This is a genomic window from Sphingobacterium sp. UBA3549, from assembly GCF_002376635.1.
Taxonomy (GTDB): Bacteria; Bacteroidota; Bacteroidia; order Sphingobacteriales; family Sphingobacteriaceae; genus Sphingobacterium.
This window is the reverse complement of the sequence record NZ_DFOE01000038.1, coordinates 1-115,343: the sequence shown is the minus strand read 5'-3', so window position 1 is coordinate 115,343 and position 115,343 is coordinate 1. Positions and strand designations below refer to the sequence as shown.

The window sequence follows — 115,343 nt, the reverse complement described above, 5'->3', positions numbered from 1 at the left end:
TTCAATATCTGCCGGATTTAAACGACTCAATATGGAATTGTTGGCAAATTGCGTGGTATTTTTTACCAAGTCCTGATCGATTGCGGGAAAGCCATCTATGACAATAAGTGGACGCTTAGAATCGCCATCTGTATTGAAGGTGTTTACTCCTCTGACGGTGATTGAATTCTTCACCGGGTCAACCTGTACGCCAGGAATCATGCCTGCAATGCGATCCAAAAGATTAATGGAAGGCACTTCCTTCAACTGTTTAGCGGTAATTTGGCCAAAAGCCCCAGTTGCACGTTCTTTTGCAATTTTTTGGTATCCTGTCGACACAACTTCAACCTCATCCAGTTGATTGTTAACCGAGCCCAGGGTGACATTGATCTGTGTATCGCTGCCGATGACCTTTCGGGTAGGCTCCATACCAACATAAGAAAAAATGATTGCTTCTGCTGGATCCTTTAGGCGCAGGGTATAGCTTCCGTCGCTACTGGTGGTTACACCCGACCGTACGGCGTAGCCATCCGGTATCACAGTAACACCAGCAAGTGCTGTCCCGTTGTTGTCTTTAACCTTACCCGTAATGACTTTCCAGAAGCGGTCGTCTCCATCATTGTCTCGTTTGCCCCGCGAATCTTTTATAATTGTGAAGTAATTGTTCTGTACATAAAGAAACAAGAAGTTATTTGGATAAAGAAGTTCTTTTAACACGGTCTCCACAGGAAGCCTTTTGTTTTTCGGAATATGCTCACTGTTGACAAAGGCATCCCGGATCAAGCCCTCTTCATAGGAAAATTTAGTTCCATAGATTCGGGTAACTTCGCTAAGAGCCTGACTGAGACTAGCTCTTTTTTGCGCAAAACTACCCGTGGTACTCAACAGGCAGACTATAGGCACAAGTAATTTAGTTTTCATAAATTTCGATTGATTAATTTTCGTTTTTTAATTAGGTTTTATTATTATTTGTTTGTTTTTCATTTCGATGTTTACATTCATAGTATGTTTGATAACAAAGAGGATGTCATCTATTTTTTTGACTGGTATAACACCTGTAAATCGCTTATTGAGCAATGTTGGATCTTCTACTACAACTTGATAGCCATAGTTATCTTCCAATACATCTACAATATTTGCTAAGCTGTTATGTTCAATACTGAGTTCACCGCGCGTCCAGGATAGCACCCTATTCGCATCGTTAGTAACAACCTGATTTGCTTTTGCCGATGTATCATAGACGAAAGTCTCCCCTGGTTTTAGTATACGATCTTCACCGTTTTGTCCCTGAATACGGACGCTTCCCTCAAATAGAGCCACTTCGATACGTCCACGACGGTCTTTCACATTAAACTTTGTCCCCAACACAGTCAATGAAAGATCCCCCACGTGCACAACAAAGAAGTCGCTTTCGCGCAGACGGTTTTTAATGGCAGTATGTTTTACCTCAAACATGCCTTCTCCTTCAAGCCAAACTTCGCGCGGTTTATCCGTTTTCCAACTGCGGACGTATGAAATGTGAGAGTTACTATTTAGTCTGATGATAGAAGAATCCGGAAGGGAAAGTCGACGTTGTTCACCGAAGGCCGTATTGGTCTCTTTAGTCCCAAATTGGCTAACATCATATGCCACCACAATAAATAACAAGATGGCTGCTGCAGATGCTGTCCACCGGAATAAAGTGCGTACAATCCGACTACGTTGTTTTTTGCTTTCGTAGATTGGAATTTGTGCTTGAATCCTCGCCCAGCGCTCGTCACTACTTAAGGTACTTTGTGCAGTGGTCTGATTCTGGATCAATAAGGCCCATGTTTTGGCGAGAGCCATTTCGTCTGAAAGATGTGGATAATGAAGACTAAGTTCAGACCAAAAATCGGTTAAGGTAGCTTCCGGCATTAGCACTGCCAGCACAAAATCCTCATCCGCAAAAAAATCTGTTGCCTTATAATCTTTATATTTTGATAATCGAGAGTTCATACTGTTTTATATAGGTTACACCACTCGACAGAATTTTACCCCAATAAATTATATTTTTTTTAAAAAAAACAGACTTACCCAGTCAAATCATCATTAAACAGCGCTAATGCTGACTATGATTGTAAATAATGTCTATTATTTATTTCGGAAAAACTTGCAGATAGGTGAAAGATTTAGTGATAACGCAGCTCGTTAAGTATATGGAGTAGTACCAATAAACCAAAAGTGCCAAAATGTTTCCTCAAACTTTCCAATGCCCTGTAGTACAATTTATAAGTATCTTTGGTCGAAAGACCCATAATTTCGGCAATTTCGTCATACGGCAACTCTTCAAAAAAGCGCAGGTGGATAACTTCTCGTTGACGTGTGGTCATCTGCTGCAGCGCTTGATCCAGCTTATCTCTTACCTCTTGGGCACGTTCCTGACGGATCATACTGAGATCATGAGGTAGTTCGATGGTAAAGGGCAAATAATCAAGGGATGAGTGAGCAATATCCGCCCTTCGCATGGATTGTTCTATTTTCTTGATCAGTGTGCGCCGGAATGCCTTAAACAGATAATTTTTCACCGCGACATCTACACTTAAAGTTTCCCTATTGCACCATAGTTTAACAAATAGCTCTTGAATGCTATCTTCGATGATTTCTTCGTCTTGCGTAAATTTAAATCCATAATTGAACAACAGGTGGTTGTAGCGTTCAAAAAGTATTTTGAACGAAGGTTCATGTCCAACTTGAAACATTTGCCAAATCTGTTGATCAGAGTTCATTTATAAATTTGAGCCGTTTTTGCTTTTCAGTTTAAGTAGATAAAATTTAATTCAAATCTAGCAATTTTTTTCGATCAATCTAATCATTGATTAGATATGCATAGGCAATACTAGGTATACAAAAATAAGAAATACATATTACATCAGTACGCAATCAGGTAAACATGCCCCTATTTATCGATTTGCAATTGGTCGGGAACTGCCTATGCTATCGCATGATCCTAGCTATACATATTTCTGTCGCTCATTAGCGTCATTTCGTCTCATATCGCTAAAGGAACTTTTTTAGACCGATAAATTTGAACCGTAATCAGATTTAAGAATGAATAGAAAAGAAACAATAGAACAGATCTCAAAACTATCCCAAGTATCAGCCCCCGAATGCGAAAGAGTCCTGGATGCACTCGAAATCGTACTCAGCCAAAAATTAGCGCGAAAAAAGGGGCTTCGACATAGCTTCGATTTACTCTATAAAATTATGGAAAAATTAAAGGATAAAATCGTCATTATATTCTTGTTCACCTTAATTTCTACGGCTGTTCATGCTCAGATTCCCCCAACACAAAAAATAGGCGGGGTCGTCACAGATCGATTATCCGGCCAACAGCTCGCTGCCGTATCTATCCGAGTGTTGGAAAAACCAGGTTTGGTTGCAGTAACCTCCGATAAGGGTGAATTCGTTTTGCCCAATCTTCCAGTCGGACGATATACCGTACAGGCTTATTGCTTAGGCTACGAGCTTACAGTGATTAAAGAGATTATGTTAACTTCTAAAAAAGAGATCGCATTAGAAATTGCGATGGATCCGACGCATTACGTATTGAAAGACGTAGTAGTGGCAGCCAATAAGGAAAGAGCTTCAAATAAAATGGCGCTGACTGGAGGACGTTTACTTCGGATTGAAGAAATTAATCGCTATGCCGGCGGAATGGATGATCCCGCCCGTCTGGTTAGTTCTTTTGCCGGGATATCTTCAAGTCTTGGAAATAATGGCATCTCAGTACATGGAAATGCACCAAGTATGCTTCAGTGGAAACTTGAGGGGATAGAAATACCGAATCCAAATCACTTTGCAGATATAGCGACTTTGGGCGGCGGCATACTGACTTCATTGAGCACAAATGTTTTAGCCAACTCGGATTTCTATAATAGCGCCTTTCCTGCAGAATATAACAATGCCGTATCAGGGGTATTTGACCTAAAATTGCGGACAGGAAATAATCGGAAACATGAACATACCTTCCAAGCAGGGTTATTGGGCTTGGATTTCGCTTCGGAGGGACCTTTTAGTACAAATAATGATGCTTCTTATTTGATTAATTACCGCTATTCTACAACAGGCTTAATGAGCAAACTTAACGCAGGAGAAACTAATGGGCAGTTATTGGACTATCAGGATCTAAATTTTAAATTAAACTTTCCGAGTAAGCATAAAGGAACATTTTCAATTTGGGGAAACGCATTAGCCGATAGGTTCCGTACAAAAAAAGAATCAGAATCAAGCTGGAAGTATATGGATGATCGTAAATCCTCAAAAACAGACCAGATGTCTGCAGCAGCCGGCATTACCCATCGCTATTTTTTTGAGAATGGAGGAGTTCTTCGTACCACTTTGGCCACTACCCATTCAACTAATAAGGCAACCGAAGATATCTTCAACGATAGTACCGAAATGCCCTATTTAAATTTAAGAAACCGCTATACCAATGTGATTTTAACATCTTCCTTTGATAAAAAATATGCGGAGAAGTATAGCAATAAAACCGGCTTTACGGTAACAAACATGTATTACAACACCCAGCTGGATCGTTCACCTTTTGTAGGAAAACCATTGCAGGCAATTTCCGAAGGAAAAGGGACTACCACATTGCTTTCAGCTTACAGCAGTTCATTAATTGAATTAAACAAAAAAATCTATGTAACATTAGGGCTCAATGCACAGTTATTAACCCTGAATAACCATTGGACGGTTGAACCACGAGCTGCTATAAAGTGGTCTTCAGGACCTAAAAGCTCGATTGCCATGGCTTATGGCCTACATAGCCGTATGGAGAAGATGGACGTATTCCTTGTAAAAGATAGAGGAAATGGCCAACCACTAAATAAGGATGTTGATTTCACCAAAGCGCACCATATGTCTTTATCCTATCAATATAAACTGTCGGATAACATGCGTATCAAACTAGAACCGTTTTATCAATATCTCTTCCATGTGCCAGTTATTGCGGATAGCTCATATTCCATCCTTAACCGCAACCTATTCTACGTGGAAGATGCGCTGGTGAACCGGGGCAAAGGACAGCATGTCGGATTGGATATTACAATCGAGCGCTACTTACAAAAAGGTGTTTATTATATGTTGACCGCCACTCTATTTGATGCCAAATTTGCGGGTGGAGACGCCATTTGGCATAACGGCAAATTTAACAGGCGTTTTATTATTAATGGATTGACAGGCAAAGAATGGTTTATGGACAAACAGCAACGGGATCTACTAAGCGTTAACCTGAAATTGACCTTGCAAGGAGGAGAACGATATGCTCCGGTATTGGAAAAGTCTTCCCTTAACCATCCTGATAAAGAAATCCAATACGAGGAAAAAAATGCATTTGCTAAACAATTCTCCCCCATTTTTATCGCTAATTATTCGATAAGTTATAGACTTAACAGGTTGAAACGATCGCACGAGATTGCAATCAAATGGCTGAATGTTACAGGCGCAAAAGAGTATTATGGACATCAATATAATCTAAAGACAGGGGCCATAGTACCCAAAAAACAAGCAACATCACTTTTTAATATACTGTATAGAATGGATTTTTAATGTAATTTTAGTACCTATATGAGCCAAAGCAAACCGTATCATTTTTTATTTGCCTCCAATTATAGACCATGGAGGCATCTAACCTTTATTGTAACCTTAGTTATTATTACTTTTAATCAAACATTTATAGTGTATCAAGACATTATGTCTTCTTTGGGAAACACTATCTTTTTAATTTGTTTTCTCTCATTTGTCACTTACCTACTAACAACATATCTGAATTATTTTTACCTCATACCAAAGTTCTTGTTAAAGGAAAACTATACCATTTATATCCTTTTGTTAGTATCTTTTGTGGTAGCGCTTATGGGCTGCACGCTTGTTTTGGAATATTCCATACGCGCAATTTTGAGTCTACCGCATCGCATAACATCCTATAGCAATCCAATTATCCTAATAGACAGTCTATCTTCCTCAGCAATGACTATAATCTGTCTATGGAGCATGTCAGTTATAAAACTCTTTCGAAAATGGAATAAAAAGAACGAAGATGTGATGATGCTGGAGCAGAACTTCCTTGAAACAGAAGTAAACAAACTGAAAGGACAAGTTTCGCCAATCTTTATGTCGAGAGCCTTACGTAAAGCGGCCTTAATAACCGCATCAGATCCACAAAAAGCCTCACAAATATTGATGTTACTCGGTCATTTACTGCGCTACCAACTCTATGACTGCGATAGAAATAAAGTTTTCCTTAATTCCGAAATAATCTTCCTAAAAAACTTACTACAATTAAAAAAATTTATTGAAGATAGCCGTTTTGAATATGTTCTGGAGGTAAAGGGAAAAACCAACAATTTGCTGATTTCTCCTCTTTTATTCATCGTATTGATACAGTCCATACTGATAGCAAATGAAATTAAAAGCTTAAGTATTAACGTTGAAATTTCAGAAAAAAAAATACGCTTTATCGTAAACTATGAGAACACTTATCTATTACCCCCGGAATACAAAATGGAAATAACCGACAAATTAAATATGCTCTATCCTGATTTATATATATTTACTATGGAATCCGGAAATATAAGTCTTCAACTAGATCTTAAGGAATGGAAATAGCCGTAGAAAATAAAGAAATTGCTTTCTTAATTGCGGATCGCTACAGCATACAAAGGCATCTTTGTATGCAACTATTTATGCTGTTAATTTCAATTGGGATATTCTTCGATGCGCCTGATAAACTAAACTTATCTTTCGACAGAACTTGCGGTTGGGTAGCCTACTATGTGTTTATGAATATGCTGGTTTATGTAAACGTTTACCTGCTATTCCCCTTCTTTTTGGCCAAAGATAAGCTGATACATTATTTAATTGCTGCCGTGTTATTTTCCGTACTTGCGCTATTGATAGTGATAATCCTACAACATATGTTTTACGATATCGCAGTCAGCCGAAACGACCCCAGCCCTACAGCTATATTTCTGAGTTTAGCATCTAGCCTATTGGCAATCATCCTATTTATTGTCGGCACTTCATCCCTTTTACTCTTTAAGCCTTTAATAAAAAGCAAAATAAAGCAGCAGGAGTTACAAAAAGCAACTACTGAATCGGAACTCAAATTTTTAAAGAGTCAAATCAATCCTCATTTTTTATTCAATACGATTAATAATGCCAATATACTGGTGGATGAAGATCCTAACATGGCAGCCCACATTTTAACCAAACTGGATGACTTACTGCAATACCAGTTCACTAACAACAGCAGGGATAAAGTTTCATTGTCTGACGATGTATGTCTATTGACAGACTATCTGGAATTGGAGAAAGTCAGAAGGGACCAATTTGAGTTCGATATAAAAATTTGGGAAGACAGCAATAAAGTAATTGTTGCTCCTTTGTTATTCATTCCTTTTGTAGAAAATGCTGTTAAACACAACCTGAACAGTAATGGCATATCTTATGTTAATATATCCTTTCAATTAGAAAAAGAATCCCTTATTTTTATATGCAAAAATTCAAAATCTATAAACCAAAGGCAAAAAGAAAGGGGGGGTATCGGATTGAGCAATATCGTTCGTAGATTACAGTTGCTTTACGAAAATCGGCACGATTTAGAAATAGAAGAAACAGAACAAAATTATATCGTAAAATTAACGCTACTATTATGAGATGTATCATTGTAGATGACGAGCCTATAGCGCGTAAAGGAATAAGGAAACTAGTCGATCAGATTGCATCTCTTGAACTTCTTGAAAGTTTCAACAATGCTGTTTCTGCGGGTATATTTATACAACAAAACGCTGTTGATTTAATCTTTCTGGATATCAATATGCCGGAAATTAACGGAATTGAGTTTGCACAAAATATTCCCAAAAATACGCTTGTGATTTTTACCACCGCTTATTCCGAATATGCCGTAGACAGCTATGAGGTCGACGCAATTGATTATCTTGTTAAACCTATTGATACCGTTCGTTTTCGTAAAGCTGTAGACAAGGCGATTGTTTATCATGGACTTCTTTTAGATGAAGAGAATAAAAATTTAGAGCAAATCACGGATGATTATATTTTTGTAAAATCTGACCGTAGATTTTTTAAGATCAATCTCAACGAAATTCTTTTTATTGAATCTCTTAAAGATTATGTCATTTTCCAAATGGAAGATCAACGCGTGATTACACGTATGACCATAAAGAATATACATGACTGGCTTCCAAAATCTATTTTCTTGCGGATAAATCGCTCCTATATCATTAATAAACATAAAATCGACTCATTTGACCATAATGACGTGTTTATCGACAAATATGAAATCGCGATTGGCAAAACCTATCATGATACCTTTTTTCAAGAGATTCTCCCTTAATACTTTTTAATTTAAACTGGTTAGCCTATTTTGAAAGTCAATTATTTCCCATACAGTTATGAAAAAAATATTTACTCTTCTCTTTATTATCCATCTTACTGCGCAGGCTTACGCACAACGTAAGCAATATGAAACAGCCGATATCAACTCCTGGTTTGAAGAGCTCAAAACTGCCTCAGATCAGAGTTTCAAGTTATGGAATAAAAGTATATACGGACCAATTCTTCTTATTGATCCCGCCACACGCACGATCTATGCCAACGAATTGGATGGAAAAAAAACTTTAAAACCATCAGCTAACTTATATACTGGAATTCTACCTCAGGAGGTCAATTTTTCCAACACGGCACTGGATTGGAATGACAAGAGGTGGGCAATGATTATGTTGCCACTTCCAGAAAACAGGGATGATCGTATAAATCTGCTTGCACATGAGTCATTTCATCGTATACAACCTGATTTGGGTTTCTCACTAAATAATGCGAACAATAATCACCTCGACGAAAAAGATGGCCGGATTAGCTTACGTCTTGAATTTGAAGCTTTAAAACAAGCTTTAATGTCCACACATAAAAATGACATGAAACGTCATCTCACCAATGCCCTATTTTTTAGAAAATATAGATACGTGTTATTCGATGAAGCTGCTAAAAATGAGAATTTATTGGAAATTAACGAAGGAATTGCCGAATTTACAGGAATAATAGTCAGTGCCCGCAGCGATGAATCGACAAAACAATATCTTATAAATGGTATTAATCGATCTCAAAACAATCGCACCTTTGTAAGATCATTTGCCTACCAAACGACGCCAACTTATGGTTATCTGCTGTATAAAACGGATAACGATTGGAATAAAAAAATAGATAAAGAAACTGACCTAACAGCATTATTTATCCGCAAGTTTGCTATTTCTCTCCTTCCGCCAACTGAACAAAATTTTAAAAATCTTTCCAAAGCATATAATGCAGCTGTAATTTTTGAAGAAGAAAATAAAAGGGATGCTGAAAATAAACGCTTAGTCAAAACTTACAAAAACAAGTTTGTCGAATCTTCTCATTTTGAAATTCGTTTCGAAAAAATGAACTATTCTTTCGACCCTAGAACCATCATTCCAATCGAAAACTTGGGCACATACTATCCCACCACCCGAATTACAGATGTTTGGGGGATTTTAGATGTCACAAATGGGGCTTTAATTAGTCCTGATTGGAAAAAGGTATCCATCACTAAACCTATATCCATTGAAAAAAATCTCATTAAGGGGGATGGATGGACACTAGAGCTCAATAGTAATTACACGATAGAAATTGATCAACAAAACAATTTTTACTTAAAGCATGTAAAAATAAAATAACAAAATGAAGTCGGAATCAGCTCCTCTACGGACATATGCAGCATACGTATCCCTAATCCAATTGCTCCAATGCATCTCACTTCGCTATTGGAGCAAAACCTTTATTTTGAAATTTCTTGAAAAAATAGAGAACCAATAAAAACTGTGTATAGCCATATACCGCATCTTCTACAGGAATCGTCAGTATCCTGATGCCCATAAATTCCATTGGGTTGTAATTCACTATTGGCGATTCCAATCCAGTTCCCGTGAGTATACCATTCACAGGTAAAAAGCCCAACATGAGCAGGGTAAAAACCAAAGAGGCTTGCGTAATCCATTGCACGCGTAAAACAAAATGGAAAATCAACAGTGTTAAAATAGTGACTACAGCGGTTACCAGGGTATAAATTCGATCGGTATAACGGAGAGCAACCACGGCGCATATAATGATGCTTACAAAAACGACGATGTTGTTAAAGGCGGAAAGGGATTGCAGTTTAAAAAATTTGTCAATGCAAAAATAAGTAAAAATACAAGAAAAAGGAATGAAGATAAAGAACAGCCACTCTTCTATCGGCAGTCCTGCTATCACCAGTCCTAAAGTATATCTTGTGTCAAACCACCAAACTCCCTCACTTGTAAACCACACATCCCAAGCGATAAAAAATATAGCAACAAGCACAGCTGCTTTTAAGAATGGAAAAAATTCACGGTCGAATCGAAGCCGCTTGTCGAAGGATGCGACAAAACAGATTACTACCGTAAAAAATAAGATAAGCGAATAAGTATATTGCATCATATTTTTTCATTGTTAGAATACATTTTAAAGTATTTCATTGGCACATACAAAAAACCGAAACATTCCCCTTCTTCCTTGCCCAAATGTTTGTGATGCTGCTTGTGAGCACGCCGAAGAGCCAAAAAATAACGATTATTTGTTTTACTCATCCATTTGAAACGCTGATGTATAAAGATATCGTGAACGAAGAAATAAGCCAGGCCATACAGCATAATCCCAATGCCGATATAAAAAAGATAATTGTAATCTCTTAAAGAACCAAAATACATTAGCGCGATGGTCGGAACAGCAAAAATAATGAAGAAGTAATCATTTTTCTCCAAAAATCCCTCGTTACTATGATCATGGTGATCCCTATGGAGCATCCATAAGAAGCCATGCATAATATATTTATGAATTAACCAGGTAGCGCCTTCCATGGCGATAAAAGTGAGCAGTATAATAATCAAGTTCATATTGCGATAAGCTGATGGATTTATAAATAAGCCGCCTTATAGCGCACGTAACTTTTAACTGCGACATAAGCTTTTTGAATATTAGGTATTCTAATCCTATTTTCCAAAATTTCTTCAGAAGATTTCTTTCGGATCTGTGAAAAGAGAGAGAGATAATATTTATAAGCTAAATAAACTCCAAACTTAGACGACGCAGGTAACTTCTTGATTCCCAAAAGTGCTTCTTTAAATTCGGTATGAATTTCCTCTTCGATACGACGTTTCATGATATTATCGAATTGGCTCATATCCAAATTTGGAAAATAGGTGCGCCCAAGCACCTGATAATCTTCTTTTAGATCGCGTAAAAAATTGATTTTTTGAAATGCAGAACCGAGCTTCATGGCATAAGGCTTTAGCTCTTCATAGCGCTGACGGTCGCCTTCACAAAAAACCTGTAGACACATCAGTCCCACGACTTCTGCAGAACCATAAATATATTCCTTGTAGCGTTCTGAATTGTACTCAACTTTGTTGAGATCCATCTCCATACTATGAAGAAATTGATTGATAAGGGACATATCAATATTATATTTGCGTACGGTTTCCTGAAAAGATTGCAGGATAGGGTTTAACGAAATGCCTTCATCTAAAGCGTTGGTGGTTTCCAAATAAAGTCGCCCCAATAACCGTTGCTTGTCATAACCATGAAAACTATCGACAATTTCATCAGCCAATCGTACATAACCATATATCGCATAAATACTTGCACGAATGCTCGGTTTTAGAGCCAAAATACCGAGCGAAAAACTTGTACTATACTTTTCAGTTGTTTTTTTGCTCACTTCATAAGCGAGTTCATCAAATAGTTTTTTCATGATCTTATAATTTACGCAATAATTCAATGGCTTCTTTGGCAACTATCTTACCCGATATAATGGATGGAGGTACCCCGGGGCCGGGCACCGTCAGCTGCCCTGTATAAAAAAGATTCTTAACTTTCTTATTCCTGATTTTCGGTTTCAATACCGCTGTTTGTGTCAATGTATTTGCTAATCCATAAGCATTTCCGCCATAAGCATTATAATCGCTTACAAAGTCGCTCACACAGTAACTTCTTTTATATACGATCTGTTCATATAACATATTTGAACCAGTATGCTTTTCTAGACGCTTTAACATATGAATAAGATATTTTTCACGCGTTTCTTCATCGTCCGAAATAGCTGTAGCCAATGGCATTAATAAGAAAAGATTCTCCGTATTTGCAGGCGCCACATTGGGATCCGTTTTGGATGGACAACAAGCATAAAACAAAGGATTCTGAGGCCACTTCTTTTCGCCATAGATACATTCAATATGATCATCCAATGGATGCTCAAAAAACAAGGTGTGGTGCGTTAAATTAGGAATAGGAGACTTCATACCTAAGTAATATATCAAACTGGATGGTGCAAACGTCCTGGTTTTCCAATAATCCTCATCGTAGTTTCTGAACTCTTTATCTAATAATGTTTCAATATGATGATAATCTGCCGAGGCAACCACAACATCATAATCATGATACACTCCGTTAATCTCCAGCGAACTGATCGTATTATTTTTAACCTTCATTCCATCGACATTATGATCAAAATGAAAAGTTACGCCTTGCTTCTCAGCCACCTGTTGCATCGCTAGCACCAATTGAAAAAAACCTCCTTTTGGATAATGAGTACCTAATGCATAACCGCCATAATTCATTAGGCTGTATAAGGCCGGAATATCTTTGGGTGAAGCACCCAAAAATATAACAGGAAATTCCATTAATGTGCGTAGCCTCTGGTCCTTAAAATATTTAGCAACATAGGATCTAAAATTAGAAAGCAGATCGAGCTTAAAAGCACTAAGAGCAATCTTAGGGGACAGAAATTCACTCCAATTGTGACAGGGTTTATTGACAAAGTCGCGCATGCCTACCTCATACTTAAATTTGGCAGCCTCCATAAATTTATCCAGCTGCTCACCCGCTCCAGGTTCGATCTGCTCAAACAACTGCTTTAATTCCGGATAAGATTCGGGTACGCTAATCTGCCCTGAACTAAATATCATTTCAAATTGCGGATTGAGCGAAACGAGCTCAAAAAAATCCGCTGTACTGCAATCAAAATCTAAAAAAAATGACTCAATGATATCAGGCATCCAGTACCAGCTTGGTCCCATATCAAATTTAAATCCTTCAACTGTGTCAAACTGTCTCGCCCTCCCACCGGGCACCGTATGCTTTTCATAAACATGTACATCGCATCCAGCCTGAGCGAGATAAGCCGCAGCTGAAAGACCTGAAAAACCCGCACCTATAACTGCTACCTTCTTCTTCATTTATGTTAATTTGATTCCTTCTTCTTCACTGATGTTAATTAAACTAAGGATGTTATTTCGCTATATTGATCTGCTCCAACAGTTTATCTGGTGAAATATTCTTATCATAAATCACCTGATGAAATTTGCTCAGCTTATCCAATAAACTTATTAATGTTATTTTTTCACTGTATGTCAAATTACCTGAAACAATTTGTGTTGCATGCCGTATTTTTTCCATTTGTTGATCTAAAGCTAATCGACCATTCTCCGTAATATAAATCACTTTACTTCGACGATCCGATTCTGAATTTTGCTGGCTAATCCATCCTTGTTTGATTAAACGGTTAATAATGGCCATACCCGCAGGTTTTTCATGAATATTCCTTCTGATTAGCTCCATTTTTGTCATCTCGCCAAACGACCTAAGGGTAATAAGATATATATATTCCTCCTGGGTTGAAAAATCAGATTCCCATATAGCCGCTTTGGAATAGCTTTTTGCAAACCTATTCATATGCACAAGTAAGGTGCTGATTACACTCTCTGGCGTGCGCCCATTCTCTTTTCCTTCCCAATAGGGCTCAACAGAAATTCCTGTTTCCTTTGCCGTTACCCAACGCTTAAATCCATCGGAGTCATCGCTAAAGCTATCAGTAACTTCTGTTTCCGCGTCAAATTCCTCGACTAATCCAATGATTTCTTTTAAAAGCTTATACTTCATACGCACAAATTAGAACACTAATATACTACTATAGTTTTATGTATAAAAAAAAAGGGTTGTTTTTAGGATAAAAATAAACTAATCAAAATAATATAGAGCTTAATTCTGAGTTACTATTAGTTTGTAATATACTAAAAAACAGCAATAATACCTGAATTTGAGATCAAATAGACCGCATATGTATTAAATTTTGTTACGGATGATACGATCAAGCTCACTTCGACTATACGGAACAAAAGAATGTAAGGGTTTTATTGTCACCAATTGACGAATGCCAGTGACAATAAAGAAATGAAAATGAGATTTTAAAAACGATCTTATTTTGACAGATGTCCATCTCTAAAAAAGAATTATGGCAAAATCGAATCAAAATCAACAAAAAATGCCAAATGAGCATTTACATGAGTTATTTGTAGACGAATTAAAAGATATTTTGGGTGCTGAAAAACAACTTTTAAAAGGGTTAAAGAAAATGAGCAAAGCAGCCGAAGATGAACAACTGAAACAGGCATTTGAAAAACATCATGGCCAGACCGAACAGCAGATTGAGCGGCTTAAGGAAGTGTTTTCCGTATTGGGAATCGCTGCTCGAGGTAAGAAATGCAAAGCCATGGAGGGGCTCCTAGAGGAAGCTGACGAGATTATCGAAAATTTTGAAGGAGACCCAGCATTGGATGCAGCGCTTATTTCTGCAGCGCAAAAAGTTGAACATTATGAGATAGCAAGTTATGGTTGTCTGGTTACATTTGCAAAGCTGATGAAACATTCAGAAGCAGAGCAATTGCTACAACAAACACTTGATGAAGAAAAAGAAACAGATACGTTACTTACAGAAATTGCTGTTTCCGGTGTAAATGAATCTGCTTAAGCATTAATAACCAAAAATGAAATGCCCGAAAAATCGGGCATTTCATTTTTGGTTTCAAATCCTGTTCCTGCAATATAAATTCCATCTTATATGTTTGGAAACCTAAGGGAATGACGCTTTTAAACTTCTATATTCCGAGGATACCGAGTATACATTGATTAATTTTAATCTTACAAGAAGTATATCTCTGCTTCCAATATCGAAATTGAGAGTGATCTTTTCCTATCAAATTTTAAACGATTTCATCGGCATATTGTTCTTCAATCAAGAAATATCATATGGAAGATCTATTATATTCGATAGCCGTCAGCATAGTCATTATTTGGGCGGTAACTTTTCTTGGCGGGTTTGTAACAGAAGATATTGTTCACGTCTTATTAATTTTGGCTACTGTAACATTCATATTTCGTGCAATAACAATTAATGGGAGCCGCGAAGCTCGCAGATCCGAGGAATAAGATATTGCCGACACGACTAAAGCTTAATCATTTTCGTTTAAATTTACTTTTCGCCTACTCAGATTATTTTTTTGGAATAAAAATCCATTTTAAATTTACTTCGTGATACATCGTGTGATGGATAAAATGTATTTATTCTATTTATAAAAACGCTAACTGTCTAAAAGGAGAGGCAGATTGCTACAATGCTCGGGAAAGAATACCTAGCCAAACCGCTAACTAAAATTAAAAATTTATTTATATTTTAGGGTATTTACACAGGAAATAACACAAATAAAAGATGTAATGGCTTATGAAGATTCTCTTGACAGGTGTGACGGGTTATATTGCCAAACGCCTATTACCCGTATTATTGGAGCAAGGACATGAGCTTATCTGCTGTGTTAGGGATAGAGATCGTCTCAATATTCCAACTGAACAGCATAATATAGATGTTATCGAAGTAGATTTTCTAGATAAAGAAACACTCAAAAACGTGCCGACTGATTTTGATGTAGCTTATTATCTTATACATTCGATGGCTACCCAAACTGGCGACTTTCAACGCATGGAAATTGAATGCGCTACCAATTTCAAAAATTTCATTGAGTCGACCAAAGCACGGCAGATTATCTATTTGAGTGGAATAAGTAATTCCAATCAGCTTTCCAAACATCTGGATTCAAGGAGAAATGTAGAAAAAGTATTAGCAAGTGGTTCAATTCCCATTACAACATTAAGGGCTGGTATAATTGTCGGGTCAGGTAGTGCTTCTTTCGAAATCATACGCGATTTAGTGGAAAAACTCCCCATTATGGTGACACCAAAATGGCTTAAAACTAAATGCCAGCCAATAGCAATCCGGAATGTCATTGAATTTATGGTCGGTGTTATGCTGAACGCTGAAACATACCACAAAAGTTATGATATTGGTGGTCCGGATGTTCTTACTTACAAAGAAATGCTTTTGCAGTATGCCACTGAAAGAAAGCTTAAGAGACATATTTACATCGTTCCCGTGATGACACCCAGACTATCTTCCTATTGGCTCTATTTTGTTACTTCGACTTCATACAATTTGGCAAAAAACTTAGTTGACAGTATGAAAGTAGAAGTGATTTGTAAACCAAATCGTCTAGCCGAGCAACTTGGCATAACACTGATCAACTACCGTACCGCTATCCAATTGGCTTTCCAAAAAATTGAAAGTGACCATGTGATTTCGAGCTGGAAAGATGCGCAGACCAGTAACATTTTATCTGGAGGATTGAGTAGACTGCTGGAAGTACCCGCTTATGGCTGCTTTAAAGATGTACGTAGTGTTACACTGGGCAACAGTGACGCTTCATTAAATAAGATCTGGTCTATAGGAGGACAATCGGGTTGGTACTATGGCAATTGGCTTTGGAAAATCCGGGGCTTTATGGATCAATTGGTTGGTGGGGTCGGGATGCGACGAGGGCGGAAAAGCAAAACTGATCTTTCCGCAGGTGACACCCTTGATTTTTGGCGTGTATTAATTGCAGATAAAAAACAGAAAAGACTACTTCTCTATGCAGAGATGAAATTACCGGGTGAAGCGTGGCTCGAATTTAAAATCGAGGGACAAACGTTGATACAAACTGCGACTTTTAGGCCATTGGGAATTTCAGGTAGGCTATATTGGTATGCCGTGCTACCATTTCACGCCTTTATATTTAAAGGACTAATCGAGCAAATAGCAAAATTGGAAAAATAATGTGTTGATTACTGTTATTTTGACGCCACTTTTACGATTATATCAATTTTTTAGGAAACTATGTTGTATTTTCACTGAGAGATGAACACCCATCGGTGGATTCACATCGCTAACAATGCAAAAAAAATGACCATCCCAAATCAAATACATAAACCATACGACACATCCGATAAAAGCGACTTCAATACCTGTCAACGAATTTTGGAGGAACTTTGTAGCCAGACCAAAATGAGATATGGTTTGATACGTAAGAAAGATGGACTAAAATGGGGAAATTGGTGCGTTTATGACTATCAGTCTCAGCAAATAGTCAATAAAAACAGCGACACCTACGTTAAAATATATCAAGAAATTAGAACAGGTTTTTCGCCTATTTACATTAATGATAGTACACAATGTACTGTTGATCAATGGACTGACGTTCTTCAGGAATTCGGCTTAAAAAGTTATATCTCTTACCCAATAGTTAACAAGAAGGATGCTATTGTAGGGCACATGAGTTTTATGAATGCGGAGCCTGTACATTTTGACCGAACCAAGTTGGAAACGCTGCTCCCCGTTTGTAGTGATTTAATTGCAATAGATTTTAAAACAATATTCGGCCTTAACAAGGCGAGAAGAGAATTAAAACAGGAGCTCAGTTACACTAAAAACAGAGAGCTCATTTTAACCTCCCTAGCCCATGATCTGAATAACCCTGTGAGTATCGTAAAGGTGATATCACAATATCTGATGGGGACTGTAAAAGATGATAACCAAAAACGCTTAATAAAGAAAATAGAAGAAGCGTCTCTTCGGATGAAAGGAATGATCGATGATATATTGGATTTCAGCAGTATACGTCTTGAAAATAAACCCACAATAATTAATGAATGTTTCCGGATCGATACTTTAATTAGACAAATCCTATCCGAATATGAATTTTTACATAATAAAACATTAATGGCCAACATCGATCTTCCAACTGAAATACGTTGTGATCAACATAAAATGGGAAGGGCCTTTGCAAATTTAATTGGAAATGCAATAAAGCATGGGAACCCGGATAAAAATATAGAAATCAATGCATTCATTGAAGAAGGGCAATTTATTTTTAGCGTTACAAATGACCTTATATTCCCTCAACAAGTGTCGGATTTATCAAACTTATTCGAACCGTTTATGCGAGGAGACAATAGCAAAGGTTTAGGATTAGGACTATTTATTGCAAGTGAAATAGCAAAACTTCACAAAGGGACAATAATCGTTCACTCAGACAACACTAAGATTACCTTTAAGCTGGTTATCCCTACAGATTTCATGAGATCTATTCAATTGAGATCTATTCAATAACATATATTAAAGTTGGTCTAACATATAACGTACAATTGACATCACTTCAAAGAGGGTGTGCCAATCACACCCTAAATCTCGTCAAGTACTTCACATCTTTGGTACTGGACAGTTTTGTTCAATAAGTTTCTCATGTTTTAGCTCGATCCAGAAGTCATTGGGGATCTTAACGTTGAACGAATTTGCATTTTCTACCGCCTGTTCAGCCGTATGTGCACCCGGTATCACTCCAGATACTTCTTCGGGAGCTGCCGAAAATTGTAATGTTGCTGTGCGAAGATCAACATTATGATTTTTTGCGACCTGATACAAAGCATTTAGTTTTTCCTTGACACCAGCAGGGAAAGTTCCATCGTAGAGATAACGGTTTTTTCCAGCTAAAAATCCAGCACATAATGGCGCTCCCACAATGATTGAAATACCTCGTTCAGCTACTTTAGGAAAAACTTGATTCAGCCCTTCCTCGTGTTTTATCAATGAATACTGACAGGCTGAAAGAAAAACATCTGGATCTGCAACTTCCAATGTCTGTAATATCGGTGCAACGGTATTAACTCCTAGCCCCCAGCCTTTAATAATCCCTTCTTCTCTCATCCTAGTCAATTCAGGCATCGCCCCGTGTGCAGCTTGCTCAAAATAATAAGAATAGCTGTCTTTCATATCTCCATTGTCTGGTGACAGGTCATGAATAAATACCATATCTATCGAAGATAGTCCTAAGCGTTGCAAACTATCTTCTAAGCTCCTTCTTACACCTGAAGCAGTATAATCATAGCGGTAGCCAAAATTTAATTTCCCTTTCCACAGCGGCTGGTCCATTTTAAAATCCTCTTGAGGCAACATGAGTCTGCCCACTTTTGTTGACAAGGTAAAACTTTCCCTAGGCTGATCTTTTAAAAATAAGCCCATTCGGCGTTCGCTTATGCCTAAACCGTACCATGGGGATGTATCAAACAATCGTATTCCCGCCTTCCACGCCGCTTCTACCGCCTCCAAACATGCGTAATCAGTATGGTGCTGAAATCCATTCCCTAAGGCTACGCCTCCAAATCCTGCCTTATCAACTGGACGAAATCTTTCCTTTTGCATTAAATTTTCTGTTGCATTCATATCTTTTCCATTAATGTTTAATTTACCCATTCACTTAGCTCCACCAAATCAACTTTGCTCCCGTTTCACTCTTTCCGCAAGTTCATCATGCGCAGTAAGATCAAGACGTAACGGTGTAATGGATACTAAATTATGCTCTACTGCCCAACGATCTGTGCCTTTATCAGCAGGTTCTAAAGGTACGACAGTGATCCAATAGTTTTCCCTTCCCATAGGATCTTCTCCCGATACAACCCTGCCGTCATACAACCTTACTGATTGTCTTGTCCATGCTATGCCCTGCGGTTGGGCTGGGAAATTCACATTGTAAAGCGCGGGTTCTTTATTTTCCATTAATATTTTTAGCACATCCCTTGTCCATGTAGATAAGCCTTCAAAATCCGGTTCAGTCTTTCCGACAGGGGTGCTCAAAGCAATACCCGTAACACCAAGAAGGGTGGCCTGCTTAGCAGCAGCTAGTGTCCCCGAATGCCACATAGAATTACCAAGATTCGGCCCCATATTGATACCGGAAAGTACAACCTGCGTATCAGGAAACATATGTAAACCCAATGCTACGCAGTCTGCCGGAGTTCCATTGACCCTAAAAGCTTCAATATCTTCAAAAGTAATAGGTGCCCGCCGATAACTTAGCGGCCGGGAATGCGTAATCGCATGTCCCATTGAAGACTGTTCCACATCGGGTGCCACAATTTTTACCGTACCAAACTGTTTCGCTATTCTTGCCAGTGCTGCGATACCAGGCGAATAAATGCCATCGTCGTTAGTAATAAGTATATTCATAGTTGTTCATTTGTTTAAAAACCAATCTCAGCCATGCTTTGTTCAATTGTTATGAAAGAACATGGCAAAAACATAAGATTAGTACATAACCCTACCGCTGGGGATGATACGAATGGGGACAAAGATGAACTATGTCAATTGATTGAAAATCTTGGACACAATTGTACAGTAGTGGCAAAACAGCATGCTGTCAAGAAGATCGATCCGCAGACTGATATTATTGCCTTGGCTGGCGGTGATGGCACGATCAGAACTGCAGTTTTAGCGCTATTGGAAAAAAAACTAAAATTTAAAAGACCAATCGCCATACTGCCACAAGGAACTGCAAACAATATTGCTATCTCTCTTGGCATTCCTCTTGACTGTGAAAAAGCCATTGGTCTTTGGAACGACTGTAAACTTAAAAAATTCGATGTAGGAATGATTTTGGGATTAGCAGACAAGCCACTCCATTTTATAGAATCTATCGGTTTCGGCGTATTCCCTTTATTGATGGAAAAAATGGACAAAAAGAGTTTAGATGAAGATCTTAGTGCAGAAGAAGAAATAAAAATTGCACTCCAGCAATTACGCGAACTGGTCCAAACGTTTCCGGCCAAAACACTGAAAATGAAGGTAGGAGAAAGTCACTTTGAAACAGCATGTATTCTCGCCGAAGTTATGAATATTCCAAGCATGGGGCCTCGACTAATCTTATCTTCCAATGCTGATCCGGGCGACGGACAATTCGACATCATCATTGTAACTGAAAAGCAACGGCAGGAACTCATAGACCATATTGACGGGCTATTGAATGGATCCAATGTAGCATTGAAAATAAAACCCATCCGAGCTAGTCAGTTGACCATGGAATGGGAAGGCAAAAAAATACACATCGATGATGAATGCAGGAGTTACAGCGGCCAGCAAATAAAAATTTCCTTGCTTGAAAACCTTATTGAAATTGTTGCTGGCGAAAGTAAGCTATAGTTTGCGCCAACGATAACGCTACGAACGCTGTTCCCTACTAAAAAACAACATGTCAAATGCATAGATTGAAAAATAAATCTCGTACGGCAAGCATAGTTATTTTTATGATGATAACGTCCTCTGAGGAAGATTCAAAGAAGTCAAACAATGCATTGTCCGAAAGTCATAAAGATGACACTTCCAAACGTAAAAAGCGTCCTAATACCGATTTATCAGGTATTAAAGACGATCGTACCCATAATAAGGGCGCAGAACAGGCCGCGCAGAGAAAAAAAGACGACGAAGACACACCCGATCTTTCCGGTGACATCAATGTTTAGAAGGAAATCAGCCTGTTATCCTTGCATTGGCAGGGATTGATTAAGGGTTGCTGGCCTTCATTAGAATTTAACTTTTTAGAACTTAACTTTTTCGAGGTGGGAAGAAGAACAGCTTTGGATTTATCTTAAAATAGATCCAAACGGCTTTACCCATTTTAATCAATTCTTTCGAGGATAAGTTACGTGAACGGAAAGCTAAAATCAACGATAAAGAGAAACTGACCATAAAATTGAAAAACCCGATCATTCCAACCCCCAAAATACCCCAAAACCAGATCTCAGCAGGCAACTCCATACCATGCCCAAATAAACCCAATGCCAAATTCCCACTCGCAAATGTAATATGCCTAATATCCAAATTTAAACCTAAAAAAAGTCCGACCGGAGCTGTAGTTCCCATAAAAATTCCAAACCAAACGTTCGATACAATACCTGCCCATTTTTTCTCATAAAACAAAGCTATTTTATTTGTCTGCCGCTGTCCGAATATCTTTTTCAACATAGGATGCTCCTGAATGCGATAATAAACTGAATTGTGCTTGTCTCTATTTGATATACTTCCAGCAATAATTCCCGAAAGAAATAAAAAAACTCCCGCGATTGATGCATGAAAAACTAAAGGTGTTTTTACAGGGTTAAGGTCGTTAACAAGATGTAACCACTGTGCACTCGCAATATTAACATGAGACAGCTGTTGAATCAACCAGACAAAAAAAAGACTCATCGGAAAAGCCATCACAACATTACCAACAAAAGCAATGAACTGAGACCGAAATAACCTTCCAAATAATTCAGCAAACATCCAATAACGATGTCTGTTATTTCCAGCTCCGGAAGCTCCCTGCTCAATTGCATTGACCAAAGCAGAAGCCGTCATTGCGGGTTGTTTGGTTGCTAAAGTTGCACCAAAAAGATAAATTAACGTGAAACCTATCGCATAATTCAGGCTATATAAAAATGCATGACCAAATTCACTGGTATGTACCTTTCCCAACAATAACTTTAAGATACACATCACACCTACAATGAGGCCACCACCACAGGCGGATCGGAACATTTTCCAATATTCTTTTTCACTTGAGGTGATATAGTGTTCACCGGTCTGCGCGGTATGATGCGTAATCTCGTAGGCCAAAAGTTGTGTACTCTGTCCAACTAATTTGCGAATATTGCTTTTCCCGGAATTGTATCCAAGGAGAGTGATTGCCAGTTTGATTGTCTTTTGCTTCTTTTCATCCGGATGATCAATCACCAAAAAATATAAAATTTCTCGGATCCTTTCTAATTGTTGCCGCATGCGCAAAAGGGATTGATTCACTTTAATTGAAATGCCAAAACGATGTGAATTGTCGAATGCTGTTTCGATATACGCTTCGCATTGTCTATGTAGCACCAAAATCTGCTTATAAGATAGATCGTTGGATGGAATAAACTTTATATTGGATTGCAAAAGACGATCATTCAATTCGGTAAATTCCCGCATAATTGCAATAAATGGACTATCAAAATTTTGAAACTCCGGCACCATCTTGTTTACATCTGTTTCCATAGCACGCCCTGTAATACGTTGGACCAACACTTCCAGTCCATACAATATTTCAATCATCCCAAAGCCAGTTTCATCGTCATAAATCGTTTGCAATCCACATAAACAAAACAGTTCATCAACCTGATCCTGAGGGATCGTTGCTATCCACTCAGCATCGCGAGATTTATAAAAAACTTGATTTAAAAGATATTGTAAAGTAGACTTCGGCGGCTGAAAAGGTAGATACCGTTCTGTAATTCTTTTTTTTAGTTCGTAAAAAAAATCTGCATAACTTATGATGCCCGTATCAGAAATCAGCTGATCAAAATCCTTGGCAACCAGGATTCTTTTAAGATAAAGCTGAAAACATTGAAGTTCTTCAGGTGATGCATCAAAATAGTCTAATAAAAATTGAATGTCAGTCCGATAATGTAAATTGACATGCTTTGGACGAACGACGTCTACCAGTGAAACCAAAAAATCAACATTTATATAAGCTGGGTCTGCTATTTGAGTTTTAAAATGTTCAAATAAACTCTTTACCTGCGACTCGCTATCCTGTTCCTGTTCCATATATAATAAAATTCCTCTCTAGATACCAAGTTTGGGCACGTTTTGTTTTTAAAATCTAAAAGAGATATGCTTTACATCGTGTCAAAGAGCTACTAGAATGAATGATATCTATCATTTTTCAATCCATAGCATTTTCATAATTTTATAGCTAAGAAATTATAAATCAAAAGTGAACGATAAAGAAAAGACAAAAATGAAAAAAAACGACAAATTGAAGCCCGCAAAAATATGTTATGAACATATCGGCGGTAAACTCGGTCAGCTCTTACTCGAAAATTTGATAACAAAAGGCTGGTTGGCAAAAAAAGATCCCGCAGATAAAAACTTCTATATCACTGAACTTGGAGAGTCGCAATTGATAGCATTTGGAATAGACTTATCACAAATTAAACCCTAATTACCATGAACTTATTATTGGATTACGACAATTTCTTTTTACCGGTCGATGACCTCGATATAGCAAAGAAATTTTATCGAGACCAACTTGGGCTCGAAACTAAGTTTGACTTTCCAGCAAAAGGGATGACTGCGTTCAAAATAGGCGACAATGAACCAGCTATCATACTGAGTTCTGCCCAACAGGCAAAACCATGTATCTGGTTTACCGTTGCAGATGTTAAGGCAACCTATGCATATTTAAAGGAAAAGGGGATCGTATTTTTAAGCGAGCCGTTTGAGATTATGACAGGTCTAGCAGTCGAATTTAATGATCCTTTCGGAAATAAGCTTGGAATAACCGATTATTCCAAATCAAATAAAATTTGATTTTAATACCAACTGGGCTTTTAAGACGCTAGTAAATAATTGCAAACTGATTGATACAAACACGAGTCGACTTTTTATTTTATCGAGGCAAAAGGCTGGGTCATTTATTGTAAAAATACAATAATTTCTGCGCTCTAAAGACCGTCGATAAGATACCAACTCAGAATAAGACCAATGACAAAAATTAATACAGCAACAATGGTGATACTATTCGAAGTTTGAACGAAGTTCTCTTCCTCAATTTGCTTATTTGTCTTTCGGTATTTAAAGAAAGCAACAATAACAGTCAATGCACCAATAACCACAATGGAAACGCCAACAACGCCAGAATATTCATGTTGGGAGCCAACAACGACATCTTTCTTTAAAATGAGCTCTATCTGACGAATAAATAATGAAAATTTAACGACTACGAATCCAAAGCCCATAATCCCTAAGCTGGTTCGTATCCAAGCGAGAAAAGTCCGTTCATTAGCAAGATGGTCATTTACCTTCTGTGGTACACTGTTATTTGACATTTAAATAAATTTTGTGGTTTTCCCCTATATAAACGCTGCAGAACTTTAAAAAGTTTGCATCATATTTTAATGTTTCTATCGTTAAAATTTCTTTCCAAAGTCTTTTCTACATACCGTAAGCGATTTGCGAATAGCAAACGACGATTTTGCCGACAGGTTAAACAAACACTTGCAAAATTACCACATTGGAACATCTGTTTATATTCCAGACGTTGACGTTTCAATTTATCAGATCTTTAATCAAAAATACCGATGCAACTATAGTGAACTACGCCATGATACATCTTAAGGATATGTTAAACTTTTAAGATTAACACTTTTTAACCATGTAATATGGTAACTTTAACAAAAATTAGAATTTACATCAACCACAAATGCCCTTTTTAGACCATGTTCTGCAAGTTCCTACCTACGGATGGAAAGACGCCGATGGAAACCTCGTTAAGCCAACCAAGAAAGAAATTTTCAAAGAATTCTTCAAACGCCTCAATATTTTTAAGGATAAACGAAATTGGCTACCCTTTTTTAGCTGGTTCAAAGTAGCCTGCCTAATTCCGTTTTTTATACTCTTTTTGATATACCACTTCAGTTGGTGGACAGTATTGGCAGCCTTCCTCTATAGTATGATTGTTATGGGAACCCATGGCACGATATGGCATCATCGATTTGCCACACATGGTGCATTTAAATTCCGTAACGGTTTCTGGCGCTTTGTCACACAGAATCTGACTATCAATGTAATTCCCGAAGAAATATATGTGATTTCGCATCATGTGCATCATGCCAAATCGGATAAACCCGGCGATCCATACAATGCACAGGCTGGCTTTCTATACTGTTTCTTAGCCGATGTAAATCATCAGCCTATTGCTAAGGACCTGACGGAAAATTCATATAACCGGGTGAAATTACTTATGCGACACACAGGTGTTACAGCCAATAGCTATGCACAATATAAAAAATGGGGATCATATGTCAATCCATCTCACGCCGTGTGGTCATGGATACTTAATTGGGCCTTTTGGTATGCCATGTTCTATCTGATTGGTGGTCATGCCCTTGCTTGCACACTCTTTGGCGCGGCTGGCTTCTGGGCTGTCGGCGTCCGAACCTTCAACTATGAAGGCCATGCAAAAGGCGAAGACAAACAACGGGAAGGCATCGATTTCAATGAGAAGGACAAATCCATAAATCAATTATGGCCAGGCATTGTAGCAGGTGAATGGCACAATAACCATCATCTATACCCCAAGAGTGCACGTAGTGGTTTCAAACCATACCAAATTGATCTTGCGTGGTGTTATATTAAAATAATGCATAAACTAGGAGCAGTTAGCAGCTATAGGGATGACAAAAAAAGATTTGATGAACACTATCGCCTCCCCTACCTACAATCAAAAGAATAATAGTCAAATTTGGTGTTAAACGCATTCACAGCGATTATTTTGCCTAAGAGATTGTGCCGATTGTAGCCTGATACTCGCTGTGAATAGCTTATTTTTTGACCCCTGCCACCTATTCGATACTATACAGAAGCGTACAAGCGCCGAACGGTTTATACACAATTATTTTTCCATGTAATAAAGATCCGAAAATATTTTTGACAGTTTCTCAGGATCTTCTCTCCATGCGGCATACATACCTTGCCCCATATCATCCGGAACGATGTCCAATTTTCCAGCGGATACATATTCCAATATTTTCACCGCTGTAGTATCTGGATCTGGCATCTCCCAATCGCTTCCTTTGTTCATATCAGTATCTATAGCTCCAGGGTTCACCGCATACACGGCTACACCATCTTTAGCCAATTCGATGCGAACGGATAGTGTAGCCGAATAGAGGGCTGCTTTTGACGCCGCATAACCAGCAATTGAGGGTAACGGAGAATATGCCGCAATGGAAACGATATTAATCATAATAGACGCTCCATTCGTTATGAGAATTGGAGCAAATGCACGCATCATTTTTATTGTCCCAAAATAATTCACCTCTAGATCATTTTCCATGCCCAAAAGTTCTCCATGTAGCATGTTTCCTGGATTTAAGGTCCCGGCGTTATTGATCAGAATTTCTGTATCGAGAGCTGCATTTGCAATCTCCGCTATTTGTTCATCGTCCGTAATGTCCAGTTGTAAAGGCACTATTCGATCATCATCGAATAACGGCATCGATTTCAAATTTCTGCAGGTGGCATATATCTTTCCTGCTCCATGATTAAGCAGTGCACTCACCAGTGATTTACCTATTCCTCTATTGGCTCCTGTAACCAAGATGATTTTATCTTTAAAAACTTGCATCGTGTAATATTTATTAGTTTACACAAAACTATATCAAAAGATAACCCTAAAAAATCCGAAACTTGCGATAATTGCAGTACTCTTGATTCATGGAAGATAACAAATCGCATTTTTGAATATCAATAGCTATTATTGATATTTTATCCTGGTTAAAGACTATTTTAAATACAAAAGCATATGTAGGACACTAGGCCACTAAAAAATATGAAATACTGATAATCAAAAAGTTAATCAACTCTAGGAAATATACTTTTTACTAAGGCCGCATAAAGGGCTTCCTGCGTCACAGGTTTCACTAACCAACACGTTATGTCAAGAGGCTGACAAAGCTGCGCTATATTGTGTTCGTAAGCACTAAAAACAGGAATAATATGCTGCTCAAAATTGTTATTGTATTTTTTTTCGAGAATATGCTGTATGGTTTCAATACCACTCATAATGGGCAATTGATTATCAATCAAAATAGCATCAAAACGGCGCCCCCCCTTCAACATTTGTACTACTTCAAATCCTGTTTTTGCTTGCGTTGTATTAATCTTTTTCAAAGACAGCATCCGGGCCAAATCATTTCGTTCATACGCTTCCTCAGCAACAATAAGCACATCCTTTATTTCTCCCAGTCCTGCCAATTCTTCCGTTTCCCAAATAGCAGGTACTTCGATATTGAAAAAGAATCGGCTTCCTGCATCGAAAATGCTTTCCACTTTCAATTCACTGTCCATCATATGAAGCAATTTATTCGATATGGTCAGTCCCAAACCAGTCCCGCCATAGCGTTTAGTCATCGAGTTATCTTCTTGCGAAAAAGCTTCAAATATCTTTTCCAATTTCTCTTGTTTGATACCTATACCTGTATCTTTTACGCTGAAACACAACACAGCTTGGTCAGGACCTTCTGATACGACTGAAATACTGAGTTCAATGGTGCCCTTCTCCGTAAATTTAGTCGCATTACTCAGTAAATTCATTAATACTTGCTTGATACGCAGCGCATCAACCCAGATGTATTTGGGTACATTGGGAGCGATATTCAAATAAAACTCTAGTCTTTTGGCTTTGAGCTGTATGTTAAGAAAGTTTGTCAATTGAATAACTAATTCGTAAAGATCAGTCTGTTCGACATCCAGTTCCAATTTGCCTGCTTCAATTTTGGAAAAGTCTAGGATATCTGTGACAATTCCAAGCAATAAATTAGCAGATTGATCCACGATCGTGAGGTACTCCCTTTGCGTCTCCTCAAGTGCTGTTCCGAGCAGTAAATCGGTAAAGCCAACAATTCCGTTTAGAGGCGTGCGAAGTTCATGGCTCATGTTCGTCAAAAATTGAGTTTTTGCTACATTAGCTTGCTCTGCAACTATTTTAGCCTTTTCAAGCTCCTCACGTTGATAAATGATTCTACTTATATCTGTGGCGATGGCAAGGTAACCAATGACATCTTCGTTTATATCCCTTATGTAAGTAACAGCGAGCGAAACATGTAACCTACTTCCATCTTTTCTACAATAGGTCCACTCTCGTTGTTCAGCGCCATGTAATTCAGCCGTATCTGCAAAAAGACGAAATTCATCTACTGCGTGCCCCAATTCAACCTCCATTTCTTTAGCCCGCAAAACGAGTTCCTCTTTTAAATGAAAATGTGCAAGACCTAATCTACCAATGACTTCTTCACTGCTGTATCCCAAAAGGTTTTCGGCACCTGTGTTAAACAATGTAATTAAGCCAGTTTTATCCGTTGCTATAATAGCGACCGCGGAGGTAGCATCTAACACTTCTGTCAGCATTTTTTTGGAATGCGAAGATTCTGCTTCTATGCGTTTACGTTTGTCAATATCCTGAAAAGTACCAAATAAACGAACACAATGCCCATTTTCAAAATCAGCATTTCCCAACGCACGTATCCAAAGGTCATGCCCCGTGAATGTGACAATTTCGAGTTCCAAATCCCAAGGCTCTCCTGTCGTGAGTGTATGTTCAATTGCAAGTCGTATTTTATTCCTAGATTCCCCTTCTTTATAGAAGTTCAGTGCCGTTGTTAAGTTTGGTTCATATGCGTCAGGTACTTCATGAATCTCTCTGGTAATTTCCGACCATACAATCTTTCCATCAGTAGGTGTATACTCCCAACCACCAATCCTGGCCACCCTTCCAGTCCGCATCAAAGTTGCCTGTGCATGTTTAAGTTTCTTTTCCAGAAAATGCTGCTCAGTAATATCCACTGCATTTCCAATCACGTAGGGGACTTTGTTCGTATTGTTTTGTAGAATATTATTGAACATCCAAATACGCATCTCGCCCGAACGTGTAACGGTACGCATTTCCCCTTTAATAATTCCTTGTTGAACAATTACGGATAGGTAATCTTGTAAATTTTGATGTCCCTCCTGGGGAACAATATCAAAAAGCGATCTTGACTGAATCTCATCTTTTGTATAGCCCAGGATTCTGGCACCCGCATCATTCACGGTTATGAAATTACCATTCAGATCGTGTGTACACATCAGTCCTTGAGAGTTTTCGAAAAATGCTTTCAGCTTCTGTTCACTTTCCTTATACTTTTCTTTTTCTTTTCTATTGACGATCAGTGTGACGACTTCATCTCGCAGAAGTCTTAAGATTTCCTTTTGATATTGATCGAGATGCCTAGGAACACGATCGATAACACACAGCGCACCTAATGCATAACCATTGGGATCAATTAGTGGTAAGCCTGCGTAAAAACGGATATTTGGTTCTAAAGTGACCAATTCATTGGATTTGAAACGCTCGTCTTTTTCGGCATCTTCCACTTCCATTAATTGATCTTCGTGCAGTGTGTACTGGCAAAACGAAACCTCTCTTTTTGTTTCTTCGGTATCCAGGCCTACGCGCGATTTAAACCATTGCTTATCTTTATCAACCAATGAAATCAGTGAAATAGGCGTACCACATACAAGCGATGCAATTTTAGTTATACGGTCGAATTCTTCCTCTGGTGCTGTATTTAGAATTTCGTATTCGTGCAAAACACGTATTCGATCTGATTCGTTTGCGGGAGATAATTTAGCATTCATTCAAAAGCCCGTATTTGTTATCAATTATTTCTTCTACGCATTTATAGGTCCTCAGGTATAGCTTGGTTCAATCATCCTTTTCCGCCCACATAGATTTTAATTTAGCTTACTATGCTCTATACAAACAGGCAGACCAACAGAATAGCATTGTAAATATAGACATGAACATCGCTACTTTAAAAAAGTTTTTATTAAAGATAAACTAAAACTAACTCATGCAATGAATTTATTGTAATTTATCAGCTGAAATCTACTAATACTGTGCGCACGGAACCGCGCATTCAATCAAAAAAGCTTAGATTTTTATCAGCAATAATAGTGGTGTGGTCAATAAGTTATTGCCCAGGATTATTTCTTATATAGTACCCATCACACATAATGCACTGAGTGTAGGCACGTCTTTTCCACCTTCATCCTCCAGTGTAATAGCAAAAGCCTGGGCATTTGGAATGTCCAGCATCTTACTTGCGATATCTGCCTTTACGTCGAGTGGGAAAACTCCTGCACTAATGGGCTTACCATCAACCATTGCCCACAACTGATATTGCTTTCCTTTGGGTGCCGGAGGGAGATGATCAATGCTCAGATAGACCGTCTTTGATGACTGATCCCAAAATACCAAGGCCCGATAATCCACTTTATTCTCTACTCCCTTAAGAGGGATTGTCTTAATCGTAGGATTTTCAACAAGTGCCCATTTATCTTGCAATATCGCAAGCTGGTCTTGTTGGGCATCAAATAAGATCGCTGTCTGATTCAATTTATTGACTGACTCTTGTTTAAGTTGATATAAGAATATATTTGTACCAATACTAGCAGCGAGCAATACGCTTGCTGCAATGGCCCACGTGTAAGATCGTTTGACAAATACTTTACTATCGGCATTCATAACAACCACTTCATGAGGGACGGCCGAAGAATCCGATTGTGTTTCGGTCACTTCCTCACCTTCGCTTGGTACTAGATTTTCAGTAACGAGCCTATTCCAAATATTTTGTTTCAACTGCATAGGCATTTCAATCGCTTGGTTATCGGCCAGCGCTTCGAGTGCTACCTCTGCGTCTGCAATGGCCTGCTCCACTTCGATATTATTTTTTCGAATACAGTTTAAGATACTGACTTCCTCTTCGGATGCGAGCCCCAAAACGTACGATTCAATAATCCCCGATGATATGTATGCTTTAATGTCCAAAATTAACGGTACTCTTTTAGTAGTTGTTGTAACTGTATAAATGCTGCTCTGGTACGGGTTTTTACCGTACCAAGCGGAACATCAAGTTGTTCAGCAATCTCTTGTTGTGTATAACCTTCATAGTAAGCCATTTCAATCAAGATACGCCATTCAGGCTTTAATTTATCTAAAATAGTACTAAAACCAATAAAATCTGATTTTATATGTAGCCCACCCTGACTTTGATCCTGTTCTTCTTCCCTATTTACGATATTTGAAAGTGGTTGGTTTTTCTGCTCGTTAATAATCGCTTTTGATTTTCGATGATCGAGTGCGGTATTACGAGCGATGTTAATCATCCAGGTATAAAGACGGCCTTTCGACTCATCAAAGACATCGATATACCGCCAAATTTTGACGAAGACGTCTTGTATTACTTCTTCTGCATGCTCAGTTGATATAACGATACGACAAACCACCCCATAGAGTGCATCGGCATAGTGATCATAAAGATAACTAAAAGCCTGTTGATTCTTCTTTTTTAATAAAAGAATTAATGTCTCTTCAGAAAGATTGTGTAATGGACTCAAATTTTATGCTTATAATAGACTAAAGATGAACATTAAAAATTGAAAAAAAAAAGAGCTAAAATAAAATAAGTTAAAGTCCCTGTTAAACAAGTATAAATACGTATCATGCTGCTTCGGAGAACAAATGCTTGCGCAAAGGACTTTATGATAACTATAATTTTTTAAACATTGCTTATCCAATAAGATTTTCATCAATCAGTACGTATTTTAATGGAGAAATGGCCTGAAAAGGTTACTTAAAAACTCGATGATAAAAAAAATAAGCATTATGGTGAAAAATATTCTGTTCATAAACAGGATGATCCGTATTTAAAGCACAGAATATATCTTCCATACTTGCAATATCATACTTTCGTTTCTATATTTGTCCCATAAGAAATCCTAATGCGGAAGTGGCGTAATTGGTAGCCGCACCAGACTTAGGATCTGGCGCCGCGAGGCGTGGGGGTTCGAGTCCCTTCTTCCGCACAAAAAAAATCCCGAACGTAACGCTCGGGATTTTTTTTTAGAATGCCCTCTTCGCTCCATCAATTAGGCAGACCATTCGAATGGTTTGGTACAAGGATCGCATTCAAATTTTAAGACCTTCCCTAAACTTTTGGCTTTTTTACCTTTTTTTACAAATACATAGGCCAAATCCACATATTCTTCTACTTCCATCCCACTTTCATCTCGGCCTTTCACGATAACAGAATAATATTTTCCGTCCGAATATTTCTTATAAAAAACTTCATTTACCGAAATCTTTTTGGGAATTTGATTGTCGCAGCAGCTGCACCACAAAATAATAACAGGCTCTTTCTTTAGGTAAACAACAGCGGCTTCAGCCTGCTTCTGTGTTAAGGCCTGCAATTGGTCTGCTTTCGAAAATAAAGCTGCGCATAGCAACAGGGAAAGAAATACGATCTTTTTCATATAATTTGTGAGTTTAAAACAATCCATCCGCAAAGACTATGCCTTTAGCCAGTAAAAAGATAATTATAGTCTATGGCGCAAGTGAAAGGAATGCTTATTTTTCCCAAACCAATGCACTGGCCCCTAGAATTGCTGCATCGGCTTCTTCCAATTCACTAAAGACAAGTTTCACTTTATTCCTAAACAAAGGAAAAAGATTTCTTTCCATATGCAATTTAGCGGGCTTCAATATAAAATCTCCGGCTTTAATGACACCGCCAAATAAAAGAATTGCTTCAGGAGATGAAAACATCACGAAATTAGCCAACGCCTCACCAAGCTTCTGCCCTGTATATCGGAATACTTCGATGGCAATTGCGTCACCCTTCAACGCGCATTCATGGACGGTTTTGGAATTTATAGCATCTTCAGGATATTGATTTAACATCGATTCGGGAAACTCAGCCCGCATTTTCTTTGCCGTAATGGTTATTCCCGTAGCGGAAGCATAAGCTTCTAAACTCCCCTCAGAACCTGTGCTCCAATGTTTTCTCCCCCCGGGTTTCACGATCGTGTGACCTAACTCCCCCGCAAATCCGTCATGCCCATAAATAAGCTTTCCTCCAGCCACAATACCGCTTCCGACACCCGTCCCCAAGGTGATCATAATAAAATCTTTCATTCCTCGAGCTGCACCAAAAAGCATCTCACCATAAGCCGCCGCATTGGCATCGTTAGTGATGGTACAAGGAATACTAAATTTGGTAGTCATTAAATCGCTGAAATGAATGACGCCTTTCCACGGAAGATTGGGCGCATGATCTATTGTTCCAGTATAATAATTTGCATCTGGGGCGCCAACTCCAATTCCATCGAAACTGTCTTTGCCACCGAAATTTTCAATTAAAGGAAGTGCTTTTTCATACAGCGCATCAATAAACTCTTCTACTGTCTCATAATCATCTGTTTTTATGCTTCCCTTTTCAAGCACCTCACCGCGATGATTGACCACGCCAAACTTCGTATTGGTCCCCCCAATATCTATTCCCAACGCCACGCGTCTTGATAAATTTATTAACGACATTTCTATTTATGTTTCTTAATTTTAAAATTACTAAAATATAATATTTTATGAGCAGTCGACAAAATCTTCTTGCCAACTAATTTTAATCTGCCATCCTTTTGTTGTGAGACAAATCCGTTCAGCGGTGAATGTGCCAAACATCGCTTCGCTATCGTTTGGCATTAAAAAAAACTGCTTTTCGTTGCCTTATGTTTTGTAAAATTAGCGATAATGATCAAATTTACTTGCTGCTGAATTAGAATTTACCGTCATTTGTGTCGTCGATTTTTTAGCTTAAAAAATCGCAGCTCATTATTAATGATAGGATTGATACAACTTGCATTATTCGAAGCAAATAATATACCCTATTTTATTCGTATTTTGTGCGTATCTCCAGATTGAATTATTGAAATCATACAACGTTAAAAAACAATGAAAAAACTAACATTTGCCCTAATTTTCTTGGCTGGAATCTACACTCAGCATGCGGAAGCGCAAACAGGAGATACAAATTCCGACAAAGGTCTTGATTTGAGCTTAATGGACAAATCCGTACGTCCACAAGATGACTTTTACAATTATGTGAGCGGGACCTGGATGAAAACCGCTAAAATCCCTTCCGACAAACCCACTTGGGGAAGCTTCAATAAATTGGCAGAAGATACGGATAACAATTCAATGAAAATTCTCAACTCTTTATTAAAAGATAAATTTCCGGAAGGCAGTGAGGGCCAAAAAATACAAGATTTGTATGCTTCCTATATGAACTTGCAGAAAAGAAATGCCGAAGGTATTAAGCCTATTCAGGCGAATTTAAGCAAAATCGACGCCATCAAAAACGTAAAAGATCTTCAGAATTATTTAATATCGGTAACAAAAGAAGGTGAAAATAACTTTTATGGTTGGGGCGTGTACGCTGACTTGAAAGATTCTAAAATGAATGCGGTCTATTTAGGCGATGCGACTTTAGGATTAGGAAGAGATTATTATCAAAAAGAGAATGAAAAAAATACAGAAGCTATTGCAGAATACCAAAAATATGTAGCTTCAATGTTAAAAGAATTGGGCTATAAAAATAGTGATGCTGCCGCAAAAGGCATCGTTGACTACGAAAAAAGTATTGCAAAAACCTACTTGACCAATGAACAGAGCCGAGATAATACGCTGCAGTACAACCCGCAGACTATGGATGAACTAACAGCATTGGTTAAAAATGTCAATCTACCTGAGTACCTTAAAAAAGTAGGTGTCAACACCGAAAAAGTAATTATTGGAGAGTTAGGTTATTACAAAAACTTCGACAAGTTGGTCAATGCTCAAAACCTTCCTATCATCAAGGATTACTTAAAATTCCATATGATCAATGGCAGTGCTTCTTATTTAAGTGAAAAATTAGGCGATATGCGCTTTGCTTTTTATGGCAAATATTTAAGAGGTCAACAAGAACAACGCGCATTAAATAAAAGAGGATTTGAACTGATCAATTCTACATTGGGCGAGGCTTTTGGAAAACTTTATGTGGATAAATATTTTCCAGCAGAAGCTAAAGCGCAAATGGTCGAATTAATCGACTACCTAAAGAAAAGCTTTGCTGTCCATATCAACGATTTGACTTGGATGTCTTCCGTCACAAAAGGCAAAGCGCTTGACAAACTCAACAAATTTACCGTAAAAGTCGCCTATCCGGACAAGTGGAAAGATTATTCTAAATTAAATATTCTATCCGAAAACAAAGGTGGTAATCTGTATACTAACCTTCAACATATTACCACTTGGCGATATGAAAAGGATCTGGCTAAAATTGGAAAAGCGGTTGATAAATCAGAATGGGGCATGACTCCGCAAACAGTAAACGCCTACTACAATCCGGTGAACAATGAGATTGTGTTTCCAGCTGCTATTCTGCAACCCCCATTTTTCAACGCACAAGCTGATGCAGCGGTCAATTTCGGTGGTATAGGAGCTGTGATTGGCCATGAAATGAGCCATGGATTTGACGATTCGGGAGCGCAATTTGATGCGGACGGAAACTTGGTAGACTGGTGGACACCTGAAGATAAAGCAAATTTCGAAAAAGCAACAAAAACACTGGCTGCCCAATACGATAAATATGAACCTGTAAAAGGTACGTTCGTTAACGGAACCTTTACAAACGGCGAAAATATTGCAGATTTAGGCGGGGTCAACATCGCCTATGATGCCCTTCAAATGTATTTAAAAGATAAGGGAAATCCAGGTGAAATAAGTGGATATACGCAAGATCAGCGATTTTTCCTCAGTTGGGCAACTGTATGGAGAACTCTATCCAGTGAAAAATATATGATCAACCAAGTTAAGACTGATCCACACTCCCCTGGATATTTCAGAAGTTTTGCTCCACTGATCAATGTGGATGCTTTTTACAAAGCATTTGACATTAAACAGGGCGACAAACTCTACAAGTCTCCAGAAGAACGTATCAAAATCTGGTAATAAGCAGTATACAGGAGCTGCCCAAAAAGGCAGCTCCTATCGTTTTGTCTAATCCAACAGCTATTTCTTTTTTGAACCAACCTACCCCTATATCGAAAGCCCCACTAGTAACATTTCTTTGATAATGTACTAAATCATTTTAGTATACTTATATTCACTATAGAATTACCAATTAAGTATACCATGATAAAAACCCAAACCTCAATTTTTGCGCTAGTACTATCGTTTTTCAATTGGATGAATGCTTTGGCACAATATCCCCAGCTTTCTACCCCATGGACCGAAACAGCCCAGAAAACACAGATTCCACTTTCCGAATATCCCCGTCCTCAAATGGAAAGGAACGACTGGCTATGTCTAAATGGTAAATGGGATTATATCGGAGGTAAGGATGCTCCAAATGCGCTGAACCCTGTGATGCCGATTTCTTTTGATAAGAGTCAGGAAAGTATTCTTGTCCCCTATTGCCCAGAATCCTATTTATCGGGAATACAGCGCAAGCAAGAAATCAACCTTTGGTACCACAGGAATTTCGAACTACCTAAACATTGGAAAGAGAAAGATATTATCCTTCACTTTGGTGCAGTGGATCACGATGCGACCGTATTTGTAAATGGAAAAAAGGCAGGTAATCATTCAGGTGGTTACGATTCCTTTTGGATCAATATCACTGAGTTTCTAAAGCCTGGCACCAATAATATTGTCGTAGCTGCCCACGATAAGAATGACGGTAAATACCCTTCGGGCAAAAATGGACCTCGCGGTGACTATACTTTTTCCTCTGGAATATGGCAAACGGTATGGATTGAACCAGTAAATAAATGCCATATACAGGGGATCAAATTGTTGCCTAAAGTAGCCGAAAGTCAGCTAAAACTACAGGTCAATACTTCCCAAAAGTCAAAAGTTACAGCCATCGTTTCGGTAGGCGGGAAAGAAATCTCAAAAACGGTACTACAAGCCGGTATTCCGTCTAGTATTCCGATAGATAATCCTCAACTTTGGTCTCCTGACTCGCCCTTTTTATATGATTTAAAATTAAGTATCCACGGCAAGAATGGAGAAATTGTCGATGAAGTTAAGAGCTATTTTGGCATGCGTGATATTAAACTTGGTCAGGTAAACGGAATTGTAAGGCCTTTATTGAATAACAAATTTGTTATGCAGCTTGGTTTGCTAGATCAAGGATACTGGCCTGACGGAATTTTAACAGCTCCTACCGAAGAGGCCCTCAAATATGATATCGAATTCACAAAAAAAGCTGGGTATAATCTCATACGTAAGCATATGAAAACTGAGCCTCAGCGGTTCTATTACTGGGCAGATAAAATGGGGCTGCTCGTGTGGCAGGATATGCCCTGCCTCTGGTATCCGGAAGAAGATACAACGATTTATCGAAAAGCTTTCCGTGATGAATACAAAGCCATCATTGACGACCACTACAATTCGCCATCCATCATCGCCTGGGTTCCGTTTAACGAGAATTGGGGTGCCTTCGATGTACGCAATATTACAGCGTGGACCAAACAATACGACCCTTCTCGATTAGTAAACGGGAACTCGGGATTTAATAACAATCCGTCCTATCAAAAAGCCTATGGCGACCCTGGAAATGGTGATTTTGTTGATACGCATATATACGTTGGTCCTCAAGGTGCTTCCCAACCCGACGAGAAAAGAGCAGCCTCGCTTGGTGAATTTGGCGGTGTAGGTCTATTTGTCCGTGGTCATATGTGGCCTGTCGAAAATAATGCCTATGCCTACGAGCCCACGATAGGTGCCCTTACAGACCGCTATATATTCCTCATGGATAATATCGAGCAATTGCTCCGATACAAAGGTCTTAGCGTCGCAATTTATACGCAAACGACCGATGTCGAACACGAAGTCAATGGACTATTGACTTACGACCGTAAAATACAAAAAATGGATCTTGAGAAAATTAAAGCGGCAAACAAAGCCGTGATTAAAGCGGGAAATGAATTGAATGAGTAGGATTAAAAATATCCAAACGATTCGACTTAAACTGCTGTTCTTTTTGCAATAAGTGTTAAATGACTATTAAATAAAACACTCTTATGGCAAAATATTCAGAAAAAGCATCCGAAAAAGTTGAAAAGACGATGCATGAAATGAAGGAAGGAAAATTGAAATCCGGCAGTGGAAAAAAAGTGACCTCCAAAAAACAGGCTGTTGCTATTGGCTTATCCGAAGCCCGGAAGGAAGGCGCCAAAGTCCCTAAAAAGAAATCCTAGCATGTATACTAGGATTTCTTTTTAATCAAATTAAGCTGTTTACATAAAAAGCTATAGTAGCGATTTTTTCTCTTCTTTATCATCATAAGGATCTGACAGAACATTTTGACTATCCTCCGCATGTATAAAATTTTGATTGACATCGACCGGCGTATAAATATGGACACTGTTTCCATTTCTCTTTTTGAGATAGTATTGAATCTTTGTTGTGTCTATATTAGTTACATCGGAAGCTGTCCAGATCATTTTACGACCTGTACCATCAATTGTGATTACGGTGTCGTTACCACGTGCAATAATGCGCTCTAGTCCTAATTCACTTTTTCGATCACCTTCCCTTGTCAATAAATGCGTATTTCCATCTTTATCAATCATTCTGATCGGTTGGTTATTGTTGCATCCAACCAAAAAGAGGAAACTAAATAGTAAAAATGGAAGGGTCGTTAGTGTTATTTTCATATCGTTCACAGTAAAACTCAATATCGTTTAACGACGAGACACAAAGATACTGCCAAAACACCAATGGCTCAAAAGATAATGACCGGATTGCAGCAAACTTCGATTAATCGAAGCTATTCATCGTGCCTTAGACTTCGTTTGAGATGATAAAACTGAAGCAGTATATGATCGTACCACAAAGCAAACAAAAGCATTACTGCTGGTAGTAATAATGTTTGCAGTTTAAAAAATTGAAACATAAAACCTCCGACTATCCCTCCAATAAAAAAACCTGAAATAATCATTAGTTTAAGAAAAATACTTCTGTGTAGTTTCACTCGTTCACCAGCTTCTTTATAAAAAAACAGCTGTGAAATTTCGATGCCCAAATCAGTAAACAATCCGGTCAAATGTGTCGTTCTGACAACGGACTTGGAGACTTTCGTTACCAAGGCATTTTGAAGTCCCATCGCAAAAAGCAGGGCGAATGAAATGACCGTTATAAACGATGGTTCTATTTGGATGAAAACTGGGAGAAGTCCTGCAGAAATCAAAATAATGGATTCTATACAAATTGGGATGATATAGGCATTATGGGATTTCTTTTTTGCGGCCAATTCAACAATAAAACCTGAAACGGAAGCCCCTAATAAGAAGAAGCCGATATACCATAGATAAATCAAGGCCATTTTATAATTCGTCAAAATCAATTGCTCAGAAAAAAAAGCAAAGTGCCCTGTGACATTTGTGGTCAACGTGTTAAGTGAAAGAACTCCTGTAATATTAACCAACCCTGCAACACAGGATAAAATAGAGGCTAACTTCAAATTGTGGATGTAATTCCTTCCTCTTCCTTGGTGTCTAAACATTTGAATTAAACTTTATGTCCTACATTATCCTTCATTTTACCCACATGCCTCTGAATGGGATTTACAAAACGTTGTCCGTCATCAGCATTAGCCAAAGGCGCACCATGTTGTTATCTTAGCCAACAGGTGATAAAAACTAGTCAAAAATACGAATACAATAATTCAAATCGAAAGGATTAAGATCATATAAAAGGACATCAGATTTTTAATAAATCATCAAATGAGCTGTTTCGAAAATAAGCCGTTTTAAACCAGTTAGCATACGATTTAAACACTTTGTAACAATTCGCTTAAACTTTAAAATTTGCATACCAAAATCACTTGTATCATTTTTAAAGTTTAATTACATTTGCTTCCAGCGATGCAAGGAAAATTCCATCAATATGTGTTCAGCGTATTTTACGCAATACTTATCAGTTTTGGCTGGTATGCTATTTCCACACCAAAATATTCACCTGCCTTCCATCTGCATGCTGCCAATCACCACAGTTATCAGGTAGAAAGCGGAGGTTTTGGAACCAAAGTCATTCGCAAAACTAAACGTCATCGGCACGAAAAATTAAGAGCTTACTTTTCAGAAAATGAAAATGAAAACGACGACACAGGAAACGATTCCAATAGCCCAAATTTATTCGCACTCACAGGAGACAGTTTTGGCAATATATTAAACGATTTCCTCCCTCAATTTCACAATACGCTCACCGCGGTTTCGCTTGCAAATACAACACCTTTTACTCTCCGCAAAAACGCACTATATATCCATTACAGTGTATTCAGGCTGTGATTTTTTAATACTTTCTTAAAAAACATAAAAATAGCTTTCAAAATCACCTGAAAGCATGTCACACTATTGTTCAATTTTTCGAAAATAATTAAAAACTATCATCATGTTCATGAGAACCTTCATGTATACAAGCCTGTGCCTTATTATTCTATCGACAAGCTGCCAGTCAGAAAAAAAAGAGAAAAAAGAAGCTGCAGTTTTCAACGTTACCACCCCTTTAGTCAAAGACACCATCGTTCATAAAGAATATGTGGCTCAAATCCGTTCCATTAACCATATTGAACTCCGCGCGCAGGAGAAAGGTTACATTCAATCGATATTTGTCGACGAGGGTCAATTTGTACAAAAGGGACAACCCCTCTTTAAAATCATGCCCAACCTTTATGAGTCCGATGTCAATCGCGCCAAAGCCGAGGTAAAATATGCTGAAATCGAATATCAGAATACCAAAAATCTATCTGAAAAAGATATTGTAGCGCCGCAAGAAACTGAAATGGCAAAAGCAAAATATGAAAAAGCCAAAGCTGAGTTAGCCGCTATGAATACGCATCTCAAATTTACGGACATCGTAGCGCCATTCTCAGGAATCGTGGGTAAGCTTCATGTCCGTAAAGGAAGTCTTGTCGATGAGGGCGAGTTGATCACAGAATTGTCCGACAATAGTAAGATGTGGGTTTATTTTAATGTCCCCGAAGTGGAATACCTCAATCAAATGGACGAAAAAAAAGACAATAGCCCGCTGCATGTACGATTAAACATGGCCAATGGAAAAGAATTCGGTCATGAGGGGATTGTCGAGACCATCGAATCAGACTTCAATAATGAAACCGGAAATATTGCCTACCGAGCGACTTTTCCTAATCCAAAGGGCTTATTACGTTATGGCGAGACGGGGAATATTGTCATTACATCGCCCTATAACAATGCGCTTATGATCCCCCAAAAAGCGACATTCGAGGAGCTTGAAAAAAAATATGTATATGTTATTACAAAAGATAATAAAGTAAAAGCTAGAGAAATAAAAGTTGCTGCCGAACTACCGCATATCTATGTTGTCTCTTCCGGATTGGGCAAGGACGAAAAGATTCTGCTGAATGGACTTCGAATGGTACAAGAAAACCAGACTATTGAATCCAAATATCAGACTCCGGAGAAAGTCATGTCAAACTTAGATTTATATGCAGAGTAATTAAAAAAGCAGCATCATGTTTAAAAAAGTAATACATCGACCGGTATTTGCTATTGTCATATCGGTTGTCATCCTATTTATTGGAGGTCTGGCTATCAAGCAACTTCCTACCGAACAATTTCCGAAAATCGCACCGACCACTGTTGCGGTATCCATAGCCTACCCCGGAGCAAGCGCGGATGTACTTGTAAAATCCTCACTGATTACTCTTGAGAATGCCATCAACGGGGTGCAAGGAATGCGCTATATCGCCACCGATGCAACCAGTGCGGGTGAAGCGACCGTAAACGTCGTATTTGACCCCGGCACAGACCCCAACGATGCCGTCGTATTGGTAAAAACGCGGGTGGATCAGGTAATGCCACTTTTGCCCGAACTTGTCCAAAAGGAAGGGGTCGTCGTTAATCCAATTCAGCCCAGTATGCTGATGTACGTGAATCTTTACAGTACCAATAAAAGTATGGACGAAAAGTTCCTATACAATTATGCAACGGTAAATATTATTCCGGAAATCAATCGCATCCACGGCATCGCCAAATCGCAAATTCTCGGTAGCCGAAGATATGCTATGCGCGTCTGGTTAAATCCTGATCGCATGCGCGCCTATAGCTTGTCGGTTGATGAAGTGATGAAAGCAATAGGAGAACAAAGCATCATCGGCCGCCCCGGCCGACTGGGACAAAGTTCAGGGATCGCCGCGCAATCACTCGAATATGTGCTGACTTACAAAGGGCAATACAATACACCTGAAGAATACGAAAATATTATTGTTCGTGCGAATGGCGACGGAGAAAACATCAAGTTAAAAGACGTGGCTAAAGTCGAACTGGGAAGTGAATTTTTTGATATCTATTCCAATTTGGACGGGCATCCGTCGGCATCGATTGTATTGAAACAAAATTATGGCAGCAATGCCAATGACGTAATCAAAGATGTAAAAGCCAAACTTGCTGAAATGAAAGGAAACTTTCCGCCGGGTATAGACTATAAAATCAGCTATGACGTATCCCAATTCTTGGATGCTTCTATCGAACAGGTGATGCATACACTGCGGGATGCTTTTATTTTAGTTGCCATCGTGGTTTTTATTTTCCTTGGCGACTGGCGTTCGACTTTAATTCCGATCATCGCTGTACCCATTTCACTCATAGGTACATTCTTCGTCATTCAATGGTTCGGTATGTCGATCAACTTGGTCACCCTATTTGCTTTAGTCCTCGCCATCGGGATTGTCGTAGACAATGCCATTGTAGTCATCGAAGCAGTACATGCCAAAATGGAAGAAAGTTCGATCTCCCCATATAAGGCCGTAAAAGAGGTTATGGCTGAAATCGCGGGTGCTATTATCGCCATTACAGCTGTTATGGTAGCGGTTTTTATTCCTATTTCGTTTATGACAGGTCCTGTCGGAACATTTTATCGGCAGTTTTCAATTACTATGGCAAGTTCCATCGTAATATCGGCAGTTGTAGCGTTAACACTCACTCCTGTGCTTGCTGCGATGTTATTAAAAAACAACCATGGTAAACCCAAAAAATCGAATATATTCACCAAATCTCTTGACGTTTTTAACCGTACCTTCGATAAAATAACCGGCAAATATGCCACGTTACTGCGCAAAATTGCCAGCCGAAGAGTCGTGACGTGGGGGATCTTAATCGCTTTCTGTGTCGGTATTTTCGTCATTAACAAAACGCTTCCGGGAGGTTTCATACCAAGTGAAGATCAAGGTACGATTTACGCCATTATCCAAACGCCTCCAGGATCAACACTGGAACAGACCAACAAGCTTTCCAGAGAACTCCAAAAGATCTGTCAAGGCGTAGATGGTGTAGAATCCGTTTCATCACTAGCAGGATATGAGATCATGACGGAAGGACGTGGATCGAATGCCGGAACCTGTCTTATCAACCTCAAAACCTGGGGTGAACGTGAACACTCTGTCAAGGAGATCATGGAAGAACTGGAAGAAAAATCTAAAAATTTAGGCGCCACAGTAGAGTTCTTCGAACCTCCGGCAGTTCCGGGTTTCGGTTCTTCAGGAGGTTTCTCCATGCGCCTGCTCGACCTCAATCGGACTACGGATTACCAAGATTTCGATAAAGTGAATAAAGCATTTATCGCTAATCTCAAGAAACGTAAGGAACTTACTGGAGTCTTTACCTTTTTCGCTGCCAACTACCCACAATACGAATTGGTTTTTGACAATAATGCGGCTATGCAGAAGGGCGTCTCTATAGGTAAAGCCATGGATAACCTCAATATCCTTATCGGTAGTACATATGAACAGGGGTTTATCCGTTTTGGTCAATTTTTCAAGGTATATGTACAATCTTCGCCAGAATTCAGAAGATTACCTTCTGATATCATGAACCTTTACGTCAAAAACGATCATGATCAGATGGTTCCCTATTCGGCCTTTATGACCTTAAAAAAAACACAGGGGCCAAATGAGATCACACGTTACAATATGTACAATTCGGCCGCCATCCGTGGACTTCCGGCCAATGGATATACAACGGCCGATGCTATTCAGGCAATCAACGAAACCGCAGTTCAGACATTACCGCACGGCTACAAAGTGGCTTGGGAAGGTCTCTCCTACGATGAGGCGCAACGTGGAAACGAAGCTATTTATGTCTTTCTAGTCGTCTTAGTTTTCGTTTATCTTGTACTTGCCGCGCAGTATGAAAGCTTCATCATTCCATTTGCGGTTCTCTTGTCACTACCTGTCGGTGTATTTGGTTCCTTCTTCCTCTTAAAAGCTATGGGACTTGAAAATGACATCTATGCACAGGTCGGGCTGATCATGATTATTGGTTTGTTGGGTAAAAATGCGGTGCTTATCGTAGAATTTGCCGTGAAAAGGCGACAAGCCGGCGACAGTATATTAGAGGCAGCAATTGAGGGATCACGAGCACGTTTTAGACCTATTCTCATGACCTCGTTTGCCTTTATCGCTGGACTTGTTCCACTAGTCTTTGCCAGCGGTGCCGGTGCCATAGGTAACCATACCATAGGTGCATCCGCACTTGGGGGTATGCTCGTCGGAACAATCTTTGGCGTTATCGTTATCCCTGGTCTCTACTATATTTTTGCAAAATTGGCTGACGGAAGAAAAATGATTCAAGCCGAAGACGATTCACCATTAAGCGAAGACATGATACATTATGAATAAGAATAAATTATATCACTATACAGGTTTCGCGCTTTTCTTGCTTAGTCTTGGGGCATGCAAACCACTCGAAATCAAACAACGTACCGAAAATAAAAACGTCCCTGAAACATATGGGAATGCTGACAGCGACACCTTGAATATTGGAAAAATTAAATGGAAAAACTATTTTAAGGACCCCAATCTACAAGGACTTATCAGCCAGGCATTGGCAAACAACCAAGAGCTACATATTATACTTCAGGAAATTCAAATTGCCCAAAACGAAGTAAGTGCCAAAAAAGGTGAATATCTGCCTTCTGTTGGTGTAAAAGTTGGTGCAGGCGTCGACAAAGTAAGTCGGTATACGAATATTGGAGCGATGGAAAAGAATACAGAAATCGAACCCGGCCGCGAAATGCCTGAACCACTATTTGATTTTGGAGTTGGTGTACAGGCACAATGGGAAACAGATATCTGGGGTAAACTCCATAATGCAACGAAAGCTCAGTTACAGCGGTATTTTGCGAGTGTGGAAGGCAAAAATTTTATGGTCACTCATCTGATCGCTGAAATTGCAGATTCCTACTATGAACTTCTTGCACTGGACAATGAACTCCTAGTTATTAATGAGAATGTTAAGATTCAAAACGATGCCCTGGCTGTCGTCAATGACTTGAAGAAAAATGCACGATCCAATAAGCTTGCTGTCAAAAGATTTGAAGCACAGATCTTGAAGACACAAGGTATGCAGTATGACATCAAACAGAAGATCACCGAGACCGAGAATAGAATAAATTATCTCGTCGGAAGGTTTCCTCAGCCAGTTCAAAGAGATCAAGGCGCATTCGACCAACTCGTTCCGCAAACTGTTTATGCAGGTGTTCCCGCTGACCTATTGGAGAACAGGCCAGATATCAAGCAGGCGGAGTTTGAACTTGCTGCATCCAAACTGGATATTAAATCGGCCAAAGCGCGGTTCTATCCTTCTTTGGACATCGCTGCTGGAGTTGGATTTCAAGCCTTTGATCCGACTTATCTCATTAAACCAGAATCTTTTCTTTCTTCCCTCGTTGGTGAACTCACGGCCCCTTTAATCAACAAAAGGGCAATTAAAGCCGCTTATTACAGCGCAAATGCGCGGCAGGTTCAGGCTGTTTACCATTATGAACAGACGATTCTGGCTGCCTACATCGAAGTTGCTAATCAGCTCTCCAAAATTAAAAATCTGGAGAGTGGCCTACAGATCAAGACCAAGGAGGTCAACGCATTAAATGAGTCTATTGGTATCTCCAACGACCTCTTTAAATATGCGCGCGCAGACTATATGGAGGTTCTACTAACCCAACGTGATGCGCTGGAATCTAAATTCGAGCTCGTGGAAAAAAAGGTCAACCAACTCAAAGCAAGCGTAGCGATATACAGATCCCTAGGTGGCGGATGGGACTATCGATAGTACACTTTTTAATTTTTGTTTTTATATGTTGGGGACTTACCGTGTGGTAGGTCCCCTTTTTTCTAAGTCATATCTTTATTCCACTACCACTTCTTTCATTTTCTCGTTCCCATAGTACATCGGGAAATACATCAATTCAGCCTTCGCGGGGTTAACTGTATAAGTTCCGCTATACCGAGGTAAAAGCTCGATCTCAAAGGTATGCGTACCTTTACCTAATTTATTGCAGAAAATAACAACACGATCCTTGAAATGCTCTCTATGCGTCTCGGTTCGATAGTATCCATTGGTTTTGGTTTCATAAGAACATCCCGCCGGTATCGGAACTTCAATCTGCACATACTCCGCTTCACCAGTTAATGTTACGCTTGCTTCAAGTTTTACAGGCTTCCCTTCCTTGAGCGCCGCTACCGTAGCACCATTATCCTTAAATCGCGTTGCCACAGCGAGGCCCTTTTCCTTTTCTACGGCAGGATCTGGATTCCAGAAATTTTGGTAGGCTGTTACAAAAGCCGGCCCAGTCCCTTCTTTCCTGACTTTAATCTGTTCATCCGACTTAAAGCTTTGCGTATACGGAAATGTCGTGATACGTTTGCCATTGACAATCATTACTGGTGGTTGAAAAGTTTCTCCCGCCTTTAGCAAATCAGGGAGAATGCTTCGTATGATACGGGAAGATTCGTAGATATTATACCATTGATTTTGCTGCCGCTGCGCGAAAAAGTAATTACGGATATTTTCTAAATCCGAATCATGACCACCAATTGATTTTAAGACACCATAAGCCAACAGTGTATTATCGGTATTGGTTTCCGTAGGTCGCATAAAAAATCCCCCTTTCTGATTCGTTGTAGCTCCAGAAGTCCAATAAATTCCCCCTAAGATAGCCTTTGAGGAATATTTAAGCACAGTATCTGCCGCATGTAAATCCTTAAGCCCCAGTTTTGAGATCAATAGATATTTCAACAGTTTATCCTTAATGGTTTTACTTTTCAGTTTAGTATCAATTTCGAAGAAATAGCTTTTGTAATCTGTTTTAGGATCCAACCGGAGCAGATATATCAAGGAGCTAAACAAATTCTCTTTGGCCCCGTGAAGCTTATTTTTATCCACTAGAAGATCCAGCGAAGCCAAGCTGCTTTTCAATAGGGTCTTTTCACGTTCTGCATAGATCTCCGTATCAATTTCAACCTGGTATCCTGCTTCGCGGGCATCCAACAGTACCCCGACCACATAGTTGCTGATCCAAGTTACAGTTTCACTCTTGTTCCACCAGCCCCAGCCCTGATTGGAATTTTTGTTTTTCTGTAGCTCCTTCAGGAGCTCCTTTATTTTCTTATCCTCAGTAAAAGGTTTACGGATTAATTTAGCTAGCTCCTTTTTCGAAAGTAATGCACTTAATTTGGAAGCCATCTGCTCATTGCATAGAAATTTGTAACGATCAATGAATTCGATTTCCCGTTGTAAAAATTCCAGTGAATTTGCTTCAGCATGGAAGGTTACTTCACCAAGCGACGGTGAAGTTTTCAGCACATACTCTGCCGTACCATTGAGCACTTTAAAATCTCCTTCATGTTGTTCAAGCCCCTTTTCAAAAATCGGAATGCTACGCTTTTCACCATCAAAATATCCGTTGGACAATCCGATCGAATAAGCAAGTTGGACGCTGTCCCCCTTATCGGCAATAACCGGTATAGGATCCCGATAGGACTTCGCAATTTTCAACCTTGCCTCCTGTGTTTTTAGCCCATTATTGATGGTACGCAAGAGCTGTAGGCTGTCGCTAAGATAATTAACAACCCGCCCCATGGCTGTAAACTGATCACCTCTGATGGCAAATCGCGGAGTCGCCAAATGTGCTGAAACAGCCTTAAACGATTTTATACTTAATTCTTTGCTGTCTGCAAAATTTTTCGCTCCCTTCGCTATAAAGAATGTCCGCCAATTGGTGATATCATCCGGATAGGTCGCTTCAAAATTGGCTTTTCCCTGGACATCGGTAGTGAGCTTTGGTTGCCAGAATGCATCATCACTAAAGTTCACACGCATCGTATTTCCAGATTCCAAATAGGGCATATCCGCCACGCCCTTCGATAATGCGGCAGTTCCAGCTTTCAGCTGAACCATCACCACACCATTGGCAGCACGAGCACCATACAAGGCAAGCATGGATTGGTCTTTAATCACATTAAATGAAGCGATGCTAGCAGGATCAATGCTGGAAATATCACCCTCAAAAGGAACCCCATCTACCAAAATTAACGGCTTATCGCTAGGGGAAGGGCTCGTAGCTCCACGAATTCGAATTCCCGCTACCGCGCCCTGTAACATAGCTGTAGTCACGCCGTCCATCCGGACATCAATCGATTTCGCTGCCGCACGCAACGATTGCCTTTTTTGAACGCCATATCCCATAACGACCACTTCATCCAATTGATTTTCGCTTGGCTTTAACTCCACGAAATAATCTTTGCCACTGGAGACTTTAATCGTAGATGTAGTGTATCCTAAAGCAACAATCTCAAGTACAGTATTTTTGTCATCGGAGAGCTCAAGTTCCAAACTACCGTCAAAACTGGTAAAGTATTGCTTTTTCGTATCCCGATCACTCACTTTAGCCCCAATTAATGGCGTATCACCATCATAAACTAAGATCCTGGCGACCTTATTATTCTTTCTTTTCGCGCTAAAACCTTCCCGGTCGATTTTTAAGCCCTGCAGATCGTTTTCTTGTCCAGTCTGGATAGCATCCCGCAATGGATTCTCCACGGTACGTACAATAATTTCATCGCGTACAAGTTTGTAAGCTAACCGAGCTGCTTGGGATGTCTTAGTCCATTGGATAGCGTCTAGTTTCAAATAATTCATTCCCTGGGCTTTGAGCTCGACTGGCAAACTAAAGGAAGTTGAATCATCCTTTACAATATGCAAAGTAACCTCGCCGACCGGAAGATCTTCAAACGTTCGATGTCCACCGTAAAAGAGCCTAAAGTACATCCGCTCTTCGACATTCGTCGGCTCGATAAAGATCAATGTAGGTCGAATGCTTTTTTGTGAAGCATCATTGCCCAACATTAAATTAAGTTTAAAACCAGCATCTTCACGTTCTCTTTTCACCGTAGCAAACTGTGCAAGTCCAGTACTGTTTTGCATCGTCTCCCTAAAACGCTGCTCGACATTTGCCTTGATATCCTCCACCGACCATACTTTCTCCCGAAAATCTAAACTTGGTTTATAATCATACAGATCCAGCCGGATAAGATTACCATCCCAGCTTTTTTGCTTTTGATAGTTTTTATAGATGCTATATTGATAGCCGCCCTCGATTTCAAACCGGCCAATTTTCGATGTATCCACCATAAGCGTACCTATTTTAGACACACCATTGTACATTTCTGTTCTTGGAAATGGCCCTGCCATCAGCGGAACGGGGACCTGTGTCCGCAACCGATTATTGTAAACGGTTCGCTGTACCGGATTGAGGTAATAGAGATCTCCAGCTGTTTGGATATATGCTGGTCGCTCGATCAGCACATTACTATTGGGTAATTGCCAGGCTCCAAAATTGTTGGTCACGGTGATCAACTGTCGCTTCAATTCGGCCACTTCTTTATCGAAAAGCTTACTCTGTTGCTCTTTTGGCAATCGAAGAACCGAAATATGGCCTTTTCTCCATGTTTTGTCGGGGTAATCAAAACCAATCGTATCTCGTGAAGCATTAAAGGACACAATCACCTTTTTCCCCTTTTCCACGTAATACCCCTCTACCCGAATGTCACGATCCTTGGTTCTAAACCTAAAATCATGCTGCCCTGGAGTAACCTCAAAAATAGTAGGATTATTTTGCTGATCTTGCTTCGCATAGTGCAGTACACCGTCTATCCAAACCAGATGAATCCCTTGTACAGCACCGTTTACCACGATGTAAGGGGATACCTGACTCTTAACAACATCGAGTGGACGAGACTCCTGAAAATAGACCTCTGGATATAAGAATTGATAAAAGGGAATTGTATCCAACTGCATTACTTTAGACCATTTCACCCAATCTTGCAGCGCTCCCTGATAAACTTTTTCATCATCATCCAAACTAACATGAAGATTTTGCTTGATCTCCGCCCTGCGCATCAGACCACCGACAGTAATCGTTGGCGCAGCGGCTGACTTAAACTTTGAGGTAAAACCATAGGCTGTAATATCGACATCTTTCAAGGGTTTACCCTCCTTATCCGTAACAGAAAGTTCGAACATAGCCTTCTGTCCTGGATATACTGTGGTAGCCGTGTTAACTTCCAAATTCAAATTTTTCTCCACATAGGGCAATTCCTCGCGAATAACTTTAGATCTTCCTCCAAAAAGGTAAGTGATCTCCAGGCTATACCCCTCTTTTCCACCGGCTAAAAATGCACGATTCAATTCGGTTTCATAGCCCGCAGCAATCATACGACCACCACGATAAACTTGATACCAAAATGGAATCCTAGCCGGGTTATCGACATGCAATAGCACCGAATCCGCAGTGCGGTAAAATTTGTAATTCAGTTGTACCTGCTGCTGGTCCTCCAGATCAACACTTTTACTAAAACCATTCGACTTAACAACAATTTCTTTGGCCTGCCAAGGTATTGAAACCAGATTAGGTAAACTTACATTTTCAGCCTTCAGCACTTCATCATGTTCTCCTAATATCTTGAGCTCAGCAGACGCTTGCTGCTCAACGCCCTTTTCAAAGTAGCTCAGCGCTGCATGTCCATCTTTGACAATAATACGGATTTCCTTTTCGCGGTTGAGTCTATTGAGATCAAGGCTTCGCTCTATTCTTTCATTATCCGAACTTAGATAAGTACCAATAACGCGAAAGGAAATACCAATGTCAGGCGGAAAAATTGAATCCGGTAATACAATCTCCTTTTCTGCCACATCTGCAAGCGAAACACTTGTTTGCCATAAGGTATCTGGAATAAAATTGACCTTATTGGCTTTTAAATCATGCATCAAAACCGGACTAGCCACCACCTGTAAATCGACTTTCCCATCGTATATGGGCATTTCATTTTCATTTAATGCTTTTAGTTTCAGCCGCACGCTGTCTCCTTTGGCATAATCTGTCTTTATAGACGTCATCGTAAAACTTAGGCTTTTTAGTTCATAGTCTTCGTATCGGAAATGCTGTCGATGCAAGACTAGTTTGCTTTTTGGAGATTCCAAAGAAATCCAATAATTTCTATCCAGAATAAGGCCTAGTCCCTTCAAATCAAATGCAAAGTTATACATGCCCGGACGATAAGGCGCTAGGCGCGCCAAAACGGTATCCTTCGCATAACCATATCCTCCCGATAGACGTACGACAATAGAATCGCGATTAGGTTTCCATTTTGTTTTCTCCAGATACGCTTTAAATTTAATTTGCTCATTTGGTTTATACATCGGTTTATTAAAAACCATAAAACTTTCTGTACCACCAGTTTCTTTTTTATGAAAAATCCGCTGAATTTTAAACCGAGTTCTGAGCCAGCTGTTGCTGATTTTTTTCCATAATGACACCTTATCTTTATGGGGCCAGCCCCGTTCTACAGTCAGATAATGATAAACACCCTTATGTTCAATAGTGACGATATCGTCACTATTTGCGTTGGCAACTTTATAATAATGGAACTTCTTATCGAGTGACATGCGACGTCCGTTCACTTTTACCTGCGCGTCTTCTATAATCGTTCCCAAAGAATCGTATAGACAAATCGCAAAAGCTTTCGCAGGAATAATTTTGACATACAGGTTATCGCTGATCAACTCCCGATACATGAGATCTGCTCCATTAGCGCGGACCTGCACATAGTTACCAGGTGGTAACACCGGATTTGGGTCTCCAACCTTATATTTTACAACAAAATTGCTGAGCATAGTTTCATCGAATTTTATTCCATCCAAATGAATCTTTTTTAAAATCTCAGGGCTTAGCTTATAAATATAGTAGTCAGAAGAACCGCGTGGACTATCGAATAAGCTCGATTGTCCAAAAAGTACAGAAGCATACAACACAGCTAAAAAGCATACTACAATTGATTTCCATTTCATGTATAAATACAGGCTAAATTCTTTTAAAAATAAATAAAATTACCTAAAGCCAAGCACTAGATTCTTTCATTCAGTACTTCAACTTTTGTGCAGGGATGCGGAGAATATCATTATTCCATAAATGAAGAAAAAATACAACATCAACCGCTCTTTAATCGAAGCTGCAACTTTAGTGTCTGAAGAAAAATCAACAGCGCCCGAACGGGGGCAGCGATTATGCTGACACACTCTTGTCACTCGTTGGAGTTATCTTTGTTCATAACCCAGTGGGAAGTAGGATCAAATTTAAAATCATAATAAAAAAAAATGGATACGTTTCAACAATTAAAAGCAGAGCTAGCGAATGAGTATCAAATTACAAGAAACTTTATCGCACTTTTTCCGGTTGGAAAGAATGAGTATGCACCACATCAGAAAAGTATGAAAATGATGCGTCTGGCAACGCACATAGTCGAGGTTTTTGAATGGCCTAGTACAGTTTTAAAAACCTCAGAACTTGATTTTGCCAAAGTTCCTTACGCCCCTACAAGCCTATCGACATCGGAAGATCTTTTAAAAAAATTGGACGAAGCATATGAAGCTGGGATAAATGCCTTAGAAAAAGCGCAAGAGGAAGATTTGAGTGAAAGCTGGGCAATTAAAAATGACGGCCATGTATTGGCAAGTTGGAGCAAATATGAGGCGATTCGTCACGCATTAAATCAGATTACACATCACAGGGCACAATTAGGCGTGTATTATAGGCTCAACGATATTCCTTTACCAGCGAGTTATGGACCCTCTGCGGATTCGCAGAATCTATAGGCCAAAAGTGCGTTGACCCAACCTACACTTTTGAAGGAAAGTGTAGGTTTTCTTCAAAAATTCCAGTCTTCAAGCGGATCATTACACCCCAACTAAAACCATCCTATCTTATCCCTTATTTTCTTCCAGCACAAGCATAAAATCTAACAAGCACTTTTTCTTCGCAAAATGATTATCTTCCAACAAATTCTTGTACATGGAAATGGCATTCAACAGGATTTTTAAATTCTCCTCATTATAGCGATCTACATAAAAATATAACTGTTCACTGTTTGTATAGCTAACTAAGGAATCGAACAAACCCTGTTCTAAGTTGTTTTTGCTATCAGGAAGTTCGAGTAATACCGCAAGATGCTTCTTAAATTTCTCTTCACTTCTTTTAAGATCGCTTATTTTAGATTCAATATCGGAAAAAGGAAGCGTCTGATATAAAAAGGCAGTGTTCTTTACCATCTCATTATATTGGATTTCTCCAGCTTCGTAATCGCTATTAAACGCAACAAAGTCCTCATATTTTTCATCAAATTCTGAGCGTTTTCCCTGAACATCCGCGAGCTGTTGAAAGTAATAGAGAATCTCCTGATGATAATCTGCAATTTTCTGTTCCATACTACTGATGTCAGCCGTAATATTTTGGAGTAATACGATTGCATCTGAGACTTTATATTTTTTACCATCATAATCGAACGTTTTTACCTTTATTTCACCCTTACTAATTGCTTCAACTACATATTGATCATTTTTCAGACTATTGAGTTCATAAAGCGCTTCAACTCTATTTTCGGCAAATAGTTCTTTAAACGATGGTTGGATCTGCTTTTGGGATAGCGGGGACGCACCACTTCGTACGGGATGAGTATAGTCGTAAAAGTCATTGAATTTCTGATCAAACGCGTACCGATCTATCCGCTTCTCAAAATCCTCCGTAAATTCGGTTAAGGCTAAAGGTGATGGTATCTGCTCATACTGGATCGCCGAGAATAATTTATCAGAGATTTGATTAGCCACTGCAGCATCATTAGAAAGCAACGCAATAGCTGGCTCATTGTTGGTCTCCTGTTTTACAATATTGAGTGTCTGTAATGCTTTTACCCGATCTTCATCCGAAGGATGGGATGACCATTGGTTTTCAAGATTTAATTTTGATTTATCATACTTTTTTAATGTTGCCATTTCAATCTGTGGCAGACCGTTCCGCATCTGATACCTATTCCTTTCCGCAAACATCTGCATGACACAGCTGTGCTCGGGATAAATGTTATTGCTCTTTATATTTTCAGAAAATTTGATATCATAAAAGTTGAGCACAACTGTCAGTGCATGATTGGCAAAACTCAATCTCAATAGGGAATCGGCCAATGCCTGAGACCCTGCCACATGTGCAGCTATTTCATCTGCATGGAATTCCATCTCTCTAGATAATGCCAAATAATTGATATTGACATATTCATAAAGATGCTTCAAGATGTTCTGAATCTGTCGAATGATAAAAACAGATATGCCAATAAAAATACCCGAGTATCCACTGATATTCCCCCATTTTTCAAACATACTATTAAGCGATTCATTCTTATAAAGCATATTGTAAATGATTTGATTGACATGATAGACATAACTTCCAACTTTCATGCTTCTCTGTGAAAAGTGGCCAAATTCATGGGCAAGAATAGCCTTCAATTCCTGTTGCGTAACGGCATTGACCAATCCTACGCCAATCTGCAGGTTTTTGCGAATAGGCAAAAACATACTCCAGAAACTAGAGTCATAAAAAACAGAAGCATTCACATCATGCGCCAAAAACACCTTCTTCGGAAAGCTGGTGTGAACCTCTTTTACCACCGTATGAATGAGTGCAAATAATTGTGGTTCGTCGTGTTCAGCTATCTGCGTGAGATGCCCCGTATCCACTTTTGTCGACGCAAAAATAAATTTTAGTAAAAAGTAGAGTATAGTCAAACCTGAAGCGAATAGTCCCAAACATAATACTGCAGTTAAAAATATAGGTTTGGCAATAAAAATCAATCCCCCCAATAAGGTAAAACCAACCGTTATACCTATTGACAATAGCAAAAGGGCAATATAGCAGACGGCAAAAACGACAATAGATAAGATTGTTTTGCGCGCATGTTTTCTAAAGTTTGTAGATACTTGTACGTTCATAAATTGTTAATAGTGCAAGGTTAATTAACTATATAAATATAAAAAATAAAATCCATTTGCCTATTAAATCATCAGAAATCAGATCGCCCATGTATTCCACCAAATCTCGACCAAGCTTGCTATCGCAGAACTTGCTTAAAGCTCAAATTTCTAATAACCTTTTTCCAAAGAAACTTCATTGAGCAAAGGTCGCCCATCAGCCATTCTGCAATAATTATCCACCACCTGTAAGACTGACGAGCCTATATTTGTTCTACTCGCAACATGTGGGGTTATAATAATAGCGGGGCAGTCCCAAAACGGATGATCTTGCGGCAATGGCTCTTGATGAAATACATCAAGATAAGCTTCAGCAATGTTTTTCTCGGCAATTGCATGCAACAAGTCATTCTCCACGAGATGGTCACCTCGGCCAACATTTACAAGGACAGTTCCTTTGGCGCACAAATTAAAAAGATTACGATCCAAAATACCGTGAGTAGCATCGGTTAATGGTAAAATATTGACGATAAAATCCGCATTTTCTACCGCCAAACCCAGTCCTGCCGCTCCTGTAAGCGACGTTACTCCGGGAAAATCCTTTGTAGAGTTTGACCACCCTTTCACCTGGAAACCCAACCGCAACAACTGCTCAGCCACATACCCCCCAATCTCACCTAATCCTAATACCGTTATAGTAGTTTCTCCAATTGATTTATACAACAAGGGACGCCAATGTTTATTTTCTTTTTCATCTATATATGTCGAAAAGTTCTTCATCGAATGCATTACACAGGTCAAAACATGCTCAAACATATCGCTTTTCAACATGGGATCAATAATCCGACAAATATGGAGATGAGATGGAATATTTTGGGGGAATAGGTGATCTATTCCGGCACCCCCAGACTGTATAACTTTTAGATTGGGAAAATAAGTATAATAATCCGCCTCAGGCTTCCAGCAAAGAGCAAATTCAACCTCGCTATAATTTTCAATATCAGGGAAGATCTCCACTTTCACTTCCGGCAAATACGTATTGATTTCGACCTTCCATTCCTCAGCCCTGCTTCGATTGAGGATTAACGCTATACTCATATCTTTTTTGTTTATACGAAAATAGCATTAATCCTAAAAAAAGCAATGGGCTGATTCTCTAATCAGCCCATTGCCTGCAAATAGGGGCTTTCACCCCCCACAATAAACGTTTAATCCGCAAAAAAATACTATTTATAACCTATATTTTGTTTCAGGTTGTCACCGTCTTTATTGTTCAGCTGAATTTCACTTAAGGGAATAGGTAACAAAGCGTTATAATCTTGAAAACCAGTTGTTATCTTATTTGCAGGTCCTGCATCCCCATTGCGTAAAATCCGCTCTTTCAATTTATTGGTTCGAACTAAAGTCATCCGACGGTTCTCTTCTGAAATCAGTTCTCTGGCGCGTTCATCTAAGATAAAATCTACCGTTAGATCACTTGAGGCCACTTTGCCTAACTGATTATTACCAGACTCCGCACGTGCTGCTTTAAATGAGCGATCACGCAGCTTATTGATATCCTCTGCGGCACCGGCTGCATTTCCCTGCCGCAACCGAGCTTCTGCACGCAGCAAATAGGTTTCCCCAAATCTCATGACTGGCCAATCTTTCACCAGCGCATAGCCAAAATCATCGAGTGGATCATAACCACCCCATTTGGTTGGAAATGGATACCAGACTTCCAAACTATCGGTACGGAAAGGAACGACCTTATCTCCGGTTTTGATGACGATGTTTTTAGTTCCTGCACCTTTTGCAACCCGATAACCATCCGCATCAACACCAATTTCTGCAGTAAAATTTGGACGATTATAATTGGTTGTCCTCCGTATATTAAAATTGCTATTGCGGATATCGCCTTTCAGCCCTTTCCATACCGTATATTTCATAAAATTACTCAATCGTAAACGGCCATTTCCTCTACCACCCAGCGAATCAGCATTGACCATACCATCCCATTTATGGTAAGCCGGCTGCCATACCCTGCGTTGTTGTGGACTATCGGTCGTGCCGCCATTAACTTCACGATTATACTCCAACTCAAAAGTCCAGATGGCCTCGGTGTTTCCCTGCCTGCGTCGCATATTTCCCTGACGAAACATATCCCTAAAGTAATCACCACCTTCGGCCAGGTATTTTCCATAACGTGCCTCAATCAACTTATAGTTACCACCATTGATAATAGCGGTTGCCATCGTTTCAGCTTGTGCGAAATAGCTTGCGTCACGCATACCAATACGTAAAAAAGCTTCTGCAGCGAGCTGTCTCGCCATATCCTTATTAATTCGGCTAGCTGTACTCGCTGTAGCAAGATCAGGAAGTTCTTTAACCGCATAATTCAAATCATCGGCGATAACCTTGTCAATTTCAGCAACAGCGGTTCGTGTATAATTAAATGAAGGCACTTTAATGGAGCTGGTCAACAGAGGTACATCTCCCCACAATGTAACCAGCATATTATAGGCGTATGCGCGAAAAAATCGTGCTTCAGCGGCGGCCTTCGGATTGCTATCGCCTACTCCGTCAATGATGAGGTTGGCATTATTAATAAATGCATAGCATTTTTCCCACAAGAAACTTACGCCTCCATTTTCTGAATTGAGATCGGCATATTGATAAAAAGGATTCTCAACGCCCTCTGTCGATCCAGCACTCGTAATATCTGTCCCGATCTGCCAACAGGAAAGAAATCCTTGCCTGCCACTGTAGCCCCAAAGCTGGGCAAAGTTATAATGTAAACCCAGCAACCTGTTCTCCACTGTCGTCGGATCAACATTCGTTGCATCGAAATTAGAATATGGTTTCTCGTCCAAATAGCCTTTACCACAAGAGCTGGCTCCTACGGATAACAAAGCCAATATGGAAAATAAGGTGGTATAATTGTTAATCGTCTTTTTCATGTGTATGTAATTGATTTTTGAAAAATAAATGTCTAAGCATTAAAAATTAAGGTTAATGCCTAAAACATACGTCCTCACCATTGGATAGTTGATATTGTCATCTGTAGAACCTCGTCCGATATCCCGAGCCTCCGGATCCCAGCCCAGCCAATTGGTCCAGGTATACAGATTTCGACCGCTCGCATATACTGTCAGCCCCTGAACACCAATTTTTTCCACAAGTGGTTGTGGCATTGTATAACTTAAGGTTACATCTTTCAAACGGGTGAAACTTGCGTTAGAAGGGAAGCCATATCCATGAACATTGGAATGATTCCCCAGCGAACGCCATTCATTACTTTTGTTTTCCGGCGTCCAATATCCGAGGGCCGCAGGTGTGCTTCGACGTCCCATCTCGTCCGAGGCGGCGCCTATTTGTGGATTATTACGCAATGCACCTTGGACAGTATTGATAAAAACATTTAAGGTGAATGCTTTATAAGTGAACGTATTGGTTAAACCCGCAGTCCATTTCGGTGCTGTCTGCCCAAGAACAGACCGGTCACCGTCATCAATCTTTCCATCGGCATTTAGATCGGCCAATTTAAGGTCGCCCGCTTGCGCAGCATCATCCCACCCCTTGTTCACTCCAGATGCAATCTCATCCGCCTGCCAGATACCCACTTTCGTATAATCATAGATGACTCCTATGGGCTGTCCAATAAACCACCTATTGCCCAAATCCTCTTTCCCGTTGCCATATACTTCCGTGATCTTATTTTTATTACGGGAAAAAACCAGTGTACTCGACCAGTTAAATTGATCCTTTACAATATTTTTGGTATTTAAAGTCAGATCAACACCTGTGTTCTGCATCTTGCCCATATTGGAAAATACATCCGCAAATCCAGTTAACTTTGGTAAAAGCTGTTTTAATAGCATATCGTAAGTATTGGATTTGTATACGTCAATACTACCTGAGACCCGATTATTGAATAATCCAAAGTCAACCCCTGTATTGAAGCCCTTTGTTTTTTCCCATTGCAGATTATCATTACCCATCAAGGTTCGGATCGTTAAGGCCGTATTTGACAAGCCATTCATCGCTATAGGATACGAATTCATTAAAAACTGAGTCTGATAAATATCGATTGCCTCATTACCCGAGAGACCATAAGAAATACGCCATTTTAAATTATTGACAATCTGTTTGGCATTTTGCATAAAGGATTCGTTATGCAAATTCCACGCTGCTGCTGCGGATGGAAAAGTACCATACTTGTTGTTTCTGCCAAAAACGGATGCACCATCCCGTCGAACGGTCAAGGTCAGCATATAACGACTATCATACGCATAATTTAAACGGCCCATTTGTGATATTGAACGATATAAATCTGCCTTCGAAGAAACCTTTTGTGTTGACGCCGCACCCAGATTTCCCCAACCAAGTGCATCATTGGGAAATATCTCGCCCGTTGCAATTGCCTGTTGCCAATATTTGCTTTTTGCCGCATATAGTCCAGTGAAGTCAATATGGTGCTTACCAAAGTTCTTGGTGTAGGTCAATATATTTTCTAAGGTATAAGTCTGTGTTTCATTATTGGTTATGCGTCCAAGACCAGCAAAATTATATACCGACTCACCTTCGTATTCATTGTTTCTAACCGGCACAAAGGAATAACCTGCATTCAACTTATATTTCAACCCTGCTAATGGCTTGTACAATTCACCAAAATTCAAATCGGCATAGCCGTTCAGGCTAATGTTAAATTGCCGGCGCTGTGGATCTAAAGTTGTTGGCAACAAAGGATTGGACCACAGTTGCTCAGAATACATCGGGTATTGTGTTAAAGAGCCATCCTCATTATACATTCTCGCGTAGGGACTCATTGCCGCAGCTTGCAACAAATTAGCCCGGCCGCCATCTCTATTGTGTGCAACGATAAAGGAGGACGTACCCACCGAAAGGTATTTGGTGGCCTTAAAATCGGTATTTGTTCGGAACGAGTAACGCTTGTAATTGTAACCCAACAAAACTCCTTTTTCATTTAAATAATCGCCCGACACAAAATATTTGGCATTTTCACTACCGCCCGATAAACTGACGTTGTGGTTTTGTATGACGCCAGTCTGCATCACCGCATCCAGCCAATCCGTCGTTACGCCATTTTTATAATTTTCATACTCGTATTGATTGCGCACCGGACCGCCATTGTACAAACTCGTGTTGGTGATACGGGCATATTCCGCATAACGCTTTAACAGTTCCTCGCCAGAAACAGGTTCGAGGATGTGCGCTATATTTTCTACCCCGCCATAGCCACTGTACCGAATGGACGGTTTACCGGTTGTTCCTCTCTTTGTAGTAATCAATATCACACCGTTCGAACCATTTACACCATAAATAGCCACAGCGGAAGGATCTTTCAGGATTTCGACAGATTCAATATCATTGGGATTGATGTCATTAATAGAGCCATCCGTACGAGACAATGGTATTCCATCTACCACAATGTAAGGTTGGGAATTTGCATTAATTGAGTTTCTTCCTCTTACCTGCACCGAAGGCGCATCACCAGGAATTGATGATACCTGGGATACCGTCACGTTAGACACCGCACCCTGAATGGCCTGCATGACGTTGTTCACAGGGATCTTTGATAGACGGTCTTTAGGAACTGAAGCGACCGAACCGGTTATATCCGATCGTTTCTGACTACCATAGCCCACCACCACAAGCTCTTCCAGAACATTTTCTGCAGGTACAAGTGCAACGTCCAGATTGGCCTGCTGCCCTATGGTGATTTGCTTCTCCTTAAAACCAACGGAGGTGATGATCAAGGTGCTACCTGGGGATGCCTGAATTGAAAAATTCCCCTGTCCATTAGTTTGCACAGTTTCCGCACCGCCTTTTACGCGAATCGTAACACCTGCAATTCCCTTGCCCGAGGTATCTTTAACAACCCCTTTCACATTTGCACTTTGCCCGTAACTGGACAGGGCTATCAGAAAAAGGCTGTTCAATAAAATGCCCTTTTTTGAATATCGGTTATAATAATGTTTTAACATAATTTATTAATAAATGATTTGGTTAGTTTTTCATATTCTACGTGCTTCTGGAATCAACCCAGCAATGCCAGAATGTCCAATGGATACTCTTCTCAAGTTGAATTCATAGCCTGTCGTTTACAATTGGTGTCCTTGTTTCCTGCGAAAAATAGTGCGCTAACTTTTGAAAGAAACAAGTGAATAATTCGTCCAACATTGTTTTGGACCCAAGACAAAAGTAGCTCTGAAGCGAGATTTTGGTGTTTGATTTTAGTTCAATTGAGTTGAAATTCGCTTCAAAATGCTGAAAAATCGACATTCAACAACGATAAACCAATTCAATTACGATGCGATAGCCTAATCAGCCAGGCTTAAAAAGCCACGGCAATCGGAAACACAGGCGATAAGAGTGGCCTTATTAGACCATAAAAAAAGGTTGCCATTTTTTTGGCAACCCTTTTACACTTTATAACTACTGTTTGTTAAATGCGCGTAGGAAAGATGTAGTTCTCTCCGTTACGCCAGCGAATCTCCACTTTCTTATCCGTTGCTTTCACTTGCGGAAAAAGCTCTTCATTTGTCCATTTTTCTCCCGATTTCTTCCACAGCTGCAAGGTGACATACCATTGTCCTAGCGGCTTTTTTCCACCTACAAAACAATTCAATACAGCACTCTCTTGCGCTACAGGATGAAGTCCTCGGCAACTTAAGCTTTCCATTCCCTCCCAACCCATGAGCCTTACCATAGCCAATTGGTATTGCCCATTATCTAAAATCATCGCCTCATTACCGTTATACTCCATTTTTTCTGAATGGATAGGATGATCCTTCCATTTTGGGAGGGCATAATGCCCCAGCCGCAAGGCCAAAGGCTTTTCGGAAAGTAATTGATCACATCTCAAAATTCCATTTGCTATTGTCCGTTCTGCCAAGAATAGATGTATACTCGTGTCCGAAGCCAAGGTCGCCGTACGGCGATAAACTCCCTCCTCGTACCCGATAAATTGATACATCCGAAGTGATTCCCACTTGGCAGGTTGGGTCTGAAAAGTATAATTCATTGAAATTTCCCCGTTCTTCCCATCGGCCTGCCAAGGAAAAGCACTATTATAGGAAAGCTTATTGTAATTTTCCGTCCCTTGATAGTAGCCGATGTCCCTACTGGTATTCCAAGATCGGATTTCGGAGGCACCGATGCTATTATAATCAGTGATCAACATTTGTGCCCCCTCTATATAGGTATTCAGCACCTTCGCATTTGGAATCTGACGATTCCAGGCACCCTGATTTTCTGAAGCAGTCCAAAAACTGCTATTTTCCGGAACCAATAGACCTAAAAAGAATTTCCCCAGCCAATATGCACTTCCCCGGCAACTATACTCCTGTACCGCAGGATCAAAAGCGCCATAAAAGCCTAGGTTGGGAATACCATCCGAAAGAAAATCGGGATGCTCTAAAAATTGCAACAAAGTACCCGAAGCAATTCTCCGCATCCAACCGTAATTGATGGAAGGATCATCCAATAACCCCAATAATGGAAAGGGTACTGCGGCCCCCATACGATACGAAATACTACGGCCCCACATAATCATTTCACCATTACGGCTAAATAAATAGGGATAACTTTTCACCACATCATGCAAATTCGATTTGAATTTTGCAGCAAGTTCAGGGTACATCGTCGCACCATAATTAGCGGCCCAAAGCGATCCATACAGCTGAAAAGCCCACATACTGTAGTAATCGTAGTAAGGACTGTCATTATACCAGCCGTCGCTCCTATAATCTTGAAGACATTTGTCCAATAAATCCTTCAGGTAATCCTCCCGAACGGGGTAACCTCTACTTTTAAAAAAGCTTAAAATCATAATATTGAAAAATCGCCAATTCATCTGTATCGTTGGTCCATTACCATAACTCAGCATGGTTTGTGCGAGTTCATTTTTAGTATGTTGTGGCAACGGATCCCAAAGCACTTCAGGCGCTGCCATTAGCGCCACAGCCAAACCTCCAAATTCGACCAGCTTTTGACTCGGCCCGCCTTTTTCTGGAAGTGGGGCAATATAGCTTTCGGAGCCCTTATGTAATAGCAGTTCCAGTTGATGCCTATAATAATCTGCTACGCGAATACCTCGGATCTCGTAGTCGGCATTTTTCTTTAAAAGCGGCACAGCGATGAAAAGCGTACGGCAAAGCCCCTCTAATCGTTCTGTTTCATTGTGCACGCCATCTCTAGGGTAGCTACGTCCAGGCTGCTTGGGAAATAACATCGGGCTATTTAAGTCGCTAACGACAGAAAATGCCCCTTCCAACAGATAGGATGCAGCATCCATCCAATGTTGGCGTGTTAGTCCAGTGTAAGGACTTTTTTTAAAATCTGGATTTTTCAGTTCGAAAACTGAACTATTCTGGCTCAGAGCAGTTGCTGCGAATCCAAGAAAAACGCAGCTAAACACCAGCAGTCTAAGTAGGCCCTGTTTTATTTTCATGTTGCTTAATGTTATCATTTTCTTCTCCCTTTGTCGCGCCATTCCAGCACTTTTACTGCTGTCGGATCCGTTTCTGCTAACCCCTCCCCATCTTTTTGTACCGTAGCCTGTACGAATAGCGCAATTTTCCGTTTCTTTCGCCACAACTCAGTATCGTAAGTTGGTTCCCACGCTCCTACAGATTCTTGACAAAGATCAGTAATCCTCGGCGATTCTTGCTGCATACCCTGTAACGTCAAAATCGAAGGCCGGCTGCCCCTTTCCTGATCACGAAAGATCAATGTTAATGCAATCTTCTTATCCTTACCCCGAACCAATAGCTGTGGTCTTGCAATAGGAATCTCCTTTGTACCACCACCACTTAAGCTAAATGGGGTTTCTCTAAAATCAAAAGATCGAACCTTCCATTGACCATCCTGTAAATAAATAACTTTATATTGCGGAATGTCCGATGCTGGAGCACGCCAGTAAGTAGCAATGAAAGGATTCCCACTATCGTCAGCAGCGATTGATGTTTGATTGATTAGTTCGTGCCGTTCCGGAATCCGGGCAGCATACTCTGCCGTAGATGCTTTCATGGGCAGGTCATATCTTATTCCGTCGCTTCGCTGCCATGTTAATCCGCCATCCTTTGAACAAGCATAAGCCATATCATGATTGCTCGCTACATTTGGACTTTCACGCCAAACCCAAGAGAGGTGTATCGTTCCGTGGTTATCGACATAACTTTGCCAATAAGCATTTCTCTTTCCCTCCCCATCAATCAAATTGCTATGGATACGTTTCCATTGCTGCTGTTTACTATCGTACGTATTCACCACAAGGTTGCCATTCCCGGATCCACCATCCCGATATAGAAATAACAGCTCACCATTGGGCAGTTTTAAGAATTCAGGATAAGTCACCCGGCTTTCATTGTGACCGACCATAATCTGCTCTTCACCGAGTACAAGACTATTCGGATGGATAGATCGCGCATAGCGCAATCGACTATTATGCTGATCCCAGCACACATGCAGATATCCTTCCTGATCCACCATGATGCTGATCACGTTATGCGCATCTTTGGCATTGCCGGTATAACCTGAGCGACGGAGCTGCCAAAGCTTACCGGATAGTAGGCGTCGCCCTAATACAACATATCCCTGTCCATCGTAATAGGCTATATATTGATATTTGCCGTTGCTGGTTAGGGAATTTTTCCGAAATACAGCGGTGTTGACCGTATTCTTAGCCCATCCGTTTCCGGCTATTGTTTCCTTAATTTCTTGTCCTTGCACTGCACAAAGAATCAAGAGGAATGAAGCGCACAGCATTCCTATTCTACATATTTGAATCCGATATCTTTTCATTCACAGCCACTATCTTAGTGAATAGCTTTACTATAGTCCTTACTCCAATCCTGTCCCGACCAAATTCGCTTGGCACTCCAGTCCTCAACTTCACTTGTCCAGAAAGGATCCTCATCAGACAAGCCTAAAGGCAAGAAAATAACCGAACAGAGATAAGGGCTACCCTGATTATTATACGAATCTGCCAAGCCAGGCTGGCTACCATACAGGCCCAATGTCAACCAGCCATTTTGGTAGGTACCTGGATTTTCTGTTGTCTTTTTCAACACAGCAGACAGCGCACCCCGAACCTGCCCATTGGTCAGTTCTTGAGGAAGTCGTTTCTTGAACGCCATGTCCGCTAAGTGATGAAAGGCTGCAGCACGATAAATTACGGATCTTCCTGTTGGTGGAAAACTACCATCTGCATTGATTAAGCGCTCTTGGATGATGGCATATCGCTCATTACGAAGGCTGATTTTAGCAAACATGCTATCGTAATGTTTGGTCTTCAATTGAATAATGTCCATGATGCCTGCCAAAAAAGGATGAATGACATAACTATTGTAGTAATCAAAAGCATAATGCGGACCATCCATATACATACCATCTCCGACATACCATTGCTCTAACTGCTGCAGGGCATAGTCCACACGCATTACATCCCAATCGGTAGAATATTGAGCTAAAAAAGCTTCGTTCATCGCCGAAAATAGCAGCCAATTCGAATAGGCAGGCCGAAATTGACGCGTTATCTTGATCGATGCAATCAAATTTTTTCTAGTTTGCTCATCAATGTGATCCCACAGCCATGGACTCCGGATAAAACCTAAAGCAATGAAAGATGCATCTACAAGCTGTTGTCCGCCCAGATCAAAACGCATAAAATCTCGCGCATTACTATCTAACGCATTTTTTAGTCCCTGAACAGTCCATGCTCTGTATTGATCGCGGAGCTTTCTTTCTGCTTTGGACCCTCCATCCAATGAAAGCCACGGACCAATACCGGACAATACCCTTCCCAAAACCTCAACGTACTGCACTTTAATCCGATGCGCTCTGTTATCCACCTGCGTGGATGTCATCTGAGGCATATTTAATCGAAGACTGTCATGTGCTAAACTCCTTAATACGGGCCGCAGCATGCGATCCATTTCTTGGAGCCAGAACGTTCTACTTGCCTCATCAGGCACAGTAGACGTTTTTTTTACAGTTTGCCCCTGAACAGATTGACCTGCCCACAGCAAAAGGAAGAAAAATACAACTTGATTTATCATCTTCATACATCACTTATTTTTTATTCAGATAACGGTACATCTCTGTTCCGGCCAATAAGAATGCACCGACACCAAATGGAGCAGTAGAATTCGCATCCACAACCTGTCCGGGAATAGCTTTCTCACCGATAGGCTGTACATATCCAATTCTTCCGTCAGCTTGGAGTGAAATTTCACTGAGGTAGTTCCATCCCTTAAGCGCCGCTTTAGAAAACTTCGGATCAATAAGTATTCCCTGGTTGAGCCCCCAAAGTAAACCATAGGTAAAAAAAGCTGTACCGCTTGTCTCCCGCCCAGGAGCATGTTCAGGATCTAGCATACTTCGCGTCCAAAACCCTTCCTCTTGCTGGCAGCTCACGATTGCATGTGCCATTTTTTTGAACCTTTCATGGTAATAATGGTAATGCTTATCCGCTTTGGGTAAATCTTGCAGAACCTTTGCCAAGGCTGCAAACACCCAACCATCACCCCGCGCCCAAAAATCCTTCTTGCCGTGGAGACTCTGGTGTTTGGGATAGACATATTTGGCATCGCGATAATATAAATGCTCATCCTGATCGAACATAATACTATCTGCGTAGCGCAAATAGGTATACATTTTATCAAGATAGCGTGGATCTTGCGTCAATTTATACATCTTGGTCATCACCGGCATGACCATATACAAACCATCAGCCCACCACCAATAATCTGTATTGGGTGTATGAATCTGATAGTCCATAACTTCTTTAGCACGCGCTATCTTTTCGGGACTTGGTGAAAAATTATAAAGATCAATATAGGTCTGGAAACAAATCTGCCAATCTCCAAAAAGAACATAATCATCCGTTTCACCATAACTATATTTCCACTCTTGTTTGTTGGTTGATTTCGCACCTTTCCAATCATTGAATTTGGCCCAGTCCTCAGAATATTTCAGATCACTTTTTGAATTGGAAATCTTATAGAATTCCATATTTCCAGTATGGTAAGCTGCCTGATCCCAAAATGCCCAAACTTGTGGCTTGTGATGAGATTGCCAATAATCGTTTGCACTTTTGAGTTGAGAAAGGACAACTTCTTTTTTTAGTTTCTGTCCAAAAGAAAAATGCCCTATAAGTAATAGGCATAAAATAAAGTTGATACGCATGTCTTGAGATTTATAAATTTGATCCCCAACCGGGATAAACAAAGCTACCACAAATCGATTTTGTAGATGTTTGAATAAAGACTAATCATGACCGAAAATGGGATCATTTTGTGTCTAGAAGGTCTAAAAATCGTGTAGAGTAACTTCAGATTCAATAAACGTACAATATACACTTATTTAAAAAACATTTGTATCTTTAATCCATATAAACCTAAAAATTTTCAGTTGGATTCCCGCTATTCGCCCAGTGACACAGCTATCTAGGAGTGAAAGGACATACTGCCAGCCGCTTCGGTCAATGAAGCACAGCAGCTATTGATGGATAAGAATGCTAACTAAACTGGATGTTGAAAGAGGTGGATTAAAAGATTATCAAGATGAGCGCACGTATTCGGCAGATTATTGCATTTTTGCATCTATATCTATCCTTGACTACTGTTGTTTATAGCCAACAGATGGGGCTTGATCCCGTAACAAAAAATTATGAGCTTCCCTCCCTCACGATCAATCAGACGATACAGGATCGGGAGGGATACATCTGGTATGCCTCCACACAGGGTTTAAGTCGTTATGATGCTTATAATATCCTCAATTTTAAATTGAAGGATGCCGCCGGAAAAGCCACCAGTCAACAAGCGATCCGTACGCTTATAGAATTCGAAAATAAACTAATTTTAGGGGGAGAAAAAGGTGTTTATGTTTTAGATAAGCGAAATTATAAGGTTGTCCCACTGAATGATCCACGGGTAGCCAACATTCGCGTCAATACCCTGTTGGTTGACGGTTCAAAACGGCTTTGGATTGGAACAGATGATGGTATTTATATCTATGATAGCACATTGAAGCCTTTGACAAACGCCCAAAGTGCTTCTATTCTAAATAATAGCATGCGAGGCAAAACCGTTAATACGATCTTTCAGGATAGCCAGGCTCGGATTTGGCTGGGTGTCTGGGGAGACGGCTTATTTATGTTAAGTCAGGGTAACAACAAATTAAAGTCTTATCCTAGACTAGGCCAACGCAACAATCCGTTCAAACTCATGGAAGACGACCATGGACAACTATGGATATGCACCTGGGGAGATGGAATTTATTTATTCGACCCGCTGCAGGCGACTAATCCCTACAGAGAAATTGAAATAAAAAATAAGCGCCGACATGGCGGTAAAGAGGATCTTTTCTACAACATTCTTCAGGATCGAAGCCGCCATTATATTTGGGTGTTGTCTTTCTCGGGCATATCGACACTTCAATATCGAAATGGTCAATTACAAGAAATTGATCTTTCGAGCCACTTCAACAACACGACAAATATTTTTAATGATATCTACCAAGATAAACACGGCACATTATGGCTCGCTGTAGGTGGTAAAGGGGTGTTCATGTTTAGCTTTGACAAACCAATCGTTAAAAACTATAGTTTCAAACAGATTAAGGCATTATATAGTATTTCCCCAAATCTAAATATGCTCTATCGCGATCAAACCGGAATCTTTTGGTTCAATCTGGAACGTTTTGGATTTGGTAGCCTATCTCCTAAAACAAATCAGCTCAATACATACAGCAATTCCAATTTCAGGGATCTAATTTCGATCCGTGCTGTTACCTGTGCCACAGATTTTGGACAGGAACTGTGGGTCGGCTCTGCCTATGAAGCTTCGATCAATGTTTTTCAGAAGAAAAACAATACGATCAAATTCTTACGGAAGATCGATTTAGTTCAACAGATCAGACATCAAGGTAAACCTTCATTTTTCTTTACGGATTCGCAAAAACGACTCTGGATTGCAACGACGCAGGGCCTCCTCCTAAAAAAGTCGGAATCGGAACCTATCACGATGATTGCTAAGATAAAGGATCAGCCCGTAGCGATTGCCCAAGGGAAGGGAAACCTTATCTGGATCGCAACCAAAGAAAACGGAATCTATTGTATCGATAACCGCAATTTACAGTCCATAATCAGACACATTGGAAAGGAGACGCCAGGATTACGAACGGATCAGATTGAAACGATGGATGCTGATCGGGCCGGTAATCTGTGGATTGGCACCAAAGATAATAGGTTACTGAATTATCAACTCGCAGGCCAAAAAGTATCAGAAATCGCCAACAGTACATTATTTGAGAAAAACCAACTGCTCGATGTTGTCTGTCTCGATCGCTACACCTGGCTGTCTACGACACGGAATTTATACAAGATCAACCAGGCGAACAAGCATATAAGTGAGTTTTCTACAGCTGACAGCCTCCAAGTCAACATGTTCTCAAAACGGGCTTTTGCTGTAGACAGGAGCTCCAATACCATTTACTTTGGCGGGTACAATGGAATTGTTCAACTGGATGATCACAGCATCTTACCGGATTTTAACGAAAAAGTCCTTATTTCAGATATAAAAATAAACAATAGATCCATTGTTTTGGAATCAGAAAAGGAGCTATTTAGCGATGATATTGCTAGTTTAACACTGAATCCCCAAGACCAAAATATCGAAATATCGTTTTCAGCCCTACCTTTTAGCCAGAAAGGAAAAATACGTTATGCTTATAAATTAGAAGGGGTAGATAAAGAATGGATCTACGCTCCGCGAGATCGTATTTTTGCGACATACAACAATTTAAGTAAAGGAAAGTACAGGTTTTTAGTCAAGTCAACCGATTTGTACAATCAGTGGAATACAGCTTCTACTCAAATTGAAATCATAAAAAAGCCTGCCTTCTATGAGAGCAATTTAGCGTATTTTCTATACGCCTGTGCGTTTACCGGCATTGCTTTCTTTTTTATTAGCTATTCTGTCAAACGTCTTAAATTGAGCGGTGATTTAAAGATAGCGCAGATCGAAAAGGAGAAGACGAAAGAACTTGCGCAGTCCAAGCTCAGTTATTTTACCAATATTTCACACGACCTGCTGACGCCTCTTACAATTATCTCTTGTTTAGTTGACGATGTGCAGATGACTACAAAGAATAATTTGGAACAATTCGATAAAATGCGTCTTAACCTCAGTCGTCTAAAACGGCTGCTCCAACAAATCCTAGACTTCCGAAGAATGGAAAATAACAGCATGAAACTGCAAATCAGCGCGTCTAATTTCCCTTCTTTTGTTACCCAATTGGGTGACATGCATTTTGGCCCCATTGCCAAAAAGAAAAAAATCGACTTTGAAATTCAGCATGGAGACTGTCCTGAAATCCTTTTCTATGACGTTGACAAAATTGACAAAATTTTGTTCAATCTCTTATCCAATGCATTTAAATATACGGAGCAAGGTGGAAAGATTACACTCTCCTATCATGTAGAGGAAAGCATGGGCTGCAACAGACTATTCATCTATGTTCGCGATACTGGTATAGGAATTTATCCTGAAGACATGGAGAAAATTTTCACAGCTTTCTACACCAATACGTCCACAAAACATCTTGAAAGTAATGGTATAGGACTATCCGTGACCAAACAGCTGATAGAGGCGCATCATGGCAAAATTCATGTAGAAAGCCAACGCCATATCGGAAGTAACTTCCAAATCACGGTTCCGGTAGATAAATTGTATTACCATAACCAAGGGATCGCTGTCATGGAACAACCCTTTGTTGAAGAAATTAAGGCTACCATTATGGAATCGAATACCGTTGATGATAGCACACCCAAAAATGCAACACAATCCAAGCTCAACCTCCTGTTGGTGGAAGACAATGAAGAACTTCGTTCGACTATGGCGCGAATTTTAGCTCAAAATTATCAGGTACATATTGCGCACAATGGACTAAAAGGTCTGGAAGTGCTCGAACATACTGAAATAGATATCATTGTGAGCGATATTATGATGCCTGAACTCGATGGACTCCAGTTATGCAAGACGATCAAATCCAATGCAGAGTTCAATCATATCCCTATTTTGCTACTGACTGCCAAAAATAGTATTGAAGATCGTATAGAATGCTATCAAGCTGGCGCAGACGGTTACATTAGTAAGCCTTTTGAGATTAAGGTTCTGGAAGCCAAAATCCAAAGTTTTATTATTAATAAACGTTGTCGTCAACTCGTTTTTCAGCATAACACGCAAATTAATATTTCGACACTCGATCATACACCTTTAGATGAAAAATTTGTTCAGAAGATGATTCAAGTTGTCGAAGAACATCTTGCCGACGATCAATTTGACGTGATCAAGCTGGGAGATATATTGGGCCTATCCAAATCAACGCTATATCGAAAGACCAAAGTCCTGCTGAATGTATCTCCCAGTGAATTTATTAAAAATATACGGCTAAAACATGCGTGTCAGATCATGGAAAAAGACCGATCCATTGCTGTTAGTGAAGTCGCCTTTGAAACAGGCTTCTCAGATCCCCGCTATTTTGCCACCTGCTTTAAAGCAGCATTTGGGCTAACTCCAAGTGAATTTCAAAAAAATGCAGCAGCAAAATGGGCAACCTTAGAATCGCTTTAAGTTACAAATTATGCTAAAATACGCATTTCTACTTATTCGAATCGGTATTTTACCCTATGCTTTCCCTAACGCTTTTTATTTAATTTAGCACCACTTTTTTAAGCGATACCATGGGAAGCAAAACTATACTGATGTTGGACGATGATAAGCATGTCCTTGAAATATGTACAATAATTCTTGAAACAAATGGTTATAATATAGCCGTTTCACAAACCTCTCATGACATCATTGAAAAAGTGGAGGAAGTACGTCCAGATTTAATTCTGATGGACAATTGGATTCCAAAAATAGGCGGTGTTGAAGCCACCAGGCTACTCAAAAATCATCCTTTATATCGAGATATCCCGGTGATTTATCTATCTGCAAATACCGATATTGAAACGCTTGCACAGCGGGCTGGAGCCGATAGCTACCTTGCCAAGCCTTTCGATCTAGAAGACCTAGAAAATCGCATAGCTGAACTGCTTGAAAACCCTTCCCCGCTTAGAACATGCCTGTAGACTTTAGTATGCGCTTATCCGGCAGCAGTTTTCTTTAAAAAAGCACATTTCTATCGCGGTTTTGATTTCAAGCACTAAATTTCAGACACAACATCCTCCTGTTTTGTGTGCAGCTTGCTGCGGTAGGTAATCCCCCATTTGGCAATTTCGTCGATGATGGGTCCCAAAGTTTTACCACATTCAGTCAATTCGTATTCAACAGTCAAAGGCTTTGTGTTGAGCACCGTTCTTCTGATCAATTGATTCATTTCCAGATCCTGAAGTTCCTTAGATAACATTTTGGCTCCAATCCCATCTACTTCGCGCAATAGTTCCATAAAACGTAATTTCTCCACTAACAATAATGTACCGATGATATGGAATTTCCATTTTCCTGCCAAAATTTCCATGCTATCATTGATGGCTAACATGCGCGTTTTACATACACCCGACGACGTTAAAGTTGCTTCCTTTTTCATTTCACTATTTTTTATTCTTCTATTGCCGGCCGCCAGTGGTATTTTTAATTCCATAGACGATCATTCTTAGATCAGTTGACTAGAGCGTCTCCGTTTCGTTGACCTAAATTTCCAACAAAAATACAGATTTATAAAGTGATAAGGCACTATCTTTTTGGAAAGTAGTTTCCTTAAGGAAACTAATACCAAAAATAAACTATCTATATTCTACCTTTGTACCAGCAGCATCAAAAGCTCAGATTGGCAGCGTTGATGCTGTCAAAGTTTAAATCGTATATAACATATAACAATAAAACGATAAAAAAATGAAAAAGCAATTAATTTCGGGTTTAGCCCTTATCCTCTTGTTGGCTTCTTGTCAAAACACAAATGGTGATAAAGCAACAACAACAACTGCACAGGAAGTAACTGAACAAAAAGGACAAACTTACACTGTTGAAGCAGATAAAAGTTCGTTGAAATGGACTGGATACCACAAAGGTGGTTTAAATCCAAGATATGGTGTTCTGAAAAGCGAGGGTACGCTATCCGTCGAAAATAATGCTGTCACCGGTGGTACTTTCACCATCGATGTGAATTCTATTCTTACCGATTCTGCTTCGGTGGATCCTACAACTTCAGGTGGTAAAAAATCATCAGATTTGGATGCGCATTTAAAAAGTGCTGATTTCTTTGACGTAGCCAAATATCCAACTGCGAAATTTGAAATCACCAAAGTCGGTCCATTCGATGCGGCACAAGGAAAAAGTGTTGTTGCTGACGCAACAAATACAGTTAGTGGTAATTTGACGATCAAAGATAAAACGGTGAATGTAACGTTCCCTGCAAAAATTACCTTCAATGGTGACGAGGTAACATTCTACTCTAAATTTACGATCCAAAGACAAGATTGGGGACTTACTTACGGTACAGAAGGTAACCCACAAGATTGGATGATTGCACAAAACGTTGACATCGAGCTTAATGTTACCGCAAAAAATGCTAAATAATTTTTTATAGCAATAAGTCATTCATGGCATCAAATAGATTAATCTAGTATAACTTACCTGATTAATCTATTTGTTTTATATACCCTTCAAATACGAGATCCTCCTGATTCGAGACATGGATCAAATGGGAGTCCTTTAGGAGATATAAGCGATCGCTTACATCCATTACTTGCCTAAAATAGTGGTCAGCTATCAATATTCCTTTGCGATGCCTGACACGTTCAATGTGCGCGCTAATCACCTCAATAAAAATAGGACTAAGTCCGACAAAGGGTTCATCAAGTAAAACAAAAGAATGTTTGGTATGCAATAGTATTAAAGTTTCAATAAAGCGGATCATTCCTAACGAGAGGTTACCCAGATGCCTATTTAAATTTTCATGAATAAATGAAAGTTCCAGTAAATGAGAATCATCTATTTCAAAAAAACGAATTGCTTCAGAAAGCCGCAATTCTCGAGGTAAGAAGCCTTCTTGGGGCAGATATACAATCTCCTTCGTTCGGTATCCCTTTTCAAATTTTACACCTTGGCAACGCATAAATGCAAAATCAGGTTTGGTCTCTCCAAATATGATTTTCATTAGCGTAGACTTTCCGCTTCCATTTTTTCCCAATATTCCAATCACCTCGTTTGGTCCAAAAGTCAAAAAAAGATTTGAAATGATCTTTCTTCCACCGCGGCTAAACGATAGACTATCTAGGTATAAATTGCGATCATAAAGCATTTCAATATCAGACATAGTATTATAAATAACAACAAATCTATTCCAGTAAGCCTTATTAGCATCCGACTCGGCGAAAGGTGGAGGTTTTTAAGAAATATTTTCTTTTTAGAAAGGTGAAAGAGATATTCGACGGCAACAGATAGAATAGTACCGAAAACCTTCAACCAGAATATGAACATGAAGAACGACGCTGTATCAATGGATCTCAACATAAAACGTTGCGACTGCCAAAGAATACAGACCGTCACCAATAGATTAAAAAGAATTATGAATCTAAAAAATTTTAAACTCAATCGTACCATTTGCTTATGACTCAATAAGGATTGGAAAAGAGATTTAAATTGGCGCTATCGTTAAATTGGCGCTATCATTATCGATAACATGTAAACGCTGTTATGAATATAGCCAAATAAAAAGATTGTATATCAGTTTTAACATTCCTTAACTCCAGTACTTATTGTACAAAGTACTTAGGCGAAAACCTAATCTGTTGAGATTTATGGGATGCCGTAAAGATACTGCTGAGTTAGCTCAACGCGCTAAAAATGCGCTCCATAGTCGATTACCTCGGTTTTTAAAAGCATCTTTTTCGCGCTATGATTACTCAACGTCGCTGTTGCTATTTTAGTCTTTGTATCAACACTGATCGCCAGTTCGGCGCTATCCCCCCTTTTATCACTGAAAAATGAAGCAAAGTTTTTAAAAGTTTCATCTTCATCAAAAATAAACCGGGCGGCGCAGCGGTTATTATGCTGATCATACCATTTGATGTAAATATCTTTCGGAAGGCCTCGAGCCTCCATTTCCATATACCGGCCGCTCTCATCAAAGACAAAACGCTCTGCATTAAAAAACTCAAAATCTGCATCGAAAGTTTTAATGTCGGAAGAAAAAATAAATTTTGGCTGCAACTGATAACGCATACGTAATTTATCCCAATAACCATACGGAATAGATTTATTTGCAATTGCTTGCTGAATCTCCGAAGGAATAATTGAAGTGTCGGACAATACCGTTTCTCGCCATTCCTTATTAAAGATATTTCCATACGCCCCATTTCCTTTGTATTGATCCGTAGCTTTGATCACTACTTTCTTAGCTTGGTATCGGCCGATTTCAATTTGACGACGTCCTGTGCCCGTGACCCATATCACCAGTACGCCCCCCGGAGCAAAACCCAAAATAATCTTATTATAATGTTCGTCGACAGTTTTGTTCGCTCCTTTTTCTTGAAATGACGTGCTGAAAAGTGTCCGTAATTTATTGTAATCAATCGCACCCTCCATCCGATAAAAAGCATCTTCAACGAATGAATACCAAGTCACATCCAATGCTTTAGGTAATGACATCATTTGTTCATACGAACCGCCTCCTGCTTGTCCCCACACGCCATGATAGTTCACAATATTGCCCTCACTAAACGTAAATTCGTAATCCTCATCTTTTGGAAAGATAAAACGTCCATTATATAACTGAACCGGATAAGCTGTTGGGTTACTCATCGAGCAGGACCATGTATAGCGTCCGTTCTTAACATTATCTTCCTGCGTGAGACGTTCCTCCCGTAGTTCATTAAATGTGCTTATAGTCGTTGATAATGCAAATATAACCGGGAGTGAAACCAGAAGTCCGAATAGCGTGAACAGCACATATTTCCAGGATGTTAATGCCCAGATTATCATCACGCCGCTCGATAAGGAGAGGAATGCACTGATTGTTAACATCCAAGGCAGCATTTCCTTAATTACCCCAACTAAATCCGCATAATAACGATGTTCGTACGCATTATCTAACGTAAATAAATAAAGTAATACTGGAAGCAAGAAAGAAAAAAAGCAATAAAATAGAAATCCGTAACCAAATTCAAAAGCGATTTTTTGCTTCACTACCCTACTAAATTTCTTCCTAAAAACATCGAAATGAAAATAAACCAACGCGAGAATAATAAAATACGGCGAACAGCAGAAAGCCGCATAAATCATATTTAAATCTGCTTCATGTACAAGTAGGGTCGCGATGAGACTAAAAATAGCAACCAAAAAAGCAGAAACTGTAACTCTTACAATCATTATATTTTGTTTTAATCCAAAAAGCTGTCATCCTCTATTAAGATACAACAACACGTTTTAAAAATAGTAAGAAATATTTTAGGAATATAAGCAGATCGATATTCAACTGTCCTGATCAAATATTCGACCCAAAGCAGGGAAATCAAATCGTCTAAGTAAAGTCGATCAAGTTTACTAACTTCGTTTTTATTGTTACCATCATGGATACCCACTATAAAATTAGAAAAGCCACAGCAAGCGATTCGCACCGTGTTCCTGAAATTATGCTTCAGGCAATGGAAGAGATGATATTCCGCTTGATCCGACAGGAAGATCAACATGCAGCCGTACATTTTTTAACGCAGCTTTTCCAACAAAAAGGAAATCTCTACAGCTATGAAAACACTTTTGTGGTCGTTGACGTCGATGACCGGATTATAGGTTCATTGACAGGTTACGATGGTGACCGGTTTATTGAATTAAGACAGCCTATCCTGGATCTTATAACGGAGCACTACGCAAATAATTTGATTCCAGAAACTGAAACGGCCGGTGGCGAATTTTATATCGATTCCATCGCTGTTGCCCCCACTGCAAGAGGTAAAGGTATCGGAACCAAACTTTTACACCATGCCATTACACATGCTAAAGAAAATCACTTTAATCAGGTTGGCTTACTTGTTGACCTCGCGAATCCAAATGCGCGAAAGCTCTATGAAAGGATTGGTTTTCACATTGGGAAGAAAACGTACGTTGCAGGTAGCGCATATTATCATATGTATATGCAGCTTACTTAAATAGAGCTCTTGTTAAACGTATAACCTATTGGTACCCACATTCCGCCAACTGCTTCAAAAAAAGCAGGTGGACAGCTTTGGGGGACAAGTAGCGTATACCGACAAATAGCGTATACCTGCAAAGCTTCGTTAATCGCTATTGTATGGTATAAAATCTTCAAAAATCGAGATAGAATGCACAAAATTTGAACGCTAGTTCTATCTATATTTGCACATAAAATGAAACAGCATCTTCAAAGAAAATTAAGGATATACCGATACGTGGTCTATAGGGAGACATTAGTCGATCCTTGGGAACATTTTTGGTCCTTCATTGGTGCCTTTGTCGGGATATTCATTATCGCTTATATCCAATCACTTCACTTACCCTCAATAGAAAATGTCTTTTTGATAGGCTCTTTTGGAGCTTCTTCAGTTTTGGTTTATGGAGCCATACAAAGCCCACTAGCACAGCCTCGCAACCTAATCGGTGGGCATGTTGTCTCTGCCATCGCTGGCGTCACAGTGGCACAGCTCCTTCCTGATATTATTTGGCTTACAGCCCCTTCTGCTGTTGCCTTGTCAATTGTGTGTATGCAGTATACCCGTACCTTGCATCCTCCGGGTGGAGCAACAGCGCTGATTGCAGTCAGCAGCGGAACGAAAATTGCATCACTGGGATACTGGTATGTATTAAGCCCGGTACTATCAGGCTGCACCATTCTATTGCTAGTCGCCTTAATTTTTAACAATATTACCAAGAACAGACATTACCCTGTAAAAAAATCACGCCTGCGCCGTTCAAGGAGGCAGCATTTAAAAAACCGCTTTGCTAAAGCCTCCAACCCATCGCGCATATAATGTCTTAAAAACCTTCAGCTAATGTCTTGAAAAACCTTCATCGCCGTCAAAACACGTATAGCAAGTTAAAATCTAGTATATTCTTGAATGTAAACGCGGTTTTGCAGCGACGTGTTAATTGTCAGTGCTCAAGTCTGTTTTGTCAAATACGGTAGTCATCGCTCGATAGATTCCATAAATTAAGAATAGTAGACTTGTCATTTTAAGTCCTAGATACTCTACCATCCAAGCGATAAGAATAGCTACCAAATGAATTTTGCCATTGTCGGGTTTAAATGCTGCTCCCGAATAAATATAGTAAGCGATTGAACCAAATAAAACAATCCATAATACCGCATATACATAATGAAGCGGATTTTTGCTGAGTCTCCTATTTTTAAACATCTGTCAATTTTTATGATTTAGTAACCATTTCTGTATTAAAACTACAAAGGGATATGTAGACAAAAATAAGTGTACTCCAGCTTTTGACAACCGCTAGTTATTATTCGCATCGCATCGTTTAATATTCGCGCGATCGGCCATTCAAATCGACTATATTGAGACTAAGCATGCTGATTTAAAACAATCATAATAAAGGAAAAGGGGCTATCCACAGCGGCCTCTTAAAACAGAACCCCGACATTAGGAAAATGACGGGGTCTTTCTAATTTTGTGTTCAATCATTTTGTTGAACATGTTGCGCTAGTATATATTGTGATACAGTATATGGTATAATATGCTATTTAGAACCTATACATGCACTACATTCCTTAACGATAGACAGTATACGTTCTATTTGGCAAGCTGATTGAGTTCGGCCTGCGAGAATGCATGGTCACCTTTAAGATAACTATTGGCTTCTTTTAAATATTTGTAGATCACCTCCCTGCCTTTTGGGTTGGGCAATTTATGCAAATTTTTTACCAAATATTCCTTGTCTCGCAATCGATCTTTACCATAGCTTAAAAAAGACGGTGCATGCGTCTGTACACTCCATCGAATAAACCGTAAATCGATATTGTCCGGATATTTCATGATCATTTCTTCTAAAAGCTTCTTTCCTTTTTTGAATTGACCCAATTTCGAAAAAGGGTTGCCCATATGTTTGGCCCATAAAATTTCATAAGCAGCGAGGTAACCCTTCTCCGTTGCGGAATTGGCGGATTTTTCCAATAGTTTCAGATTCGTTTCGCAGAGCTTCTTATTTTGAACGGCGGTAGCGTACTCGGCCCTCATTTTATCAACATCAACTTGACCAAAACAACATATCGTACATAATACCAAAGAGACACAGACAAAAAATCGTATAACCATTTTCAATTCAATTAAAGTATAAAATAGAAACTGTTCTGTCATATAACAATATCGAACAGCTTTGAGTTTTCTTATTTTTCAATACGTTGAGTACGCTATTTATTTTGCCATTTTCCCAATCCAATCAATAACATGGCGATGAGGACGAACACCAGAGTCATTCCCAAACTGTTCAAAATAACTCTTCCTATGCCCAACTCAGAAACATTCATAAAAGGATAAGGATAAAATCCGGAAACCCACCCATGCCACAAGGTATACAATAAATAGCCTAATGGGAAAATCAACCAATAGAAAATCTGGCGCCAACGGAGCACTTTTTTGTTACAAAATAGCCACCAGAATAGGAAAAAACTCAAAGGCGTTACAACATGCAGTAACTCGTCTACCAAACTCAGCATCCCTTTTGTGTTTAACAAAAAACGAAGTAAGCTATTATAGATAAGCGCGACAATAAGTATGTAAAGTGTGACGGCAGTAATTGTTTGGGCGTTAGTGAAGAATATGCCCAATCGGCTTTTTGCCAAGAAAACAGTAAAAAAACAACATAACAGCACCAAGACATTACTTAAAATCGTAAAATAACTAAAAAACTGTATTACATAATCGGTTGTGCCGAGCTTCGAGACAAGAGCACTTAATGTAAATTGCCCAATAAGGGCTAATAGGGTGACTAAACCAATGCTTCCAGCAAAAACCGATTTTAATGACTTTCGAATCTCCATATCCCAATTAGCCTTAGCCCTACTAAATATAAAGATTTTAAACACTATTTGAAATTAAATGATAAATTCAATCTATCGAAAAAACGGCGAGCAATTCTTTGATTGCCCGCCGTCTTATTCACAACATAAACTAAATACTTCGTTAGAAGTTTGCTTATTGCTCTTATTTATTGTTGTTTCATCTTATCCGCTAAAAGTTTCATATAAAAACCTCCAACGACACTACGCGCCTTAAAATTTTCACGAATTCCAGTATTGGAATCATAAAAATCATTCAAAGGGACGCGGGATTCCGTTTGAATTGCATGGTTATACACTGGTTTTACCAAAGCTTCAAACGCTTCCCTTGATGGAGCAAATGATGCTGTCCAAAGAATCCAGTCGTTTTTGGTGTAGGCTTTGCGGCTGTCCAATGGTATGCCGAATCTATTTTGCTTGGTTAGGTAATATTTAATTTCCGTATCATAGACCTTTTGAGGAAATAGATTTAATCCCAATACTTTGTCCCAGATCAAATTATATTTCTGACTCCAAGTATTTTTATCATCAAATGTCAGCGCATAATGGTCGCCAGCATCTGCCATTTCCATCCATCTTGGAACCATTTCCTCCGCAATTGCACGGTATTTTTTTGCAATGGCTGTTTCACCAATTGCTTCAGCCAGCTGCGCATAACAAGCGATACCAACAATTGCTTTGACAGATAAGTTCGTATTTCGAGCAAGGTGACCGGCAAAATCGTCTGTACAAAGCTGTGTCTTAGGATCAAAACCGTCTTTAACAAGATAATCTACCCAAGTAGTAAGGGTTTTCCAATGCTTCTTGGCATAGTCAGCATTTCCTTGCACTTTCGCGATTGCCGCAGTTAAAATAATCATATTGCCCGATTCCTCCACAGGCATAGGTTCACCATAGGTTTGACCATTGGCCAATGGATACGTACCCAAATCGTGCGCGGCCCAAGGATAGGGATATTTACCGCTCTCACTGAAATAAAATATTCCACTTAACATCCCTTTCAACAACTCCGGATTATAGATCAGATACAAGGGCGCTGAAGGATAAGTGACATCCACCGTATTGATAAAACCACCACTATTATTTTCTTTCGACAACCATAATAGTTCATTTTTCGGACTTTTTACCAAGGTATGTGCTGCTATGCTTTGGCGATAAGCTAGAATACTAAGATGTGCGTACTCTTTTCCACCCGATTTGAGCGCATCCGCATAAACCGCCTTGTCGAATGCCACGCACTTATCGAGCACATTACGATACTCATCTGCAGCCAAAGACAACTGATTTTCCATCGTTTCTTTGCCAGAATTGTTCCACCATGGTCTCAGGTTATTGTTGAAATACTGAATCGCATAAATCTCATCGTAGCCAACCTCAACAAAACGCTCCTCCGCTTTCGCCCCCACAGTTCCAAATGGAATGACAGTGTTCAGCGCAAGTGATGTACCCTTAACGGTTTTTGCAGCGGTCGTCGTTCCCTTTCTAAAGGCATCTACAGCTCCGGCCCTCGGACTAATAAACTGTTGCGTTTTATCCCGCTTCGGCGAAGCAACGTAAAAATACCCCCAGTCTATCCGCATATCATCGGCCCCTTTCTGCAAAATGGGTTGTTCGACCGTTCCCGTTTTTAGGACAGACAATTTTTCTGTCTCATATTTTTCGGCGGTTACTTCCTGTGAAGGTTTATACACCGCAATATTTGAGGATGCACTTAGAAAAACTTTCACCGCATGCTGCTTGCCATCATTTGCTTTTACGTTGTATGTGATATAGCTTACGGGGCGAGCCAATACATTCAGATCATCCATCAGCAAAGGCGACGTAAAGGTTAATTTTAGATCCACCTTACCGGCCTGAAAATTATAGACCGTACGCGTCGCTGTTATTTCCACATCTTTTTGCACCGCTTCCTGAATCCGTGGCCCACGCTCTTTAAGCCTGTCAACCAATCCAAAATCGAGGTAACGACCGCCAGCACTATTCTTCAAATGGATGGCAATATGATTTTGCCCGGCCTTTAAATTAGCCTTGTCAATCGGCAAATATTGAAAGCTGTTGGTCCAACCTACCTTTTCGTAAACCTTCTTCCCATTCAAAAATACTTCGATATTATCATCATGATTGAGTTTTAGAAACAGCTCATTGATACCCTTCAGATCCGCAACGGAAAACTCACGTCTCACCCAGATATCGTCTGATTTCCAAAGTGTCTTTACCTGCTGCGCATCATCACCGATGGGTGCAAGTCCCGATTTCCACGTATTCGTATTATAAGCGGAAGACTCCCAGCCGCCTTGAGGCTTTGATTCAGTATACTGTACCGTATAAGATTTATCTTCCGAAGTCGGTAGAATGACCGCATAACTAGGCTCTTCTTTGCCAAGAAAACGATAAGTATTGCCATCAACATCAATTAAACCCAACAGTGAATGATCAGCATCTGTCCAGTGTTTCGTTGTCGACGCATGAAGCTGGTCCGTCATGGACCATATACTGAAATTGGGGTTGTGTGTAATCAATGGATAAGCTGGAGCTTTGCGTTCTTGGGCTTGTCCATCTAAAACAGCGGAAACACAGGCCACAACAATACAGAGACCCATCTTCCCAAGTTTGTTCATTGCATAAATAGATTTTTGAAAAGGTTTAATCATATTTTTTGGATAAAATTAGCTATACAGTTTTCCCTATTGAGCATTTGCCCAATCCTTTTAACAAAGAAAGTTGGAATAATTGGAATTCAGCTGTCGCATCGTATCATTTTACCTTCAATTTATATCATATTTGACATGCTGCCATCTAATCAAGATAATTATTATCTTTGAGAACCCGTCCGATCGTTATGTGCTCAATGACCTAATAAAAATCGGCATTCAATTTTACCAACAACACAATGAGAAGTATTTCTATTTATTTCTTCGTGACCCTATCTTATCTTTTGTCAACAAGCTTACAGCTCTATGCACAAGAAATAGATTCGGTCAATAAAAAAGAGCTGGATCTGAGTTCCTTACTGAATGGAATCAGGCAACAGCAAATCAATGATTCGCTCGAACGGGTAAAGCTTCAGCACGAAATTGCCGACCTTAAAAGTCAAAATAGTCCCAAAAAGGAGAACTTAAAACAGCAGCTCAATGAGTTTGACGAAGAAAATACGATTCGGCAGCAGCAACTGAAAGTCAAAGTAGACTCGATCAAAAAAAACACAAAAAGATACGCAGTCGCGCCGTTTCAAGACACGTTATTCTATATCTACAATAAGCTTGGATCGTCATTAGCCAAAGATCGCGCTTCCAACGTGGTTAGCAGAATCCACAATCTCTATGAAGATGATTTTGTGAAAGTAGATTCATTTAAAATCGAAAACAGCGAAATCAGCGCCGACATCGTTTATAAAGATCTCATCATAACTTCCGTCACCGAACTTGATGCACTTCTTGAAGGAAAAAGCAAAGAAGAAATTGCGGCAAACTATCTAAAAAAGATTCAAGATAGCATCACAGCTGAACGTGCCGCGAACAGCATCACAAAACTTCTTACCCGAATTGGGCTCGTACTCCTTATTCTCATTGTTTTTTCTATTCTGATCTTACTAATAAATAGGTTAAAAGCATACGGGACACGACGCATACTAACGGAACGAACGCAGCGGATTAAAGACATTAAGATCAAAAATTACGTACTCGTTACTTCGGTACAAAAAACACGGATGTTTATTCATGCGATTAATATCTTACGTTGGGGATTGATCATCCTAATCGCCTTTATCGTTCTGCCTATTGTTTTCAGTGTTTTCCCATTTACACAGAGCTGGGCTTCCAATCTGATCGGACTTTTCACAAAACCGCTCAAAACCGCAGTCTTGGCCATATGGCATTATATTCCAAATCTGATCACAATTTTAGTGATACTTGCCGTCATGCGCTATGCTGTTCGATTTATAAAATATATTTTTAGCGAGATTGACAAGGGCAAATTAGAAATTAACGGTTTTCACCGTGATTTTGCCATGCCAACCTTTACCATCGTTCGTTTCCTGCTTCACGCATTTACGCTGGTGCTCATATTCCCGTACTTACCCGGAGCAAATTCAGATATCTTTAAAGGAATATCCGTATTTATTGGTATCCTGTTCTCTTTAGGGTCATCTTCTGCGATTTCCAATATCATTGCAGGTCTTGTAATCACGTATATGCGTCCTTTCCGGATCGGAGACCGCATCACCATTGCCGACAAAACAGGTGTTGTTATCGAAAAATCGCCCTTAGTAACCAGGCTTCGAACCATAAAGAATGAGGAGATTACGATTCCCAATTCCTCTGTTCTTTCCGGAAATACAGTGAATTACTCGACCTTTTCAGAGGATGGAATCTGCTTTCAGGTGGAATTAACGGTCGGTTATGAAGAGCCTTGGCAACGGATCCATGAGTTGCTTTTAAACATACCACCGCGCGTAAAAAGAGTTAAACTTAATCCCGCACCATTTGTGCTACAAAAACAGTTAGATGATTTTTATGTACTCTATGAGCTGAATGTCTTTATTGAAAGATCTGCGGAAATTGAATTTGCAAGATCTGAAATTTTTCAGTTAATTCTTGACGACTTTTTAACCGCAGGAATTGATATGAATGGACCTCATATCTATGCTAAGGCAGAACATGTACAGCAATATAATCCAAATATGCCCGGCAAGACGCAAGAAAACTAATTTCAGTAATAGCCGCTCCCGATCGAGCAGTCTACCTAAAAACACTCGTGTAGAGACGCTCGTACTGGACCAGCTTGTATTAGCTAAATTGGACTAGCTTTTTCTTAATAATTGGCTGTAATTTTGACTTCAATAACAAACAATACAACCGCAACATGGATGAGTTTATTACAGAAAATATACGCATCATACAAGAGCGTATCGACAAAGCGTGCAAAGCAAACCAGCGCAATCCCGGAGAAGTAAAATTATTGCTAGCGACTAAAACTGTACCTGCCGAACGTATTGAAATTGCACTACGTACAGGACAAACGTTGATAGCGGAGAATAAAGTGCAGGAACTGAAAGACAAATTTGAGTATTTAAAAGCTATTCCCCATGTTAATCATTTTATTGGCCACCTGCAAACCAATAAAATCAAGGATATTCTCAAATATAATGTATCCTGCATCCATTCAATAGATCGTGTAGATTTTGCCGAAAAATTGCATCAGCGCCTTTTAAAAGAAAATAAAACCATGGAAGTGCTCATCCAGGTAAACACTTCCTTCGAAGAGAGCAAATATGGCGCTGCTCCAGAGAAAGTCATCGATCTGGTTCAGCAAATAGCCACATTTAGCACACTAAAAATTAAAGGACTGATGACGATAGGTCTATTGAGTGCCGAGGCCGAACAGGTAAGAGCCTGTTTCAAATTGCTTAAACACATTCAACAACAAATTATAGCCCTAGCTATTCCTGATGTATCGATGAAAGAACTGTCGATGGGCATGAGCGGGGATTTAGAAATAGCGATAGCGGAAGGCGCGACGATTGTCAGGGTAGGAACGGCAATTTTTGGACAGCGCCCTACTCCAGATAGTTATTACTGGAATGAGAATCTATAAGATAAAAAGCAATGCGGATACATTTTATACAACACGAAGTTTTCGAAGCACCCGGAGCTTATTTAGCCTGGGCAGAAAAACAACAGCATGAGGTCACCTTTTCCCACGTCTATAGACAGGACCATTTGCCAGAACAAATCGATTCCATCGATGTGTTGATCATTATGGGCGGACCGCAAAGTCCAGATTCATCCCAAATCGAATATCCTTATTTCGACGCTAAAGCCGAAATCGCTTTTATCCGCCGATGTATCAATGCAGGCAAGGCTGTTGTCGGTATATGCCTGGGCGCACAATTGATTGGCGAAGCGCTGTCGGCAACATACGAACACAGTCCGCAAAAAGAAATTGGAGTTTTCCCGATCATGCTCACAGCAGAAGGAATTCAAGACAGCAAAATAGCTCATTTTGGCAGCCCGATACCAGTCGGACATTGGCACAGCGATATGCCTGGACTTAGCCCAGAAAGTAAAATCTTAGCAAGCAGCGTCGGCTGCCCTCGGCAAATTGTTCGCTATACAAATCTCGTCTACGGATTTCAATGCCATATGGAACTCACACCTGAAGTCGTCCGGCTTTTGATCGCTGCAGAAGAAGATCTCTTTCTTCAAAGCCAATCGCTCCAGTTTGTGCAATCACCTGACGAAATTCAGGCTTATGATTACAGCGAAATGAACAGCAAACTTCATACATTTTTAGATTTACTTGAAGGCGCATACGCGAGAAGCCTAGTCAATACATGAAGCGTATCTGTCTAAATGGGAGCGTAAAAACTCACAACGTTAATTCATTATTTGGACAAAAATAGTAGATTTGGTGCAACACAAAAAAACTAGTGATGAACCTAATACACAGTCAACTTTTAAAAATCGGCTATCTAGCCCTTCTGGCATTTCTTCTACACGCCTGTGTTTCCCAAAAAGAAAACAAAAACCTCACTTGGTATCAACATCAGGTTATCGAGCAGCTTGTTCTAGAAACGGACTCCAGTTATAGAGTTCAAATTGGTATTATGGCAGCTACCTTCTGGTTAGATAATCAGGATGGTCAACTGACCAAAAAATTAAAACTCCTGCAACAGAGCTACACGCAACGAAATAAAGTTGATGTCGCTGTTCAGCAAGGTACCAACAAAATCATTCGTGTCACTAAATCAGAATAAAACAAGCTTATTCAAGGCAACACAACTGATTTTGGTACCCACCGCAATACCTCAATTCTAGTTAATACCTTCCTCCTGCGCACGGCCTACAATACATGATATTTTTTACCATCTTTTCTCATCACAATACTGCCACGGATAAAGCGATTTATCGATCAATAAATTTTAGTTCATCGTGGTTTCCAAATGGAACACCTCTTCCAAATATTGTTTATATTCCTTTTCGTAATTGTCAATACGTTCTTGAGACGCACCTTTCTCCATATCATGAAAATGGAAACTTCCCAGATGTTCCAATCCGGCAAACTGATTCATCTTGTGAAAACCGAATAAAACACCGGCATCAACGGAATGCTGATCAAAAAATTCATTTTCCATTGTAAAGGCTGTCTCAGGAGCATTCCAGCTCGAAGTCACCAGGTATTTTTTACCCTGCATCAAACCACCGGTACCATAGTTAATGGCCGGATTGTTACGTGAACGACCATCATGTTTATAGATACCGTTGTTGTGACCCGCCGTAAAAACCTCATCGATATAAAGCTTCAGACGATTCGGAACCTGAAACCACCATACAGGAAAATGGTAAATGATAATTTCTGCCCATTTAAAATTTTCAACTTCAACCATTGGATCAAAATCATCGTTGATATTGGTAACCCTTGTTTCAAATCCATTATCACCCAATGTTTCAAGGGTCCAATTTGTTATCGTCGTATTAAAAGAGCCTCCCGAGTGTGCGAATTTCTGTCCGCCATTAATAATAAATATGTTCATTTCTATAATTTTTCTTATTGATAATACAAATTTCTATCATTTTTATAAATCATAAAAATAATTTAAATTATATATTTGTATCATAAAAATAATAGCTATGAAATGGAACTTAGAATGGCTTCGTACATTTAAGGCAATCTATGAAACCGGAACATTATCTGCAGCTGCACAGGAATTGTTTATTTCCCAACCTGGTGTCAGCCTACATCTGAATTCCCTGGAAGCGTTTACAGGGTACAAACTTTTTGATCGCTCTGCGCGAAGAATGGTGCCGACCGAAAAGGGAAAAATCTTGTACAACTATGTGATTGATCCGCTTAAAAAACTAGAAACTGGTGAACAGCATTTTCACAAACGTGCATTGGACGAACGTATAACGATCAGTATCGGAATGTGTTTTGAGACTTTTCAGTACACCCTAGAAGAACATATTGCCCAGCTCCCCTTCAATTTAATTATCAAATTTGGAGAATACCCGCAGATGCAGCAGGATCTTGATAATGGCCTATTGGACCTTATTATTACGCCTCAAAAAGGAAACCAGCAGAACCTGCAATACGAAGCGTTCTCAAAAGAACGCATTGTCTTGATTGCGGGGTGTCAGACGGATACATCCACACTGGAAGCACTGCTGAGCGACAATAAAATTAAAGAAGCAGCTCAACTCCTTAAAAAACAATTATGGTATAGCACGGCTGCCGATATGGATCATTTAAAAAACTACTGGTCAACACACTTTGGCGAGCATCCAGACTTTAGCCCCAATTATATCGTTCCTAATATTAGCTCCATCATACGCTGCTTAAGCAACAATACTGGCTTTTCCATCGTTCCCGATTTCCTATGTGCTGAAGCACTTGCTTCCGGGAAAATAAAACTAATCTGGGAAGGGACATCGCCTGTCGAAAATATCCTTTACTTCGGAACGAGAAAGAAAACCATGTACCAGGAAGAAATCGGTCAATTGGAAACGCTATTAAAGGAGAAATGGTAGTCAACTGACTCGTTCATAGCGATAAGATCACCATTAGCTTGGCGCTATTTATTCGCTAGCCGCTCCTGCAATTCCCGACGGAAAGTAATACCGACAGGTAAAGAAGTATTATTGATCTGTACCATGCCATGCTCATATTTGATCACCTTATTGATCGAAGCAATGTAGGATTTGTGGATACGGACAAACTTTGATGCCGGCACCTGTGTGAGAATTTGCTGTGTGGTGCTTGCCGTTAAATAAGTTTGTCCCGGAGTGACAATTTTCACGTAATTGCCAAAGCTCTGGATAAAATCAATCTGCGCTAATTTAACCTCAATGACACGGCCATCCATGCGTATACTAATTGATTTGGGTTCTTCTTCCTGGGGTGGTAGGACCGTGCTATAGGATAGAAAACGTTGAACAGCCTTAAAAAAACGGGGGAACGAGATGGGTTTTAATAAATAATCGACAACGCCATAATCATAGCTTTCCAGTGCGTATTCGGAATAGGCTGTTGTCAAAATCGTCTTGGGTGGGTTATCCAGCATCTTCAGAAACTCCATCCCATTAATTTCGGGCATTTCAATATCCAGGAAGATTAAATCTACTTTGTTCTCCCGAAGAAACTCCAATGCCTCAAAAGCATTATAACATTGAGCGACCAACTCCAGATCAGTACTTCTTTCAATATAATTTACGAGTACATAATGCGCGGCAGGTTCGTCATCAACCACGATACAGCTATTTTTATTCATTGTTTAAAGATTGATAACCAATGATACCTCATACTCCTCTTTCTTGGAATTCGTCGTTAATGTATACCGATTAGGATACAAAAGCTTTAATCGCGCTACTGTATTTTCCAAACCTATTTTCGCCGAAAAAACATTCCTTTTCTTAATGGGAACAGAATTCAGTACATGCAAATATAAGTTCCCTTTTTCAATCTTGATCGAAATATGTACAAAACAATCTTCAATACTGCAGGTTCCGTGTTTAAAAGCATTTTCTACAAAAGTAATCAATAGCATCGGCGCTATCTGATAATTGATATCTTCCTCTTTTTGATAATCAAATTCAATTTTTGTTCGGTAACCTAACCGTTCGCGCTCGAGTTCAATATAACTTGAAATAAAATCAATTTCATCATCCATAGGCACATACTCCCGTTCACTGCTCTCCATTTGATAACGAAGCAGCTGAGACACTTTGATGATCAATTCAGAAGTACGTTCCGGATACTTTAGATTAATACCATAAATGGTATTTAACGTGTTGAATAGAAAATGTGGGTTGAGCTGCTTTTTTAAATGCGACAGTTGCGTTTGATTGGAAAGCAGTTCGCGTCTGGTCTTCACCCGTTGAAAGCGATAAAATTCGATAAATTGTATACTGCCCAATATACAGATCAACGAGCCCAATAGTACACCAAATTGATAATGGAATGTTTTCTGTACAAGATTCTTATAGAGAAAACAATTCTTGTAAATCACGTTGTCCGTTAGCTCTTTTAATAGGATTGCAAAAATGAGCAGGGTTGCCACCGACGCGAACACATACAACAAGGGTTTATTCTTCTTAAGTAGCAGCGGTAATAGAAAGAAACGATTTAACTGAGCGTGCGCATACAGGATCATAAAATAGAACACGCCCATCAGAAAGCCCTTCCAGCTCAAGATCAAAATCCAGTCGTTCAACGTAAAAAGGATAAATGAAAAGATCAATAGAACGATCTCTTGTATTATCTTGTTCTCTAAAACCTTTCTCATCATCCTTATTTTGTTAAAATTCTGTTACAAAGTAAAAGCTTTAAGTTTAAAACAGGAGAAAAATAAATGACGAATTAAATTGGTCACTTTTAAATGCCATAGATCATTTTAAAGGGACATCGGGGTTGCTGTCCTTACTATCTTCGTGTCCATAAATGATAGATAACCTATGCTGAAATTAAATTTAGTGCTATCACTGGCTGTATCACTTGCGACATCCTCTTCCTTCGCTCAGCAACTTACGCTCCGAGACGCGGTAGAACAAGGCATTGCAAATTATGGAATGATCAAGGCAAAGGAATATTATCTCCAGTCTTCCCGGCAGACCAATGAACAAGTCAAACGCGACTTTTGGCCCAACCTGAACATCGTCGCTCAACAGGATTTTGGGACCATTAACGGACAAAATGGCCCGCTGTATGGATTTGGTGGACTTGGTGTGGCTTCGTCGGGAGTAGCCCTTCCGGAACAAAATTGGAATGCTGCATTTGGTGCACTTTACTTAGCCAATGTCAATTGGGACATTTACACCTTTGGACGAAAAAAAGAACGCATCGAATTGGCTAAATCTGACGTTAAAAGACGACAGGCGGATCTCGCTCAGGAAAGGTTCCAGCATAAAGTCAAGATTGCCGCAGCTTACCTCAATTTATTGGCCAGTCAACGATTGGAAAAAAATCAACAGATGAATCTCAATCGTGCACTCGTATTTTTAAATATTGCTGCCACCAAAGTAAAAAATGGACTATTGCCCGGGGTAGATTCTACACTCGCTTCAGCGGAAGTATCGCGTGCAAAAATCAGTCTCAACCAGGCCAGCGAAAATGTGAAGGAGCAAAACAATAAGTTGACGGTATTAATGGGGATTCCAACCAAGGAACTTCAAATAGATACTGCCCTGGTGGAGAAAACACCTGTCCAGCGCACACCTCTTTCCAACAATTTGATTGAAAACAACCCTTTGCTGCAATTTTATCAAAGCAACATTGACCTAGGCGACCAACAAATAAAACTATCCACCAAAGAGTATCTTCCTACGGTAAGCGCATTCGGTGTCTTCCAGACCAGGGGTTCTGGTTTTAAGAGCGACTACATCACGGATTTACAAGCCTACAGCACAAATTATTGGCAAGGGGTTCGTCCCAGTAGGCAAAATTATCTCTTGGGATTGGGCATAAACTGGAATCTGACTTCGATTGCACGCATTAATAAAAAAATCAGTGCACAACGCTTTACCAATGATGCCCTAAGAGAAGAATACCAAACTGCCGAAGCCCAATTGACCGCACAGCTGGATGCTGCTGATGTGAAAATCCAACTGGCCCTAAAAAGTGATTTAGAAGCTCCCCGACAAGTGTCGGCAGCTCAGCAAGCTTACCACCAAAAAATGACGATGTATAAAAACGGTCTAGCGACACTTGTAGACGTTACACAGACCCTTTACACACTCAATAGAGCCGAAACTGACCGAGAGATCGTCCACATTAACCTTTGGCAGTCACTGTTACTCAAAGCCGCAGCCGCGGGAGATTTTGATATTTTCAACAACGAACTATAAATAACATTACATGAATTTAATACGTTTTGCCTTACGCAAGCCAATATCCATCCTCGTACTCGTATTGGGACTTATTGTCTTTGGCATAGGTGCCGTTCGATCGATCAAGGTGGATATCCTGCCAAAAATGAACCTTCCGGTTATTTATATTGCTCATCCATTTGGTGGCTATTCGCCGGATCAGATGGAATCTTATTTTGCTAAAAACTACGTCAATATCCTTCTTTTTGCCAATGGGGTCAAGTCTATTGAGACCAAGAATATTCAAGGTCTGACCTTAATGAAAGTATCGTATTACGAAGACACCAACATGGCACAGGCTGCAGCCGAGCTAAGCGCCCTGGCCAATCGGATCCAGGCCTCCTTTCCTCCAGGCTCGCAACCGCCGTTCATCATTCGCTTTGATGCCTCGTCCCTTCCTGTAGGTCAACTGGTTTTGAGCAGTAGCAAACGATCCAATAATGAACTGCAAGATCTGGCCAACGTCTATGTCCGGGCATCGTTTACGTCAATCCCCGGTCTATTGTCGCCACCTCCTTTTGGGGGAAGTCCACGTACCATTGAGGTCAACGTTGATCCCGATTTAATGCGTAGCCACCATATGACGCCCGATCAGGTCGTAGAAGCGCTAAGACTAAACAATCAAACCGCTCCGGCAGGAAACGTACGTATTCAGGACAAAAACTACATTACACCAACGAACAATACGATCAAAGAGGTCAAAGATTTTGAAAAAATCCCGCTATTTAAAGGTGGAGTACAAAATCTTTACCTTGGCGATATTGCTACCGTAAAAGATGGTGCCGACGTTACCGCAGGCTATGCTTTGGTCAACGGCAAACGTTCTGTGTACGTTAGTATTGCCAAAGCCGGCGACGCCTCAACCTGGGAGGTCGTGCAGAATTTAAAATCAGCCTTACCAAAGATTCAGGAGAATTTACCCGACGACGTCAAATTATCCTATGAATTTGATCAATCCGTCTATGTCATCAATTCCGTAAAGAGTCTGATTACCGAAGGTGCCATCGGCGCTATCCTGACCGGACTTATGGTGCTCCTATTTTTAGGTGATCGGAGAGCTGCGCTGATTGTTATCCTAACCATACCGATATCCGTGATATCCGGCGTGCTCTTTCTGAAACTTTTCGGGCAGACCATCAACCTCATGTCCCTCAGTGGACTGGCTTTGGCTATTGGTATCCTGGTCGACGAAAGTACGGTAACGATCGAGAATATACACCAGCATCTGGATATGGGTAAACCCAAAGCCCTGGCGATCTGGGATGCCTGTAAAGAGATCGCCTTACCCAAATTATTGATCCTGCTCTGTATACTAGCCGTATTTGCGCCAGCATTTACCATGACAGGCATCCCGGGTTCGTTATTTCTTCCCTTGGCCCTGTCCATTGGCTTCTCCATGATCATATCCTTTCTCCTTTCGCAGACATTTGTTCCCATCATGGCCAACTGGCTGATGAAAGATCATGCGCATAAGGCTCCACATGCGACCAAATCCGAGGGTTTAAATGCAGATGAAGCGCAATTTGCTGCAACTGGACTGACCGTAGCATCCGAGCAGGATACCCTGGATCAGAAGAAACTATTGGTGGAACGGGAAGACTTTAACAACGATGGAAAGATCAGTATTTTTGAACGGTTCAGAAACAGGTTCATGAAAATGATCGACCGTTTGTTCAAAAGGAAGAAAACCATTACTGTAGTTTATCTGCTGGGAGCAATAAGTCTTGTTGTCATTTTACTTTCCACAATCGGCCAGGATGTATTTCCGAGGGTCAACTCGGGACAGTTCCAAATGCGTCTTCGTGCAGCGGAAGGCACACGGATCGAGCGCACCGAAGAAAAAGCAAAACTAGCGCTGGCCGAATTGGAAAAACTGGTTGGGAAAGAACATATCAGCATATCATCTGTCTATATCGGGCAACATCCGGGGCAATTTTCCGTTTCGCCGATCTATCTTTTCATGGCTGGTCCACATGAAGCTGTTTTCCAGATTGCACTGAAAGACTACCATCACGATATGGACAGTTTCCGTGATGAGTACCGCAAGCGGCTTAAAGCTGCATTGCCAGATGTGCAAGTATCTTTTGAACCGATCGAACTTACCGATAAAGTGTTAAGTCAAGGATCGCCCACACCTATTGAAGTTCGGATTGCAGGAAAAAACAAAAAGAACAACGAGAAGTACGCCGGTAAATTGATTGCAGAATTAAAAACAATCCCTTACTTTAGAGATGTGCAACTAGCACAATCCATCAAATATCCTTCGTACGACATTAAGATAGATCGCATTAGGGCTGCACAATTGGGCGTTGACCTCAGCGAAGTCACACGATCACTCATCGCTTCTACTTCTTCTTCACGCTATACGGAAAAGAACACCTGGATCGATGAAAAAGCCGGGCTTTCCTACAACGTCCAGGTTCAGGTTCCTATCGATAAAATGAAAGATGAGAAAGAAATCGGTGAAATTCCTTTGTTGAAAAATTCAGCGCGTCCTATTCTGAGCGACGTTGCGACGATCACACCGTCCTTTACTTATGGCGAAAACGACAATCTAGGGGCAATGCCCTATGTATCAGTTACAGCAAATATTGATCATACCGATTTAAAAACAGCCTCCAAGGATGTACAGCGCAGTATCAAAGCCCTTGGTGAACTCCCTCGTGGGCTATCCATGGAGCAAATAGGACTTGGAAAAGTATTGTTAGAGACCATGAGCAGCCTCGAATCGGGTCTAGCTGTGGCCATTATCGTTATATTCCTGATGCTATCGGCTAACTTTCAATCGTTCAAAGTTTCTATGGTTGTGCTCACGACAGTGCCTGCGGTTGTGCTGGGCTCATTGCTTCTGCTGTTGTTGACAGGATCTACCCTCAACTTACAATCCTATATGGGAATTATCATGTCGGTGGGTGTATCCATTGCGAATGCTGTTTTGCTCATCACCAATGCCGAACATATCCGTCGGCATCATGGCGATGCGCTGGCTGCAGCCCGTGAGGCAGCATCCTTACGGCTCCGGCCTATTATCATGACCAGTTTGGCCATGATTGTAGGCATGCTCCCTATGGCCATTGGCCATGGCGAAGGTGGCGAACAAGTTTCACCACTCGGTAGGGCCGTCATTGGCGGATTACTATTTTCGACTTTTGCCGTACTCGTCATCTTACCTCTCATATTTGCCTGGGCGCAGGAAAAAAGCAGTACACAATCGATCTCATTAGATCCTGAAGACAAAGACAGCAAGCACTATATTGCCGCATTAAAACCTTTATCGTAAAAGCAGTATCATCTATAAAATATGAAAAATAATTTGTTCAAAATAGTAGCTATCGCCGGTCTGATCGCATCCTTAGCCGGATGCCATTCGGCTGCTGAGGAAAATGCAAAAAAAGAAAGTCCCGAAGCTGCAGCTCCGGCAATGGAGACCTTTGTACCCACCAAACAGAAATTAACAAATAAAATGCAGATTCCTGGGGAAATCACGGGATTCCAACAGGTCGAGATATACGCCAAGGTAAGCAGTTATGTCAAGAGCCTCAATGTGGACATCGGAAGTCAAGTGCATGCCGGTCAGCTATTAGCTGTATTGGAGGCTCCCGAATTAAGTTCACAACTATCAGCCGCAAAATCACGTTTCAAATCCCAGGAGGCCATCTATATGGCGACCAAAAGCACTTACGACAGACTCTTTGAAACCAGTAAAGTCGAGGGAACGGTGGCGAGACTGGATCTAGAGGTGGCCGAAGCAAAAAAGAATGCCGATTTTGCACAATATCAAGCCGCTAAATCCGCCTACGCCGAAGTTCAAAATCTATTGAATTATTTAGAAATCAGGGCGCCCTTTGATGGTGTCATCGCTACAAGAAATGTCAATCAGGGCGCTTATGTCGGACCTGCTGGCCGTGGTTCGGAAATGCCCATCATGACCATTCAACAACAACGTAAACTCCGGTTAGCCGTTGCTGTTCCAGAACAATATTCGGGTTTTTTAGCGGAAAACCAGCCCTTACAATTTACGGTCAAATCATTGCCTGGACAAACATTCTCCGGTAAGATCGCACGTAAATCGGGGGCATTGGACAGCCGGTTAAGAGCTGAACGGGTAGAAATTGATATTATCAATACCGACAACAAGCTATTGCCCGGTATGGTCGCCGAGGTCGAATTGCCTTTGACTTCCCAAGACAGCACTTTCGTTGTGCCAAAATCAGCGGTATTTACATCCGGTGAAGGGAGTTTTGTAATTGCTGTCGTTGCTGGCAAAACACAACGTCTCCCGGTTCAGAAAGGGCGCAGCATAAATGGTCAGACCGAAATTTTTGGTGACTTAAAGGGGGGCGTTACGCTGGTCAGCAAAGCAGATGAAGAGATTATAGATGGTACGTCGGTCAACTAAGACGCTCATGAATTTGAAGTTCTCATAACTAACAAAAACCGAACCCGATTTAGACGGGTTCGGTTCTTAAAATTTCCTAAATTTCCATACATTGAAATGGCTATACGAATTCAACAAATCGGAGTGCCTTTATTATTGGTCAATCTAGCTTTCATGGTTAAGTCTGGATGCTATTGCCCTTCTTTCGGGTCAATTGCGGCAGCCACTGCAGTGAGCGCCAAGGCTCCCCCAACAATCATCGCTCCTTGTCCTTTTTTCTCTTTAACAGCCACCACATCCCCACGCCTATTATATAATTCAATTATATTGTTAAGCGCTACAGCACCCGTCTGCCAAAGCTGGGCAGCATAAAATCTTTGCTCCGTAGTTTTAGCAACTGCTTTACCATCTTCCAAAATAGAATAACTTAGATAGCTCCTTAAACTGTATGGTGATTCAGCACCTTCAAATCGCGCAAGTTTCACTGCATAACTCTCCCCATTCATATCATACATATACACTTTCTCTTTTCGAGATGATCGTACAATAGCTTTAACATCATTTTTAAAATCAAAATAATGCCCATCCACATAGGCATGTGGTGGGATAAGTACCACATCTTTAGGTAAACTTACCGATCCCGTAATATAACCATTAACCCATGCGTCGTTGAATAACGTTGTATTTCGAGTATCTATATTGGAAACAGAGGCGTTCACCTTTCCGTTAAAATCGGCTTTTTCGGCTGAATAGCCTACCGCTTTACCGTTAATAACCAAGGCCGAACTTTTAAGATCCCATAAGATCGGCTTATCAATTTTGTTTTCTATCCGCAGATAAATTCGACCATCTCGGTCGGCAAAGGAATAATCGATTTGTAGCGTATCATTATCAAAAGAAAATGTTCCTTTGTCTTCATCTTTCTTTACATTCTCGCCGTTGAATGTCATGAGGTAGTTAGAAGAACAGGCTGAAAGAAAAACAGCACAATAAATTGGCATGAGCATTTTAAATACTTTTCGCATAACATCAGGATATTTTAGTGCAACTATAACGGTTATAGAATCGTTGTCCAACAATATAAAAATTATTCTAAAGAATACAGTGAAATAATATAAAAAAAATCTGATTATTTCTCTCTTAAAAGGACATTTTTCTGTATTAATAGGGATGCTATTGTGTTGTGCACCAATTGACACTAAAACAATACCAACTGGTAAACTAACAAGGTATTTATAGGGGTTTAACAAGGGGATAGCAGGGGGTTAACAGGGGTATATCCCTGTTAACCCCCTGCTATCCCCGCGTAGTCTTCCTGTTATATCACGGTTAATGTAGGTATTGGTATAGCTTTGGTATCAAGTAAATAATAGGGTGCTTTTACTATTGCTTAGAAAGCATGGAATTTTAGTGATGCATAGCGACTTTTTTAAAACGAATGCAAAAGCTATATTTACAAAAACCTAAACCCATGTTCATGAAAGATAAATTTATCGACAGAAAGGATCAACAGGCCAATAAGATATTTGAAAGAAGGACATTATCTTCCGATTATAGAACGATTATTCCCTTACTGTCTCCAGGAATGAAAATATTGGATGTAGGCTGCGGTACAGGTACACTGACCAATGAGGTTGCGGCACATATCGGTGACGGGACAATAATCGGTCTGGATAACACTGCTGCTTTTATAGACAGTGGAAAGGAGCTGTATGCTAGCACTAGAAATTTAAGTCTTGTCTGCTGTAATATTTTTGATTACCAGCCGCCGCATGAGTTTGACTTGATTATTACAGCGCGCACCATGCAGTGGTTAAGCGATATTCCTAAAGCACTGGATCTTTTCAAATCCTGGCTAAAGCCTGCTGGGCAAATTTCTATTTTAGATTACAACCATACCACGATCGAGTGGAATCCCGCTCCACCAGAGAGCATGCTTGAATTTTATCGTACTTTCCTTAGATGGCGAGAAGATGCAGGCATGAATAATCGGGTTGCCGATACAGTAGCCGCACTTCTACAGGAAGCAGGGTTCAATGCAATTCACGTGATCAATGCTGATCAAGTTTATAAAAGAGGAGAAGACAATTTTGGAGTAAACTTAGCCATCTGGAACAAAGTGGCCCAGTCGCGACAAATGGTCATCGAAGGTTATATTACTGACGAACTTCGCTTGCAGGCTATTGAGGAATATACAAGATGGATAGAAACAGAAGCGACAAGCATGACACTCAAAATGAACGATGTGAGGGCTAGCAATTCTTATCTGTGAGCGTATTAACGCCACCTGAGAAGTAGACGTTGTGTTCGCGGTGATCCGAAAAATATAAACAGCAAAGTAAGTCGCTAAAATGACGACTTACTTTCCTGTATGCTCTAACCAATCTTCATAGGAAAGCACCCCTAATTCGGGTCTACCCTCTCCTTCCAAAACTGCAATAAACTCCAATTGATTGCCATCCGGATCATTAAAGTAAATGGCCAATGCCGGCATCCATGCAAAGACCATCGGTGCTTCGATCCCATCTTTTAAAAAATTATAAGGGGTCAGGTCACGAGTTTTCAGATAGTCCACGGCGTAATTCAGTATATCTTCTTTATCCGCTCTAAAAGCAAAATGTCTCGGCTGAAAATTTGTTTCTTCCTGCCATAAGCCTAACATATTGTCTTTTCCGGGGCCAATCCATAGGAAAACAATGGGACGCGTCGGATCGCGATGTGCCACACGTAATCCCAATACTTCTGTATAAAATGCGACAGATTTGGTTAAATCCCTAACCTGGATATGTGTTTCGTATAAGCCTTGTATCATAAATTATATCGTTTTAAATTATTCGCATTCATGTGTAGTTGTCTCGCGATGTCAATATAAGATCGGATGGGTATGAAGCATGCCGTGTACTTATATTGGCCGTAACTTTCGCCTTTCGTAACCGCAATTTAACTCAATTGCAAAACTAAAACCAGTAAAAAAGCTAAATAAGACAGAAAGATGATGATTTATGATCTCACAATTTGATTTAAGGGAAAACAACCCTATCTTGTAACTAAACACATTAAGCTATGTCTGATACCCTTCTCTTTCAAAAATATGTGTCTGGTGATTTCACCGACTTCCACGACTTGGTGAAGGAGGATGATGTCATGAAATATATTACTGGCAAAGGCTTGTCCAACGCACAGGCGCGAAAAAAATTCGAGTCGATTCTCGAACTCAACCAAGATCCGGATTTAGGTTATTTCAAAGTAATTGAAGCAGATACGCAAAAACTTTTAGGGGACTGTAAGCTCGTTAACTACAAAAAAGATGCAACCGTATTTGAAATAGGCTATTTGCTCCGCAAGGAACACTGGGGCAAAGGTTTAGGGACGCAGATTTGTAAGTCAATGCTCGCACTAGCGACAGCATTGGATCCAAATAAGGATGTCATCGGCATTATTGATCCCGATAACACCGCTTCGAAACGCCTGTTAAGCAAATTCGGATTCAAGAGTTTTTTCGTCGGGATCGAAGACGCTATTGCGACCGAAAAACTGATCCTCAAACGAACCGCAATCAAATAAACAAAGCCCATTCGTTTATTAGAAACAATCTTTTCAGCCCATGCCCGAGTCAAACAAAAAATCCATGAAGCTTAAGGTAAAAACAAACTGTAAAGCACACGAAAGCCTTCAGGATACCTTATCATTCTTTGGCGTAAATTGTCATCGCCCCTATTACATTTCTTCTGGCAATCCGATTTTTGAATACCCCAGTAATGCTTTTCGTATCGACTTTTATGCGATCTGTATCTGTACCGAAGGGGATATCAATATTGAAATCGATAATCAGGAATACCATTTCTCAAAGCATAAGATTCTCGTATCCGCACCGACAACAATTATCCGATTTTCACAGGTCAGTCCTAACTTTAGAATGAAGCTTATTTTCTTTGACAAAGCATTTCTTCTTAAACATATTGTCAATCCATTTTTTATTGAGCAACTGGGATTTTTTAAGAACTCGACTTTTACTATAGTCAGCGCTAATGATAATCTCATTGACAAATTAATCAAATTAATAGACTACTTTAATGATGTTACGTTACGGACGACACGTTTTACAGCAGACATCATTCGGACAATCATCTTTAATTTATTATTGGAAATCGCCGACGAATTGGCTACCGAACAACAAATTCCTGCAGACAGTACCCAAGAAACAAATCATCTGTTCTATAAGTTTACGAACTTAGTTCAACGCTATGGAAGTCGATACAAAGAAGTACAGTATTATGCCGATAAGTTGTTTATTTCAAACAAATACCTTATTCATGTTGTAAAGAGAGCCTCTGGTAAAACGCCGCATGAAATTATTGACGAGTATGTACTTAAAGAAGCCTATGTGCTGCTGGGGAACCCCGAAAAAACAATTTCACAAATTTCGTATGAAATCGGCTTCCATTCCATTTCGGCATTCGGTCGCTTTTTCAAAAAATACTCCACCTTATCGCCGTCTGAATACCGAAAGCAACAAAATATGTAGGAATCGGAAATTCGGTAGAACAATAGCGAATTTGAGGGCACAAATGTTTCAGATGGTATCGGTAACTTTAGTCAAGGATTAAAAACCATACGTATCATGAAAGAAATCACCTCCAAATTCGACAACGTATTGAATGCATCTGCCGAATATAAAAACGTTAATCATGAACCTGATTCGAGCAAAGAGGTTCAACGTAATACACCAAAAAAATCGATGCCCTTTTCTGATCAGATCGGTAATTATCAGCGCAATAAAGGCATTCCCCCAAAATCATATAAAGACAGTAAAATCTACATCGTCGGAAGTGGTATCGCAGGGATGTCCGCGGCTTATTATTTTATCCGTGACGGACATATTCCTGCGGAGAACATCACCTTTCTTGAACAGCTCCATGTGGAAGGTGGCTCGTTAGATGGTGCTGGCAACGCAGCCGATGGTTATATCATCCGCGGTGGCAGGGAAATGGATATGACCTATGAAAATCTTTGGGACATGTTTCAGGATATCCCTGCATTGGAGATGCCTGCCCCGTATAGTGTTTTGGACGAGTACCGTTTGATCAATGATAATGATCCCAATTACTCGAAAGCCAGGCTCATTCATAAATTGGGTAAAATAAAAGATTTCAGTAAATTTGAATTGAGCAAAATGGATCAGCTGGCCATCATTCGCCTGCTGCTCAAAAATAAAGAAGACTTAGATGACTTAACCATCGAAGACTACTTCAGCGAATCATTTTTATCCAGCAATTTCTGGACCTTCTGGCGTACCATGTTCGCTTTCGAAAACTGGCATAGTTTACTTGAGCTGAAATTGTACATGCATCGTTTTTTACATGCGATCGATGGACTGAACGACCTTTCGTCATTGGTATTCCCTAAATACAATCAATACGATACTTTTGTAACCCCATTGCGCAAAGTACTCCAAAGCAAAGGCGTAAACATTCAGTTTAATGTGCTGGTCAAAGACCTCGATATCCAAAGCAATACCGAAGGAAAAGTCGTGGAGGCGCTTATCACAGAACAAGATGGTAAAGCGGTGAAAATTCCAATTGGAAAAGACGATTTCGTCATTGTTACCACCGGATCAATGACCGAAGACACCTTTTATGGAGATAACAAAAACGCACCGATTATCGGTATCGACAACAGCAGCAGCGGTCAGAGTGCAGGCTGGAAGCTCTGGAAAAACCTTGCTGCCAAATCGACCATATTTGGTAGACCCGAAAAGTTCTGTAGTAAAATCGAAAAATCAGCATGGGAGTCTGCAACGCTGACTTGTAAGCCTTCGGCTTTAGTCGAAAAACTAAAAGAATATTCCGTCAACGACCCTTATTCCGGCAAAACAGTTACTGGCGGTATCATCACCATTACCGATTCCGATTGGCTGATGAGTTTCACCTGTAATAGACAGCCACACTTCCCTGGCCAACCGGATGATGTTCTTGTCTTGTGGGTATATGCCTTATTTATGGATAAAGAAGGAAATTACATTAAAAAGCCAATGCCCCAATGTACGGGAGATGAAATTCTAGCCGAGTTATGTTACCATCTGGGAATTATTGAGCAACTGGACGATGTTATCACAAATACCATTGTGCGTACGGCGTTTATGCCCTACATTACGTCTATGTTTATGCCTAGAGCAAAGGGTGACCGTCCAAGAGTTGTCCCTGAAGGCTGCAAAAATCTTGGCTTGGTCGGTCAGTTTGTCGAAACTAATAACGATGTGGTTTTTACCATGGAAAGCTCAGTACGTACAGCACGGATTGCCGTATATGAACTTTTAAACTTAAATAAACAGGTTCCAGATATCAATCCCCTTCAATACGACATCCGTCATCTCTTAAAAGCGGCCAAAACGTTAAATGACGACAAACCGTTTATAGGAGAAGGTTTACTGCGTAAACTATTGAAAGGCACTTATTTTGAACATATCCTACCGCTTGGTTCCGCGGACGAGGAAGAGCAGGAATCCTTTCTCACAGAACAGATCAGCAAATTCAAAGATTGGTTAAAAGGAATTAAAGGATAAGGATCACAGCATGCGCCATGGTTTCGCGGCGTATGTTTTTACGAATTGAAAAAAAATAATAACATCATGGACTTTAAAAATATTACGATAGCAGGCAGCGGAGTTTTAGGTTATCAAATTGCTTTCCAAGCTGCTTTTCATGGCTACGATGTCACCGTTTATGATATCAACGATGAGGTACTTGACAAAGCGAAAGCTAAATTTGATCTTATGGCGAAGGCCTTCGCACATGATCTTCATGCCAGTCAAGAACAATTGGCTTCAACCTTCGACAGACTCAGTTACGATTCAAACCTCACTTCGGCAGTAGCGAACGCAGATTTTCTGATCGAAGCAATTCCCGAAAATCCGGCGATTAAAATTAGTTTCTATAACGAGCTGGCAAAGGTCGCTCCTGCAAAAACCATCTTTGCGACAAACTCCTCAACGCTGCTACCAAGTCAGTTTGCTGAGGAGACCGGCCGCCCCAAACAGTTCTTGGCCTTACACTTTGCCAATGAGATCTGGAAGCACAATACAGCAGAAATTATGGGCCATCCAGGCACAGACAAAACAGTATTTGAGCAGGTGGTCAACTTTTCAAAATCCATTGGGATGGTTGCACTGCCACTGCATAAGGAGCAGCCTGGCTATATTGTAAACTCCTTACTTGTTCCGCTACTATCGGCAGCAACGGATCTTTTGGTCAACGAAGTAGCCGATGCCCAAACAATCGACAAGACTTGGATGGTTGCCACGGGAGCGCCAACGGGCCCCTTTGGCATACTCGATATCGTTGGCATCACAACTGCCTATAATATCAACAAAATGAGTGCCGAGGCAGCCAATGATCCCATAAAGATCAAAACTGTAGCCTATCTTAAAGAACATTTCATAGACAAGAACAAATTAGGCGTCGCTACCGGGGAAGGGTTCTATACCTATCCCAATCCAGCCTATCAATCGCCAGACTTTTTGAAGTAATGGACTGGCTTTCGAAAGAACGCGATTTCAATAAACAGCTCGTGCGCGATCTTACAAGATAACGGATAAATAAAGACTTGTTATAATCTACATAGAACGGCCTTTCAGATCATGATTCTGAAAGGCCGTTCTCAAAGATCTGCTTAACGTATTATCCATATAAGGAATCTTCAATTGCATTCCACAGTTGAATTCTTTTTTGCAGCGCAACTTTACTAATCTCCTTCATTTCCGTCCATTTAACCTCATCGTCCTTCGCAAGATCTGTTATCATCTGCATCGCCAATGGACCGTGTTCGTCGCCATCTAAATCAATATGGCGTTGAAAATAATAAATAAAACTGTCTAAATTGGCTGTAGGGAAATTCGCTTTAATTTCTTCTAAAATAGAGGTAAACATTCCGGGAATGAGGTCTTCACGTCCAAAGGTAAATGCCGCCGCAATTTTATGCACTTCACCCTCAGCTATTACTTCGAATGTAAAATTCAGAAAATCTTTGATTCGCCTGTCCAATGTTGTCAATGCTATAGCATCGAATATATTATCCGATTTTTTGGCATTGGCAATAAATTTATTGATCAAATGGAGGTCGGCTCCCATAGCAGACATTGCGTCGAGATACATCTCAAAATGGCTTAATCGACGTCCATCGATATATTCATCCGACTCCTCTGCCAATACAATTTCATTAATCAAATAGCGCGTTGAAGGATGTTCACTGGCGAACCATGGAAGTGTGGTACAGGTTAATTTGATCTGTAAAGCTTTTAATAAAGACATAAAATCCCATACAGCATACACATGCCCTTCGGTAAAAGAACGTAAATTTTTGATCGTTTTGATTTTACGGTATAAAGGGTGTTGCAATAATACTTCGCGTTCGGTAGCAATGTATTCGTTAATTTCCGCAATTCTATTCATGCCGCAAAAGTATTGTGTTCTCTCTGCTTTTTAAAGTATTTTCGATGAGATTACAGTAACATGATAAATTTCCCAATCAGTTAACCGCTTTATACCCAAATTAAAGTCAAAGCGACCAGCTTGTTTTGCTGCTGTTTTCGATTATCAGCGTTTAATAGCAGTAAAGACAAAAAAAGTTTTGTTATAAAAAATAATCTACTATCTTTGTAGAGTATTCAGAATTGCATGATGCAATACCAACCGAGTGAAGGCACCGCGGTGGTAAATTAATACGGGTTTCGACCAAAATAAACGTTACACAACGGTTATTTTCCCAAAGTAATCTGGATACAGTTTATGGTTTAATCCTTTAAATTTTTAAATTGTATGGCTACAACAACAAATCTTTACCAACACTTACTGGAAAAATTCAGTTATTATTCAACAGATGAACTGATCCAGCTCAACAACGACACCATTTTAGGACAAGGCTGGGGATCATCGAAAGCTACCTTCAGAACAGCTTTGATCAGTACATTCTCCAAAAGGGGGCTTGATCTTTCTAATATTATTTCCAAGGAAGACGGCTTTACGTCGGTGAAGCAGGTGCCTGTCCGTCTGGAACAAAATGTTTTGATTCCTTTACAGTAAAGCCCTATAAACAAAAAAAGAGTAGGCCTAGCCTACTCTTTTGTCAATGAGTGGTGATATCTTAATGTATGATTGAGCGAATGGGCTGTTTGCCGAGCGTCGTCTTTGTAGGACGAGAGATCGTCGCAATTTTGAATTTCTGCCACATCCACTTTCTTTCTTACTTTGCTGATGACCTGATTTAATTCCGATTTCCAGTTACCCGGATCGCCAAAATCGTCCATCCAATTTTTGTTGATAAACTTTTTGTAGTTCAAAAGCAAAATATACAATTCCTCACCACTACCGGCGCGATTGATTGACGTGCGCCAGTTCTCTAATTTTTCTTTAAAACTCATAACCAGCAATATATAAAAAAAATACTACTCGACCAAATATTCCCGATTTTTACCTTGCGTATTGACAAAGATCTGACAGTACAATCGCTTTTGCGTCGGAGTCGACAATTTCATAAAAACTGTTATCTTTATCACCGCAGCCTGAGCGCTTAAACGGTTGGAATTTAGTTGAAGACATAAGCATGCGAAATAATGACCTTCTATTTTCAATCGCATCAGTTCCAAGAAATAAATAATTAATTGATGACTAAACTTTATTGTGATTATTGGGTCTCATTAACAAGAGTAACATATGATCATTTGCTTTCAAATTTAACCCGATGCCCTATATGATGTCAAAAGTCCCATTTAAAACCATGCTCGTTCTTCTTTTGTTGACTACTGCCACACAGGCTATTTGTGCTAAAGTAGCGCATGCCAATTTTGCTACTTTTTTCTTTCAGGAACATCGGGGTGATGGTTACAGCAAAATCGGATCACGTATCTATTATCGTGGTAAAGAAATTGTCAATGCCAATGCCGGTTCTTTTCAGTTTTTAGGTGATGGTTATGCAAAAGACACCTGGAAAGTCTATTTTCGGGGGGCAGCTGTAGCCGATGCAAGTCCTTCTACTTTTCAGTCACTGGGTGACGGTTACGCTAGTGATGCCTGGAAGATCTATTTTTATGGCAGATCCTTATCGAATGTGACAGCGTCTTCCTTCAAGACGCTGGGAAATGGTTACAGCAAAGACGCATGGAAAGTCTACTATTTGGGCAAAGAAATTGCAGGAGCCAACTCCTCCAGCTTTGAAAACCTCGGTCGGGGTTATGCAAAAGATAATTGGTCAAGCTATTATCGGGGCGAAAAGAACGAGAGATTTGCTGGTCCTACCACACAGCCTCTTGGCGGTCAATATTCCAAGGACAATTGGTCTGTTTTCTATAAAAATCAGAAAGTGGAAGGGGCTTCTGCTTCAACGTTTGAATATTTGGGTGATGGCTATGCCAAAGACGCCTGGGCAGTTTACTATCAAGGAATAAAAGTTAACGGCGCTTCGGCATCTACCTTTACAGCACTTAGAGGAGGGTATGCGAAAGACTCCTGGACGGTTTTCTATCGCGGCCAGGAGCTGAAGGGGGCGAGTGCTTCCACCTTTGAATATTTGGATAACGGCTATGCCGGGGATGCATGGAGCAAGTTTTATAAAGGGAAAAAATTGGATTGATCTACTCGATAATAATGTTGATCCCGACCATTTTAGCTTTGTATTTAATTTTTTCAATAAGACCGTAGTAGCCCCAGTTGCGCAACAGAAATTTATCGCCTTTGGCAATTTCCTCCTTATTGGATTGGTTGACCAACAAGGGGGTACCTGCCTGTGCTTTCACACAAAGTTCAATTAACCGGCGGCTATAGAGATGGAGCTTGGTGTCTACATAATTTTTCTCCTTTTCGTTGAAGTGCTCCAAGCTTTTCATTTTCCGCTTACGACCACGCCCACCTTTATCAAATGCTGCAGCTTTTTGCAAGCGATGCCGTGCTGCTTGGATGGCCATACGTCGGTAAGTAAACTCTTCTTTATTACCGATCTGAAAGGACTCCTTTCCGATGGTTGAAAAATGGGTAGAAATTGCTGATTTTGTTCCAAATAATGATGTCTTCAATAAATTAGATGAGTTACTCGCTACACCTCATATCGTGCCGGGGTTAAATGGACCTATTAAAGCAAGGATCCAGTCGATCAATAATGCTTATAGCTCCGTCGTCAATATGGATGATTTCTCGATACGCGTTGACCAATTACCTGTTTTAAACGGAACAAGGATGACGCCATCTGCATTTTTAGAATATATAAGATTAAATTTAAATCAGTTTGTAAATAACAATCTTTCAATATTTGAACCATATAATTATTATACTGTGAATGACACTTATTTATGGAATTCTTCAAATCCCACAGGTGCAATTATAGGTATAGATATTCCGGGGCCAGATAACGGATCTGTAATTGTATCGGACAGCTCACCTACAGAATGGACCTTTACTACCATCAATGACCCCAAATATCATGATCATCCAGTCAGCGGAAATAGAAAATTTGGATATGAAGTGAATTCAGATGGTTCTCACACTTTTTATACGAGGGGAGTAGATCGAATTACAAATTGGGATGCTACGTTCTTACAGTCGCTTGCCAATGTGCCGTTTAGCCAAGCTGATGCATTATGGGAATCCTTTCAAGGTAAAGTTACATCATTTGTTAATCAAAGGGGAGGAAGTGCAACTATCAAGGCTTCACAAAAGCATCGACCTGATTGGAGTTTGGTAAAAAAAGTATTGAATGGGGAGGCTCCTCTAAGCACACTATCGACTGATTGTGATTAGTCTGTTTTTCAATTAAATATAATTTACTTTAATTTGCCATATGAAGTCATACTATAATATATGTTTTGCAATCTGCGTCACCCAATTGATAGGATGGTTATGTTTGCCATACGTCGGAATCGGTGGTATCATCCGTAAAATTACGTCAGTAGGGTTTTATGGAAATATGTATTCAGAAACTCCAAATCAGGAAGTAGCAGATATTTGGGGAATATCTGTTGAATCTGCAGGAATGATAAATAAGGGGATCGCCATACTATATTTTCTATCTATAATAGTTGTGGTCGGTAGTTTTTTTGTACGAAGAAGGCTTGATTTTGAAAAACTTACTGGTATAGTATTCTATCTAACGATATTTTCCATAATGATCATGCTAGGTTTGCCAATTGGTTTTTCTTAAGAATATTTCAGATTTGTTGATTAGAGCTAGATAAGCTTGGTCAAAGGTTCGTGACAGCTGAGCCAATCGGATATATCAAGTAATGAAAGGCTTCTTAGTTTTTCTTTCAATTGAAGAAGTAAATCAAAGTCAATTCAAAAAACGATTAGTAGGTCTTATTACTGCTCTCATTAAATAAGTAAAATATATAGAGCCGTTTTAAATGTAAAATAGCTTAGTCTATCCATCTATACACAGACGCTATAGATAATATAGCATAAAAAAGCATGATCATAATTGATATGAACCCTTAAAAGTCTTTGTCTACCTCTTGGTGTACTTACATTATGAATATGCAAGAAAAAAGAGCTGTCATGCTATCTATGATATCAGGCTGGCGAGCTAGCGGCAAGAGCAAGAAGACTTATTGCGCTGAAAACGGTATTAACGAAACCACTTTTTATTATTGGTTTTCGCGCAGCAAAGGGGAAGAAACAGCCAGCGGTAGTTTTATAGCCATCGATAAGATCAGCAGTAAACATGAAGTTGAAGTTATTTATCCCACCGGAGCATGCATTAAGGTAGCGCACGATCTAGCCCTTGTTTCTCAACTGATACAGCTTTAATAATGTTTTCGCTGGGTTCATCACACCGGTTTTACCTTTACGAAAACCACTGTAGTATGCGCAAATCATTCGATGGGCTATGCGGACTGATCACATCAGTGATGCAACGACAGGCTACCAGTGGTTGAGGTATTCGTGTTCGATCTGGAATCTGATATCAACATCTATTCAATAAAGGCCGACTATAGGAATCCGTTAACAGAGAAAATTCTGATTTCCACAGGGGTAAAAACCAACTGTACAAAAACAGGGAACACAGCTGAATATTTCTTTGTAACGGTCGGTGAGTACGAGCCAAGATTATGACAAGACAAACAATTTTCGATACAAGGAGAACATTAATGCTTATATTAATCTCAATGCATATTACCAACGTTTGAGCATTAAGTCTGTCTGAATGGAAGATAAGGCCATCTTCGACACTTCGGTTTCTAATAGCCATCCTAATGGCTTCTACAGAAGTGTTTGGCTATGGCCTTCTTTAATATATCACATAAAATAGAAGACAGAATTATTCTATCGAAAAATTCCAATTTCCTAATACTTTCGGTATCTCCCATGTTTTGGCTATGGCCTTATAATCATTAAAGTGACCCTTTTCCCAGGTGGTCATATGGTAACCTTTACAGAACTTACAATAATAAGCCCTTTTGCAGGCGTTTTTACCCATCCTGTGTTTGATACGTTTACCATCCAGTTTGTTCCTCAACCGAGATCTGAACTTAAAATGAAGCATTGCCCATCGCGCCTCAATTAAAGAAGGAAATCCAACTTTACCAGTAGCACGGCATTTCCAGGTATTGTCCCTTACTTTTTCCATAATCTATCTATTAAAGTTTACCTATTCTATTTTATTGCTCTTTTTCTATTGGCACCTGCAACATGACCCATTCCCTGATATGCTTTGCAATCTTGTCGGACACCTCAAAATGGTACCGTCCCTCAAAAGGTATTTTAAGTACGATACGCAACCGGCCCCGTTTCAGTTGGTGTCAAGCTTGGATCATATCCAAGGGTATGGCTTTATCCCGGTCAATCTTCTGTACAAATCCCTTCGTGATATTAACCACCTCCTTTAAGCTGCGCTGCTCGCCACAAGTCAGATTTTCGTCCATAGCACTTCTTAAATAAAGGCTGATCATACCATTTTTATACGTAAAGATCCCCATATCCTTATAGCGTATCTTTTGGGACAAGATTTTATTATTGAGCAGGAATACCTCCTGCTCCAGATCCATGGATCTGCACAGGGTTAAGTCTATTTCATCCAGGAAATCCACCTCCCTATCCTCCCCGGCTGTTTCCAGCATCTCTTTTAGCTCTTCGATGCCCGGAGAAAGCAGCTCAATCTGCTCCTGGAGCTCTCTTGTTTTGGATTCCTGCTCCAGGATAGTTTCTTTCTGTTCTACAATCAATATTCTTTGCCTGTGGTAAACAGCGACGTAGAAATAAACTGTATAGCACATATTCAGGACCAATATGCCACTAAATATGACCATTAAGGGAAACACCAACCATTCCTCCTTCGCCTGTGGATCAGGGCCAATAATCCAGAACAATAAAAATGTCGGAAGTATGCAGCAAAACAATAATTGCATACCGGCGCGTTTTTCCGGGTTAACCAGCCAGTTGTGATTTTTGTCCAATATCACGATAACCAGTCTTATATAAAAGAAAATAATCGCTACCATCAATACGAAAAATAGATAGCTATAGGCGACAGGCCAGTCTAAAAGCCAGTCCGCCAAGGCGCCACGATAGCCCAGATACCAACAGAACCCTCCAAAAATGAAAGATGCAATCAACTGCCAGATCCCATCGGGATATTGCACAGTCAATTTCATATTATCCTGATATCCATTCTTGCTCAAACTTTTCATGTACAAACGTCATTTTAAAAACGCTATTAAAATTCACATACTTATCAGATTTATACTTTCTTCCTCTATAGCTTTCACCTCTTACGTTTATCCGGCATTGCATGACTGCCTAGTGCTGGAGAACTTCCGTGAAAAACTCCCCTATCGAAGAAATTTTTGTATATAAATTTAGCCAATTATTTATTAAAACAGCATCCAACTAACTTCAATCCATGCTTTGACATCGTTTTATGGATCAAATAATTACCCTTCCGGATGGAAATTTACTCCTTTGATGTCTGAAATTGATATTTCGTTGTCAGAAACCAGCCCTTATTGTAAAAAATTGGCCTTCGTTGAAATGAAGCGGATATTCACTAACATTTTGTGCCATTATGGGTAAATTTAAAGTGTAAAACTTCACTGATTAGTAAACGATAGATCATGAGGACGATAAATAAAAAAGAACTGCCACTTAGCCGAAATTATGTATTTATTACCATTGCTGTGCTAGTTACACTATATGGGATTTTCTGGGCACGAACACATGATCAGCGTGTATATAGTATAGGTATCCTGGTATTGCTTATCCCATTCTTGGAAATCCGAGGCCATCAACGCGTCATGCAGCTCTTCTTTATCTTTTTTGTTTGTATTCAGGTTAGTAGCATTGTTTTATATGACCGTCTCCCTTATCAGCTATTGATCAGTTCGCAGCCTTTTTGGACCGCTGTAAAAAAAGGGGTGCCGACAGCCTTTATCATCTGCGCGATGGCCCATCTGTTTTTCTGGAAAAAGACAAATCTTTTCAAACTTTATGGAATTCAATTTCCCATTATGATCATTGCATGTACCTGGTATATCCGTATGCTTTTGATCATGGCGAATTGCCAAAACATCCCAAATGCAAAAGCTGTACGCATACCTGCCATTGTTGTCCAAAAATGTCCCGTGTGCTGTGATATTCATGAGTTACTGCTTTCCTTTGCCTATGCAGAACGGCAGTATCAGCTGCCAATGGATGTGCATCCTAAACTGTATGAAAAAGCAAAAGAAGGCGGGAGGCTCACTCTCCAGCTGCATCCCGGGAGATTTGGCTGGCCATGGTACCATAAAAATATCAAAAGGAGGTACAGATGATCGTAAGTTTACACAAGCTGACCATACTTGTAGAAGCCTTGGTTTATCTTGATAAAAAAGCTATTCCAAACCATTTGGATGAGATCACCGAGGCCTGCAATACTAATTTTGCATTGGCACTACAAGCCCATCGGGAGATTATTCAGGTAAATAATGTACGTCAAGCTATCCAAATCTACCATACGCAATTGTTGAGGCTACACGCCTTGTTATATCGCTTCTGTAACGCGCGTAAAATTGTGCGTTCTGCAGCGCTATTTGCCCTAGAAGAATTACTTGAGCGTATCGAACAGCTCTTTAAAAAAGAGCTTGATCCCTGTACGCCACTGCCGGTGCATTATTATCTGAGGCTGCATGACTATGTATACGAACATATGCCCTATATCCTGGATAGATTGGCTGAGAAAAACATACCGAAAGCCTATCTCACCGAGATCCTTTCGGGTATGGACAGCCTATTTGAAAATGGCAAGATTCCCTATATTCAATACCGACATCAGGACTACCTACGCAAAATGATCGAATCACTTTACCAATTGGCTGAAGACAAGCGCCAGAGTAAAAACTGGCATTACCGCTTTTTGATTCTGATGGTCAACTTCAATTTTAATCACATGGGCTTCTTCAACCGCTGGAAAGAATTGTACAATTCAGACCCATCCTTTATGGATGCCCTGTTACGCTTCCCCAAACATTTCTCCTGTATCCCAGACTTTGCGTATGATAGCAACCGTAGAAGTCTGCTGAAGTTGATGCGTGCGTATATGGAGGGTGAAAAAATCTCTTCATCAGCAACAGGGCAGGATTGTCCCCAACAATTTATTCAAAGCAATTTCAATGGCAAAGAGCTCAAACTTTGGATGCATATATCTGTTAAAGCGAACATTATGTGGTCGTCGGAGAAAAAAGAAGTTGCCGAAGTGTTTTCCAGGCTCGTCAAAACGAGGGAAGGCACCTTACTTTCTGCGCATAGCCTGACCCGGATGGACAAAAGCGCCGAGTTTCATTCAGCGCTCCGTATCCGCAAGGTATTGCATACGATGCTTGACGAACTGAATAGACAGTTTCCTGACTTAAATAAATAAAACGCAAAAATTTAAAAAACAGGGGGTATGGCACCGCTACACCTCCTAAACGTGTTCATTCTACCCATTAAAAACAGTGCTGATTATGCGAAAACCGAATGTTTCACCAAGAATTCTCTCCACAGCTTTTTACCGTATACTACATCTTCGTTACACCCCACAATTCATTTAGATCAAAAAGAAGCCGCTAGACCGGTAGAAATAGGTATTTCATTACACCTACGCCAGCCTATTTTCCGTACTACCTTTGTTTTACAGCGTACGAGAAAGTAGAAGCTGACGCTCGAGCAGGCCGCTATATCCAATGGAGGCACAGGTATGGCGCCCTGTTTTTGAAACGACGAAAAATAGTAAAATAGCGATAGGAAATAATGAATACGATGCTATAAATAATTAAAGTTATGGAAGCGAAAAAAACTGGCAACATGCTATATAAGGTCATCCGGGCAGTAATGATACTTTTTTGGGTCTATGTGGGGATGGAGAAGCTCTGGCAGCTCGGTGCATTCAAGATCGCTCTTGAGCAGCAGCCCTTGATCAGTTATCTGGCTCCGATGCTCTTTTGGCTGCTTCCGCTAGTGGAAATCGGTATTGGCGTATTGCTGGCGATACCATCAGCAAGGCTGCGCGCTTGGGGATGGAAAGTTTCGACGATACTGATTCTCGTTTTTAGTATGTATATCGGTCTGGGGGTATTGAATGTATATGAAAAGAAACCCTGCATGTGTACCAGCTTTTTGAGCAACATTTCCTGGACAGCACATTTGATCTTTAATCTCTTTATTCTTGGCCTATCGATAACTGGATGGCGATTACATCATACAGTGATCAATTATAGCGAGCGTTCACTGACGGACAGAACACATATTGCATTATTTCTAATAGGCTTTATGGCAATGGGAGCCATCAGCTACTGGAATCTCCACGATACAAATTCGAAGGATATGTGGTACGCACCAAATAGCATTTACGACTATCAACATCCCAATACTGCCAGCGGCAATATAAAAGGTTTGTTGGTATCCACACATACGATCGGTACACAGGACCGTACCGACAATTATTTACCAAACGTTTGCAGGCTAGCAGCTTTACTCATCAATTGCTGGACTGCAGTACAGAAAGGAGGGTAGCGTATGCTAACCAAATTTTTAAACAATTATGGCTACATGATATTAGGAGGAGCCATGATTATCGGATTCTCAGCATTTAAAGGTGCTGAGGTTTATGCAGGAAAAAAATTAGATCCTGTGACAGTGTATTTTCATGGGGATCCAACAATTCCCACTGAGGTAGAAAATTTGTCGAAATGGGATACATCTCCTAACGGCAAAAGTTGTAATAACCAAGATGAGCTCGCTTGTGCAGTTCAAGTTGATCCAACAGACCTTAACAGTTCTGGAACATCTTTCGACTCAAGTAAAATAGCAATCGAAGCAACATCTACCAGCTCCGGGTACATTCCTTCGTTGGAACCAGGGTATAGCCCTATGCAGTTTAATCCGATTAATCGAAATTAGAGATTCGACTTGCAGCAATTAAGAGACTGTCTCAAAATGACAGT

Annotated in this window: 97 protein-coding genes, 1 tRNA gene and 1 riboswitch (1 of these 99 running past the window's edge); of the genes, 52 read left to right on the top strand and 46 right to left on the bottom strand. The window is 40.0% G+C overall.

The genetic code is table 11. The features are described 5' to 3' along the window. From B2W36_RS21605 to B2W36_RS21595, 3 genes are all read right to left on the bottom strand, one after another. A protein-coding gene (locus B2W36_RS21605; RefSeq protein WP_293889520.1) for a SusC/RagA family TonB-linked outer membrane protein crosses the window boundary here: on the bottom strand, positions 1 to 900 show its 5' end (the start). It extends 2,637 nt beyond the left edge of the window; 900 of the gene's 3,537 nt are visible here — the first part of the coding sequence; its start codon is at positions 898 to 900; its stop codon lies off the left edge, out of view. A gap of 27 nt (positions 901 to 927) precedes the next feature. Further along, positions 928 to 1,956 carry a FecR family protein gene (locus B2W36_RS21600; protein ID WP_293889519.1) on the bottom strand — a complete coding sequence of 343 codons (1,029 nt, stop codon included), beginning with the start codon at positions 1,954 to 1,956 and terminating at the stop codon, positions 928 to 930. Between the two features lie 173 nt (positions 1,957 to 2,129). Next, positions 2,130 to 2,726: an RNA polymerase sigma factor gene (locus B2W36_RS21595; protein WP_293884830.1), complete on the bottom strand. Its 597-nt coding sequence runs from the start codon at positions 2,724 to 2,726 to the stop codon at positions 2,130 to 2,132. A 322-nt stretch (positions 2,727 to 3,048) separates the two neighbouring features. On the opposite strand from B2W36_RS21595, the gene B2W36_RS21590 reads away from it, so the two are divergent. From B2W36_RS21590 to B2W36_RS21570, 5 genes are all read left to right on the top strand, one after another. Continuing rightward, positions 3,049 to 5,550, top strand: a complete 2,502-nt coding sequence (locus B2W36_RS21590) for a TonB-dependent receptor (RefSeq protein ID WP_293889518.1) — start codon at positions 3,049 to 3,051, stop codon at positions 5,548 to 5,550. Positions 5,551 to 5,994: 444 nt separating this feature from the next. Further along, complete coding sequence (locus tag B2W36_RS21585; protein WP_293884828.1) at positions 5,995 to 6,609, top strand: histidine kinase; 615 nt, start codon at positions 5,995 to 5,997, stop codon at positions 6,607 to 6,609. After that, positions 6,600 to 7,658, top strand: a complete 1,059-nt coding sequence (locus tag B2W36_RS21580; protein ID WP_293889517.1) for a sensor histidine kinase — start codon at positions 6,600 to 6,602, stop codon at positions 7,656 to 7,658. Before B2W36_RS21585 ends, B2W36_RS21580 begins: the two co-directional genes overlap by 10 nt. Beyond that, entirely contained in the window at positions 7,655 to 8,356 is a 702-nt protein-coding gene (locus B2W36_RS21575) for a LytR/AlgR family response regulator transcription factor (RefSeq protein ID WP_293884826.1), read from the top strand. Before B2W36_RS21580 ends, B2W36_RS21575 begins: the two co-directional genes overlap by 4 nt. Positions 8,357 to 8,414: 58 nt before the next feature. Next, on the top strand, positions 8,415 to 9,713 hold the full coding sequence (locus tag B2W36_RS21570) for a hypothetical protein (protein ID WP_293889516.1): 1,299 nt from the start codon (positions 8,415 to 8,417) through the stop codon (positions 9,711 to 9,713). 76 nt (positions 9,714 to 9,789) lie between these two features. Here the strand turns inward: B2W36_RS21570 and B2W36_RS21565 are convergent, their stop codons facing one another. The 5 genes from B2W36_RS21565 to B2W36_RS21545 are packed head-to-tail and all read right to left on the bottom strand — an operon-like array spanning position 9,790 to position 13,992. Beyond that, entirely contained in the window at positions 9,790 to 10,494 is a 705-nt protein-coding gene (locus tag B2W36_RS21565) for a lycopene cyclase domain-containing protein (RefSeq protein WP_293889515.1), read from the bottom strand. Beyond that, positions 10,491 to 10,949, bottom strand: a complete 459-nt coding sequence (locus B2W36_RS21560; RefSeq protein WP_293884823.1) for a sterol desaturase family protein — start codon at positions 10,947 to 10,949, stop codon at positions 10,491 to 10,493. Before B2W36_RS21560 ends, B2W36_RS21565 begins: the two co-directional genes overlap by 4 nt. Before the next feature lie 20 nt (positions 10,950 to 10,969). Continuing rightward, complete coding sequence (locus tag B2W36_RS21555) at positions 10,970 to 11,806, bottom strand: phytoene/squalene synthase family protein (protein ID WP_293884822.1); 837 nt, start codon at positions 11,804 to 11,806, stop codon at positions 10,970 to 10,972. A gap of 4 nt (positions 11,807 to 11,810) precedes the next feature. Continuing rightward, a complete protein-coding gene (locus tag B2W36_RS21550; protein WP_293884821.1) occupies positions 11,811 to 13,289 on the bottom strand; it encodes a phytoene desaturase family protein in 1,479 nt (492 codons plus the stop codon). A gap of 52 nt (positions 13,290 to 13,341) precedes the next feature. Next, positions 13,342 to 13,992 carry a MarR family winged helix-turn-helix transcriptional regulator gene (locus B2W36_RS21545; RefSeq protein WP_293884820.1) on the bottom strand — a complete coding sequence of 217 codons (651 nt, stop codon included), beginning with the start codon at positions 13,990 to 13,992 and terminating at the stop codon, positions 13,342 to 13,344. Positions 13,993 to 14,344: 352 nt separating this feature from the next. On the opposite strand from B2W36_RS21545, the gene B2W36_RS21540 reads away from it, so the two are divergent. The 4 genes from B2W36_RS21540 (at position 14,345) to B2W36_RS21525 (ending at position 18,367) form a co-directional block, all read left to right on the top strand. Then, positions 14,345 to 14,860 (top strand): ferritin-like domain-containing protein, encoded by a 516-nt coding sequence (locus B2W36_RS21540; protein ID WP_209577996.1) that lies wholly within the window; start codon positions 14,345 to 14,347, stop codon positions 14,858 to 14,860. A gap of 278 nt (positions 14,861 to 15,138) precedes the next feature. After that, complete coding sequence (locus tag B2W36_RS21535; RefSeq protein ID WP_293884819.1) at positions 15,139 to 15,318, top strand: DUF5670 family protein; 180 nt, start codon at positions 15,139 to 15,141, stop codon at positions 15,316 to 15,318. Positions 15,319 to 15,610: 292 nt separating this feature from the next. Then, on the top strand, positions 15,611 to 17,035 hold the full coding sequence (locus tag B2W36_RS21530; protein ID WP_293884818.1) for an SDR family oxidoreductase: 1,425 nt from the start codon (positions 15,611 to 15,613) through the stop codon (positions 17,033 to 17,035). A gap of 126 nt (positions 17,036 to 17,161) precedes the next feature. Beyond that, entirely contained in the window at positions 17,162 to 18,367 is a 1,206-nt protein-coding gene (locus B2W36_RS21525; protein ID WP_293884817.1) for a GAF domain-containing sensor histidine kinase, read from the top strand. A gap of 90 nt (positions 18,368 to 18,457) precedes the next feature. Here B2W36_RS21525 and B2W36_RS21520 read toward each other — a convergent pair whose 3' ends face one another. Continuing rightward, positions 18,458 to 19,477: an aldo/keto reductase gene (locus B2W36_RS21520; protein ID WP_293889514.1), complete on the bottom strand. Its 1,020-nt coding sequence runs from the start codon at positions 19,475 to 19,477 to the stop codon at positions 18,458 to 18,460. Between the two features lie 48 nt (positions 19,478 to 19,525). Continuing rightward, entirely contained in the window at positions 19,526 to 20,260 is a 735-nt protein-coding gene (surE, locus tag B2W36_RS21515; protein ID WP_293889513.1) for a 5'/3'-nucleotidase SurE, read from the bottom strand. A gap of 51 nt (positions 20,261 to 20,311) precedes the next feature. On the opposite strand from surE, the gene B2W36_RS21510 reads away from it, so the two are divergent. Together B2W36_RS21510 and B2W36_RS21505 are read left to right on the top strand one after the other, a co-directional pair. Beyond that, positions 20,312 to 21,229 (top strand): diacylglycerol/lipid kinase family protein, encoded by a 918-nt coding sequence (locus tag B2W36_RS21510; protein ID WP_293889512.1) that lies wholly within the window; start codon positions 20,312 to 20,314, stop codon positions 21,227 to 21,229. Between the two features lie 104 nt (positions 21,230 to 21,333). After that, positions 21,334 to 21,549 (top strand): hypothetical protein, encoded by a 216-nt coding sequence (locus tag B2W36_RS21505; RefSeq protein WP_293889511.1) that lies wholly within the window; start codon positions 21,334 to 21,336, stop codon positions 21,547 to 21,549. An 82-nt stretch (positions 21,550 to 21,631) separates the two neighbouring features. Here the strand turns inward: B2W36_RS21505 and B2W36_RS21500 are convergent, their stop codons facing one another. Beyond that, complete coding sequence (locus B2W36_RS21500; RefSeq protein ID WP_293889510.1) at positions 21,632 to 23,650, bottom strand: hypothetical protein; 2,019 nt, start codon at positions 23,648 to 23,650, stop codon at positions 21,632 to 21,634. A gap of 193 nt (positions 23,651 to 23,843) precedes the next feature. Here B2W36_RS21500 and B2W36_RS21495 point away from each other — a divergent pair, with 193 nt between their 5' ends. Further along, positions 23,844 to 24,047: a hypothetical protein gene (locus tag B2W36_RS21495; RefSeq protein WP_293884811.1), complete on the top strand. Its 204-nt coding sequence runs from the start codon at positions 23,844 to 23,846 to the stop codon at positions 24,045 to 24,047. 5 nt (positions 24,048 to 24,052) lie between these two features. Next, entirely contained in the window at positions 24,053 to 24,415 is a 363-nt protein-coding gene (locus B2W36_RS21490) for a VOC family protein (protein WP_293884810.1), read from the top strand. Positions 24,416 to 24,549: 134 nt separating this feature from the next. On the opposite strand, the gene B2W36_RS21485 is transcribed toward B2W36_RS21490, so the two are convergent. Next, positions 24,550 to 24,933, bottom strand: coding sequence for a YidH family protein (locus B2W36_RS21485; RefSeq protein WP_209577986.1), 384 nt, complete (start codon positions 24,931 to 24,933; stop codon positions 24,550 to 24,552). Positions 24,934 to 25,307: 374 nt separating this feature from the next. Here B2W36_RS21485 and B2W36_RS21480 point away from each other — a divergent pair, with 374 nt between their 5' ends. Continuing rightward, positions 25,308 to 26,339 (top strand): fatty acid desaturase, encoded by a 1,032-nt coding sequence (locus B2W36_RS21480; protein ID WP_293884809.1) that lies wholly within the window; start codon positions 25,308 to 25,310, stop codon positions 26,337 to 26,339. Between the two features lie 159 nt (positions 26,340 to 26,498). Here B2W36_RS21480 and B2W36_RS21475 read toward each other — a convergent pair whose 3' ends face one another. The 4 genes from B2W36_RS21475 to B2W36_RS21460 all read right to left on the bottom strand — a co-directional run bounded on the left by B2W36_RS21475 (position 26,499) and on the right by B2W36_RS21460 (position 32,044). Continuing rightward, positions 26,499 to 27,233: an SDR family oxidoreductase gene (locus B2W36_RS21475; protein WP_293884808.1), complete on the bottom strand. Its 735-nt coding sequence runs from the start codon at positions 27,231 to 27,233 to the stop codon at positions 26,499 to 26,501. Between the two features lie 227 nt (positions 27,234 to 27,460). After that, positions 27,461 to 30,283, bottom strand: a complete 2,823-nt coding sequence (locus tag B2W36_RS21470) for a PAS domain S-box protein (protein WP_293889509.1) — start codon at positions 30,281 to 30,283, stop codon at positions 27,461 to 27,463. A gap of 355 nt (positions 30,284 to 30,638) precedes the next feature. Then, entirely contained in the window at positions 30,639 to 31,475 is an 837-nt protein-coding gene (locus B2W36_RS21465) for an anti-sigma factor (RefSeq protein WP_293889508.1), read from the bottom strand. Between the two features lie 2 nt (positions 31,476 to 31,477). Beyond that, on the bottom strand, positions 31,478 to 32,044 hold the full coding sequence (locus tag B2W36_RS21460) for an RNA polymerase sigma factor (protein ID WP_293889507.1): 567 nt from the start codon (positions 32,042 to 32,044) through the stop codon (positions 31,478 to 31,480). A 386-nt stretch (positions 32,045 to 32,430) separates the two neighbouring features. Here B2W36_RS21460 and B2W36_RS21455 point away from each other — a divergent pair. Next, positions 32,431 to 32,512, top strand: a tRNA-Leu gene (locus B2W36_RS21455). Between the two features lie 63 nt (positions 32,513 to 32,575). Here B2W36_RS21455 and B2W36_RS21450 read toward each other — a convergent pair. Both B2W36_RS21450 and B2W36_RS21445 read right to left on the bottom strand, forming a co-directional pair. Continuing rightward, entirely contained in the window at positions 32,576 to 32,959 is a 384-nt protein-coding gene (locus tag B2W36_RS21450; protein ID WP_293889506.1) for a hypothetical protein, read from the bottom strand. 94 nt (positions 32,960 to 33,053) lie between these two features. After that, on the bottom strand, positions 33,054 to 34,022 hold the full coding sequence (locus tag B2W36_RS21445) for an ROK family protein (protein WP_293889505.1): 969 nt from the start codon (positions 34,020 to 34,022) through the stop codon (positions 33,054 to 33,056). 411 nt (positions 34,023 to 34,433) lie between these two features. On the opposite strand from B2W36_RS21445, the gene B2W36_RS21440 reads away from it, so the two are divergent. The 3 genes from B2W36_RS21440 to B2W36_RS21430 all read left to right on the top strand — a co-directional run bounded on the left by B2W36_RS21440 (position 34,434) and on the right by B2W36_RS21430 (position 38,728). Next, the gene (locus B2W36_RS21440) at positions 34,434 to 36,473 is read left to right on the top strand and encodes a M13 family metallopeptidase (protein ID WP_293889504.1); all 2,040 of its coding nucleotides are present in this window, start codon (positions 34,434 to 34,436) and stop codon (positions 36,471 to 36,473) included. A gap of 183 nt (positions 36,474 to 36,656) precedes the next feature. After that, on the top strand, positions 36,657 to 38,468 hold the full coding sequence (locus tag B2W36_RS21435) for a glycoside hydrolase family 2 protein (protein ID WP_293889503.1): 1,812 nt from the start codon (positions 36,657 to 36,659) through the stop codon (positions 38,466 to 38,468). 83 nt (positions 38,469 to 38,551) lie between these two features. Next, positions 38,552 to 38,728, top strand: a complete 177-nt coding sequence (locus tag B2W36_RS21430; protein WP_209577976.1) for a DUF6496 domain-containing protein — start codon at positions 38,552 to 38,554, stop codon at positions 38,726 to 38,728. Positions 38,729 to 38,779: 51 nt separating this feature from the next. On the opposite strand, the gene B2W36_RS21425 is transcribed toward B2W36_RS21430, so the two are convergent. Next, positions 38,780 to 39,187, bottom strand: a complete 408-nt coding sequence (locus B2W36_RS21425; RefSeq protein ID WP_293884801.1) for a hypothetical protein — start codon at positions 39,185 to 39,187, stop codon at positions 38,780 to 38,782. 113 nt (positions 39,188 to 39,300) lie between these two features. Beyond that, positions 39,301 to 40,035: a YoaK family protein gene (locus tag B2W36_RS21420; protein WP_293889502.1), complete on the bottom strand. Its 735-nt coding sequence runs from the start codon at positions 40,033 to 40,035 to the stop codon at positions 39,301 to 39,303. Positions 40,036 to 40,396: 361 nt separating this feature from the next. On the opposite strand from B2W36_RS21420, the gene B2W36_RS21415 reads away from it, so the two are divergent. From B2W36_RS21415 to B2W36_RS21400, 4 genes are all read left to right on the top strand, one after another. Next, complete coding sequence (locus B2W36_RS21415; protein ID WP_293889501.1) at positions 40,397 to 40,819, top strand: hypothetical protein; 423 nt, start codon at positions 40,397 to 40,399, stop codon at positions 40,817 to 40,819. A 103-nt stretch (positions 40,820 to 40,922) separates the two neighbouring features. Further along, on the top strand, positions 40,923 to 42,008 hold the full coding sequence (locus B2W36_RS21410; protein WP_293884798.1) for an efflux RND transporter periplasmic adaptor subunit: 1,086 nt from the start codon (positions 40,923 to 40,925) through the stop codon (positions 42,006 to 42,008). A gap of 16 nt (positions 42,009 to 42,024) precedes the next feature. After that, positions 42,025 to 45,186: an efflux RND transporter permease subunit gene (locus tag B2W36_RS21405; protein ID WP_293889500.1), complete on the top strand. Its 3,162-nt coding sequence runs from the start codon at positions 42,025 to 42,027 to the stop codon at positions 45,184 to 45,186. Next, positions 45,179 to 46,618: a TolC family protein gene (locus B2W36_RS21400; RefSeq protein WP_293889499.1), complete on the top strand. Its 1,440-nt coding sequence runs from the start codon at positions 45,179 to 45,181 to the stop codon at positions 46,616 to 46,618. Before B2W36_RS21405 ends, B2W36_RS21400 begins: the two co-directional genes overlap by 8 nt. A gap of 75 nt (positions 46,619 to 46,693) precedes the next feature. On the opposite strand, the gene B2W36_RS21395 is transcribed toward B2W36_RS21400, so the two are convergent. After that, a complete protein-coding gene (locus B2W36_RS21395; RefSeq protein WP_293889498.1) occupies positions 46,694 to 52,693 on the bottom strand; it encodes an alpha-2-macroglobulin family protein in 6,000 nt (1,999 codons plus the stop codon). Between the two features lie 306 nt (positions 52,694 to 52,999). On the opposite strand from B2W36_RS21395, the gene B2W36_RS21390 reads away from it, so the two are divergent. Next, a complete protein-coding gene (locus tag B2W36_RS21390; protein WP_293889497.1) occupies positions 53,000 to 53,497 on the top strand; it encodes a DinB family protein in 498 nt (165 codons plus the stop codon). 108 nt (positions 53,498 to 53,605) lie between these two features. Here the strand turns inward: B2W36_RS21390 and B2W36_RS21385 are convergent, their stop codons facing one another. The 8 genes from B2W36_RS21385 to B2W36_RS21350 all read right to left on the bottom strand — a co-directional run bounded on the left by B2W36_RS21385 (position 53,606) and on the right by B2W36_RS21350 (position 67,828). Next, the gene (locus tag B2W36_RS21385) at positions 53,606 to 55,657 is read right to left on the bottom strand and encodes a M48 family metallopeptidase (protein WP_293889496.1); all 2,052 of its coding nucleotides are present in this window, start codon (positions 55,655 to 55,657) and stop codon (positions 53,606 to 53,608) included. Between the two features lie 150 nt (positions 55,658 to 55,807). Continuing rightward, a complete protein-coding gene (locus B2W36_RS21380) occupies positions 55,808 to 56,734 on the bottom strand; it encodes a 2-hydroxyacid dehydrogenase (RefSeq protein ID WP_293889495.1) in 927 nt (308 codons plus the stop codon). A 128-nt stretch (positions 56,735 to 56,862) separates the two neighbouring features. Continuing rightward, complete coding sequence (locus B2W36_RS21375; protein ID WP_293889494.1) at positions 56,863 to 58,575, bottom strand: RagB/SusD family nutrient uptake outer membrane protein; 1,713 nt, start codon at positions 58,573 to 58,575, stop codon at positions 56,863 to 56,865. A gap of 39 nt (positions 58,576 to 58,614) precedes the next feature. After that, positions 58,615 to 61,623, bottom strand: a complete 3,009-nt coding sequence (locus B2W36_RS21370; RefSeq protein ID WP_293889493.1) for a SusC/RagA family TonB-linked outer membrane protein — start codon at positions 61,621 to 61,623, stop codon at positions 58,615 to 58,617. A 461-nt stretch (positions 61,624 to 62,084) separates the two neighbouring features. Further along, entirely contained in the window at positions 62,085 to 64,091 is a 2,007-nt protein-coding gene (locus tag B2W36_RS21365) for a DUF2264 domain-containing protein (RefSeq protein WP_293889492.1), read from the bottom strand. A 14-nt stretch (positions 64,092 to 64,105) separates the two neighbouring features. Then, entirely contained in the window at positions 64,106 to 65,371 is a 1,266-nt protein-coding gene (locus tag B2W36_RS21360; RefSeq protein ID WP_293889491.1) for a BNR repeat-containing protein, read from the bottom strand. An 86-nt stretch (positions 65,372 to 65,457) separates the two neighbouring features. Beyond that, entirely contained in the window at positions 65,458 to 66,705 is a 1,248-nt protein-coding gene (locus B2W36_RS21355) for a DUF2264 domain-containing protein (RefSeq protein ID WP_293889490.1), read from the bottom strand. A 7-nt stretch (positions 66,706 to 66,712) separates the two neighbouring features. After that, on the bottom strand, positions 66,713 to 67,828 hold the full coding sequence (locus tag B2W36_RS21350; RefSeq protein ID WP_293884787.1) for a glycoside hydrolase family 88 protein: 1,116 nt from the start codon (positions 67,826 to 67,828) through the stop codon (positions 66,713 to 66,715). A 377-nt stretch (positions 67,829 to 68,205) separates the two neighbouring features. On the opposite strand from B2W36_RS21350, the gene B2W36_RS21345 reads away from it, so the two are divergent. Both B2W36_RS21345 and B2W36_RS21340 read left to right on the top strand, forming a co-directional pair. Then, entirely contained in the window at positions 68,206 to 72,276 is a 4,071-nt protein-coding gene (locus B2W36_RS21345) for a hybrid sensor histidine kinase/response regulator transcription factor (protein ID WP_293889489.1), read from the top strand. Between the two features lie 110 nt (positions 72,277 to 72,386). Then, positions 72,387 to 72,776 (top strand): response regulator, encoded by a 390-nt coding sequence (locus tag B2W36_RS21340; RefSeq protein ID WP_293884785.1) that lies wholly within the window; start codon positions 72,387 to 72,389, stop codon positions 72,774 to 72,776. A gap of 74 nt (positions 72,777 to 72,850) precedes the next feature. On the opposite strand, the gene B2W36_RS21335 is transcribed toward B2W36_RS21340, so the two are convergent. Further along, the gene (locus tag B2W36_RS21335; protein ID WP_293884784.1) at positions 72,851 to 73,288 is read right to left on the bottom strand and encodes a winged helix-turn-helix transcriptional regulator; all 438 of its coding nucleotides are present in this window, start codon (positions 73,286 to 73,288) and stop codon (positions 72,851 to 72,853) included. A gap of 251 nt (positions 73,289 to 73,539) precedes the next feature. Between B2W36_RS21335 and B2W36_RS21330 the strand changes: the two genes are divergently transcribed. Next, positions 73,540 to 74,223: a YceI family protein gene (locus B2W36_RS21330; protein ID WP_209577957.1), complete on the top strand. Its 684-nt coding sequence runs from the start codon at positions 73,540 to 73,542 to the stop codon at positions 74,221 to 74,223. A gap of 61 nt (positions 74,224 to 74,284) precedes the next feature. Here B2W36_RS21330 and B2W36_RS21325 read toward each other — a convergent pair whose 3' ends face one another. Together B2W36_RS21325 and B2W36_RS21320 are read right to left on the bottom strand one after the other, a co-directional pair. Next, positions 74,285 to 74,962, bottom strand: coding sequence for an ATP-binding cassette domain-containing protein (locus B2W36_RS21325; protein ID WP_293884783.1), 678 nt, complete (start codon positions 74,960 to 74,962; stop codon positions 74,285 to 74,287). Between the two features lie 524 nt (positions 74,963 to 75,486). Beyond that, on the bottom strand, positions 75,487 to 77,016 hold the full coding sequence (locus tag B2W36_RS21320) for a DUF2931 family protein (protein WP_293889488.1): 1,530 nt from the start codon (positions 77,014 to 77,016) through the stop codon (positions 75,487 to 75,489). A 200-nt stretch (positions 77,017 to 77,216) separates the two neighbouring features. On the opposite strand from B2W36_RS21320, the gene B2W36_RS21315 reads away from it, so the two are divergent. After that, a complete protein-coding gene (locus tag B2W36_RS21315; RefSeq protein ID WP_293889487.1) occupies positions 77,217 to 77,792 on the top strand; it encodes a GNAT family N-acetyltransferase in 576 nt (191 codons plus the stop codon). Positions 77,793 to 78,053: 261 nt separating this feature from the next. Beyond that, the gene (locus B2W36_RS21310) at positions 78,054 to 78,632 is read left to right on the top strand and encodes an HPP family protein (RefSeq protein ID WP_293889486.1); all 579 of its coding nucleotides are present in this window, start codon (positions 78,054 to 78,056) and stop codon (positions 78,630 to 78,632) included. Positions 78,633 to 78,746: 114 nt separating this feature from the next. Here the strand turns inward: B2W36_RS21310 and B2W36_RS21305 are convergent, their stop codons facing one another. The 4 genes from B2W36_RS21305 to B2W36_RS21290 form a co-directional block, all read right to left on the bottom strand. After that, positions 78,747 to 79,016, bottom strand: coding sequence for a hypothetical protein (locus tag B2W36_RS21305; protein ID WP_293889485.1), 270 nt, complete (start codon positions 79,014 to 79,016; stop codon positions 78,747 to 78,749). A gap of 390 nt (positions 79,017 to 79,406) precedes the next feature. Continuing rightward, on the bottom strand, positions 79,407 to 79,928 hold the full coding sequence (locus tag B2W36_RS21300; RefSeq protein ID WP_209577952.1) for a hypothetical protein: 522 nt from the start codon (positions 79,926 to 79,928) through the stop codon (positions 79,407 to 79,409). 95 nt (positions 79,929 to 80,023) lie between these two features. Continuing rightward, positions 80,024 to 80,653, bottom strand: a complete 630-nt coding sequence (locus tag B2W36_RS21295) for a Pr6Pr family membrane protein (RefSeq protein ID WP_293889484.1) — start codon at positions 80,651 to 80,653, stop codon at positions 80,024 to 80,026. Between the two features lie 167 nt (positions 80,654 to 80,820). After that, the gene (locus B2W36_RS21290; protein WP_409530100.1) at positions 80,821 to 83,271 is read right to left on the bottom strand and encodes a glutaminase domain-containing protein; all 2,451 of its coding nucleotides are present in this window, start codon (positions 83,269 to 83,271) and stop codon (positions 80,821 to 80,823) included. Between the two features lie 290 nt (positions 83,272 to 83,561). Between B2W36_RS21290 and B2W36_RS21285 the strand changes: the two genes are divergently transcribed. The 4 genes from B2W36_RS21285 (at position 83,562) to B2W36_RS21270 (ending at position 87,425) form a co-directional block, all read left to right on the top strand. Then, entirely contained in the window at positions 83,562 to 85,376 is a 1,815-nt protein-coding gene (locus B2W36_RS21285; RefSeq protein WP_293884773.1) for a mechanosensitive ion channel family protein, read from the top strand. Between the two features lie 155 nt (positions 85,377 to 85,531). Beyond that, on the top strand, positions 85,532 to 86,263 hold the full coding sequence (locus B2W36_RS21280; protein ID WP_293884772.1) for a YggS family pyridoxal phosphate-dependent enzyme: 732 nt from the start codon (positions 85,532 to 85,534) through the stop codon (positions 86,261 to 86,263). 11 nt (positions 86,264 to 86,274) lie between these two features. Then, the gene (locus B2W36_RS21275) at positions 86,275 to 87,006 is read left to right on the top strand and encodes a glutamine amidotransferase-related protein (RefSeq protein WP_293889482.1); all 732 of its coding nucleotides are present in this window, start codon (positions 86,275 to 86,277) and stop codon (positions 87,004 to 87,006) included. Positions 87,007 to 87,101: 95 nt separating this feature from the next. Further along, a complete protein-coding gene (locus B2W36_RS21270) occupies positions 87,102 to 87,425 on the top strand; it encodes a hypothetical protein (RefSeq protein WP_293889481.1) in 324 nt (107 codons plus the stop codon). A gap of 165 nt (positions 87,426 to 87,590) precedes the next feature. On the opposite strand, the gene B2W36_RS21265 is transcribed toward B2W36_RS21270, so the two are convergent. Next, a complete protein-coding gene (locus B2W36_RS21265) occupies positions 87,591 to 88,202 on the bottom strand; it encodes an NAD(P)H-dependent oxidoreductase (RefSeq protein WP_293884769.1) in 612 nt (203 codons plus the stop codon). Between the two features lie 97 nt (positions 88,203 to 88,299). On the opposite strand from B2W36_RS21265, the gene B2W36_RS21260 reads away from it, so the two are divergent. Then, positions 88,300 to 89,196 (top strand): LysR family transcriptional regulator, encoded by an 897-nt coding sequence (locus tag B2W36_RS21260; RefSeq protein WP_293889480.1) that lies wholly within the window; start codon positions 88,300 to 88,302, stop codon positions 89,194 to 89,196. A gap of 44 nt (positions 89,197 to 89,240) precedes the next feature. Here the strand turns inward: B2W36_RS21260 and B2W36_RS21255 are convergent, their stop codons facing one another. Further along, positions 89,241 to 89,936 (bottom strand): LytR/AlgR family response regulator transcription factor, encoded by a 696-nt coding sequence (locus B2W36_RS21255; RefSeq protein WP_293884767.1) that lies wholly within the window; start codon positions 89,934 to 89,936, stop codon positions 89,241 to 89,243. Positions 89,937 to 89,939: 3 nt separating this feature from the next. After that, positions 89,940 to 90,953: a sensor histidine kinase gene (locus tag B2W36_RS21250; RefSeq protein WP_293884766.1), complete on the bottom strand. Its 1,014-nt coding sequence runs from the start codon at positions 90,951 to 90,953 to the stop codon at positions 89,940 to 89,942. A gap of 166 nt (positions 90,954 to 91,119) precedes the next feature. On the opposite strand from B2W36_RS21250, the gene B2W36_RS21245 reads away from it, so the two are divergent. From B2W36_RS21245 to B2W36_RS21235, 3 genes are read left to right on the top strand one after another with little or no spacing between them, the layout of a single operon-like run. Then, entirely contained in the window at positions 91,120 to 92,508 is a 1,389-nt protein-coding gene (locus B2W36_RS21245; RefSeq protein WP_293884765.1) for a TolC family protein, read from the top strand. A gap of 10 nt (positions 92,509 to 92,518) precedes the next feature. Next, positions 92,519 to 95,809, top strand: a complete 3,291-nt coding sequence (locus B2W36_RS21240) for an efflux RND transporter permease subunit (RefSeq protein ID WP_293884764.1) — start codon at positions 92,519 to 92,521, stop codon at positions 95,807 to 95,809. Between the two features lie 21 nt (positions 95,810 to 95,830). Then, complete coding sequence (locus B2W36_RS21235) at positions 95,831 to 96,928, top strand: efflux RND transporter periplasmic adaptor subunit (protein ID WP_293889479.1); 1,098 nt, start codon at positions 95,831 to 95,833, stop codon at positions 96,926 to 96,928. A gap of 170 nt (positions 96,929 to 97,098) precedes the next feature. On the opposite strand, the gene B2W36_RS21230 is transcribed toward B2W36_RS21235, so the two are convergent. Further along, the gene (locus B2W36_RS21230) at positions 97,099 to 97,932 is read right to left on the bottom strand and encodes a hypothetical protein (RefSeq protein ID WP_293889478.1); all 834 of its coding nucleotides are present in this window, start codon (positions 97,930 to 97,932) and stop codon (positions 97,099 to 97,101) included. A gap of 452 nt (positions 97,933 to 98,384) precedes the next feature. On the opposite strand from B2W36_RS21230, the gene B2W36_RS21225 reads away from it, so the two are divergent. Next, positions 98,385 to 99,179 carry a class I SAM-dependent methyltransferase gene (locus tag B2W36_RS21225; protein WP_293889477.1) on the top strand — a complete coding sequence of 265 codons (795 nt, stop codon included), beginning with the start codon at positions 98,385 to 98,387 and terminating at the stop codon, positions 99,177 to 99,179. Between the two features lie 87 nt (positions 99,180 to 99,266). Here the strand turns inward: B2W36_RS21225 and B2W36_RS21220 are convergent, their stop codons facing one another. After that, positions 99,267 to 99,719, bottom strand: coding sequence for a VOC family protein (locus tag B2W36_RS21220; protein WP_293884760.1), 453 nt, complete (start codon positions 99,717 to 99,719; stop codon positions 99,267 to 99,269). Positions 99,720 to 99,970: 251 nt separating this feature from the next. Between B2W36_RS21220 and B2W36_RS21215 the strand changes: the two genes are divergently transcribed. The 4 genes from B2W36_RS21215 (at position 99,971) to B2W36_RS21200 (ending at position 104,432) form a co-directional block, all read left to right on the top strand. After that, positions 99,971 to 100,471, top strand: coding sequence for a GNAT family N-acetyltransferase (locus B2W36_RS21215; RefSeq protein WP_293889476.1), 501 nt, complete (start codon positions 99,971 to 99,973; stop codon positions 100,469 to 100,471). A gap of 64 nt (positions 100,472 to 100,535) precedes the next feature. Continuing rightward, a complete protein-coding gene (locus tag B2W36_RS21210; RefSeq protein WP_293889475.1) occupies positions 100,536 to 101,432 on the top strand; it encodes a helix-turn-helix domain-containing protein in 897 nt (298 codons plus the stop codon). A 96-nt stretch (positions 101,433 to 101,528) separates the two neighbouring features. Further along, positions 101,529 to 103,469 (top strand): oleate hydratase, encoded by a 1,941-nt coding sequence (locus B2W36_RS21205; protein ID WP_293889474.1) that lies wholly within the window; start codon positions 101,529 to 101,531, stop codon positions 103,467 to 103,469. 66 nt (positions 103,470 to 103,535) lie between these two features. Further along, positions 103,536 to 104,432, top strand: a complete 897-nt coding sequence (locus B2W36_RS21200) for a 3-hydroxyacyl-CoA dehydrogenase (RefSeq protein ID WP_293889473.1) — start codon at positions 103,536 to 103,538, stop codon at positions 104,430 to 104,432. A 151-nt stretch (positions 104,433 to 104,583) separates the two neighbouring features. On the opposite strand, the gene B2W36_RS21195 is transcribed toward B2W36_RS21200, so the two are convergent. Continuing rightward, positions 104,584 to 105,354, bottom strand: coding sequence for a DUF3050 domain-containing protein (locus tag B2W36_RS21195; RefSeq protein WP_293889472.1), 771 nt, complete (start codon positions 105,352 to 105,354; stop codon positions 104,584 to 104,586). A 206-nt stretch (positions 105,355 to 105,560) separates the two neighbouring features. Further along, a riboswitch (SAM-I-IV-variant riboswitch) is annotated at positions 105,561 to 105,654 on the top strand. Between the two features lie 66 nt (positions 105,655 to 105,720). Here B2W36_RS21195 and B2W36_RS21190 point away from each other — a divergent pair. Then, on the top strand, positions 105,721 to 105,984 hold the full coding sequence (locus tag B2W36_RS21190; protein WP_121125014.1) for a 5-oxoprolinase: 264 nt from the start codon (positions 105,721 to 105,723) through the stop codon (positions 105,982 to 105,984). 32 nt (positions 105,985 to 106,016) lie between these two features. Here B2W36_RS21190 and B2W36_RS21185 read toward each other — a convergent pair whose 3' ends face one another. Continuing rightward, positions 106,017 to 106,322, bottom strand: a complete 306-nt coding sequence (locus tag B2W36_RS21185) for a hypothetical protein (protein ID WP_209577925.1) — start codon at positions 106,320 to 106,322, stop codon at positions 106,017 to 106,019. A 329-nt stretch (positions 106,323 to 106,651) separates the two neighbouring features. On the opposite strand from B2W36_RS21185, the gene B2W36_RS21180 reads away from it, so the two are divergent. Continuing rightward, positions 106,652 to 107,530 (top strand): DKNYY domain-containing protein, encoded by an 879-nt coding sequence (locus B2W36_RS21180; protein WP_293889471.1) that lies wholly within the window; start codon positions 106,652 to 106,654, stop codon positions 107,528 to 107,530. Position 107,531: 1 nt separating this feature from the next. Here the strand turns inward: B2W36_RS21180 and B2W36_RS21175 are convergent, their stop codons facing one another. Continuing rightward, positions 107,532 to 107,861 (bottom strand): hypothetical protein, encoded by a 330-nt coding sequence (locus tag B2W36_RS21175; protein ID WP_293889470.1) that lies wholly within the window; start codon positions 107,859 to 107,861, stop codon positions 107,532 to 107,534. A gap of 52 nt (positions 107,862 to 107,913) precedes the next feature. Between B2W36_RS21175 and B2W36_RS21170 the strand changes: the two genes are divergently transcribed. The 4 genes from B2W36_RS21170 (at position 107,914) to B2W36_RS22700 (ending at position 110,001) form a co-directional block, all read left to right on the top strand. After that, a complete protein-coding gene (locus tag B2W36_RS21170; RefSeq protein WP_293889469.1) occupies positions 107,914 to 108,690 on the top strand; it encodes a hypothetical protein in 777 nt (258 codons plus the stop codon). A gap of 40 nt (positions 108,691 to 108,730) precedes the next feature. Further along, positions 108,731 to 109,090 carry a hypothetical protein gene (locus B2W36_RS21165; RefSeq protein ID WP_293889468.1) on the top strand — a complete coding sequence of 120 codons (360 nt, stop codon included), beginning with the start codon at positions 108,731 to 108,733 and terminating at the stop codon, positions 109,088 to 109,090. Positions 109,091 to 109,416: 326 nt separating this feature from the next. Further along, positions 109,417 to 109,695, top strand: coding sequence for an IS66 family insertion sequence element accessory protein TnpA (tnpA, locus tag B2W36_RS21160; RefSeq protein WP_312365152.1), 279 nt, complete (start codon positions 109,417 to 109,419; stop codon positions 109,693 to 109,695). 120 nt (positions 109,696 to 109,815) lie between these two features. Then, complete coding sequence (locus tag B2W36_RS22700; RefSeq protein WP_414712092.1) at positions 109,816 to 110,001, top strand: outer membrane beta-barrel protein; 186 nt, start codon at positions 109,816 to 109,818, stop codon at positions 109,999 to 110,001. A 205-nt stretch (positions 110,002 to 110,206) separates the two neighbouring features. Here the strand turns inward: B2W36_RS22700 and B2W36_RS21155 are convergent, their stop codons facing one another. Then, positions 110,207 to 110,515, bottom strand: coding sequence for a hypothetical protein (locus B2W36_RS21155; RefSeq protein WP_293889466.1), 309 nt, complete (start codon positions 110,513 to 110,515; stop codon positions 110,207 to 110,209). Positions 110,516 to 110,687: 172 nt separating this feature from the next. After that, the gene (locus B2W36_RS21150) at positions 110,688 to 111,575 is read right to left on the bottom strand and encodes a hypothetical protein (protein ID WP_293889465.1); all 888 of its coding nucleotides are present in this window, start codon (positions 111,573 to 111,575) and stop codon (positions 110,688 to 110,690) included. Positions 111,576 to 111,998: 423 nt separating this feature from the next. Here B2W36_RS21150 and B2W36_RS21145 point away from each other — a divergent pair, with 423 nt between their 5' ends. From B2W36_RS21145 to B2W36_RS21125, 5 genes are all read left to right on the top strand, one after another. Beyond that, positions 111,999 to 112,694, top strand: coding sequence for a hypothetical protein (locus tag B2W36_RS21145; protein ID WP_293889464.1), 696 nt, complete (start codon positions 111,999 to 112,001; stop codon positions 112,692 to 112,694). Then, complete coding sequence (locus tag B2W36_RS21140; protein WP_293889463.1) at positions 112,691 to 113,779, top strand: hypothetical protein; 1,089 nt, start codon at positions 112,691 to 112,693, stop codon at positions 113,777 to 113,779. Before B2W36_RS21145 ends, B2W36_RS21140 begins: the two co-directional genes overlap by 4 nt. Positions 113,780 to 113,806: 27 nt before the next feature. Further along, complete coding sequence (locus B2W36_RS21135) at positions 113,807 to 114,052, top strand: hypothetical protein (RefSeq protein WP_293889462.1); 246 nt, start codon at positions 113,807 to 113,809, stop codon at positions 114,050 to 114,052. Between the two features lie 128 nt (positions 114,053 to 114,180). After that, on the top strand, positions 114,181 to 114,912 hold the full coding sequence (locus tag B2W36_RS21130; protein ID WP_293889461.1) for a MauE/DoxX family redox-associated membrane protein: 732 nt from the start codon (positions 114,181 to 114,183) through the stop codon (positions 114,910 to 114,912). Between the two features lie 3 nt (positions 114,913 to 114,915). Next, on the top strand, positions 114,916 to 115,299 hold the full coding sequence (locus B2W36_RS21125; RefSeq protein ID WP_293889460.1) for a hypothetical protein: 384 nt from the start codon (positions 114,916 to 114,918) through the stop codon (positions 115,297 to 115,299). The last annotated feature ends 44 nt before the right edge of the window (positions 115,300 to 115,343 follow it).

Bases quoted from the DNA above. Each gene is read 5' to 3' on its own strand.
- B2W36_RS21600 (WP_293889519.1), bottom strand. From the start codon at position 1,956: ATGAACTCTCGATTATCAAAATATAAAGATTATAAGGCAACAGATTTT.
- B2W36_RS21595 (WP_293884830.1), bottom strand. From the start codon at position 2,726: ATGAACTCTGATCAACAGATTTGGCAAATGTTTCAAGTTGGACATGAA.
- B2W36_RS21590 (WP_293889518.1), top strand. From the start codon at position 3,049: ATGAATAGAAAAGAAACAATAGAACAGATCTCAAAACTATCCCAAGTA.
- B2W36_RS21585 (WP_293884828.1), top strand. From the start codon at position 5,995: ATGTCAGTTATAAAACTCTTTCGAAAATGGAATAAAAAGAACGAAGAT.
- B2W36_RS21580 (WP_293889517.1), top strand. From the start codon at position 6,600: ATGGAAATAGCCGTAGAAAATAAAGAAATTGCTTTCTTAATTGCGGAT.
- B2W36_RS21575 (WP_293884826.1), top strand. From the start codon at position 7,655: ATGAGATGTATCATTGTAGATGACGAGCCTATAGCGCGTAAAGGAATA.
- B2W36_RS21570 (WP_293889516.1), top strand. From the start codon at position 8,415: ATGAAAAAAATATTTACTCTTCTCTTTATTATCCATCTTACTGCGCAG.
- B2W36_RS21565 (WP_293889515.1), bottom strand. From the start codon at position 10,494: ATGATGCAATATACTTATTCGCTTATCTTATTTTTTACGGTAGTAATC.
- B2W36_RS21560 (WP_293884823.1), bottom strand. From the start codon at position 10,949: ATGAACTTGATTATTATACTGCTCACTTTTATCGCCATGGAAGGCGCT.
- B2W36_RS21555 (WP_293884822.1), bottom strand. From the start codon at position 11,806: ATGAAAAAACTATTTGATGAACTCGCTTATGAAGTGAGCAAAAAAACA.
- B2W36_RS21550 (WP_293884821.1), bottom strand. From the start codon at position 13,289: ATGAAGAAGAAGGTAGCAGTTATAGGTGCGGGTTTTTCAGGTCTTTCA.
- B2W36_RS21545 (WP_293884820.1), bottom strand. From the start codon at position 13,992: ATGAAGTATAAGCTTTTAAAAGAAATCATTGGATTAGTCGAGGAATTT.
- B2W36_RS21540 (WP_209577996.1), top strand. From the start codon at position 14,345: ATGGCAAAATCGAATCAAAATCAACAAAAAATGCCAAATGAGCATTTA.
- B2W36_RS21535 (WP_293884819.1), top strand. From the start codon at position 15,139: ATGGAAGATCTATTATATTCGATAGCCGTCAGCATAGTCATTATTTGG.
- B2W36_RS21530 (WP_293884818.1), top strand. From the start codon at position 15,611: ATGAAGATTCTCTTGACAGGTGTGACGGGTTATATTGCCAAACGCCTA.
- B2W36_RS21525 (WP_293884817.1), top strand. From the start codon at position 17,162: ATGACCATCCCAAATCAAATACATAAACCATACGACACATCCGATAAA.
- B2W36_RS21520 (WP_293889514.1), bottom strand. From the start codon at position 19,477: ATGAATGCAACAGAAAATTTAATGCAAAAGGAAAGATTTCGTCCAGTT.
- surE (WP_293889513.1), bottom strand. From the start codon at position 20,260: ATGAATATACTTATTACTAACGACGATGGCATTTATTCGCCTGGTATC.
- B2W36_RS21510 (WP_293889512.1), top strand. From the start codon at position 20,312: ATGAAAGAACATGGCAAAAACATAAGATTAGTACATAACCCTACCGCT.
- B2W36_RS21505 (WP_293889511.1), top strand. From the start codon at position 21,334: ATGATGATAACGTCCTCTGAGGAAGATTCAAAGAAGTCAAACAATGCA.
- B2W36_RS21500 (WP_293889510.1), bottom strand. From the start codon at position 23,650: ATGGAACAGGAACAGGATAGCGAGTCGCAGGTAAAGAGTTTATTTGAA.
- B2W36_RS21495 (WP_293884811.1), top strand. From the start codon at position 23,844: ATGAAAAAAAACGACAAATTGAAGCCCGCAAAAATATGTTATGAACAT.
- B2W36_RS21490 (WP_293884810.1), top strand. From the start codon at position 24,053: ATGAACTTATTATTGGATTACGACAATTTCTTTTTACCGGTCGATGAC.
- B2W36_RS21485 (WP_209577986.1), bottom strand. From the start codon at position 24,933: ATGTCAAATAACAGTGTACCACAGAAGGTAAATGACCATCTTGCTAAT.
- B2W36_RS21480 (WP_293884809.1), top strand. From the start codon at position 25,308: ATGCCCTTTTTAGACCATGTTCTGCAAGTTCCTACCTACGGATGGAAA.
- B2W36_RS21475 (WP_293884808.1), bottom strand. From the start codon at position 27,233: ATGCAAGTTTTTAAAGATAAAATCATCTTGGTTACAGGAGCCAATAGA.
- B2W36_RS21470 (WP_293889509.1), bottom strand. From the start codon at position 30,283: ATGAATGCTAAATTATCTCCCGCAAACGAATCAGATCGAATACGTGTT.
- B2W36_RS21450 (WP_293889506.1), bottom strand. From the start codon at position 32,959: ATGAAAAAGATCGTATTTCTTTCCCTGTTGCTATGCGCAGCTTTATTT.
- B2W36_RS21445 (WP_293889505.1), bottom strand. From the start codon at position 34,022: ATGTCGTTAATAAATTTATCAAGACGCGTGGCGTTGGGAATAGATATT.
- B2W36_RS21440 (WP_293889504.1), top strand. From the start codon at position 34,434: ATGAAAAAACTAACATTTGCCCTAATTTTCTTGGCTGGAATCTACACT.
- B2W36_RS21435 (WP_293889503.1), top strand. From the start codon at position 36,657: ATGATAAAAACCCAAACCTCAATTTTTGCGCTAGTACTATCGTTTTTC.
- B2W36_RS21430 (WP_209577976.1), top strand. From the start codon at position 38,552: ATGGCAAAATATTCAGAAAAAGCATCCGAAAAAGTTGAAAAGACGATG.
- B2W36_RS21425 (WP_293884801.1), bottom strand. From the start codon at position 39,187: ATGAAAATAACACTAACGACCCTTCCATTTTTACTATTTAGTTTCCTC.
- B2W36_RS21420 (WP_293889502.1), bottom strand. From the start codon at position 40,035: ATGTTTAGACACCAAGGAAGAGGAAGGAATTACATCCACAATTTGAAG.
- B2W36_RS21415 (WP_293889501.1), top strand. From the start codon at position 40,397: ATGCAAGGAAAATTCCATCAATATGTGTTCAGCGTATTTTACGCAATA.
- B2W36_RS21410 (WP_293884798.1), top strand. From the start codon at position 40,923: ATGTTCATGAGAACCTTCATGTATACAAGCCTGTGCCTTATTATTCTA.
- B2W36_RS21405 (WP_293889500.1), top strand. From the start codon at position 42,025: ATGTTTAAAAAAGTAATACATCGACCGGTATTTGCTATTGTCATATCG.
- B2W36_RS21400 (WP_293889499.1), top strand. From the start codon at position 45,179: ATGAATAAGAATAAATTATATCACTATACAGGTTTCGCGCTTTTCTTG.
- B2W36_RS21395 (WP_293889498.1), bottom strand. From the start codon at position 52,693: ATGAAATGGAAATCAATTGTAGTATGCTTTTTAGCTGTGTTGTATGCT.
- B2W36_RS21390 (WP_293889497.1), top strand. From the start codon at position 53,000: ATGGATACGTTTCAACAATTAAAAGCAGAGCTAGCGAATGAGTATCAA.
- B2W36_RS21385 (WP_293889496.1), bottom strand. From the start codon at position 55,657: ATGAACGTACAAGTATCTACAAACTTTAGAAAACATGCGCGCAAAACA.
- B2W36_RS21380 (WP_293889495.1), bottom strand. From the start codon at position 56,734: ATGAGTATAGCGTTAATCCTCAATCGAAGCAGGGCTGAGGAATGGAAG.
- B2W36_RS21375 (WP_293889494.1), bottom strand. From the start codon at position 58,575: ATGAAAAAGACGATTAACAATTATACCACCTTATTTTCCATATTGGCT.
- B2W36_RS21370 (WP_293889493.1), bottom strand. From the start codon at position 61,623: ATGTTAAAACATTATTATAACCGATATTCAAAAAAGGGCATTTTATTG.
- B2W36_RS21365 (WP_293889492.1), bottom strand. From the start codon at position 64,091: ATGAAAATAAAACAGGGCCTACTTAGACTGCTGGTGTTTAGCTGCGTT.
- B2W36_RS21355 (WP_293889490.1), bottom strand. From the start codon at position 66,705: ATGAAGATGATAAATCAAGTTGTATTTTTCTTCCTTTTGCTGTGGGCA.
- B2W36_RS21350 (WP_293884787.1), bottom strand. From the start codon at position 67,828: ATGCGTATCAACTTTATTTTATGCCTATTACTTATAGGGCATTTTTCT.
- B2W36_RS21345 (WP_293889489.1), top strand. From the start codon at position 68,206: ATGAGCGCACGTATTCGGCAGATTATTGCATTTTTGCATCTATATCTA.
- B2W36_RS21340 (WP_293884785.1), top strand. From the start codon at position 72,387: ATGGGAAGCAAAACTATACTGATGTTGGACGATGATAAGCATGTCCTT.
- B2W36_RS21335 (WP_293884784.1), bottom strand. From the start codon at position 73,288: ATGGAATTAAAAATACCACTGGCGGCCGGCAATAGAAGAATAAAAAAT.
- B2W36_RS21330 (WP_209577957.1), top strand. From the start codon at position 73,540: ATGAAAAAGCAATTAATTTCGGGTTTAGCCCTTATCCTCTTGTTGGCT.
- B2W36_RS21325 (WP_293884783.1), bottom strand. From the start codon at position 74,962: ATGTCTGATATTGAAATGCTTTATGATCGCAATTTATACCTAGATAGT.
- B2W36_RS21320 (WP_293889488.1), bottom strand. From the start codon at position 77,016: ATGATTGTAAGAGTTACAGTTTCTGCTTTTTTGGTTGCTATTTTTAGT.
- B2W36_RS21315 (WP_293889487.1), top strand. From the start codon at position 77,217: ATGGATACCCACTATAAAATTAGAAAAGCCACAGCAAGCGATTCGCAC.
- B2W36_RS21305 (WP_293889485.1), bottom strand. From the start codon at position 79,016: ATGTTTAAAAATAGGAGACTCAGCAAAAATCCGCTTCATTATGTATAT.
- B2W36_RS21300 (WP_209577952.1), bottom strand. From the start codon at position 79,928: ATGGTTATACGATTTTTTGTCTGTGTCTCTTTGGTATTATGTACGATA.
- B2W36_RS21295 (WP_293889484.1), bottom strand. From the start codon at position 80,653: ATGGAGATTCGAAAGTCATTAAAATCGGTTTTTGCTGGAAGCATTGGT.
- B2W36_RS21290 (WP_409530100.1), bottom strand. From the start codon at position 83,271: ATGGGTCTCTGTATTGTTGTGGCCTGTGTTTCCGCTGTTTTAGATGGA.
- B2W36_RS21285 (WP_293884773.1), top strand. From the start codon at position 83,562: ATGAGAAGTATTTCTATTTATTTCTTCGTGACCCTATCTTATCTTTTG.
- B2W36_RS21280 (WP_293884772.1), top strand. From the start codon at position 85,532: ATGGATGAGTTTATTACAGAAAATATACGCATCATACAAGAGCGTATC.
- B2W36_RS21275 (WP_293889482.1), top strand. From the start codon at position 86,275: ATGCGGATACATTTTATACAACACGAAGTTTTCGAAGCACCCGGAGCT.
- B2W36_RS21270 (WP_293889481.1), top strand. From the start codon at position 87,102: ATGAACCTAATACACAGTCAACTTTTAAAAATCGGCTATCTAGCCCTT.
- B2W36_RS21265 (WP_293884769.1), bottom strand. From the start codon at position 88,202: ATGAACATATTTATTATTAATGGCGGACAGAAATTCGCACACTCGGGA.
- B2W36_RS21260 (WP_293889480.1), top strand. From the start codon at position 88,300: ATGAAATGGAACTTAGAATGGCTTCGTACATTTAAGGCAATCTATGAA.
- B2W36_RS21255 (WP_293884767.1), bottom strand. From the start codon at position 89,936: ATGAATAAAAATAGCTGTATCGTGGTTGATGACGAACCTGCCGCGCAT.
- B2W36_RS21250 (WP_293884766.1), bottom strand. From the start codon at position 90,953: ATGATGAGAAAGGTTTTAGAGAACAAGATAATACAAGAGATCGTTCTA.
- B2W36_RS21245 (WP_293884765.1), top strand. From the start codon at position 91,120: ATGCTGAAATTAAATTTAGTGCTATCACTGGCTGTATCACTTGCGACA.
- B2W36_RS21240 (WP_293884764.1), top strand. From the start codon at position 92,519: ATGAATTTAATACGTTTTGCCTTACGCAAGCCAATATCCATCCTCGTA.
- B2W36_RS21235 (WP_293889479.1), top strand. From the start codon at position 95,831: ATGAAAAATAATTTGTTCAAAATAGTAGCTATCGCCGGTCTGATCGCA.
- B2W36_RS21230 (WP_293889478.1), bottom strand. From the start codon at position 97,932: ATGCGAAAAGTATTTAAAATGCTCATGCCAATTTATTGTGCTGTTTTT.
- B2W36_RS21225 (WP_293889477.1), top strand. From the start codon at position 98,385: ATGAAAGATAAATTTATCGACAGAAAGGATCAACAGGCCAATAAGATA.
- B2W36_RS21220 (WP_293884760.1), bottom strand. From the start codon at position 99,719: ATGATACAAGGCTTATACGAAACACATATCCAGGTTAGGGATTTAACC.
- B2W36_RS21215 (WP_293889476.1), top strand. From the start codon at position 99,971: ATGTCTGATACCCTTCTCTTTCAAAAATATGTGTCTGGTGATTTCACC.
- B2W36_RS21210 (WP_293889475.1), top strand. From the start codon at position 100,536: ATGAAGCTTAAGGTAAAAACAAACTGTAAAGCACACGAAAGCCTTCAG.
- B2W36_RS21205 (WP_293889474.1), top strand. From the start codon at position 101,529: ATGAAAGAAATCACCTCCAAATTCGACAACGTATTGAATGCATCTGCC.
- B2W36_RS21200 (WP_293889473.1), top strand. From the start codon at position 103,536: ATGGACTTTAAAAATATTACGATAGCAGGCAGCGGAGTTTTAGGTTAT.
- B2W36_RS21195 (WP_293889472.1), bottom strand. From the start codon at position 105,354: ATGAATAGAATTGCGGAAATTAACGAATACATTGCTACCGAACGCGAA.
- B2W36_RS21190 (WP_121125014.1), top strand. From the start codon at position 105,721: ATGGCTACAACAACAAATCTTTACCAACACTTACTGGAAAAATTCAGT.
- B2W36_RS21185 (WP_209577925.1), bottom strand. From the start codon at position 106,322: ATGAGTTTTAAAGAAAAATTAGAGAACTGGCGCACGTCAATCAATCGC.
- B2W36_RS21180 (WP_293889471.1), top strand. From the start codon at position 106,652: ATGATGTCAAAAGTCCCATTTAAAACCATGCTCGTTCTTCTTTTGTTG.
- B2W36_RS21175 (WP_293889470.1), bottom strand. From the start codon at position 107,861: ATGGCCATCCAAGCAGCACGGCATCGCTTGCAAAAAGCTGCAGCATTT.
- B2W36_RS21170 (WP_293889469.1), top strand. From the start codon at position 107,914: ATGGTTGAAAAATGGGTAGAAATTGCTGATTTTGTTCCAAATAATGAT.
- B2W36_RS21165 (WP_293889468.1), top strand. From the start codon at position 108,731: ATGAAGTCATACTATAATATATGTTTTGCAATCTGCGTCACCCAATTG.
- tnpA (WP_312365152.1), top strand. From the start codon at position 109,417: ATGAATATGCAAGAAAAAAGAGCTGTCATGCTATCTATGATATCAGGC.
- B2W36_RS21155 (WP_293889466.1), bottom strand. From the start codon at position 110,515: ATGGAAAAAGTAAGGGACAATACCTGGAAATGCCGTGCTACTGGTAAA.
- B2W36_RS21150 (WP_293889465.1), bottom strand. From the start codon at position 111,575: ATGAAAAGTTTGAGCAAGAATGGATATCAGGATAATATGAAATTGACT.
- B2W36_RS21145 (WP_293889464.1), top strand. From the start codon at position 111,999: ATGAGGACGATAAATAAAAAAGAACTGCCACTTAGCCGAAATTATGTA.
- B2W36_RS21140 (WP_293889463.1), top strand. From the start codon at position 112,691: ATGATCGTAAGTTTACACAAGCTGACCATACTTGTAGAAGCCTTGGTT.
- B2W36_RS21135 (WP_293889462.1), top strand. From the start codon at position 113,807: ATGGCACCGCTACACCTCCTAAACGTGTTCATTCTACCCATTAAAAAC.
- B2W36_RS21130 (WP_293889461.1), top strand. From the start codon at position 114,181: ATGGAAGCGAAAAAAACTGGCAACATGCTATATAAGGTCATCCGGGCA.
- B2W36_RS21125 (WP_293889460.1), top strand. From the start codon at position 114,916: ATGCTAACCAAATTTTTAAACAATTATGGCTACATGATATTAGGAGGA.